General features: G+C 59.0%; 101 protein-coding genes (1 of these 101 running past the window's edge). 50 read left to right on the forward strand and 51 right to left on the reverse strand.

Going from position 1 to position 115,343, the window contains the following annotated elements:
* The 10 genes from ALP40_RS13390 to yaaA form a co-directional block, all read right to left on the reverse strand.
* The coding region (locus ALP40_RS13390) for an MBOAT family protein (protein WP_147478320.1) at positions 1 to 1,414 on the reverse strand (1,414 nt) is incomplete at its 3' end.
* Between the two features lie 165 nt (positions 1,415 to 1,579).
* Positions 1,580 to 2,713 (reverse strand): mannuronate-specific alginate lyase, encoded by a 1,134-nt coding sequence (locus tag ALP40_RS13395; protein WP_122208742.1) that lies wholly within the window; start codon positions 2,711 to 2,713, stop codon positions 1,580 to 1,582.
* Positions 2,714 to 2,721: 8 nt separating this feature from the next.
* Positions 2,722 to 4,161 carry an alginate O-acetyltransferase AlgX-related protein gene (locus ALP40_RS13400; RefSeq protein WP_122208743.1) on the reverse strand — a complete coding sequence of 480 codons (1,440 nt, stop codon included), beginning with the start codon at positions 4,159 to 4,161 and terminating at the stop codon, positions 2,722 to 2,724.
* A gap of 14 nt (positions 4,162 to 4,175) precedes the next feature.
* The gene (algG, locus tag ALP40_RS13405) at positions 4,176 to 5,786 is read right to left on the reverse strand and encodes a mannuronan 5-epimerase AlgG (RefSeq protein WP_122208744.1); all 1,611 of its coding nucleotides are present in this window, start codon (positions 5,784 to 5,786) and stop codon (positions 4,176 to 4,178) included.
* Positions 5,787 to 5,812: 26 nt separating this feature from the next.
* Positions 5,813 to 7,294, reverse strand: a complete 1,482-nt coding sequence (locus ALP40_RS13410) for an alginate export family protein (protein WP_122208745.1) — start codon at positions 7,292 to 7,294, stop codon at positions 5,813 to 5,815.
* Positions 7,291 to 8,703 carry an alginate biosynthesis TPR repeat lipoprotein AlgK gene (algK, locus tag ALP40_RS13415; RefSeq protein ID WP_122208746.1) on the reverse strand — a complete coding sequence of 471 codons (1,413 nt, stop codon included), beginning with the start codon at positions 8,701 to 8,703 and terminating at the stop codon, positions 7,291 to 7,293. The genes ALP40_RS13410 and algK overlap by 4 nt, the downstream gene beginning before the upstream one ends.
* Before the next feature lie 2 nt (positions 8,704 to 8,705).
* Positions 8,706 to 9,878 carry an alginate biosynthesis protein Alg44 gene (locus tag ALP40_RS13420; protein ID WP_122208747.1) on the reverse strand — a complete coding sequence of 391 codons (1,173 nt, stop codon included), beginning with the start codon at positions 9,876 to 9,878 and terminating at the stop codon, positions 8,706 to 8,708.
* Between the two features lie 40 nt (positions 9,879 to 9,918).
* Positions 9,919 to 11,400 carry a mannuronan synthase gene (alg8, locus tag ALP40_RS13425; RefSeq protein WP_122208748.1) on the reverse strand — a complete coding sequence of 494 codons (1,482 nt, stop codon included), beginning with the start codon at positions 11,398 to 11,400 and terminating at the stop codon, positions 9,919 to 9,921.
* Positions 11,401 to 11,498: 98 nt separating this feature from the next.
* Positions 11,499 to 12,815, reverse strand: a complete 1,317-nt coding sequence (locus ALP40_RS13430) for a nucleotide sugar dehydrogenase (RefSeq protein WP_122208749.1) — start codon at positions 12,813 to 12,815, stop codon at positions 11,499 to 11,501.
* 816 nt (positions 12,816 to 13,631) lie between these two features.
* Positions 13,632 to 14,411, reverse strand: coding sequence for a peroxide stress protein YaaA (yaaA, locus tag ALP40_RS13435; protein WP_122208750.1), 780 nt, complete (start codon positions 14,409 to 14,411; stop codon positions 13,632 to 13,634).
* 212 nt (positions 14,412 to 14,623) lie between these two features.
* Between yaaA and ALP40_RS13440 the strand changes: the two genes are divergently transcribed.
* From ALP40_RS13440 to moaE, 5 genes are all read left to right on the forward strand, one after another.
* Positions 14,624 to 15,802, forward strand: coding sequence for a polysaccharide deacetylase family protein (locus ALP40_RS13440; RefSeq protein WP_122208751.1), 1,179 nt, complete (start codon positions 14,624 to 14,626; stop codon positions 15,800 to 15,802).
* Positions 15,803 to 16,097: 295 nt separating this feature from the next.
* The gene (locus tag ALP40_RS13445; RefSeq protein WP_122208752.1) at positions 16,098 to 17,492 is read left to right on the forward strand and encodes a PhoH family protein; all 1,395 of its coding nucleotides are present in this window, start codon (positions 16,098 to 16,100) and stop codon (positions 17,490 to 17,492) included.
* Between the two features lie 321 nt (positions 17,493 to 17,813).
* A complete protein-coding gene (gene moaC, locus ALP40_RS13450) occupies positions 17,814 to 18,299 on the forward strand; it encodes a cyclic pyranopterin monophosphate synthase MoaC (RefSeq protein ID WP_122208753.1) in 486 nt (161 codons plus the stop codon).
* Positions 18,296 to 18,541 (forward strand): MoaD/ThiS family protein, encoded by a 246-nt coding sequence (locus ALP40_RS13455; protein WP_122208754.1) that lies wholly within the window; start codon positions 18,296 to 18,298, stop codon positions 18,539 to 18,541. The genes moaC and ALP40_RS13455 overlap by 4 nt, the downstream gene beginning before the upstream one ends.
* A 2-nt stretch (positions 18,542 to 18,543) precedes the next feature.
* On the forward strand, positions 18,544 to 18,993 hold the full coding sequence (gene moaE, locus ALP40_RS13460; RefSeq protein ID WP_122208755.1) for a molybdopterin synthase catalytic subunit MoaE: 450 nt from the start codon (positions 18,544 to 18,546) through the stop codon (positions 18,991 to 18,993).
* A 200-nt stretch (positions 18,994 to 19,193) separates the two neighbouring features.
* Here moaE and rhlB read toward each other — a convergent pair whose 3' ends face one another.
* Positions 19,194 to 20,660, reverse strand: a complete 1,467-nt coding sequence (gene rhlB / locus ALP40_RS13465) for an ATP-dependent RNA helicase RhlB (protein ID WP_122208756.1) — start codon at positions 20,658 to 20,660, stop codon at positions 19,194 to 19,196.
* 117 nt (positions 20,661 to 20,777) lie between these two features.
* Positions 20,778 to 21,437, reverse strand: a complete 660-nt coding sequence (locus ALP40_RS13470) for an alpha/beta hydrolase (protein WP_122208757.1) — start codon at positions 21,435 to 21,437, stop codon at positions 20,778 to 20,780.
* 481 nt (positions 21,438 to 21,918) lie between these two features.
* Here ALP40_RS13470 and ALP40_RS13475 point away from each other — a divergent pair, with 481 nt between their 5' ends.
* The 8 genes from ALP40_RS13475 (at position 21,919) to ALP40_RS13510 (ending at position 29,400) form a co-directional block, all read left to right on the forward strand.
* On the forward strand, positions 21,919 to 22,947 hold the full coding sequence (locus ALP40_RS13475) for an amino acid ABC transporter substrate-binding protein (RefSeq protein WP_122208758.1): 1,029 nt from the start codon (positions 21,919 to 21,921) through the stop codon (positions 22,945 to 22,947).
* A gap of 70 nt (positions 22,948 to 23,017) precedes the next feature.
* Positions 23,018 to 24,199: an amino acid ABC transporter permease gene (locus ALP40_RS13480; RefSeq protein ID WP_122208759.1), complete on the forward strand. Its 1,182-nt coding sequence runs from the start codon at positions 23,018 to 23,020 to the stop codon at positions 24,197 to 24,199.
* A gap of 10 nt (positions 24,200 to 24,209) precedes the next feature.
* Positions 24,210 to 25,307, forward strand: coding sequence for an amino acid ABC transporter permease (locus ALP40_RS13485; RefSeq protein WP_122208760.1), 1,098 nt, complete (start codon positions 24,210 to 24,212; stop codon positions 25,305 to 25,307).
* A gap of 10 nt (positions 25,308 to 25,317) precedes the next feature.
* Positions 25,318 to 26,082, forward strand: a complete 765-nt coding sequence (locus tag ALP40_RS13490) for an amino acid ABC transporter ATP-binding protein (protein ID WP_122208761.1) — start codon at positions 25,318 to 25,320, stop codon at positions 26,080 to 26,082.
* A gap of 167 nt (positions 26,083 to 26,249) precedes the next feature.
* The gene (locus ALP40_RS13495; protein ID WP_122208762.1) at positions 26,250 to 27,482 is read left to right on the forward strand and encodes a CynX/NimT family MFS transporter; all 1,233 of its coding nucleotides are present in this window, start codon (positions 26,250 to 26,252) and stop codon (positions 27,480 to 27,482) included.
* A gap of 84 nt (positions 27,483 to 27,566) precedes the next feature.
* Complete coding sequence (locus ALP40_RS13500) at positions 27,567 to 28,058, forward strand: nuclear transport factor 2 family protein (protein ID WP_122208763.1); 492 nt, start codon at positions 27,567 to 27,569, stop codon at positions 28,056 to 28,058.
* Positions 28,051 to 28,404 carry a GIY-YIG nuclease family protein gene (locus tag ALP40_RS13505; RefSeq protein ID WP_236439070.1) on the forward strand — a complete coding sequence of 118 codons (354 nt, stop codon included), beginning with the start codon at positions 28,051 to 28,053 and terminating at the stop codon, positions 28,402 to 28,404. The genes ALP40_RS13500 and ALP40_RS13505 overlap by 8 nt, the downstream gene beginning before the upstream one ends.
* Before the next feature lie 63 nt (positions 28,405 to 28,467).
* Complete coding sequence (locus tag ALP40_RS13510) at positions 28,468 to 29,400, forward strand: glutathione S-transferase family protein (RefSeq protein WP_122208764.1); 933 nt, start codon at positions 28,468 to 28,470, stop codon at positions 29,398 to 29,400.
* A 302-nt stretch (positions 29,401 to 29,702) separates the two neighbouring features.
* Here ALP40_RS13510 and ALP40_RS13515 read toward each other — a convergent pair whose 3' ends face one another.
* Together ALP40_RS13515 and yejK are read right to left on the reverse strand one after the other, a co-directional pair.
* Positions 29,703 to 30,053: a glutaredoxin family protein gene (locus ALP40_RS13515; RefSeq protein WP_122208765.1), complete on the reverse strand. Its 351-nt coding sequence runs from the start codon at positions 30,051 to 30,053 to the stop codon at positions 29,703 to 29,705.
* 5 nt (positions 30,054 to 30,058) lie between these two features.
* Positions 30,059 to 31,060 carry a nucleoid-associated protein YejK gene (gene yejK / locus ALP40_RS13520; protein ID WP_122208766.1) on the reverse strand — a complete coding sequence of 334 codons (1,002 nt, stop codon included), beginning with the start codon at positions 31,058 to 31,060 and terminating at the stop codon, positions 30,059 to 30,061.
* Positions 31,061 to 31,454: 394 nt separating this feature from the next.
* On the opposite strand from yejK, the gene ALP40_RS13525 reads away from it, so the two are divergent.
* Complete coding sequence (locus tag ALP40_RS13525) at positions 31,455 to 31,736, forward strand: HU family DNA-binding protein (RefSeq protein ID WP_083186322.1); 282 nt, start codon at positions 31,455 to 31,457, stop codon at positions 31,734 to 31,736.
* Positions 31,737 to 31,906: 170 nt separating this feature from the next.
* Here the strand turns inward: ALP40_RS13525 and rlmF are convergent, their stop codons facing one another.
* From rlmF to ALP40_RS13550, 5 genes are all read right to left on the reverse strand, one after another.
* Positions 31,907 to 32,914 carry a 23S rRNA (adenine(1618)-N(6))-methyltransferase RlmF gene (rlmF, locus tag ALP40_RS13530; RefSeq protein ID WP_122208767.1) on the reverse strand — a complete coding sequence of 336 codons (1,008 nt, stop codon included), beginning with the start codon at positions 32,912 to 32,914 and terminating at the stop codon, positions 31,907 to 31,909.
* Positions 32,915 to 33,114: 200 nt separating this feature from the next.
* Positions 33,115 to 35,961, reverse strand: coding sequence for a valine--tRNA ligase (locus ALP40_RS13535; RefSeq protein ID WP_122208768.1), 2,847 nt, complete (start codon positions 35,959 to 35,961; stop codon positions 33,115 to 33,117).
* A gap of 200 nt (positions 35,962 to 36,161) precedes the next feature.
* A complete protein-coding gene (locus ALP40_RS13540; protein WP_122208769.1) occupies positions 36,162 to 36,608 on the reverse strand; it encodes a DNA polymerase III subunit chi in 447 nt (148 codons plus the stop codon).
* A 7-nt stretch (positions 36,609 to 36,615) separates the two neighbouring features.
* Positions 36,616 to 37,044, reverse strand: coding sequence for a DNA polymerase III subunit chi (locus ALP40_RS13545; protein WP_122208770.1), 429 nt, complete (start codon positions 37,042 to 37,044; stop codon positions 36,616 to 36,618).
* Positions 37,045 to 37,101: 57 nt separating this feature from the next.
* The gene (locus tag ALP40_RS13550; protein ID WP_122208771.1) at positions 37,102 to 38,592 is read right to left on the reverse strand and encodes a leucyl aminopeptidase; all 1,491 of its coding nucleotides are present in this window, start codon (positions 38,590 to 38,592) and stop codon (positions 37,102 to 37,104) included.
* 317 nt (positions 38,593 to 38,909) lie between these two features.
* Here ALP40_RS13550 and lptF point away from each other — a divergent pair, with 317 nt between their 5' ends.
* Positions 38,910 to 40,031, forward strand: a complete 1,122-nt coding sequence (gene lptF, locus ALP40_RS13555) for an LPS export ABC transporter permease LptF (protein WP_122208772.1) — start codon at positions 38,910 to 38,912, stop codon at positions 40,029 to 40,031.
* Entirely contained in the window at positions 40,024 to 41,085 is a 1,062-nt protein-coding gene (lptG, locus tag ALP40_RS13560) for an LPS export ABC transporter permease LptG (RefSeq protein ID WP_122208773.1), read from the forward strand. The genes lptF and lptG overlap by 8 nt, the downstream gene beginning before the upstream one ends.
* A 57-nt stretch (positions 41,086 to 41,142) precedes the next feature.
* Here the strand turns inward: lptG and ALP40_RS13565 are convergent, their stop codons facing one another.
* The 12 genes from ALP40_RS13565 to gap form a co-directional block, all read right to left on the reverse strand.
* A complete protein-coding gene (locus tag ALP40_RS13565; protein WP_122208945.1) occupies positions 41,143 to 41,628 on the reverse strand; it encodes an RDD family protein in 486 nt (161 codons plus the stop codon).
* 83 nt (positions 41,629 to 41,711) lie between these two features.
* Positions 41,712 to 41,924 carry a cold-shock protein gene (locus ALP40_RS13570; RefSeq protein WP_003227496.1) on the reverse strand — a complete coding sequence of 71 codons (213 nt, stop codon included), beginning with the start codon at positions 41,922 to 41,924 and terminating at the stop codon, positions 41,712 to 41,714.
* A 396-nt stretch (positions 41,925 to 42,320) separates the two neighbouring features.
* Positions 42,321 to 43,445: a glycine cleavage system aminomethyltransferase GcvT gene (gene gcvT / locus ALP40_RS13575; protein WP_122208774.1), complete on the reverse strand. Its 1,125-nt coding sequence runs from the start codon at positions 43,443 to 43,445 to the stop codon at positions 42,321 to 42,323.
* A 74-nt stretch (positions 43,446 to 43,519) separates the two neighbouring features.
* Positions 43,520 to 46,384: an aminomethyl-transferring glycine dehydrogenase gene (gene gcvP / locus ALP40_RS13580; RefSeq protein WP_122208775.1), complete on the reverse strand. Its 2,865-nt coding sequence runs from the start codon at positions 46,382 to 46,384 to the stop codon at positions 43,520 to 43,522.
* 10 nt (positions 46,385 to 46,394) lie between these two features.
* A complete protein-coding gene (gene gcvH, locus ALP40_RS13585) occupies positions 46,395 to 46,778 on the reverse strand; it encodes a glycine cleavage system protein GcvH (protein WP_122208776.1) in 384 nt (127 codons plus the stop codon).
* Between the two features lie 288 nt (positions 46,779 to 47,066).
* On the reverse strand, positions 47,067 to 49,181 hold the full coding sequence (locus ALP40_RS13590) for an EAL domain-containing protein (protein WP_122208777.1): 2,115 nt from the start codon (positions 49,179 to 49,181) through the stop codon (positions 47,067 to 47,069).
* Positions 49,178 to 49,579 carry a response regulator gene (locus tag ALP40_RS13595; RefSeq protein ID WP_122208778.1) on the reverse strand — a complete coding sequence of 134 codons (402 nt, stop codon included), beginning with the start codon at positions 49,577 to 49,579 and terminating at the stop codon, positions 49,178 to 49,180. The genes ALP40_RS13590 and ALP40_RS13595 overlap by 4 nt, the downstream gene beginning before the upstream one ends.
* Positions 49,564 to 51,279 (reverse strand): PAS domain-containing sensor histidine kinase, encoded by a 1,716-nt coding sequence (locus ALP40_RS13600; protein WP_122208779.1) that lies wholly within the window; start codon positions 51,277 to 51,279, stop codon positions 49,564 to 49,566. The genes ALP40_RS13595 and ALP40_RS13600 overlap by 16 nt, the downstream gene beginning before the upstream one ends.
* Positions 51,280 to 51,458: 179 nt before the next feature.
* Positions 51,459 to 52,967 (reverse strand): sigma-54-dependent transcriptional regulator, encoded by a 1,509-nt coding sequence (locus ALP40_RS13605; protein ID WP_122208780.1) that lies wholly within the window; start codon positions 52,965 to 52,967, stop codon positions 51,459 to 51,461.
* Positions 52,968 to 53,135: 168 nt separating this feature from the next.
* Positions 53,136 to 53,492 (reverse strand): DUF5064 family protein, encoded by a 357-nt coding sequence (locus ALP40_RS13610; RefSeq protein ID WP_122208781.1) that lies wholly within the window; start codon positions 53,490 to 53,492, stop codon positions 53,136 to 53,138.
* A gap of 58 nt (positions 53,493 to 53,550) precedes the next feature.
* Positions 53,551 to 54,021 (reverse strand): YbaN family protein, encoded by a 471-nt coding sequence (locus ALP40_RS13615; RefSeq protein ID WP_122208782.1) that lies wholly within the window; start codon positions 54,019 to 54,021, stop codon positions 53,551 to 53,553.
* A 121-nt stretch (positions 54,022 to 54,142) separates the two neighbouring features.
* Positions 54,143 to 55,144, reverse strand: a complete 1,002-nt coding sequence (gap, locus tag ALP40_RS13620) for a type I glyceraldehyde-3-phosphate dehydrogenase (protein ID WP_122208783.1) — start codon at positions 55,142 to 55,144, stop codon at positions 54,143 to 54,145.
* Positions 55,145 to 55,363: 219 nt separating this feature from the next.
* Between gap and edd the strand changes: the two genes are divergently transcribed.
* The 10 genes from edd to ALP40_RS13670 all read left to right on the forward strand — a co-directional run bounded on the left by edd (position 55,364) and on the right by ALP40_RS13670 (position 67,343).
* Positions 55,364 to 57,190 (forward strand): phosphogluconate dehydratase, encoded by a 1,827-nt coding sequence (gene edd, locus ALP40_RS13625; RefSeq protein ID WP_122208784.1) that lies wholly within the window; start codon positions 55,364 to 55,366, stop codon positions 57,188 to 57,190.
* On the forward strand, positions 57,187 to 58,152 hold the full coding sequence (locus ALP40_RS13630) for a glucokinase (RefSeq protein ID WP_122208785.1): 966 nt from the start codon (positions 57,187 to 57,189) through the stop codon (positions 58,150 to 58,152). Before edd ends, ALP40_RS13630 begins: the two co-directional genes overlap by 4 nt.
* 65 nt (positions 58,153 to 58,217) lie before the next feature.
* A complete protein-coding gene (locus tag ALP40_RS13635) occupies positions 58,218 to 58,955 on the forward strand; it encodes a response regulator (protein ID WP_122208786.1) in 738 nt (245 codons plus the stop codon).
* 61 nt (positions 58,956 to 59,016) lie between these two features.
* On the forward strand, positions 59,017 to 60,423 hold the full coding sequence (locus ALP40_RS13640; RefSeq protein WP_147478324.1) for an ATP-binding protein: 1,407 nt from the start codon (positions 59,017 to 59,019) through the stop codon (positions 60,421 to 60,423).
* A gap of 129 nt (positions 60,424 to 60,552) precedes the next feature.
* Positions 60,553 to 61,839, forward strand: coding sequence for an ABC transporter substrate-binding protein (locus ALP40_RS13645; protein WP_122208788.1), 1,287 nt, complete (start codon positions 60,553 to 60,555; stop codon positions 61,837 to 61,839).
* A 104-nt stretch (positions 61,840 to 61,943) separates the two neighbouring features.
* A complete protein-coding gene (locus ALP40_RS13650; RefSeq protein WP_004878565.1) occupies positions 61,944 to 62,852 on the forward strand; it encodes a carbohydrate ABC transporter permease in 909 nt (302 codons plus the stop codon).
* Positions 62,845 to 63,690 (forward strand): carbohydrate ABC transporter permease, encoded by an 846-nt coding sequence (locus ALP40_RS13655; RefSeq protein ID WP_025995015.1) that lies wholly within the window; start codon positions 62,845 to 62,847, stop codon positions 63,688 to 63,690. The genes ALP40_RS13650 and ALP40_RS13655 overlap by 8 nt, the downstream gene beginning before the upstream one ends.
* Before the next feature lie 2 nt (positions 63,691 to 63,692).
* A complete protein-coding gene (locus ALP40_RS13660; RefSeq protein WP_122208789.1) occupies positions 63,693 to 64,853 on the forward strand; it encodes an ABC transporter ATP-binding protein in 1,161 nt (386 codons plus the stop codon).
* A 128-nt stretch (positions 64,854 to 64,981) separates the two neighbouring features.
* Positions 64,982 to 66,343, forward strand: a complete 1,362-nt coding sequence (locus ALP40_RS13665) for a carbohydrate porin (protein ID WP_122208790.1) — start codon at positions 64,982 to 64,984, stop codon at positions 66,341 to 66,343.
* Between the two features lie 124 nt (positions 66,344 to 66,467).
* Complete coding sequence (locus ALP40_RS13670; RefSeq protein ID WP_122208791.1) at positions 66,468 to 67,343, forward strand: D-hexose-6-phosphate mutarotase; 876 nt, start codon at positions 66,468 to 66,470, stop codon at positions 67,341 to 67,343.
* 153 nt (positions 67,344 to 67,496) lie between these two features.
* On the opposite strand, the gene ALP40_RS13675 is transcribed toward ALP40_RS13670, so the two are convergent.
* A complete protein-coding gene (locus ALP40_RS13675; protein ID WP_122208792.1) occupies positions 67,497 to 68,363 on the reverse strand; it encodes a MurR/RpiR family transcriptional regulator in 867 nt (288 codons plus the stop codon).
* A 218-nt stretch (positions 68,364 to 68,581) separates the two neighbouring features.
* On the opposite strand from ALP40_RS13675, the gene zwf reads away from it, so the two are divergent.
* Genes zwf through ALP40_RS13690 form a run of 3 tightly spaced genes read left to right on the forward strand, consistent with a single transcriptional unit; the run spans position 68,582 to position 71,443 of the window.
* Positions 68,582 to 70,051 carry a glucose-6-phosphate dehydrogenase gene (gene zwf, locus ALP40_RS13680; RefSeq protein WP_122208793.1) on the forward strand — a complete coding sequence of 490 codons (1,470 nt, stop codon included), beginning with the start codon at positions 68,582 to 68,584 and terminating at the stop codon, positions 70,049 to 70,051.
* The gene (gene pgl, locus ALP40_RS13685; RefSeq protein ID WP_122208794.1) at positions 70,038 to 70,751 is read left to right on the forward strand and encodes a 6-phosphogluconolactonase; all 714 of its coding nucleotides are present in this window, start codon (positions 70,038 to 70,040) and stop codon (positions 70,749 to 70,751) included. The genes zwf and pgl overlap by 14 nt, the downstream gene beginning before the upstream one ends.
* A 17-nt stretch (positions 70,752 to 70,768) precedes the next feature.
* On the forward strand, positions 70,769 to 71,443 hold the full coding sequence (locus ALP40_RS13690) for a bifunctional 4-hydroxy-2-oxoglutarate aldolase/2-dehydro-3-deoxy-phosphogluconate aldolase (protein ID WP_122208795.1): 675 nt from the start codon (positions 70,769 to 70,771) through the stop codon (positions 71,441 to 71,443).
* Between the two features lie 362 nt (positions 71,444 to 71,805).
* On the opposite strand, the gene ALP40_RS13695 is transcribed toward ALP40_RS13690, so the two are convergent.
* Positions 71,806 to 72,048, reverse strand: a complete 243-nt coding sequence (locus ALP40_RS13695; RefSeq protein WP_122208946.1) for a DUF3820 family protein — start codon at positions 72,046 to 72,048, stop codon at positions 71,806 to 71,808.
* Between the two features lie 219 nt (positions 72,049 to 72,267).
* Here ALP40_RS13695 and ALP40_RS13700 point away from each other — a divergent pair, with 219 nt between their 5' ends.
* Complete coding sequence (locus tag ALP40_RS13700; protein WP_025995021.1) at positions 72,268 to 72,738, forward strand: PA2169 family four-helix-bundle protein; 471 nt, start codon at positions 72,268 to 72,270, stop codon at positions 72,736 to 72,738.
* 92 nt (positions 72,739 to 72,830) lie between these two features.
* On the opposite strand, the gene ALP40_RS13705 is transcribed toward ALP40_RS13700, so the two are convergent.
* The 5 genes from ALP40_RS13705 to ALP40_RS13725 all read right to left on the reverse strand — a co-directional run bounded on the left by ALP40_RS13705 (position 72,831) and on the right by ALP40_RS13725 (position 80,856).
* Positions 72,831 to 74,351, reverse strand: coding sequence for a sensor domain-containing diguanylate cyclase (locus ALP40_RS13705; protein WP_122208796.1), 1,521 nt, complete (start codon positions 74,349 to 74,351; stop codon positions 72,831 to 72,833).
* A 198-nt stretch (positions 74,352 to 74,549) separates the two neighbouring features.
* Positions 74,550 to 75,914 (reverse strand): heavy metal sensor histidine kinase, encoded by a 1,365-nt coding sequence (locus ALP40_RS13710; RefSeq protein ID WP_122208797.1) that lies wholly within the window; start codon positions 75,912 to 75,914, stop codon positions 74,550 to 74,552.
* Positions 75,904 to 76,581, reverse strand: a complete 678-nt coding sequence (locus tag ALP40_RS13715) for a heavy metal response regulator transcription factor (RefSeq protein WP_122208798.1) — start codon at positions 76,579 to 76,581, stop codon at positions 75,904 to 75,906. The genes ALP40_RS13710 and ALP40_RS13715 overlap by 11 nt, the downstream gene beginning before the upstream one ends.
* A gap of 10 nt (positions 76,582 to 76,591) precedes the next feature.
* Positions 76,592 to 79,693 carry a multidrug efflux RND transporter permease subunit gene (locus tag ALP40_RS13720; RefSeq protein WP_122208799.1) on the reverse strand — a complete coding sequence of 1,034 codons (3,102 nt, stop codon included), beginning with the start codon at positions 79,691 to 79,693 and terminating at the stop codon, positions 76,592 to 76,594.
* Positions 79,690 to 80,856, reverse strand: a complete 1,167-nt coding sequence (locus tag ALP40_RS13725; RefSeq protein WP_122208800.1) for an efflux RND transporter periplasmic adaptor subunit — start codon at positions 80,854 to 80,856, stop codon at positions 79,690 to 79,692. Before ALP40_RS13725 ends, ALP40_RS13720 begins: the two co-directional genes overlap by 4 nt.
* A gap of 277 nt (positions 80,857 to 81,133) precedes the next feature.
* On the opposite strand from ALP40_RS13725, the gene ALP40_RS25400 reads away from it, so the two are divergent.
* From ALP40_RS25400 to ALP40_RS13755, 7 genes are all read left to right on the forward strand, one after another.
* Entirely contained in the window at positions 81,134 to 81,511 is a 378-nt protein-coding gene (locus ALP40_RS25400; RefSeq protein ID WP_147478322.1) for a hypothetical protein, read from the forward strand.
* Between the two features lie 342 nt (positions 81,512 to 81,853).
* Complete coding sequence (locus ALP40_RS13730; protein WP_122208801.1) at positions 81,854 to 82,438, forward strand: fimbrial protein; 585 nt, start codon at positions 81,854 to 81,856, stop codon at positions 82,436 to 82,438.
* Positions 82,439 to 82,500: 62 nt separating this feature from the next.
* Complete coding sequence (locus ALP40_RS13735) at positions 82,501 to 83,256, forward strand: molecular chaperone (protein ID WP_122208802.1); 756 nt, start codon at positions 82,501 to 82,503, stop codon at positions 83,254 to 83,256.
* Between the two features lie 233 nt (positions 83,257 to 83,489).
* Positions 83,490 to 85,976, forward strand: coding sequence for a fimbria/pilus outer membrane usher protein (locus tag ALP40_RS13740; RefSeq protein WP_409077526.1), 2,487 nt, complete (start codon positions 83,490 to 83,492; stop codon positions 85,974 to 85,976).
* Complete coding sequence (locus ALP40_RS13745; protein WP_122208804.1) at positions 85,973 to 86,758, forward strand: molecular chaperone; 786 nt, start codon at positions 85,973 to 85,975, stop codon at positions 86,756 to 86,758. Before ALP40_RS13740 ends, ALP40_RS13745 begins: the two co-directional genes overlap by 4 nt.
* Before the next feature lies 1 nt (position 86,759).
* On the forward strand, positions 86,760 to 87,761 hold the full coding sequence (locus tag ALP40_RS13750; RefSeq protein ID WP_122208805.1) for a fimbrial protein: 1,002 nt from the start codon (positions 86,760 to 86,762) through the stop codon (positions 87,759 to 87,761).
* 93 nt (positions 87,762 to 87,854) lie between these two features.
* Positions 87,855 to 88,085, forward strand: a complete 231-nt coding sequence (locus ALP40_RS13755; RefSeq protein WP_122208806.1) for a hypothetical protein — start codon at positions 87,855 to 87,857, stop codon at positions 88,083 to 88,085.
* A 24-nt stretch (positions 88,086 to 88,109) separates the two neighbouring features.
* On the opposite strand, the gene ALP40_RS13760 is transcribed toward ALP40_RS13755, so the two are convergent.
* The 4 genes from ALP40_RS13760 to ALP40_RS13775 form a co-directional block, all read right to left on the reverse strand.
* Entirely contained in the window at positions 88,110 to 88,862 is a 753-nt protein-coding gene (locus ALP40_RS13760) for a YkgJ family cysteine cluster protein (RefSeq protein WP_122208807.1), read from the reverse strand.
* A 98-nt stretch (positions 88,863 to 88,960) separates the two neighbouring features.
* Complete coding sequence (locus ALP40_RS13765) at positions 88,961 to 89,290, reverse strand: hypothetical protein (RefSeq protein WP_122208808.1); 330 nt, start codon at positions 89,288 to 89,290, stop codon at positions 88,961 to 88,963.
* A 56-nt stretch (positions 89,291 to 89,346) separates the two neighbouring features.
* Positions 89,347 to 89,808: a GNAT family N-acetyltransferase gene (locus ALP40_RS13770; RefSeq protein WP_122208809.1), complete on the reverse strand. Its 462-nt coding sequence runs from the start codon at positions 89,806 to 89,808 to the stop codon at positions 89,347 to 89,349.
* A 62-nt stretch (positions 89,809 to 89,870) separates the two neighbouring features.
* Positions 89,871 to 90,767 carry a chemotaxis protein gene (locus ALP40_RS13775; protein ID WP_122208810.1) on the reverse strand — a complete coding sequence of 299 codons (897 nt, stop codon included), beginning with the start codon at positions 90,765 to 90,767 and terminating at the stop codon, positions 89,871 to 89,873.
* A 453-nt stretch (positions 90,768 to 91,220) separates the two neighbouring features.
* On the opposite strand from ALP40_RS13775, the gene ALP40_RS13780 reads away from it, so the two are divergent.
* The 9 genes from ALP40_RS13780 (at position 91,221) to ALP40_RS13825 (ending at position 100,037) form a co-directional block, all read left to right on the forward strand.
* Positions 91,221 to 91,730 carry a disulfide bond formation protein B gene (locus ALP40_RS13780; RefSeq protein ID WP_122208811.1) on the forward strand — a complete coding sequence of 170 codons (510 nt, stop codon included), beginning with the start codon at positions 91,221 to 91,223 and terminating at the stop codon, positions 91,728 to 91,730.
* Between the two features lie 463 nt (positions 91,731 to 92,193).
* Positions 92,194 to 93,135, forward strand: a complete 942-nt coding sequence (gene cyoA, locus ALP40_RS13790) for a ubiquinol oxidase subunit II (protein WP_122208812.1) — start codon at positions 92,194 to 92,196, stop codon at positions 93,133 to 93,135.
* A gap of 3 nt (positions 93,136 to 93,138) precedes the next feature.
* Entirely contained in the window at positions 93,139 to 95,151 is a 2,013-nt protein-coding gene (gene cyoB, locus ALP40_RS13795; RefSeq protein WP_122208813.1) for a cytochrome o ubiquinol oxidase subunit I, read from the forward strand.
* Positions 95,152 to 95,153: 2 nt separating this feature from the next.
* A complete protein-coding gene (locus ALP40_RS13800; protein ID WP_122208814.1) occupies positions 95,154 to 95,783 on the forward strand; it encodes a cytochrome o ubiquinol oxidase subunit III in 630 nt (209 codons plus the stop codon).
* Positions 95,783 to 96,115: a cytochrome o ubiquinol oxidase subunit IV gene (gene cyoD, locus ALP40_RS13805; protein ID WP_004878631.1), complete on the forward strand. Its 333-nt coding sequence runs from the start codon at positions 95,783 to 95,785 to the stop codon at positions 96,113 to 96,115. Before ALP40_RS13800 ends, cyoD begins: the two co-directional genes overlap by 1 nt.
* A 10-nt stretch (positions 96,116 to 96,125) precedes the next feature.
* Positions 96,126 to 97,013, forward strand: coding sequence for a heme o synthase (gene cyoE, locus ALP40_RS13810; RefSeq protein WP_122208815.1), 888 nt, complete (start codon positions 96,126 to 96,128; stop codon positions 97,011 to 97,013).
* A gap of 275 nt (positions 97,014 to 97,288) precedes the next feature.
* Positions 97,289 to 98,188, forward strand: coding sequence for a glycosyltransferase (locus ALP40_RS13815; RefSeq protein ID WP_122208816.1), 900 nt, complete (start codon positions 97,289 to 97,291; stop codon positions 98,186 to 98,188).
* 44 nt (positions 98,189 to 98,232) lie between these two features.
* A complete protein-coding gene (locus tag ALP40_RS13820) occupies positions 98,233 to 98,862 on the forward strand; it encodes a CatB-related O-acetyltransferase (protein WP_122208817.1) in 630 nt (209 codons plus the stop codon).
* 155 nt (positions 98,863 to 99,017) lie between these two features.
* Positions 99,018 to 100,037, forward strand: a complete 1,020-nt coding sequence (locus tag ALP40_RS13825) for a branched-chain amino acid aminotransferase (RefSeq protein ID WP_122208818.1) — start codon at positions 99,018 to 99,020, stop codon at positions 100,035 to 100,037.
* 164 nt (positions 100,038 to 100,201) lie between these two features.
* Here the strand turns inward: ALP40_RS13825 and ALP40_RS13830 are convergent, their stop codons facing one another.
* The 3 genes from ALP40_RS13830 to ALP40_RS13840 form a co-directional block, all read right to left on the reverse strand.
* Positions 100,202 to 101,179 (reverse strand): ATPase, encoded by a 978-nt coding sequence (locus ALP40_RS13830; RefSeq protein ID WP_122208819.1) that lies wholly within the window; start codon positions 101,177 to 101,179, stop codon positions 100,202 to 100,204.
* Positions 101,180 to 101,272: 93 nt separating this feature from the next.
* The gene (locus tag ALP40_RS13835; protein WP_122208820.1) at positions 101,273 to 102,061 is read right to left on the reverse strand and encodes a transporter substrate-binding domain-containing protein; all 789 of its coding nucleotides are present in this window, start codon (positions 102,059 to 102,061) and stop codon (positions 101,273 to 101,275) included.
* A gap of 123 nt (positions 102,062 to 102,184) precedes the next feature.
* Entirely contained in the window at positions 102,185 to 102,844 is a 660-nt protein-coding gene (locus ALP40_RS13840; RefSeq protein WP_122208821.1) for a hypothetical protein, read from the reverse strand.
* 254 nt (positions 102,845 to 103,098) lie between these two features.
* Between ALP40_RS13840 and sodC the strand changes: the two genes are divergently transcribed.
* Positions 103,099 to 103,617, forward strand: a complete 519-nt coding sequence (gene sodC, locus ALP40_RS13845; protein ID WP_122208822.1) for a superoxide dismutase family protein — start codon at positions 103,099 to 103,101, stop codon at positions 103,615 to 103,617.
* A 289-nt stretch (positions 103,618 to 103,906) separates the two neighbouring features.
* Here sodC and ALP40_RS13850 read toward each other — a convergent pair whose 3' ends face one another.
* Entirely contained in the window at positions 103,907 to 104,626 is a 720-nt protein-coding gene (locus ALP40_RS13850; RefSeq protein ID WP_122208823.1) for a carbonic anhydrase, read from the reverse strand.
* A gap of 645 nt (positions 104,627 to 105,271) precedes the next feature.
* On the opposite strand from ALP40_RS13850, the gene ALP40_RS13860 reads away from it, so the two are divergent.
* Entirely contained in the window at positions 105,272 to 106,108 is an 837-nt protein-coding gene (locus tag ALP40_RS13860) for an AraC family transcriptional regulator (RefSeq protein WP_122208825.1), read from the forward strand.
* 50 nt (positions 106,109 to 106,158) lie between these two features.
* Positions 106,159 to 106,728, forward strand: a complete 570-nt coding sequence (locus ALP40_RS13865) for a LysE family translocator (protein WP_122208826.1) — start codon at positions 106,159 to 106,161, stop codon at positions 106,726 to 106,728.
* Between the two features lie 38 nt (positions 106,729 to 106,766).
* Here ALP40_RS13865 and ALP40_RS13870 read toward each other — a convergent pair whose 3' ends face one another.
* Positions 106,767 to 110,126: an ATP-binding protein gene (locus tag ALP40_RS13870; RefSeq protein WP_259640706.1), complete on the reverse strand. Its 3,360-nt coding sequence runs from the start codon at positions 110,124 to 110,126 to the stop codon at positions 106,767 to 106,769.
* Between the two features lie 338 nt (positions 110,127 to 110,464).
* Here ALP40_RS13870 and hmpA point away from each other — a divergent pair, with 338 nt between their 5' ends.
* On the forward strand, positions 110,465 to 111,649 hold the full coding sequence (hmpA, locus tag ALP40_RS13875) for an NO-inducible flavohemoprotein (protein ID WP_122208828.1): 1,185 nt from the start codon (positions 110,465 to 110,467) through the stop codon (positions 111,647 to 111,649).
* Here hmpA and ALP40_RS13880 read toward each other — a convergent pair.
* From ALP40_RS13880 to ALP40_RS13895, 4 genes are all read right to left on the reverse strand, one after another.
* Positions 111,613 to 112,608, reverse strand: coding sequence for an alpha/beta hydrolase (locus ALP40_RS13880; protein ID WP_122208829.1), 996 nt, complete (start codon positions 112,606 to 112,608; stop codon positions 111,613 to 111,615). The genes hmpA and ALP40_RS13880 overlap by 37 nt on opposite strands.
* 201 nt (positions 112,609 to 112,809) lie before the next feature.
* The gene (locus tag ALP40_RS13885; protein ID WP_122208830.1) at positions 112,810 to 113,829 is read right to left on the reverse strand and encodes a transketolase family protein; all 1,020 of its coding nucleotides are present in this window, start codon (positions 113,827 to 113,829) and stop codon (positions 112,810 to 112,812) included.
* Positions 113,826 to 114,674 (reverse strand): transketolase, encoded by an 849-nt coding sequence (locus ALP40_RS13890; RefSeq protein ID WP_122208831.1) that lies wholly within the window; start codon positions 114,672 to 114,674, stop codon positions 113,826 to 113,828. The genes ALP40_RS13885 and ALP40_RS13890 overlap by 4 nt, the downstream gene beginning before the upstream one ends.
* 18 nt (positions 114,675 to 114,692) lie before the next feature.
* Positions 114,693 to 115,343: the end of an MFS transporter gene (locus ALP40_RS13895; RefSeq protein WP_122208832.1), read on the reverse strand. The gene runs 651 nt beyond the window's last position; 651 of the gene's 1,302 nt are visible here — the last part of the coding sequence; its start codon lies off the right edge, out of view — the gene reads right to left on this strand; it ends in the stop codon at positions 114,693 to 114,695.

Below are 115,343 nucleotides of genomic sequence, written 5' to 3' on the forward strand. Positions count from 1 at the left end.
TGCCCACGGTGTAGCCGGGCAGATGCAGACTGCCGGGCGCGTCGCCAGGAACGGCCTTGATGGTGCCCGGCTGCGCGGTCGCAGGACCGTCGGCCTTGGCGCTCTTGCCATCGTCGGCTTGACGGTTCTGGTAGAAGTCACGCAGACCGAAGAACGCCAGCGTTGCGTAGGCCAGAACCAGGGTCGCCACTTGCAGACCGGTGAGGCTTGCGCGGTTGAGCTCGGACAGCTGCCATTCGCCAAAGCTGAACATCGCGCCGTACATACGGGCTGCGACGTGCAGGTTTTCTGCGCGGAAGATCACCCAGCCGACGACCACCAGCAGGAAGGTCAGTGCCCAGCGAATCACGTTGAAGTTGTAAGGCTTGGTATTGATGCCCAGCGCTTTCTCGATCGCCAGCCACATGCCGTGCCAGGCACCCCAGATGATGTAGGTGACGTTGGCGCCGTGCCACAGACCGCCCAACAGCATGGTCAGGAACAGGTTGCGGTAGGTTGCGAACTTGCCGCCACGGTTGCCGCCCAAAGTGATGTACAGGTAGTCACGCAGCCAGGTGGAGAGGCTGATGTGCCAGCGACGCCAGAACTCGGTGATCGATTGGCTGATGTAGGGCTGTTTGAAGTTTTCCATGAAGCGGAAACCCATCATCAGACCCAGGCCGATGGCCATGTCGCTGTAACCGGAGAAGTCGAAATACAGCTGAGCGGTGTACGCCAGCGCACCAAGCCAGGCGTCGCCTGTGGTCGGGTTCTGCAAGGCGAAGCAGTGGTCCGCCACGACCGCGAGGGTGTCGGCGATGAACACTTTCTTGATGAAGCCCTGCATGAAGCGTGTGGCGCCTTCGGAGAATTTGTCCAGCGTGTGTGTACGGTTGTTGAACTGGTCGGCCAGATCACGGAAACGCAACACGGGACCTGCGATCAGGTGCGGGAAGATCGCCACGAACGCAGCAAAGTCGATCAGGTTGCGGGTGGCCGGTGTGTCGCCGCGATACACGTCGATGATGTAGCTGATCGACTCGAACACGTAGAACGAAATACCAATCGGCAGCAACACGTGCGTCAGGATGAACGGTTCCAGACCCATCGAGGTCATGGCCGCGTTTATGCTGTCCACGCCGAAGTTCGCGTACTTGAAGTAGCCCAGAATGCCGAGGTCCACGACCACGCCGAGCAACAGCCAGCGCTGTGCCGGTTTGGTCCGCACGCCTGCTGCGCCCACTTTGAGGCCGATCCAGTAGTTCCAGACGGTGACGCCTATGAACAGGGCCAGGAAGTCCACACGCCACCAGGCGTAGAAGATATAGCTGGCGATCAGCAGCAGCAGATTGCGATAGCGTTGCCCGCTCAAGTAGTACAAGCCGAGGAAGATCGGCAAGAACAGGAACAGGAACACGTTGGATGAGAAAACCATCCTTATCTCTCCGTTTGTCCAACATTCAAGGGCCCAAAGCCCCCCCAAACCCCCCATCGAAAACAGGGGGGTAAATCACTCTGGGAGCGGACGTGTCCAGGAAAACAGGACAGCCTGAACATCTTCGCGGACATGTCCGCTCCCACTATTCAAAACCGCATCGAATCAGGAACCGTCCTTGTCGCCTTTTTCATGAGACGGGTCGTAGACCTTGGTCAGGTCGCCACCCAGACGGAACGTCTTGAACGGCTGCTTTTCGTGTTTCTCTTCAAGCGTTTCCGGGTTGCAGGTGTAGAGCGAGCAGTACGGTTCCAGCCAGGCGAATTTCGGGTCCTTTTTCAGGTCCGTCATGTCCTGCTTCTCACCGTTGTGCTCGGCGAACATCGAAGGATCCTTCACGCCAGCCAGCACACGGTCAGCCAGACGCTTGAGCGCACCGTTGTTTTCCGGACGCAGATCCACACCATTGGCCTGGGCGAAGCTGGCGATCATGGCCAGTGGCGGCAAGGCATAGTTGTGATACGAAAGGGCGCGTTGACGGCGCTTCATTTCGTTAGGCAGGAAGCCGTCCTTGTCCACCTGATTGGCGGCAACCTTGAACTCCTTGATCGCCCAGTCGAACAGGTCCTGACGATTGGTGGCGACGGCCGTTGACATCACTGACCAGGCGGCCCAGTACGAGTGGTTGTTAATTTTTTCCAGCGGCAGATTGCTCCAGTCGCTGACCACCTGATCGGCCAGTTTGCTGAACCAGGCTTCGATGATCTGCGCGTCCTGCTGACGGTTGGCCAGCGGCTTGGAGTCGGAGAACTTCAAGCGCAGGTACGCCGACGACATGCTGCCCAGCGCCCATTTGCGCATGGACTTGCCGGTATGGTTGAACTCGCGGGACTCCAGCGCATCGGCCTTGGCCCAGGTGGTCATCATGTTCAGCGCGCAATCGAGCTGCTCGGGACGACCGTCGCGCATGTACTGCATCACGACTTTGCTCACGCCGCGCTCAAGGGTGGTGATGTCCTTGGTCGCATCGCGAAAGGCTTCTTCGGACTTCAGGTTCAGGGTGGCGCGAGCCTTGTCCGAACCTTCGTACTTGCTGCGAAACACCAGTTTGTCGGTGTAAGGCGTCGGGATGGCATCACAGGTAAAGTTGTGATCACCGGTCTTCATCTTTTCGATCGGTGCGTCATAGCCTTTTGGTGGAACCAGCGTCGCGGATGCGGACGCACCCATTGCCCACGCCATCGATGACAGGATTGCCATCGACAGCAGGGTAGGGCGTATCAGTTTCGGAGTCTGCATATGTCACCTCATAGTCCGGCTTGAGCGGTGTGTTTCGCAGCGCTCGGGAACACGTTGCGTTTGCATACTTTCGCTTCGACTTTCTGTGGCTCTGCTCCTGCTTCCGGTCCCTGGATCTCGAGCGCCAGCAACTGCTGATCAGCCCAGTCCTCGTCTTCGCGCAATTCAAAGGCGAAGCGTCCATCGGTGTCCGAGGTTTCCGGCTTTTCGATTTTCAGGTCTTCGTGACGACCGTTCATGTACCAGAGCCTGGCTTGAAGGACTTTCACGGAGGTGTCGTCGAAGCGGATATCGATCTGGTTGTTACCGTTACGAATATCCTTGATGCCGTTCTTGCCGTTGACCAACACTTCGTTGTTGCCCGGCTTGAGGGTGGTGCTGGCACTCATGATGGCAGGCTTGCCTTCACAGCCGTTGTCCAGCAGCGCCATCATCTGGCGATAGATGGTTTCCTGATCCAGGCGGTACAGCGGCGAGAATTCCCAGATGAGAATTTTCGGCGGACGTTTCTGGAAGTCTTCGCTGCCCAGGTACTGCAACATCGAGCCTTCCAGACCGCCGCCGGGGAACGCGACGTTTAGCACATCGGCGCTGAGGTATTCCTGAAGGAAACCGCCAAAGTTGTAGTTCTTGCCACTGTGGCTGGTGCCGACCAGGGTGATTTCCGGGTTCCCGGAATCGCCGAACAGATCGCCGTCACCGGCTTCGCCCTTGGGCTCGGTGCTGAACTGGTCCATGTATTGAACCGCGTAGCTGGTGCCACACAACTGGCCTGCCATGTTGTGCAGGGTGCCGTTCTTGCCCATGCGCCCGGAGATATGGCTTTCGAACTCACGCTTGGGAATGTCCGAGTAGCCCGGGACTTTCTTCACGGTTTCGGCCACGATCTTCGCCGTGCGCTGCGCGCCGTAAGGCGTCCAGTGCTGGTCGCCGCGGAAGTAGAAATCGTGCGCCTGCTGTTCGTTGGTCAACGGCGACAGGTCTGGCACCCAGTAGCCCATCTTGCTGAAGCGCCCCAGCATGGCTTGATAGTTCTTCAAGGCCTTGTTGTAGTCGTACTTGTCGCGTTCGGCGGGGAGCAACTTGTTACGGTCTACCAGGCCACGGGTTGGCTGGTAAACCACTACCAGCTCAACGCCTTTGCTCTTGAACGCATCGTGCAGTTCTTTCATGCGGCGGTAGCCGGCAGGCGTGGTGTCGAATTCCGTACGCAGGTCTTCCTGAGTACGGAACAGCCAGTCGCCTTCGGCTTGCACCAGCGTGGTGAAGTTCTGCTGATAGCGCGTGGTGTAGTTCTTCGCGTCGTGCGCAGCCGGGCACAGGCTGCAGCAGGGCTCGGCGGTAAAGGTAGGCGCTTGCGAGTCGTCCGCGCGAGCGACACCGGCGGCGGCCATCAGCGCGGCGGTGAGGCTGGACAGGCTCAACAGCTTGATCAAATGTGCGTGCATAACAATACCCTTCCTCATTCCCGCAGCTCGGTCTGGCTTTCGACGGGGTCGATCAATACGGCTTTCTTCTGGCGAACCAGCAGGTCGAGGATCTCGCTCTGGCGCTCGCCGAGAATGCCGTTGAGGCTGATGCCGACTTCCTTGGTCGGGGCCAGCATCGAAACGCGATACAACTCGACACTCAGGGGTGAGTCGATGGACAGCGGGCCGGAGCCGTTGCTGGCCAGCTCGCCGCCGACCATGATCAACGACACCTGGGCGTCGAACGGATCGAGGTCGATGTCGCGGTCGGTTTCGCTCAGGTCCTTGATGTGGCCGTAGACGCCCATCAGGCCGTTGGCCGTGGCGATGTTTTCGTACAGCTTGATGTTCACGCTGTTACGCACGCGGATACCGTGGCGGCGGTTGGCAATCACACGGTTGCCCCACAGCAGGTTGTTGCCGCTTTCGTACAGGGTGATGCCGTCGGTATGGTTCTGGAAAATCTCGTTGTAGGCGACGATGTTGCCCACGCTGTTACGGTCCAGGACCACGCCGGACAACTTGTTGTCGTGGCTTTTGTTGCGGAAGATGAAGCTGTTGTCGACTTCCCGGGAAATAATGATCCCGTGTTTCTTCTTGGTCCCGTAGACATCGTTCTCGGCAATGATCAGGCCGTGGGAGCGGTCGTGCGGGTCAATGCCGTAGACGATGTTGTCGCGATAAGTGTTGCCCTTGATCACGAAGTCACGCGTCTCGTAGCAGTAGAAGCCGTACCACATGTCCGAGAATTCCGAATCGACGATCCAGCCGGTCGGCTCGGCGCGCTTGAGAATTTTCGCGGTGTTCGGCGTGTACTGGGAAATACTCACGCCGTAGGACTTGCTCTGGTCATAGCCCATGCTCGCCATCTTGGTGTTGGCGATCCAGGTTTCCGAGCCGCCCCAAGTCAGCACGAACGGGCGAAACTCGTCAGGCTTGCGATACGTCGCCAGGCTGTTGCGGGTTTCGCTCCAGGCATTGACCTGAGTGTGGGTGATCAGCATCTTGCCTTCGCTGACGATGAACGAGCCTTTTTCCTGAGACAGACGCAGTTCTTTGGTCTTGCTGTCGATCTCGAAGATGCCGGTTTCCTTGACTAGAATCGGCAGGCGGGCCACGTAGACGCCCGGCGACACTTCATTTAGAAACTGCTTGGGCACTTTCCTGACCAGGTCCTGAAGGTTCACGTAGCCGTCGGAGATCATGATGGCCTGCGGGATACCCTTTTGACGGGCGACCCATTCAGCCATCTTGTTATCACCGCCGATGAATTCCTTCAGGCCGGTTTCTTCCATCATCCGGGCGACGGTGATCTTGCCCGGCTTGTTGCGCACGATCTTTTTCAGCGCCGCTTCTGCGGTGTAGCCGCTGACGTCCGGCAGTACCGGCTTGGCCATTTCCAGCGGCGCGGTGGGCGGGCTGGTGATGGTGTAGGTCTTGGCCTTTTGCAGCTCCTTGACCACCGCCTTCGGCGCCTCGGGGGTGACAGGCGCGTTGGCCAGTGCCGCGCTGCTGGCGATCAGCAGGGCGCTGCTCAGCACGGCGCTTTCGAGCAGGGCGTGCGGCCAGGTGCGATTGCGCCCGTTGCTTGCTTGACTGTTCATCTGTGGCACTCCTTTGGCGGTTCGCATCAGAAGCGCCAGATGACGTCGACAATGGCGCGATGCATGTATTCATCCACGCCGTTGTGGTACGCGTCGCCGGGCTTGAAGACACCGGCACGCAAGCGCACCAGGGCCGACGGTTCGTCGAAGGACTGGCTCAGCGATGCTGGCAACAGACCCTGTTTAAAGTACTTGGTCACGACCAGGTCCATTTCCTGACCCAGGTCTTTGCGACCGTCTTCCAGCGGCAGCGAGCTGAAGGTATTGCTGTCGCCGTTCTCGCGAACCGCGTTGATACCCGAGCCACCGATGCCGGTGTTGCCGTCTACACGGCGGAACTTGTGGTAGATCAGCGAGGCGTCGTATTCCTCATTCATCTGCCAGGAGGCGAACAGCGAGCCGGTTTCCACGTTGGCCATTTCGCCCTGGAAGGCTTCGCCGAAGCGATGGATGCGCGAGCGCGTGCCGGTCCAGTTCGAACGGTTGCTTTCCAGGCCGTTCTGAACGTAGTCCTTGCTGGCGCGCGAGTAGGCCGCACCGACTTGCCATTGAGGATCCAGACGCAGGCGCAGGCCCAGGTCGGTGGCCCAGCCGTTCATGTCGCGGCTGTTTTTCTCGCCGGCAAAGTACTGATCGTTCACGCCGTTGACACCGATCTCGTCACGAGTGCCGTTGAGCCAGGTCAGGCTGCCCCAGTAATTGAGCTGATGGGTGTTGCGGTAGTTGTAAGCGTCGCTGTCGGCTTGCAGACCCAGCCAGGTGAGGTCGCCGTTGGACGTCTTGTCCAAGTCGTCGAGTTCCTGGCCCTGGTCCTTGAGCTTGCCGTCGTCGTGGCTGTAATGCGCACGCACGCCTGCCCAGTGACCCGGTGTCCACTGATAGCTGGCCGAGCCAAACAGATGCTGGCGATCTTCGTCGTCGGGGGCCAGTTCTGTCAGGTCGGTGCGGTATTCGCTGAAACGTTGCGCGGCGCCCAGTTCGGCCCGCAGCAGCGTGGTGTCGAACGTCCAGTTGATGGCTTCGATGTTGGTGTCGTGCCATTGGCCATCGTCATTGCGCAGACGCTGGCGACCGACTTTCAGGATCTCGCCAGGGTAGGGCGTGAATCCGCTGTAGCCGATCCAGAATTCGCGCAGTGCAGCGTAGGTTTTGTCGACTTCGCGCTCGCTGGCCGTGCCGCGAGACACTTGAGTCTGGCCGTCGGCTGCGCCGGTGGACTGTTCCAGCGGGTCTGTCTGAATGGTGTCGGTGGCGGTGACCACTTGGCCCATCGCGTAAGCACTCCAGTTGCCGCGCTCGCCGTAGACCCACGGACGCAGGTCCAGACCCAGACCGCTGACGTCGCCGCCCGAGCGGGTGCCCAGATCGCGGTCGTCTTCAAGCTGACCGGTTGCTTTCACTTCCAGACCGAAGTTCTGTTGTTCGGTCAGCGCTGCCAGCGTCGGGCAGGCCCACAGCAGGCTGAAGCCAAGGCCCACGCCAGCGGCCATCAGGGGATTCAACTTCATAGTGCTTCCTCACCGTCTTTTTCTTCTTGCAGGGCCTGCATCGCCATCACGCTCTGGTTGGCGGCTGCGCCCCGGACTTTTTGCTCACGTGCCAACAGATCCTTGGCGCCGGCGAGCTTTTCAGGCGGCAGTGTGGTGCTCAGTTGCTGGGCCAGTTCAGTGGCCTGCGGGGTTTCGCTGGCCAGCGCCAGTTGGGCGAATACCCAGGCGTTGACCGGGTCAGGCTTGGTGCCTTTGCCTTGTGAGAACAGTTGCGCAAGGGCGTAGTCGGCGCTGTTCTGGCCGCCACGTGCGGCGGTCAGCAGCTCGTCAACCGCTTTTTGCGGATAGACCTGGCCGAGGTAGCCACGGCGATAGATCTGACCCAGGTAGTAGTGAGCCGAGATTTCCGTCGCAGTGGCTTTCTTCAAATGCTCTTCAGCTTTGAAGGCATCGGGCGTGACCCATTTGCCTTCGTAATACAAACGACCCAGCAGCAGCTCAGCGCGTGGCTGGTCAGCGGCGCGACCGTTTTCCAGGTATTCCATCATCTTGTTGACGTCGCCCAGTTCGGGGAAGTCGTAAAGCAGTTTGGCCAAGGTGACCCACGACGCCGGATAGCCCGGGGCGATGCCTTCCAGCAATTGCTGGGCAGTCTTTTCGTCCGGAGTACCGATGGTCGAGTCGCCCAGTACGCGCGCCACGCTGTCCACTCGCTGAGCGCTGATGCGGCCAGCGGCGTGTTCGCTTTTCAGGCGTTCGATCAGCGCGGCCTGCGGTTCGGCCTGGCCGCGTGTCTGGTACACGGTGGCCAGTTCGACATAGCAGATGTCTGTGGTGTTCAGCGCCTGCTTGCAGATGCTTTCCACTTCATCCAGATGCTCGGCGTAGGTGCCTTGGGTGCGATACAGCAGCACTTGGGCCAGACCGGCTTCCGGGTAACCGGCGGCGCGCCACTCGCTGATCTTCTGCTGCGCATTCACTTGCGGGAAGGTATGCGGGTATTGCAGATACAGCATGGCCAGCGGGACCAGCGTGCCTGACTCGCCGTTGGCGAAGGCTTTCTTCAGCAGCGCTTCGGCTTCGTGGCGTTCGGCATCGGTGGCGTCCGGCTTGGCGGCCAGCAGACGGCCCAGACGCGATTGCGCCCGTGGCGAAGTCTCGGCGGCCGCACGGTAAGTGGCTTCGGCCTGTTTGAGCAGGGCCGGGTCGCGGGTGTTGACCTGAATATCTGCCAGGCCAACCTGTGCATCGCTGTAGCCCAGGTCCGCCAGCTGCCGATAGTTCTGCTCCGCCAATGCAGTGTCGCCGTTTTTCAAGGCTTCATTGGCAAGACGTTGGTCAGGCAGGCCGGCACAGCCGCTCAGGCCGAGCGCGACGGCGAGGCTCAATAGCGTGGGGGTCGACAGGCGTCGTAGTGGGCTGCTCATGATTACAGACCCGCAGCCACGGCTTTGTCGATCAGCCAGTTCACGGAAGGACCGCGATCACTGACCACTTCGACAGGACGGCCGGCCAGCGAGCTGCTCAGGCTTTCGTCAGGCTTGATCTGCACACGGATGTCAGTAGACAGGTCGGTGTCGCTCAGGTTGGTGCTGCTGACGATTTCGCCGGTGCGCAGTTTGTTTTCACCGGCAACCTGGAAGCTGACACGGGTGCCTGGCTTGACGTCGTTGAACTGGCGATAGGTAAAGCGTGCTTCAACCGTGGCCGGTGCGTTGCGTGGCACCAGTTGGAAGATCACCTGGCCTTTGCTGGCGTACTGACCATCACCCACCAGTTGGCGAGCCACAACGCAGTCGCATGGGCTGGTCAGGGTGCCGCTCATTTGCTTGCCGTACAGTTCTTCGATCTTGGCTGGCTGCAGGTCTTCACCGGTCAGGCTGCCTTTGAGCATTTCCAGCATGCTGGTGTTGAACGTGGCCAGCGGGGCGCCTTTGGTGGTTTCGCCGTTAGGCTGGACCAGGCTCTGTACGGTGCCCTCGCGAGGCATGGTGATGTCCATGCTCGGGATCGACACCAGGCCGGCCGAGGCGTGGCTGACGAAATACAGGCCGTAGATGGTCTTGAAGATAAAGCCGAACGCCGCCAGACCCACGATGAAGATGCCAAGGCTGAACGTCACCGCGCGCAGGCGACCCATTGCGCTCATGCCGCCGTCGTTGCCCTTGACCTTGCGCGCCTTGGTGAAGTTGTCGCGCTGCAGGGTGGCCAGCACTTCGCCCAGGCTGACGATGTCGCCGGACAGGTGCGAGGTGATCAGGTGGCGCAACGTGGCGATGTCCTGAGCTTCCAGATTCTGAAACTGGCAGCCCACGCGGCCACTGGCGTTATCCACCGAGCGGACCTGCATTTCCACGTCCATCGCCAGACCGAGGTTGTCGATCAGAAACTGCAGACGACCCTTGATGACTTCACCTGCGGTGTAGCGTTGACCTTGGGGGGCGATGAAGCTCAGGCCACCGGCCGACAGGTCTTCGATACGCACCAGTGGCGCGTTCGGCTGGTCGTTCAGCAGGCGCAGCTTGGCAGGGATCTTGACCCGGGCGTGTTGGCGCTGGGCTTCGGATTCATGTACGACGTTCGCATTCACGGCTGTATTCATGGCTATTTTTCCTACTTAAGCGATTAATCCGTTGGCCCGGTCAAACCATCGTCAACAGCACGGCGACGAAGATGGTGCCAGCCGAGAAAGTCATGGTTCGGGACGACCACGTGTTGAACCAACCTTGGAAGCTGGCCATGTCGCGGCTGAGTTTGGTGTCCTGGCGCGTCCAGGACTGGCGGTCCAGGCGGAAGAAGACGTAGATCTTCATCAGGGCGCCGACGATCTGGTTGTAATAGAGAATCAGGGGGTAGGCAGGGCCGATCCTGTGTCCCGAGAAGGACAGCAGCAGCGTGAGGATCAGGCGAGTCATGCCGATCCACAGCAGGTACATCAGCAGGAAGGCTCCGCCATACTTGAAGCTGGCGATGATGGCGACCGTCAGACCCAGAATGGACGTCCACATCGACACACGCTGGTCGAACAGCACCACACTGGTGAACAGGCCAAGGCGACGAACACCCAGGCCCAGCGCACGGGAGTTTTGACGCAGATTGTTGCCGTACCAGCGGTACATCAGTTTGCGGCTTGCCTTGAGGAAGCTCTTCTCCGGCGGGTGCTCGACCGTGTTGATCGCGGCATCCGGCACGTAGAAGGTGTCGTACCCCAGGCGCATCAGACTGAACCAGCTGGATTTGTCGTCGCCGGTCAGAAACCGGAACGTGCCCAGACGCCAGTGGTTGAGCGAGTCGCTTTCCACGTCGGCGATGAACTCGGGGTCGGTGACCACGGTGGCGCGGAATACCGACATGCGGCCGGTCATGGTCAGAACGCGCTTGGACAGGGCCATCGAGCACATGTTGATGTGACGCTGAGCGAAACGCAGCTTGTGCCACTCGCTCATGATGTAACCGCCGCGCACTTCACAAAACTCGTTAGTGGTCAGGCCGCCGACATTGTCGAACAACTGGAACCACGGCACGGTCTTGGCCACAACGCCTTCGTTCAGCACGGTGTCGCCGTCGATGACGGCTACGACGGCGCGTTCATCCGGAAGGTGACGGGAAATCGCACGGAAACCGTAGGCCAGGCCATCACGCTTGCCGGTGCCAGGGATGCGCACGAAGTCCAGCTTCACGCGGTCCGGCGGGTTGAGTCTGGCCCACATCGCCTTGACCAGCAGCTCATCGGACATTTCCACCAGCGAGCAGACGATGGTGGTCGGCAAACCGCAGTTGATCGCTTCACGAATGACCGAGCTGTACACCTGAGCGGTGGTCAGCGCGTCGATACGAAAGCTGGTGACCATCAGAAACACATGGGACGGATCTGCGGCGTTACCCAACTTGCGAACCTTGCGGCGCAAGTGCGGATAAACGATGTACAGAAAGATCATCCCGCGCACGAAGTGCGTAATACCCATCGAATAACGCCAGATACCCACAGCGCCAATCAGAAAGATAAAGTTCTTCGACTGTGAGTCGAAGATACTGGTGGGCAATGCCGTGGCAATACCCATTAATAAACTGAGATAAAACAGCCAACCGGCGGCCTGTAAAAGGCCGTGTTTTAGCCTCTGCATAATCTGTATCCCTAAGTCAGTTGCAAGCCTCAAGCCCCAGGCCCAAGCAATGCTTGAACGAGTGGCCTGGAGCTTGGCGCTTGTGGCTTGCGGCTGATTTACCAGCAGATACCTTCGGCACGGCCATTTTCACTGGTGGCCTTGGACATGAAGCCCACCAGGTCGATGACGCGCTTGCCTTCAGGGGTCTTGTCGGCGAGTGCACGGAAGCGCTCGTCGCGGTTGCCCAGGATGATGACGTCAGAGTCGTTGATGACTTGGTCGAAGTCGGAATTCAGCAGCGAGGAAACGTGCGGGATTTTCGATTCGATGTAGTCTTTGTTGGCGCCGTGAACACGTGCGTATTCAACGTTGCTGTCGAAGATGCTCAGGTCGAAACCTTTGCCGATCAGCATTTCGGCCAGTTCTACCAGCGGGCTTTCACGCAGGTCGTCGGTGCCGGCCTTGAAGCTCAGACCCAGCAGTGCAACTTTGCGGGTGTCGTAGCTGGCGACCATATCGAACGCGTTCTGTACCTGGGATACGTTGCTGCGCATCAGGGAGTTGAGCAGTGGAGCCTCGACGTCCAGGGTGCTGGCGCGGTAGGTCAGGGCGCGCACGTCCTTCGGCAGGCAAGAGCCGCCGAACGCGAAGCCTGGGCGCATGTAGTACTGGGACAGGTTCAGTGCCTTGTCCTGGCAGACCACGTCCATCACTTCACGGCCATCGACGCCGACTGCTTTGGCAATGTTGCCGATTTCGTTGGCGAAGGTCACCTTGGTGGCGTGCCACACGTTGCAGGTGTACTTGATCATTTCGGCAACGGCGATGTCCTTGCGGATGATCGGTGCGTCCAGTTCTTCGTACAGCGATTGCAGAACGTCGCCGGAGGCCTTGTCGAACTCGCCGATGACCGTCATCGGTGGCAGGTCGTAGTCCTTGATCGCGGTGCTTTCACGCAGGAACTCGGGGTTCACTGCAACGCCGAAGTCCACGCCGGCTTTCTTGCCGGAGCAGTCTTCCAGGATCGGGATTACTACGTTGGCCACGGTGCCCGGCAGTACGGTGCTGCGTACCACGATGGTGTGACGAGAAGTCTTGTCGCGCAGGACATAACCGATTTCGCGGCAGACGGATTCGATGAAATCGAGTTCCAGATCACCGTTCTTCTTGCTCGGTGTACCCACGCAGATCATGGACAGATCGGTTGCGCGAATCGCTTCGGAGAAGTCCGTAGTGCCGCGCAGTTTGCCGGTGCGGATACCTTGTGCCAGCAGGTCTTCCAGACCCGGCTCAACGATTGGCGATTTGCCGTTATTGATCAGGTCGATCTTGGCGCTGGAAATATCCACGCCGACAACATCGTGACCACGTGCAGAAAGGCAACCGGCACAGACTGCACCGACATAACCCAAACCAAAGATGCTGATACGCATCGTACTCTCCTCGATTTTCACGCCATAAGTTGGCTGGATATTAATTTTGGCCAGCAGATGTCACACGCGAGTCATGACAGCGTGTAAGGCCATCTAACTAACGCAGGCATAATTTAAGAGTGAGTGCCCAAACAAACGAGGCGAACCCAAATGACACTAAGTACAAGCGGCAAGTGACCTGGCCTTCCGGACAGGGTCCTGCTCTCTTGGATGCAGTAAACCACTCCATGTATAGCGATCGACGGCGGATCAGGAACTGAAAGCCGCTGGCCAGAGCCTTGGCAGTCCTTGTCGAGTCCTGCGCGCCACACCGTTCCGGTGCTTCGCCTGTCTACCTACTTCAACTAGTGATATGAGTCTTAATTTCGGTACCTGCAGCCTCATCCAGTGGAAAAGGACTGCCTGCTGGTAACTCCCTTTTACCCTCGCTGCGCTGTAGGTGATCTCCTACAGAGTGGCCGAGAATTGTTACGGGATGTAGGAACGTAAGGTTTCCCATTTAGTTCCTGGCCGCCCGTCCTGTTTTGGGGAATTTGATGTATCAAGTACGTGACATACACAATTGCATACTGATGGCACTGAAAGACGAAGTCCCATGTTTACGGGGGTGTAACTAGGGTGGGCGTTAAAGTGCCAGCACTCTAAAAAGTTAAAGTGCTACCACGTAAAAAAATCGTTTATTTTTTGAGAAAAATATCTTGTCGGACAAACGACGCACTAGATGACATTTGTCTGACGTCATAAAGCTGTCGTCGGGGCGGGGAGATAGAGGAACTAAGTTGCGTAGCCGCATCGCGCTACGCAACTTTGACGCCGTTAGTGGTCGACGCTGTCGCGCAGAAAGACCAACTTGGAAGGGGACGATAGTTCTGTGTCATAACGATAACCCTGCACATCAAACGCTCTAAGCGCTTCGGGGCTGTCGATACGCTCTTCGATGACAAACCGGCTCATCATGCCGCGGGCTTTTTTGGCGTAGAAGCTGATGATCTTGTACTGACCGTTTTTCCAGTCCTTGAATTCGATATCGATAACCCGGGCGTTCAAGGCTGAACGCTTCACTGCCGAGAAGTATTCCGTCGAGGCCAGATTGAGCAGCAGGTCGTCACCCTGATCGGTCAGCGCTTGATTGAGCCATTCGCTGATGCGCGTGCCCCAGAAGGCATACAGGTCTTTGCCGCGGGCATTGGCCAGCCGCGTGCCCATTTCCAGCCGGTAAGGCTGCATCAGGTCCAGCGGGCGCAGCAACCCATAAAGGCCTGAGAGCATGCGTAAATGGTCCTGCGCATAGCTGAGCTGATCTTCAGTCAGGGTGTCAGCCTGAAGCCCCGTATAAACGTCACCTTTGAACGCAAACAGCGCCTGCTTGGCGTTTTCTGGCGTGAATGCGGGTGTCCAGCTACCGAAACGCGCGGCATTGAGTCCCGCCAACTTGTCGGACAGGTGCATCAGTTCGGCGATCTGCGCAGGCGTCAGTTCGCGAAGCTGGCTGATCAGTTCCTGGGAATGGTCCAGGTATTGCGGCTGGGTATAGCGCTCGGTGGCGGGCGGTGTTTCGTAATCGAGGGTTTTTGCTGGGGAAATCACCATCAGCATGAAGTCGTCTCCTTTTATCGTCGGGGGATTTTAGGGGCTGAGGGCGCTCGACTCCAGCTATGGTGGCGATAGAGACAGGTCTTGTTTGGGTACGATGGCCGTGGCGGTCTGTGCAGGGGGTTTGTATGCGTGCCGACATAAGAAGCGGTGCGTATATCAGCTATAGTGGCGCGCTGGTCAGCACGCGACAGTCAACCGAGAGGACATTGGGTTTGCGTATTGTTTTAGCCGTTTGCGCAGTGCTGTTAGGGGGGCAGGCCCAGGCAGCCGCGCCAATCATCGCCACGATGGACCGCAGCGTCTGGCCTGAGCGCCTTGAAACGCCAGCGTTGTTCGATGTGGCGTCGCGTGCCGAGATCCTGTCCTTCGCTCATCAGTTGTACCTGAGCGAGAAACTGGACGAAGAGGGGCTCAAGCAGCGCCTCGGTCTGCGCTACGTCAACGTGTCTTCATTGAACGTGGTTCGACACCGGCTGTGGTCACGCTTGCTGGAAAACTACCTGAGCGCCCAGAAAAGCTGCGACCAGGACGCCAACTTCTGTGTGCTGGTTGAGGACATGGACCAGTTGCGTCAGCGCGCCGAGGAATACCAGGTTTCCGATGACTCGTTCTATACCGCTTGGGCAAGACCGAGCGCCACGTTCCATCAGCGTTACCTCAATGAGTTGCTGTTTCTCGCCGCGCTGTTTCCGCAGACCAGCAGCGAGATCGAGCGCTACAACTCCGATGAGATGAGTGGCGACGAGATGCCGGACCGTACGTTCAAGCTCAATTTCGACAGCGGTCCCAGCGCGGCTGATGGCGCGACGGACTGGCTCGCCGACTTCATGCGTCAGCAGAAAATGACAGCCACCTTCCACGTTCTGGGCAAGAGCCTGCAAGAGCGCCTGGACAGCACATCGGCGCTCAGTCTGCAGACGTTGTACCGTCAACAATGCGTGGGCATCCAGGGCTGGGAGTACCGCTCGCACAGCCAGTGGCTCGACTGGCAGGATTCGATTCAACGCAGTGCGGCACTGGTTCAACAGATTCTTCCCGACAATTTCGTGCCGTTGTTTCGCCCCCCTTATGGTCATCGGCGTGCCGACAGTGGCGATTACTTCCGCTCACAGCATCTGCGGGTGTCGTTGTGGAATATCGATGCGCAGGACGCAACCGGCCGGCTCACTGCCGATCAGTCGGGCGACCGGGTACTGACGCTCATGCTGCTCTGGCGACGGGGTACGGTGGTTTTCCATGACACGGCCAATAAAGCGCAGTCTGCCGTACCCTTGCTGCTGGCCAATACCGCGCAAAGCGAACTGACCTGGGATGACTGTCGAAATCTGTATGAAACGCCCGTGGATAAAGGGCTGGAGGGCAGTGAGGAAGAGGCGCCCGAGGGGGAATAAACGGTCAATCGGCTGTGGCTGACTTCCGACTGTAAACGTGCCGTGAACGTCCGCCAAGCGCTATTCGTCATCCTGTGAAATAAACTTCAAAAAACTGTCAAAGAGCTTTTTTCTGTCATCCCTTTTGCTGTATTACGAATACAGACCGCCGAAACCTGCAACACAGGTGGCGTCCTCAAAGACCCACCTTGAGCAACATTTCTACCCTGCCTGAAGGGAAGAAAACCGGCGGCCTTTTCGTGGCGCAGCACTGTCGTGGTTCTGCGTCGCCTGGCTTCTACAAAGGTGAGCGAGTATGGATGATCACGGACGCAGCCCCTCTACTAACCAGCCAATCCTTTACGTGCTCGATACCAATGTTTTGATCCACGATCCAAACGCATTATTGAATTTCGAAGAACACCACGTCGCCATTCCCATGACTGTTCTGGAGGAACTGGACAAACTCAAAGCAGGCAAGCATTCAGTGGCTGCCGAGTGCCGGCAGGCAATTCGCCTGATCGACAAGACACTGGGCGAGGCGTCACCCGAAGAAGTGGAAAAGGGTGTGCCGATCGACCGTGGCACCGGCGTTTTCAAAGGTTTCCTGTCGATTCTGATGAGCAAGCGCGAGGAACCCAACAGCCTGCTTCCCGAGCATTTGAACGACAACATCATCATCAATCAATTGATCGACCTGCACGCGCGCAACAAGGACTTGAGCGTGGTGCTGGTGACCAAAGACATCAACATGCGTCTCAAGGCACGCGCCTGTGGCATCGATGCCGAGGATTACAGCACTGACCAGCTGGTGGACGATGTCTCGCTGTTGTCCCGTGGCTACCACGACATGACCGGTTCGTTCTGGGATCGGGTCAACAAGGTCGATACCCGTCAGGAACGCGGGCGTACCTGGCATCGGGTGCAGCTCACTGAGGCCTTGCCTGCGGTTCACATCAACGAGTTCATCGTCGACGAGCAAGGGTTTGTCGGCTGGATCAAGGGCGTCAAGAATGACGAGTTGCTCATTCTGGACATGCACCAGGAGCCGCTGCTGCATCAGGAAGCCTGGGGCCTGAAGCCGCGAGACATTTATCAAGGGCTGGCGCTGTTTGCCTTGCTCGATCCGGATATCCATCTGGTCAACCTGTCGGGCGCGGCAGGTTCGGGTAAAACCATTCTGGCTTTGGCGGCTGCCATCGAACAGACAATGGTCACCAAGCGCTATCGCCGCATCATCGCGACCCGCAGCGTGCAAGGGCTCGATCAGGAAATCGGCTTCCTGCCGGGCACCGAAGCAGAAAAGATGGAGCCGTGGCTTGGGGCAATTACCGATAACCTCGAAGCGCTGCATATGGACGACGAAAGCACGCATGGCAGCGTCGACTACATTCTCAGCAAGGTGCCGCTGCAGTTCAAATCCCTCAACTACATCAGGGGCCGCAGCTTTCAGCAGAGTCTGATCCTGATCGACGAATGCCAGAACCTGACCCCGCACCAGATGAAAACCATCATCACCCGTGCCGGTGCCGGTTCAAAAGTGGTCTGCCTGGGTAACCTGGCGCAGATCGACACCCCTTACCTGTCGGCCACCAGTTCCGGGCTGACCTACCTGACGGAGCGCTTCAAGGACTTCCCCAACGGCGTTCACATCACCCTGCAAGGTGTGCCTCGCTCGATACTGGCCGAGTACGCGGAGAGCCATTTGTAAGTTGTTGACTGTGCCCACGCTCTGGCGCTCATCGTTATACACAAGTCCTCATGGAGGAATGCGATGCCAGAACGTGGGAGCGGACAGGGCGGCGCGCCGCTTGTCCGCGAATACAATATTTCGGCCGCTGCATAGTTGTCGGATGTATCAGTTTCGATGATCGTTCCCACTCCTGCGTGGTAACGCCGCTCGGGACGCTCCTTGTTCGCTCTGGAATGTGATGCACAGCATTGGCACGATCAAGTGCCAACCCGGCAGCGCCCCCAGCCCTATCCCTCACATTTAGGTTTACAATCTCCGCTCCTGTTCAGGAGTAGAACTGTGCTGACTCATCTCGATTCCCAAGGCCGCGCCAATATGGTCGATGTCACCGATAAAGCGGTGACGTCCCGTGAAGCCGTGGCCTGTGCGCGTGTGCGCATGCTGCCTGCCACGCTACAAATGATTGTCAGCGGTGGTCACCCCAAGGGCGACGTATTCGCTGTGGCCCGTATTGCGGGTATTCAGGCAGCAAAGAAAACCAGCGACTTGATCCCGCTTTGCCATCCGTTGATGCTGACCAGCGTCAAGGTCGAACTCACCGCCGAAGGCGACGACGCCGTGCGCATCATGGCGCGCTGCAAGTTGGCCGGGCAGACGGGCGTGGAAATGGAAGCGCTGACAGCCGCCAGTGTTGCGGCCTTGACGATTTATGACATGTGCAAGGCGGTGGATCGCGGCATGGTCATTGAGTCGGTGCGCCTGCTGGAAAAACTCGGTGGCAAGAGCGGTCACTTCATCGCTGACGATGTGGAGGCCGGTCAATGAAGCTGCAGGTTCAGTATTTCGCGCGCTATCGCGAAACGCTCGGGCTCGACAGCGAGCGGGTCGAGGGCGATTTCGCAACCCTGGACACCTTGCGCCAGCACCTGCTGCAACGCGGCGAGGCCTGGCAGGTGTTGGGCGAGCAGAACCTGATGTGCGCCCGCAATCAGGAGCTGTGCCAACTGGATGAGCCGTTGCAGGATGGCGATGAAGTCGCGTTCTTTCCGACCGTGACCGGGGGCTGATCATGACGATTCGCGTGCAGTTGGCAGCGTTCGATCCAGGCACTGAGGTCAACGCGTTGCATGCGGCCAACGTCGGCATCGGTGCGGTGGTCAGTTTTGTGGGTTACGTGCGCGACTTCAATGATGGTCGCGACGTGTCCGGCATGTTCCTGGAGCACTACCCGGGCATGACCGAAAAGGCGCTGGCCAGGATCGTCACCGAAGCCGAGCAGCGCTGGCCATTGTTGCGCCTGGATGTGCTGCATCGGGTCGGTGCGCTGGAGCCGGGTGAGCCGATCGTTTTCGTCGGCGTCGCCAGTGCGCATCGTCAGGCCGCATTCGAGGCCTGTGATTTCGTCATGGATTACCTGAAAACCCGCGCACCGTTCTGGAAGCGTGAGAACACGCCGGAAGGTCAGCGTTGGGTGGAAGGGCGCGACAGCGATCATGCGGCGGCTGACCGCTGGAAGTGAGTCTGCGTGAAAAGGACGATCAGTGTTGAGGCAGACTTGTGGATAACGATGAGCGCGGCGCGTAGGGAACGATCGATGAAGCGGCAGGTTTGACTGATCGTTCCTCATGCTCTGCGTGTGAATGCCTCTCAGAACGCTCTGCGTCCCGGGCAGCGTGCCAACGCGAAGCATTGGCGCGGCCATCTTTCAGGTGAAAACACTCAGGTCGTACGACGCACCACTGCACGCAGCAGTTCGGTCGGCGGCGTTTCGCAACTGATCTTGCGGCCCAGCTTTTCTTCGATGGCAGGCAACTGATACGAGTCGTCTTCACCGGCGAAGCTGATCGACACGCCATCTGCACCTGCGCGGCCGGTACGGCCGATGCGGTGTACGTAATCATCCGGCACTTCCGGCAGCGTGAAGTTGATCACGTGGCTGATACCATCGATGTGGATGCCGCGACCGGCAACATCAGTGGCCACCAGTACGCGAATCTTGCCTTCGCGGAAGCCTTCGAGGGTCTTGATCCGCTTGTGCTGCGGCACATCACCTGACAGTTGCGCGGCATTGACGCCGTCCCGCACCAGCCGTTCTTCGATGCGGCGCACCTCGTCCTTGCGGTTGGCGAAGACCATCACGCGTTCCCAACTATTATCGTTGACCAGGTTGTACAGCAACTTGTACTTGTCGGCGCCAGCCACTGCATAGATATGCTGCTCAACATTGTCACTGGCCACGTTCAACGACTCGATCTCGACAATGGACGGATCTGTCGTCCATTGTTTGGCGAGGTTCATGACGTCTTCGGTGAAGGTCGCCGAGAACAGCAACGTCTGGCGCTCGCCCTTGTGCGGTGTCTGGCGAATGATTTGACGCACCTGCGGAATGAAGCCCATATCCAGCATGCGGTCCGCTTCGTCCAGCACCATGACTTCGACCATGTCCAGATGCACTTCGCCGCGCTGGTTGAAGTCCAGCAGGCGGCCCGGTGTGGCGACCAGAATGTCGCAGTGACGCGCTTCCAGTTGCTTGAGCTGTTTGTCGAAGTCCATGCCGCCGACGAATGTCATGACGTTCAGGTTCGTGTACTTGGTCAGGTCGGTGGCGTCCTTGGCGATCTGCACGACCAGTTCCCGGGTCGGCGCAATGATCAGTGCGCGCGGCTCACCCATGTATCGCTCGGCAGGCGGCGGGGTCTGAGTCAGTTGCTCGATGATCGAAATCAGGAATGCCGCAGTCTTGCCAGTGCCGGTCTGGGCGCGGCCGATAGCGTCTTTGCCTTTGAGGGTGTAACCCAATACGCCCGCCTGGATCGGCGTGCAGTACGGGAAGCCCAGATCCTGAATGGCGTGCATCAGCTCAGGGGCAAGGTTGAAATCGTGAAAACGGGTTTTGCCTTCCTGCGGTTCAACGACGAAATCTTCGAGTTTCCAGGCAGGGGCGGGCGGCTTCTCTACACGTTCGCGACGCGGGCGCTCGGCCTTTGGCTTGTCGGCGCGTGGCGCTCTGACACGAGCAGGCTCAATGGCCGTTTCGGCTACCTGAGCGGAGTGATCCGGGTTCTGACCCTGATTCAGGTCGTGAACAGGCATGGCAGGGGCGGGGATAGGTGCTGCCGGAACGGGCGCGAGTGGTTCGGCCTCGCTTTTACCGAACATCTTTTTGAGTGCTTTGAGCACGGTCATCTCGTCAATTGGTTAAGGAATGTACGCCGAGCAGTGTAAAGCAAGAACCGTGCTCGGCGTAGTGTCATCCGTGTTGCGCTACAGAACGGCTCGGGCCAGAGCGCTGCGGATCGGATTTCAGCGCAGCTTTTCGCCCAGCCAAACGCCGATGTCGTGAATTTCCTGCGGTAACACTTGATGCCCCATTGAGTACTCTTGCCATTGAGCGGTGACACCTTGCGCCTTCAAATGCTCATAGGCGGTCCGGCCCATCACGTTATGAACCACTTCGTCATGCTGGCCATGCAGGCAGAGTGCAGGGATGCGCTGCTGGCTGGCAGAAAGCGTCATCTGTTTGTTGAATGTCGGTGCATAAGTAGACAGCGCCAGCACCCCGCCGAGCGGTCCCTGCCAGCGCAGATAGGCTGCGTGTAACACCACCGCACCGCCTTGGGAAAAGCCTGCCAGAAAGATTCGCGCCGGGTCGATGCCACCGTCACGTTGCTGCTCGATGAGGTTCAACACCTGCTGCGCCGAGGCTTCCATCTCATCGTGATCGATGGCGCGGGCCTCGCTGCTCATGGCTTTGATGTCATACCAGCTCGGCATTTGATAGCCGCCATTGACGGTGACCGCTCGTGTCGGGGCCTGAGGGAGAACGAAGCGGGTGGTCAGTAAAGACTCTTGCAAGGTTTCGGCAACCGCCATGAAGTCGTAGCGGTCGGCACCCAGGCCATGCAACCAGATGACGCACGCATCAGGAGTGCCGGACGGTTCAAGGATTAGGGGTTCGCTCATGACTGCTCCATTTTTGTGCGCGGGCGCTTTTTGAGCGCATTAATAGAGTGCGCAGCTTGTTTAAATATGAAAGAAGATGTCGCAAGGGTACAAGTTTTTGTCTTGACCTGTCGTTAATTCAACATCGCCACCATGCTGGTACGGGCTTTGCTACAAGACGTCTGGAGACTGTGTGCTCTCATCGTTCGGTAACACTATAAAGCTATTACTTGTGACGGTCGAAAAGCAGCATCGGAGTCCATGCGTCAGGATTCGCGGCACGATTGACCCTGCACCGTTCGGGTTCGGGAAAACACGGGGCGACAGTCCAGGGACCGTTTTGAATGATGAGGATGCCTGACGAGATGATCTTGCAGGCGCTTCATGATTCAGGTCCGGCCACGCATGACCCAAAAAAAAGCCAGCACGGGTCATTTATGCCTCACAAGGGTGCGATGCCACTGAAACTCCTACACAACAAAGAGCAAACTGGAGATTTTGAATGAAGATGTTGAAATCCACCCTGGCGGTTGTAACAGCATTGGCAGCATTGGGTGTGGTGGGGGCTGCTAACGCAGGTGCCACGCTCGATGCTGTGAAGAAAAAAGGGTTTGTTCAGTGCGGCGTCAGCGATGGCCTGCCAGGGTTTTCCGTGCCAGACGCGTCGGGCAAAATCACCGGCATCGACGCCGATGTGTGCCGCGCAGTTGCCGCTGCCGTGTTTGGCGACGCCACCAAAGTCAAGTTCAGCCAGTTGAACGCCAAAGAGCGTTTCACGGCATTGCAATCGGGCGAAATCGATGTTCTTTCGCGTAACACCACCTGGACCAGCTCCCGCGATTCGGGCATGGGTCTGGTGTTCACCGGCGTGACTTACTACGACGGCATCGGCTTTCTCGTGAACAACAAGCTGGGCGTCAAAAGCGCCAAGGAACTGGACGGCGCCACCGTATGCATCCAGGCAGGCACCACCACCGAGCTGAATGTCTCCGACTACTTCCGCTCCAACGGCCTGAAGTACACCCCGATCACTTTCGACACCTCCGATGAAAGCGCCAAGTCGCTGGAAGGCGGCCGTTGCGACGTGCTGACTTCCGACCAGTCGCAGCTCTACGCACAGCGCAGCAAGCTGGCCAAGCCGGACGATTACGTCGTTCTGCCGGAAGTGATTTCCAAGGAGCCCTTGGGCCCTGTCGTACGTAAAGGCGACGAAGAGTGGTTCTCCATCGTCAAGTGGACCCTGTTCGCGATGCTGAACGCAGAAGAGGCCAAAATCACTTCTCAGAACGTTGAGGCTGAAGCCAAGTCGACCAAGAACCCGGACGTTGCCCGTATGCTCGGCGCTGACGGTGCCTACGGTGCAGACCTGAAGCTGCCAAAGGACTGGGTCGTGCAGATCGTCAAGCAAGTGGGTAACTACGGCGAGATGTTCGAACGCAACCTGGGCGAGGCCACCCCGCTGAAAATCAAGCGCGGTCAGAACGCTTTGTGGAACGCTGGCGGCATCCAGTACGCTCCACCTATCCGCTGATTGACCCGACGCCCGGCAGGCTTCCCGGCCTGTCGGGCGTTGTTCTGTTCGATTTTTCCTGGGGCATTTCATGGAAAAGCAAATCGTCGCACCCAAGCAAAAGCTCACTCTGAGCGATCCGAAAGTGCGCGCGTGGTTGTTTCAGATCATCACGGTCATCGCGGTGGTCTCGTTAGGCTGGTTCATGTTTGACAACACCCAGACCAACCTGCAGCACCGGGGAATCACCTCCGGCTTCGACTTTCTTGAACGCAGTGCCGGTTTCGGTATCGCTCAGCATTTGATCGACTACACCGAAGCGGACAGCTATGCCCGCGTGTTTGTCGTCGGCCTGCTCAATACCCTGCTGGTTTCAGTCATCGGGATCATCCTGGCGACCCTACTGGGCTTCATCATTGGTATTGCCCGTCTGTCTCCCAACTGGATGATCAGCAAGCTGGCGACGGTGTATGTGGAAGTCTTCCGCAACATTCCGCCACTGCTGCAGATCCTGTTCTGGTACACCGCGGTCTTCCTGACGCTGCCCGGTCCGCGCCAGGCGCATGGCTACTTCGACATGTTTTTCGTCAGCAGCCGTGGCCTGAACATGCCCCGGGCGTTGCCTGCCGAAGGCATGGTGGCGTTTCTGGTCAGCGTGTTGATCGCCGTCGTTGCCGTGGTCATGATGGTCCGTTGGGCCAACAAGCGTTTCGAGGCCACCGGCCAGCCGTTTCACAAGTTCTGGACAGCGCTGGCGTTGCTGCTGGTCATTCCGGGCCTGAGCATGCTGATCGTCGGCAGCCCCGTGCACTGGGAAATGCCACAGCTCAAAGGCTTCAACTTCAGTGGCGGCTGGGTACTGATCCCGGAGCTGATCTCGTTGACCCTGGCGTTGACTATTTATACCGCAGCGTTCATCGCTGAAATCGTACGTTCGGGCATCAAGTCGGTCAGCCACGGCCAGACCGAGGCTGCTCGTTCGCTGGGGCTGCGTCCGGGTCCTACGTTGCGCAAGGTCATCATCCCGCAGGCATTGCGAGTGATCATCCCGCCGTTGACCAGCCAGTTCCTTAACCTGGCGAAGAACTCATCGCTGGCGGCTGCCATCGGTTATCCGGAAATGGTTTCTCTGTTTGCCGGTACGGTGCTCAACCAGACCGGGCAGGCGATCGAAGTCATTGCCATCACCATGAGCGTGTACCTGGCGATCAGTATCAGCATTTCCCTGCTGATGAACTGGTACAACAAGCGCATTGCGCTGATCGAGCGGTGAGGAAACGCGCATGACGACCCATACTTTCAAACCTGATATGCCACCACCGGGTAAAGTGTTCGGCCCCGTGGCGTGGATGAGGGAGAACCTGTTCTCCAGCTGGATCAACACGATCCTGACACTGCTGTCGCTGTACCTGATCTACCTGATCGTCCCGCCGATGATCAGTTGGGCCCTGCTGGATGCGAACTGGATCGGCACCACCAAGGAAGATTGCACCAAGGCTGGCGCCTGCTGGGTATTCGTTCAGCAGCGCTTCGGCCAATTCATGTATGGATACTTTCCCACCGAGCTGCGCTGGAGGGTCGATCTGACCGCTATCCTCGCCATCGTGGGGGCTGCACCGCTGTTCATTTCGAAATTCCCGCGCAAGGCCCTCTACGGTATCGCTTACCTGGTGATCTACCCGGTCGTTGCGTTCTACCTGCTGCACGGCGGTGCGTTCGGTCTGTCGACCATACCGACCAGCCAGTGGGGCGGCTTGATGCTGACCCTGGTGATTGCCACGGTCGGCATTGCCGGTGCGTTGCCGCTGGGCATTCTGCTGGCGTTGGGGCGTCGTTCCAACATGCCGGCGGTACGCGTGGTGTGCGTGACCTTCATCGAGTTCTGGCGCGGCGTACCGTTGATTACGGTGCTGTTCATGTCCTCGGTCATGCTGCCGCTGTTCATGCCTGAAGGGATGAACTTCGACAAGCTGCTGCGTGCGCTGATCGGCGTCATCCTGTTCCAGTCGGCCTACGTGGCTGAAGTGGTGCGCGGTGGCATGCAGGCGATTCCAAAGGGTCAGTACGAAGCGGCCGCTGCAATGGGCCTGGGCTACTGGCGCAGCATGGGTCTGGTGATCCTGCCGCAGGCGTTGAAGATGGTCATCCCCGGCATCGTCAACACCTTCATCGCCCTGTTCAAGGACACCAGCCTTGTGATCATCATCGGCCTGTTCGACCTGCTCAACAGCGTCAAGCAAGCCACCGCCGACCCTGCATGGCTGGGTATGGCGACCGAGGGGTACGTGTTCGCGGCCCTGGTGTTCTGGATCTTCTGTTTCGGTATGTCCCGCTATTCCATGCATTTGGAACGTAAGCTGGACACAGGCCACAAGCGTTAGGAGTTTTGACATGAGTGAAGTTATCACCAAGCCTCTGGGCGCTGAAGGCATGATCCGCATGGAGGGCGTCCACAAGTGGTACGGCCAGTTCCATGTACTCAAGGACATCAACCTGAACGTGCGTCAGGGCGAGCGAATCGTACTGTGCGGCCCATCGGGCTCCGGCAAGTCGACCACGATTCGTTGCCTGAACCGTCTGGAAGAGCACCAGCAGGGCCGGATCGTCGTCGATGGCACCGAGCTGACTTCGGACTTGAAGCAGATCGAAACCATCCGCCGGGAAGTCGGCATGGTGTTCCAGCATTTCAACCTGTTCCCGCACTTGACCATCCTGCAGAACTGCACGCTGGCGCCGATGTGGGTTCGCAAGATGCCGAAGAAGAAAGCCGAAGAAATCGCCATGCATTACCTGGAGCGCGTACGCATTCCAGAGCAGGCGCATAAATTTCCGGGCCAACTCTCCGGTGGTCAGCAGCAGCGTGTGGCGATTGCCCGTGCGCTGTGCATGAAGCCCAAGATCATGCTGTTCGACGAGCCCACCTCGGCACTCGACCCGGAAATGGTCAAGGAAGTGCTCGACACAATGGTCGGCCTGGCGGAAGAAGGCATGACCATGCTCTGCGTGACTCACGAGATGGGCTTTGCCCGTACCGTGGCGAACCGGGTGATCTTCATGGACAAAGGCGAAATCGTCGAACAGGCTGCGCCAAACGACTTCTTCGACAACCCGCAAAGCGACCGTACCAAACTGTTCCTCAGCCAGATCATTCACTGAGTCGTCAGTTGCAACACAGGAAAACCGGGCCTTGCGCCCGGTTTTTTCTTGTCTGGGCAGGTGTCGCGTTTGTATGCAGTCTCGCCTGAACCTTGTATTCGTGATCGTTCTCCAACAGGATACTTGCCCCCTGAAACGGGTCGACATACCTGATTGCCGAGAAACTGATGACTGCCAAGGCTCAACCCAGCCCCGATCCTGCCACCGCACCGACTCACCCGATCCTCAAGCGCCCCTGGCTGTTGCTGTTTGGCCTGGTGCTGGTCGCCCTCAATTTGCGTCCGGCGCTCTCCAGCATCGCACCGCTGCTCAACAACGTCTCCGACAGCCTTGGCATGTCTGCCGCCGAGGCGGGTTTGCTGACTACCTTGCCCGTGCTGTGCCTGGGCCTGTTCGCGCCGCTGGCACCGATTCTGGCGCGTCGCTTCGGTAGCGAGCGTGTGGTGCTGGTGATCCTGCTGGTGCTGGCGTCTGGGCTGGCGGTGCGCAGCCTGTTCGGCGAGTTCGGCCTGTTCACCGGCAGCCTGATGGCCGGTGCGAGCATCGGGATTATCGGCGTGCTGCTGCCGGGTATCGTCAAGCGCGATTTTCCGAAGCAGGCGGGTGCCATGACGGGCGTCTACACGATGGCGTTGTGTCTAGGCGCGGCTATTGCTGCCGGCTCGACCGTTCCCTTGAGCCACTATTTCGATGACAGCTGGAAGATCGGACTGGGTTTCTGGTTGATTCCGGCAATTATCGCGGCGCTGTTCTGGCTGCCCCAGGCGTGGGAAACGCATGGCACCCACCGTGATGTGTATCGCGTTCAAGGGCTGCTGCGTGACCGGCTCGCCTGGCAGGTCACGCTGTATATGGGCTTGCAATCGTCGCTCTCCTACATTGTATTTGGCTGGTTGCCGTCGATTCTGATCGGTCGTGGCCTGACCCCGACCCAGGCGGGTCTGCTGCTATCGGGGTCGATCATCGTGCAAGTCATCAGCGCCCTGAGCGCGCCGTGGCTGGCTACCCGTGGCAAGGATCAGCGCCTGGCGATCATGCTGGTCATGTCGCTGACCCTGACCGGGTTGTTCGGCTGTCTGTATGCGCCGCTGGACGGGCTTTGGGGTTGGGCGATTCTGCTGGGGCTGGGGCAGGGCGGTACGTTCAGTCTGGCGCTGGCGCTGATCGTGCTGCGTTCCCGGGACTCTCACGTGGCGGCCAACCTGTCGAGCATGGCTCAGGGGTTTGGCTACACCATTGCGTCGATGGGACCCTTTGCCGTCGGGGTCGTGCATGACGTGACGGGCAACTGGAATGCACTCGGCTGGATTTTTGCCGTGTTGGGTGTCGGCGCCATGATCGCGGGCATGGGCGCGGGGCGCTCGCTGTATGTTCAGGTGAGCAGTGAGAAGGTCCAATAACCTTATTTGTTTGCTAAATGTTGGTAGCTCCCGAGGCGTTTGCCGCTTATCGTGCACGCATCTTTTGCCAAGGGATCTGCACGCATGAGTTACGAAGAAGAAAGCCAGGCCAACAGCGCGCTCATTACCCGTTTCTACGAGGCGTTCGCTCAACTGGATGCCGAGGCGATGAGCGCCTGTTACACCGAGGATGTGCTGTTCAGCGATCCGGTGTTTGGTGAGTTGCGAGGCCGTCAGGCAGGCGACATGTGGCGCATGCTGACCTCGCGAGCCCAGAATTTTTCGGTGGTGTTCGATCAGGTACGCGCAGACGACCGCGCCGGAACAGCCCATTGGGTGGCGACCTACCTGTTCAGCCAGACCGGGCGCACCGTGGTCAACGACATTCAGGCGCGGTTCGTGTTTCGCGACGGCTTGATCTGCGAGCACCATGACCACTTCGATCTGTGGCGTTGGTCGCGTCAGGCGCTGGGTGCCAAGGGCCTTTTGCTGGGCTGGACGCCGCTGGTTCAGAATGCGATTCGCGGTCAGGCCCGGAAGGGGCTGAAAACGTTCACCGAGAGCCGCCGTGCCTGATTCACGTCCGGTTGCCTGTGAAACTATCAACGAACCTGTGCTCGGCAAGCCCTGGTTCGTCTATCTGGTGCGCGCTGCCAATGGTTCTCTGTATTGCGGCATCAGCGATGACCCGGTTCGACGTTTTGCCGCTCACCAGAGCGGCAAAGGTGCGCGGTTTTTCTGTTCAAGCCCCGCAGTGGCGCTGGTGTATGTCGAGCAACACCTCAGCAAGGGGGAAGCGCTGCGTCACGAGCGGCTGATCAAGAAGCTGCGCAAGTCCGCCAAGGAGTCGCTGGCGGCCAGCTATGAAGGCGTGGCGGTGCGTGTGTCCATCCATGAGCGTGATGTCGGGTCATCCGGCTGAGTCCGTAGGCGGGGCGGTAAGCGCGGGTTAAGCTGTTGGCTTTCCCAATGCCCGAGGCCGAACATGTCCGAGTTGATTCTTCACCACTACTCCACCTCGCTGTTTGCCGAAAAAGCGCGCTTGATGTTGGGGTTCAAAGGCCTTTCCTGGCGATCGGTGACCATCCCTTCGATCATGCCGAAACCTGACCTGACGGCGCTCACCGGCGGCTACCGCAAGACACCGGTGTTGCAGGTGGGCGCGGATATCTATTGCGACACGGCACTGATGGCGCGGCGTCTGGAGCAGGAAAAGGCGTCCCCGACGTTTTACCCCGAAGGGCATGAGTTCACGGTGGCCAGTCTGGCTGCGTGGGGCGATTCAGTGCTGTTCATGCACGCGGTGAGTCTGGTGTTCCAGCCGGAGTCGCTGGCGGTGCGCTTCGCCAAGGTTGCGCCTGAAGCGGCCAAGGCGTTCGTGGCAGATCGTTCATCGCTGTTCACCGGCGGCAGCGCCACGCGCTTGAGTGCCGAACAGGCCAAGCATCAATGGCCGGTGTTCATGGCGCGCCTTGAGTCGCAGTTGTCGCGTAACGGCGATTTCCTATTCGGTGAGCCGTCCATTGCCGATTTCAGCGTCGCGCACACCTTGTGGTTCCTCAAGCAGACGCCCGTGACCGCTCCGTTCGTCGACGATTATCCGGACGTCAGCGCCTGGCTTGGTCGTGTGCTGGGCTTCGGTCATGGCGCGCACAGCGACCTGAGTTCGGCCGAGGCGGTCGAGATCGCCCGAAACGCTACACCTGCGCCACTGCCCGACGAGTCCTTTCTTGATCCCAATGGGTTCAAGGCCGGTGACCGGGTTGCAGTATCAGCCGTCGATTACGGCGTTGATGCCGTGGAGGGGGAGTTGGTGTTTGCCGGGTCTGAAGAGTTGATCCTGCGCCGCGAAGACGACCGTGCGGGTGTCGTGCATGTGCATTTCCCTAGGCTGGGATTCAAGATCGATAAACGGTGATGTGGAACCCGGCGATTGATCGTTTCTACGCATATGACTATCCAGTGGGAGGCCGCTCCACGTCTTTGACGTGGCGCTGCCGCGCAGCAAACACCGGGCCGTGGGAGCTGACTTGTCCGCGAGCGCTACATTTCAGTCGCTGAACCTTCATCGGCTATGCAACCTTTTCGCGGACAAACGGAACGCCGCCCGGTCTGCTCCCACACAATCGTGCGTCTTCAGTCAGTGACAGGCTGTTTGATAAGAGAAGGCTCGCTCCTACGTTGGCCTTTATTCTCTGCGCGTGGGGCGACGCAATCCCGCTACTTCAGCGCCGCCAATATGTCATCAGGCGCAAAACCGCGGATAAGCGTGCCGTTGACGTCAATCAACGGGATGCCGCGTCCGCCAAGCGCTTCGTAAGCCTTGCGGCCTTCTTCGGATTTTTCGATGTCGTATTCCCGATAGGGAATGCCTTTGCTGTCGAGGAAGCGGCGGGTCTGTTTGCAGTAGCCGCACCAATCGGTCGCGTACATCACCACCTTCGCCTGGCTGTAGCTCTGCGCAACGCTTTCGGGCGGCGGATTGACGAAGTGTTCGATCCTGCCCCAATTCTGATAGATCACCACCACCAGCATGATCAGGGCGACTTTTTTGAGCGTGCGCATCAGCATCTCGGTTACCGCCGCTTCAACTGATCGGTCAGTTGGGTCGGCAGACCCTTGATGATCAATGTGCCTGCGGTTTCGTCATACTCGATCTTGTCACCCAGCAGGTGTGCTTCAAAGCTGATCGACAAGCCTTCAGCGCGCCCGGTGAAGCGGCGGAACTGATTGAGCGTGCGCTTATCGGCTGGAATCTCTGGCGACAGGCCGTAGTCCTTGTTGCGGATGTGATCGTAGAACGCGCGTGGCCGTTCTTCATCGATCAGTTCGGACAGCTCCTCCAGCCCCATCGGCTCGCCCATCTTGCTCTGGCTGCTGGCGTAATCGACCAGTGTCTTGGTCTTCTCGCGCGCTGAATCTTCGGGCAGGTCTTCGCTTTCCACGAAGTCGCTGAACGCCTTGAGCAGCGTGCGGGTTTCGCCTGGCCCATCGACGCCTTCCTGACAGCCGATGAAATCGCGGAAGTATTCCGACACCTTCTTGCCGTTCTTACCCTTGATGAACGAGATGTACTGCTTGGACTGTTTGTTGTTCTGCCATTCGGACATATTGATCCGTGCAGCAAGGTGCAGTTGGCCCAGGTCCAGGTGGCGGGAAGGGGTCACGTCCAATTCTTCGTTCACCGCCACACCTTCGCTGTGGTGCAGCAGGGCGATGACCATGTAATCGGTCATCCCTTGCTGGTAGTGAGCGAACAACACATGTCCGCCGACCGACAGGTTGGACTCCTCCATCAACTTCTGCAGGTGCTCCACCGCAACGCGGGAGAACGCAGTGAAGTCCTTGCCGCCGTCCAGGTACTCTTTCAGCCAGCCGCTGAAAGGATGGGCGCCGGACTCGGCGTGGAACAGCCCCCATGCCTTGCCTTGTTTGGCGTTGTAGCTTTCGTTGAGGTCAGCCAGCATGTTCTCGATGGCCTGGGACTCAGCAAGTTCGGAGTCACGTGCATGGAGAACAGCGGGCGTACCGTCGGGTTTCTTGTCGATCAGGTGGACGATGCAATGGCGGATCGGCATGGGCTTCTCGGCTGGAAAAAGAGGAAGAGCGTGCAGCTCGTTGCAAGGCCGCCAGTGTAACGCAGGCTCGCATTGAATGGCCTGGAGGGGGCTGGTTTTCGCCGCCGACGCCTGAATGCAGGTCAAATAGTGGACAATTACTGTTAAAACCTGACCAAAAGGATAGGTAGAGGCGGATATTTACCCGGCTCTGTGCTAGTTTTGCGCGGTCTTGCGCACCTTAGCGCGTCAAGCATGCAGTTTGTGTACGCGTAGGCCGAACCAATACCCGGTTTCAGAATCTACATTTCGCGATTAATCGTGGCTGCTAGCGTGTGGCCAGGTTCATTGCCTGGCTGCTGGCCGACGTTGCGCTCTGCAATCCAAATGAATTTGATAGGGAAGGAACACCACCATGGCTCTTACTAAAGACCAATTGATCGCCGATATCGCTGAAGCTATCGACGCGCCAAAAACCACCGCGCGTAATGCTCTTGAGCAATTGGGCCAAATTGTTGCCGACCAATTGGAAAACGGTGCCGAAATCACTCTGCCGGGCATCGGCAAACTGAAAGTGACCGAGCGTCCAGCTCGCACTGGCCGTAACCCTTCGACTGGCGCAGCCATCGAAATCGCTGCCAAGAAAGTCATCAAGTTCGTACCGGCCAAAGTGCTGAACGACTCGATCAACAAGTAAGCACACGCTTGCTGTTGAAAAAGCCGCGCACCGGATACCGGGCGCGGCTTTTTTGTGGGCGCTGTGAATGCATGATCGATCGTTCCCACGCTCCAGCGTGGTAATGCCTCTCAGGACACTCTGCGTCCGCTCGTTGCTATCACATTCACTTCAAGTCGCAGGCAATTCCGTCATTGCGAGACAGTCGTCTGCCGCCATGCACTCTGCTGCGCCTTGTCCAGAAACGTCCAGGCCACGAAGCGGCTCTGCTTTTGCCCTTGGCCCATCTCCACGACCTTGACGTCCAGCGCGCCGGCTTTCTTGAGAGCGCTTTGGATCGGTGGCAGGTTGGAGGCTTTGGACACCAGCGTGCTGAACCACAGCACCTGAGTCGGTATGAGTGCGCTTTCCTGGATGAGTTGGGTCACGAAACCGATCTCGCCGCCTTCGCACCACAGCTCCTGGGATTGCCCGCCAAAATTGAGCACCGGCAGTTTGCGTTTCGGATCAGCTTTACCCAAGGCGCGCCATTTACGCTGGCTGCCACGCTGCGCTTCTTCCAGTGAGGCGTGGAAGGGCGGGTTGCAGAGGCTCACATCGAAGCGTTCGTTGCTGTCGAGCAGTTCCACCAGGATGTGCTTGCGATTGGCCTGCAGGCGCACGCTGATGGCCTTGTGCAGGGCATTGGCCTTGACGATGGTGGTCGCTGCGGCAATCGCCGTGCTGTCGATGTCCGAGCCTACGAAATGCCAGCCGTAATCACTGTGCCCCACGAGCGGGTAAATGCAGTTGGCGCCGGTGCCGATGTCCAGCGCCTTCACCGAAGCGCCGCGCGGGATCACGCCGCCGTTGCCCTCGGCCAGCAGGTCGGCCAGGAAGTGCAGATAATCGGCACGGCCCGGAATCGGCGGGCACAGGTAATCGGCTGGAATGTCCCAATGCGCGATGCCATAGAACGCTTTGAGTAACGCACGGTTGAATACCCGCACGGCCTGTGGGTTGGCAAAGTCGATGCTCTCCTTTCCATAAGGATTGAGGATCACGAACGTCGCAAGCTCAGGGCTGGCTTTGATCAGCTTGGGAAAGTCGTAATGGCCCTGGTGCCTGTTGCGCGGGTGCAGCGTGGCCTTCTCGCGAGGCGGCGCAGGCTTGACGTTGCGCTGAGGTTTTTTGCGGGGAGGTTTTGGTTTATCGATCATGGGAATGATTTCAGCCGTTGTGTCGCGTTAGCGGGCCTATTCGCGAGCAAGCTCATGTCCACGGTCCTGTGCCAGCTGCGAGACAGCACATGCCCACAGGTGCTCGACACTGGCTCAGCGGCAGCGTGTTCGCGAATAGGTCAGCGTTTATGTATGCCAAATAAAAAGCCAGCCCGCGAACGGGCTGGCTTGTGGTCGCCTTACAGACTGGCGATACGTGCGTGCTGCTCGGCCAGCTTACCCAGAGCCTGCTCGGCTTCGGTCAGTTTGGCGCGTTCCTTGGCGATGACTTCAGGCGGTGCCTTGTCGACGAAGGCTGCGTTGGACAGCTTGCCGCCCACGCGTTGCACTTCGCCTTGCAAGCGCTGGATTTCCTTGTCCAGACGCGCAAGCTCGGCGCCCTTGTCGATCAGTCCGGCCATCGGCACCAGCACTTCCATATCGCCGACCAGCGCGGTCGCCGACAATGGCGCTTCGGCACCGTCGGTCAGCACGGTCATGGATTCCAGCTTGGCCAGCTTCTTGAGCAGGTAATCGTTTTCGCTCAGGCGACGCTGGTCTTCGGCGGTCACATTCTTGAGGAACAGTTGCAGGGGCTTGCCCGGACCGATGTTCATTTCCCCACGAATGTTACGCACGGCCAGCATCAGGCCCTTGAGCCATTCGATGTCGTCTTCGGCGGCTTGATCGATGCGTGCTTCGTTGGCCACCGGCCAGGCTTGCAGCATGATGGTCTTGCCTTCGACACCGGCCAGCGGCGCAAGGCGCTGCCAGATTTCTTCGGTGATGAACGGCATGAACGGGTGCGCCAGACGCAGCGCAACTTCCAGAACGCGAACCAGTGTGCGACGTGTACCGCGCTGACGCTCGACCGGTGCGGTTTCGTCCCACAGTACAGGCTTGGACAGCTCCAGATACCAGTCGCAATACTGGTTCCAGATGAACTCGTATAGCGCCTGGGCCGCGAGGTCGAAGCGGAACTGGTCCAGTTGACGGGTCACTTCGGCTTCGGTTCGTTGCAACTGCGAGATGATCCAGCGATCTGCCAGCGACAGCTCGACAGCCTCGCCGTTCTGGCCGCAGTCTTCGCCCTTGTCGAGCACATAGCGCGCGGCGTTCCAGATCTTGTTGCAGAAGTTGCGATAGCCTTCGACGCGGCCCATGTCGAACTTGATGTCGCGACCGGTGGACGCCAGCGAGCAGAAGGTAAAGCGCAGGGCGTCGGTGCCGTAGCTGGCGATGCCTTCGGCGAATTCCTGACGGGTCTGCTTCTCGATCTTCTTGGCCAGTTGCGGCTGCATCAAACCACTGGTGCGTTTCTCCACCAGGGTTTCCAGATCGATGCCGTCGACGATGTCCAGCGGGTCCAGCACATTGCCCTTGGACTTGGACATTTTCTGACCCTGGCCATCACGCACCAGACCGTGTACGTACACCGTCTTGAACGGCACTTGTGGTGTGCCGTCTTCGTTTTTCACCAAGTGCATGGTGAGCATGATCATCCGGGCAACCCAGAAGAAAATGATATCGAAACCGGTCACCAGCACATCGGTGGAGTGGAAGGTTTTCAGCGCTTCGGTCTTTTCCGGCCAGCCAAGGGTGGAGAACGTCCACAGCCCCGAACTGAACCAGGTGTCGAGCACGTCGTTGTCCTGTTGCAGTGCAACGTCCGGCCCCAGGTTGTGCTTGGCACGGACTTCGGCTTCATCGCGGCCTACATAGACCTTGCCGGACTCGTCGTACCAGGCCGGAATGCGGTGGCCCCACCAGAGCTGACGGCTGATGCACCAATCCTGGATGTCGCGCATCCACGAGAAATACATGTTTTCGTACTGCTTGGGTACAAAGGCGATGCGGCCGTCTTCGACCGCAGCGATGGCAGGCTCGGCCAGCGGCTTGGTGGACACGTACCACTGGTCTGTCAGCCACGGCTCGATGATGGTGCCGGAACGGTCGCCTTTCGGGACCTTCAGCGCGTGGTCATCAACGCTGACCAACAGGCCGGCGGCGTCAAAGGCGGCGACGATGCGCTTGCGGGCTTCGAAGCGGTCCAGGCCTGCGTACTCGGCAGGCAGGGTACCGTCAACGGTTTCATTCAGCGTGCCGTCGAGGTTGAATACCTGAGCGGCAGGCAGAACAGTGGCGTTCTTGTCAAAGATGTTCAGCAGCGGCAGGTTGTGGCGCTTGCCGACTTCGTAGTCGTTGAAGTCATGGGCCGGGGTGATTTTCACGCAGCCGGTGCCGAATTCAGGATCGCAGTAGTCATCGGCAATGATCGGAATGCGACGGCCGACCAGAGGCAGTTCCACGAACTTGCCGATCAACGCCTTGTACCGCTCGTCCTCAGGGTTTACCGCGACGGCGGCGTCACCGAGCATTGTTTCCGGACGCGTGGTGGCGACGATCAGGTAATCCAGACCTTCAGCGGTTTTCGCACCGTCTGCCAGTGGATAACGCAGATTCCACAGGTGACCCTTCTCGTCGTGGTTCTCCACTTCGAGGTCCGAGATGGCCGTGTGCAGTTTGGTGTCCCAATTGACCAGGCGCTTGCCGCGATAGATCAGGCCGTCTTCATGCAGGCGCACGAAGGCTTCTTTAACAGCCTCGGACAGGCCATCGTCCATCGTGAAGCGCTCGCGGCTCCAGTCGACGGACGAACCCAGACGACGGATCTGACGGCTGATGTTGCCACCGGACTCGGCTTTCCATTCCCAGATATTGTCCAGAAACTTCTCGCGGCCGATGTCATGACGGCTCACGCCTTGCGCTTCAAGACGGCGCTCTACCAGCATTTGCGTGGCAATACCGGCGTGGTCGGTGCCTGGCTGCCACAGGGTATTGCGGCCCTGCATGCGACGGAAACGGATCAGGGCGTCCATGATTGCGTTATTGAAACCGTGGCCCATGTGCAGACTGCCGGTGACGTTCGGCGGCGGGATCATGATGGTGTACGCGTCACCAGCCCCCTGCGGAGCGAAATAGTTCTCTGACTCCCAGGTCTGGTACCAGGAAGTTTCGATGGCGTGCGGCTGGTAAGTCTTGTCCATGCGCGGCGGGAACCTGTGGCATTGATTCGGAAACCGGCAAGTATAGCCCTGTGAGCAAGTGACAAGCCACAGGCGCTGGGCGACTGGTTGACTGCTTTCCTGGTAGATCTGCCCGTTAACGGCGGTTGGGCGAGGGGCGATACTTGCGTTTCAAACGTCAATGGCAAGGAGGGCGTGGCGTTAAGAATCCGCCGCACACCTCACTTATTCTGCTGCGCCAACAACCGCTCCAGTCTAGCTTCCAGGCGTCGTTTGATCTCGTTCTCGATGTGCGGCGCGAAGTCGTCGATCACATCCTGCAGGATCAGTTGGGCTGCGGCACGAAGCTCACTGTCCAGGTGCAACAGGGCATCGGGTTCAGGTGTAGCTCCGACGGGTGCGGGTGCCTGAAGTACGGGCGTCGCCGGCGGCTCTGGCAGAACAGGCGTATCTGTCGTCAGGGTCGGAATCTCGCTGTCATCGAAATCGTCGTCATGGGCAGTCGTGTGCTTGTTGCCGACCACGTCGAACAACAAAGGAATCTGTCCTTCACGATGAACCGTGTCGGTCAGCAGTGGTGGTTGAATCGAGTCGTCGCCGAGCAGTTGGCGGATCGATTCGAGATCGTCCAGCAAATGCGCGGATTCAGCTTTTTTTGAAGTGTCCATCGTGTCCTCAAAGACGCTGCAATCGGTGATCTTGCGGAGGATAGCCTTGTTCGCGGTAAGAACGGAAACTCTCGCGTGCGGCAAGACGTATGGCCGGGTCTTCCACCACCACTTCCGCCACTCGGGCGAAGCGTTTGAAGAAGGCCGGAATACGCAGGTCCAGATTGACCAGCAAGTCTTGGTGCGTGCCCGCATCATCGCCAATGCCCAGCACAACGGGGGCGTCGTGATCGCTCTCGGCATCGCCGTGGGGCAAAAAGACTTCGCCCCGGAAACGCCAGAGTCGGGCATCGAGGTCGTCGCGTTGCGCCGCATCGCTGCAGTGCAGGTAGACCTTGTGCCCCAGACGCCAGGCTTTTTCGGTGAGCTTGCAGGCAAAATCCAGACGAGCTGCCGGATCCTGAGTGGGGAGAATGTAGAAGTCGACTTGAGTCATGTTCGTTCCGGAAAGTGTGGTGTATCGATCTGCGATCGGTACACCACGTCACGTTCCTTACGCCCCGACGCGGTCGAGCAGGTATTGGGTCAGCAGCGGAACCGGACGACCGGTGGCGCCTTTTTCCTTGCCGCCGCTCAGCCATGCAGTACCGGCGATATCCAGGTGCGCCCAGTCATAGGCCTTGGTGAAGCGCGACAGGAAGCAGGCTGCGGTGATGGTGCCGCCTTTCGGGCCGCCGATGTTGGCGATGTCGGCGAACGGGCTGTCCAGCTGCTCCTGATACTCGTCGAACAACGGCAACTGCCAGGCGCGGTCGTCAGCCTGCTTGCCAGCGTCGAGCAACTGATGGATCAGCGCGTCGTTGTTGCCCAGCAGGCCGGAGGTGTGACCACCCAGTGCAACCACGCAGGCACCCGTCAGGGTCGCGATGTCTATCACGGCCTGAGGCTTGAAACGCTCGGCGTAGGTCAGGGCATCACACAGCACCAGACGGCCTTCGGCGTCAGTGTTGAGGATCTCGACGGTCTGGCCGCTCATGGTGGTCACGATGTCGCCCGGACGGGTTGCGTTGCCGCTCGGCATGTTTTCGGCGCAGGCCAGGATGCAGACCAGGTTGATCGGCAGTTTCAGCTCCAGTACGGCGCGCAGGGTGCCGAAAACACTGGCTGCACCGCACATGTCGAATTTCATTTCGTCCATGCCGGCGGCTGGTTTGATGCTGATGCCGCCGGTGTCGAAGGTGATGCCTTTACCGACCAGCACGAATGGTTTGTCGCCTTTCTTGCCGCCCTGGTAGTTCATCACGATCAGGCGCGGCGGCTGGGTGCTGCCTTGTCCCACGGCGAGGAAAGAGCCCATGCCCAGTTCGGCGAGCTTCTTCTCGTCGTGCACTTCCACTTTCAGATTCTTGTGCGCCTTGCCCAGCGCCTTGGCTTCTTCGCCCAGGTAGGTCGGGTGGCAGATGTTCGGCGGCAGGTTGCCCAGATCACGGGTCAGCGCCATGCCGGTAGCGATGGCCTGGGCGTGAGTGGCGGCGCGCTCGACATCGGCGACGCTGACCTTGGCGGTCAACAGGGTGATTTTTTTCAGAGCGCGGACTTCGGCCTTCTGGGTCTTGAAGCGATCGAATACATATTCGCCATCAGCCAGGGCTTCAACCAGCAGGCGAGCCTTGCCATAGGTGTCGCGGTTCTTGACCGACAGATCGTCCAGCGCAAGGGCCGCATCGCTGCCACCCAGGCCCTTGAGCGTCGAAAGGACGCCGCCCACGATTTTTTTCAGCTGACGATCCGACAATTCGGCTTCTTTACCGACGCCAACCAGCAGCACGCGTTCGGCTTTCAGGTTTGGCAGGTTGTGCAGCAGCAGGCTCTGACCGACCTTGCCCGCCAGGTCGCCGCGCTTGAGAACGGCCGCGATGGCGCCGCCACTAAGGGTGTCGATGCTCTGTGCAGCGTTACCCAGCACACGGCTCTCACCGACGGTGACAACCAGGGTCGCGGTTTTCAAGGTTTCTGGGCTTACGCTTTTAACAACCAATTCCATGTGGGGTCCCCGACTGAACGATGAGATTCGCAATACGAATGATGAACGCGGCATGACGATGGTCTTTCAAGGACAATGCCTGCGATAAGCCTCGCAGTTTGACCCTGCGGCATCACTGCTGACAACCCCGCAACGCCGCTTGTCTACGCGTCTGGATGAACTATCCCGAGTGCGCAGTGACAGAAACGCACAATCACAGGATAATGCCGCATATTTTTGGGTGGCCCGTGTTTCTGCGGGCGTGAATATCCGGTTGCCGTGGCTCACAAATTTTCCTTGTTTGGCTGCCTGAGCCTGACAACTCTGGAGTGTCTGGTTTGATTGTCTTTCGTTATCTGTCCCGAGAAGTGCTGGTTACCTTGAGCGCGGTCAGCGCCGTGCTGCTGGTCATCATCATGAGCGGACGCTTCATCAAATACCTGGCTCAGGCCGCCTCTGGCGCGCTGGATCCCGGTGTGCTGTTCATGATCATGGGCTTTCGTCTGCCAGGGTTCCTGCAACTGATTCTGCCGCTTGGGCTGTTTCTGGGCATCCTGCTGGCTTACGGTCGCCTGTATCTGGAAAGCGAGATGACCGTTCTTGCCGCAACCGGCATGAGTCAGCAGCGCCTGCTGGCCATCACGATGGCCCCGGCTGCGCTGGTGGCCCTGCTGGTTGCGTGGTTGAGCTTCAGTCTGGCTCCGCAGGGCGCGACGCAGTTTTCGCTGCTCATCAACAAACAGGACGCCATGACCGAGTTCGACACGCTGGTGCCGGGTCGCTTCCAGGCGTTGCGTGACGGCACGCGTATCACCTACACGCAGGCGATGTCCGAGGACCGCTCTGTGCTGAGCGGGGTGTTCATCTCTGAGAAGCGCTTGTCCACGGACAAGAGCAAGGAGCGCGGCATCACCGTGCTGGTGGCCCAGCAGGGGCACCAGGAAGTGCGGCCTGACGGCAGTCGGTTCCTGATTCTGGAAAACGGCTACCGCTACGACGGTAACCCGGGCCAGGCCGATTATCGCGCGATCAAATACGACACCTACGCAGCGATGTTGCCCAAGCCGGAAATCAGCAACGAGGTCAGTGACCGTGAGGCGATTCCAAGTACCGAGCTGTTCGGCAACACCACGCCGCGTTACGTCGCAGAACTGCAATGGCGTATCTCGCTGCCGATCCTGGTCTTTATCGTGACCTTGATGGCGGTGCCGCTGTCCCGGGCCAACCCGCGTCAAGGGCGCTACCTGAAACTGCTGCCTGCCATCCTGCTGTACATGGCCTACCTGACCATCCTCATCGCGGTTCGCGGTGCACTGGAAAAGGGCAAGCTGCCGCTGGCGCTGGGCATGTGGTGGGTTCACGGGCTGTTTCTGCTGATAGGTCTGGGGCTGTTTTACTGGGAGCCATTACGGCTGAAGATGGCGAGTCGCCGTAGTGTTGCGGAGGTGGCTCGTGGTTAAGCTCGATCGGTATATCGGTAAAAGCGTTTTCACGGCGATCCTTGCGGTATTGGGGATTATCCTGGGTCTGGCTTCGCTGTTCGCGTTCATCGACGAGATGGGCGATATCTCGGACAGTTACACGTTGTGGGATGCCAGCAGCTTCGTGATGCTGACCGCGCCGCGACGTGTCTACGACATGCTGCCGATGGCTGCGCTCATTGGTTGCCTGATCGGCCTGGGCAGCCTGGCGAGCAGCAGCGAGCTGACCATCATGCGCGCGGCGGGTGTTTCCATCGGCCGCATCGTGTGGGCAGTGATGAAACCCATGCTGTTGCTGATGGTGGCTGGCGTGCTGGTGGGTGAGTATGTCGCGCCTTATGCCGAGAATCAGGCACAGGCCAATCGTTCGCTGGCACAGGGCACGGGTGACTCACAAAGCGCCAAGCATGGTCTATGGCATCGTCAGGGTGATGAATTCATCCATATCAACACGGTTCAGCCCAATGGGCTGATGTACGGCGTGACCCGTTACCGGTTTGACGATCAGCGCCACATGCTGACATCGAGTTTCGCCCGTCAGGCGAATTTCAAGACTGATTACTGGGAATTGAAAGACGTAGCCACCACGTATTTCCGTGAGGGCAGGACCGAGGTGATCAATACGCCTTTGGAGCGCTGGGACGTTGCCCTGAGCCCTCAACTGCTGAACACGGTGGTCATGCCGCCCGAATCGCTGTCGATCAGCGGCCTGTGGAGCTATTCCCGCTACCTGGCGGACCAGGGCCTGAGCAACGGCCGTTACTGGCTAGCGTTCTGGACCAAGGTGCTGCAGCCGTTAGTGACCGTAGCGTTGGTGCTGATGGCGATCTCGTTCATCTTCGGCCCGCTGCGCTCGGTGACGCTGGGTCAGCGGGTGTTCACGGGTGTTCTGGTAGGCTTCACGTTCCGCATTGTGCAAGACTTGCTGGGCCCTTCGAGCCTGGTGTTCGGGTTCCCGCCGCTGCTGGCAGTGCTGCTGCCTGCGACGGTATGTGCGATTGCGGGGCTGTGGTTGCTGCGCCGCGCGGGTTGACCGTCAACCGATAGGAAAAAGCCGACATGATGTCGGCTTTTTCATGGGTGACTGTTTTTACGTTCGCTTGGGTAATCGCAACAGCCGGGTGCTGGAGAATCGATCGTGCCAGGTGCGCTGCTGCGGGTCGAGCAGGCTCCAGATGAAGCCGAGCCCTGCACACAGGCAGGATACGAGTGCGCAGAAGAAGCGCAGCAGTGCCTGCATGAGCGTTATCGCCGTCCCGTCTGCGTTCTGTACGCGTATTCCCCACACCTGCATACCGAGTGTCTGGCCTGCGTGGGTCCAGAATTTGGCGAAAAAACCGAACGTCACCAGCAGCAGAATGGAAGAGAGCACAGGGTCGCCATCCAGTGCGCCTGATTCGGACAGTTCACGCAGCCGTGTCTCGCCAATAAAGGCCATTTGCACCAGTTTGTAGATAAAGGCAGTGACCAGCTGGATGGCCAGACAGAGCAAGGCGTCGTAGCTGATGGCGGCCAGGCGGCGTGGCAGGCTTGCAGGTTGAAAGTCGCCTTGAGGGTGAAGCACGTGTCGGGGCATCGGGCGGCTCTGATCACGATGAGTGTTGCGGTTCACCTGCAAAAAAGCCTCTGGCATCGCTGCCAGAGGCTTTCGGGTTTTGCTTAGGCTTCGGCTTGAACTTCGTCAGCCTGCATGCCTTTCTGACCTTGCACTGCGACGAAGGTGACTTTCTGGCCTTCTTTCAGGCTTTTGAAGCCGTTACCCTGAATCGCGCGGAAGTGTACGAACAGATCCGGACCGCTTTCTGGAGTGATAAAACCAAAACCCTTTTCGTCGTTGAACCACTTGACGGTACCGCTCTGACGTGTGGACATTTGCTTATTTCCTTGACGCTTGAATTGATGACAGTCCCTTTCACATGAAAGAGTACTGGGGCTGGTTGCAGGAAGTAAGAAACGTAGAGCGGGATGTAGCAAACCTAGAGCTACTGCCCAGGTCCCGATTCAGCGACCTATGCAAACACAGTTCAGAAACTCTACGCCAAGTCTCGTGACAAAAACAAGCCCCCGCTTAGTACCCTGTTTGCAGGGGGTTGAGGCTCACAGGGCAGTGTTTCCCTGAATCAGTGCAGTGAATGTTCTGCTGCGTTTTTTTTGCACTTCGTCGGTGCGTTTTCGAGCCATTCAAACAGCTGTTCGCACCCCCCTAAAGAGGGTGCGCAAACAGTACTCGATGCACTTCTGTAGTTGCTGTTTTTTTGACGCTGATATTCAACCGCGGAAGTAACGCTGCGCAACGAAAGGCATTTTTGCCACGCGCATCGGGACTTTCTTGCCTCGCACCATTGCCCAGACCGGGGTATCGAGCGCTGTGTACCGAGTGTCCAGGTAACCCATTGCCAATGGGCCGCCCAGGCTGGGTCCGAAACCACCGCTGCACACGCTGCCGATTACATGGTCTTGTGCATCGACAATCTGGGTTCCTTCGCGCACCGGTGTGCGTTCCTGGGGCAAGAGGCCGACGCGTTTGTTGTCCACCCCTGACTGCTGCTGAGCAAAAATCTGCTCGGCGCCCGGGAAACCCCCAGCACGTGCGCCGTCGGCACGTCGGACCTTGGAGATGGCCCACAGCAGGCTGGCCTGAATGGGCGATGTGTCGGTGTTCATGTCATGGCCATACAGGCACAGGCCGGCTTCGAGACGCAGCGAATCTCGGGCGCCCAGGCCGATGGGGGACACTTCCGGTTCTTCAAGAAGACGCCGGGCAAGTGCCTCTGCTTTATCTGAAGGGACGGAGATTTCATAACCGTCTTCGCCGGTGTAACCCGAGCGGCTGACATAGCACGGCACACCCATCAACGTGACGCTTTTGAATTGCATGAACGTCATGTTCGCGACTTCAGGTGCCAGACGCGCCAGTACGGTCACAGCGGCAGGGCCTTGCAAAGCAAGCAGGGCACGCTCTTCGAACAGCGGCTCGATCTTGCAGTGACCCGCCAGTTGCTTGCACAGGTGCGCCAGGTCCTGATCCTTGCAGGCGGCGTTGACCACCAGCATCAGTTGATCATTGCCCAGGTTGGCAACCATCAGGTCGTCGAGAATACCGCCGGTTTCGTTGGTGAACATGGCGTAGCGCTGCATGCCGACCGGCAGGTCGATGATGTCCACCGGGACCAGGGTTTCCAGTGCCTTGGCGGCATCGGTGCCGGTCAGGCGAATCTGGCCCATGTGCGAGACGTCGAACAGACCCGCTTGGGCGCGGGTGTGCAGGTGTTCTTTCATGACGCCTGCGGGGTATTGCACAGGCATGTCATAACCGGCGAACGGTACCATCTTGGCACCCAGTTCACGGTGCAGGGCGTGCAGCGGTGTGGTCAGCAGGGATTCTGTGGACATGTTCAATTCCTTGTAAGTCGGGCCGTGCATGACAGCGCTGCCCGTCAATACGGGCAGCGTGTCGGCATCCGTGATCAGGCTTCCTGATAACTCTCGATGGACGGGCAGGCGCAGACCAGATTACGGTCGCCGAACACGTTGTCGACGCGGCCGACCGGCGGCCAGTACTTGTTCTCGATCAGTGAGGCAACCGGGTATACGGCCTGTTCGCGGCTGTACGGATGAGTCCACTGACCGACGATTTCGGCGGCGGTGTGCGGCGCGTTTTTCAGCGGGTTGTCGTCCTTGTCCAGGGTGCCGTTTTCCACTGCACGAATTTCTTCGCGGATCTTGATCATGGCGTCGCAGAAGCGGTCCAGCTCTTCGCGGGATTCGCTTTCGGTCGGTTCGATCATCAGCGTGCCTGCCACCGGGAACGACATGGTCGGTGCGTGGAAACCGAAATCGATCAGGCGCTTGGCGACGTCATCGACGCTGATGCCGCTGCTGTCTTTGATTGGGCGCAGGTCCAGAATGCATTCGTGCGCCACCAGGCCGTTGCTGCCGGTGTACAGAACCGGGTAGTGATCTTCCAGACGGCGGGAGATGTAGTTGGCATTGAGGATCGCCAGTTGCGAGGCGCGCTTCAGGCCTTCACCGCCCATCATGCGAATGTACATCCAGGTAATCGGCAGGATGCTGGCGCTGCCGAACGGTGCTGCGCAAACCGCACCTTCCTTGCGCTCCATGCGGGCGTGGCCCGGCATGAACGGGGCGAGGTGGGATTTCACACCAATCGGGCCGACGCCCGGGCCGCCACCGCCATGAGGAATGCAGAAGGTCTTGTGCAGGTTCAGGTGGGACACGTCGCCACCGAACTTGCCCGGCGCGCAGAGGCCGACCATCGCGTTCATGTTGGCACCGTCGATATAGACCTGGCCGCCGTTGTCATGAACGATGCTGCAGATTTCGCGGATGCCTTCTTCGAACACCCCGTGGGTCGACGGGTAGGTGATCATCAAAGCGGCCAGTTGGTCGCGATGCTGAAGTGCTTTGGCGCGCAGGTCTTCGATGTCCACGTTGCCGCGTGCGTCGCAGGCCGTCACGACGACGCGCATGCCCGCCATGTTGGCGGTAGCCGGGTTGGTGCCGTGGGCAGAAGAAGGAATAAGGCAGATATCACGATGCTCGTCGCCACGGCTCTGGTGATAGGCGCGGATGGCCAGCAGGCCTGCGTACTCGCCTTGAGAACCTGCGTTGGGCTGCAGCGAAATGGCGTCATAGCCGGTGGCCGCGCAGAGCATGGTTTCCAGTTCATCGGTCAACTGCTGATAGCCCGCACTCTGCTCGGCAGGTGCGAACGGATGCAGGTTGCCGAATTCGGCCCAAGTGACCGGGATCATTTCGCTGGCGGCGTTGAGTTTCATGGTGCACGAGCCCAGCGGGATCATGGTGCGGTCCAGCGCCAGGTCCTTGTCGGCCAGTTTGCGCAGGTAGCGCATCAGCTCGGTTTCGGAGTGGTAGCGGTTGAATACCGGGTGGCTGAGGATCGCCGACTGACGCGTCAGTGCGGCAGGCAGACGCGATTGAACGCTGCCTGAGAGGGCTGCGAAGTCCGGCAGGCTCTGGCCGTCAGCAACGAAGATGGCCCACAGGGTTTCAATGGCGGACGGTGAGGTCGTTTCGTCGAAAGACACGCCGAGGTGTTCGTCGTCGATCTCGCGCAGGTTGATGTACTGCGCGCGGGCGGCGGCATGCAGCGCGGCGGTTTTGCCGGCCGTGTGCAGGGTCAGGCTGTCGAAGAAGGAGTGCTGCTGGACCGTATAACCCAACTGACCCAGGCCTTCGGCGAATATGGCGGTCAGGTGGTGAACGCGGTTGGCGATCTGTGTCAGCCCCTTTGGTCCGTGATACACGGCATACATGCTGGCGATGTTGGCCAGCAGCACCTGCGCGGTGCAGATGTTGCTGGTGGCTTTCTCGCGGCGGATATGTTGCTCGCGGGTCTGCATGGCCAGCCGCAGGGCCTGTTTGCCATGACGGTCCACCGACACACCGACCAGACGGCCCGGCATGTCGCGTTTGAAGGCGTCACGAGTCGAGAAGTACGCCGCATGCGGCCCGCCGAAGCCCAGCGGTACACCGAAGCGCTGCGCGGTGCCGATGGCAACGTCCGCACCGAACTCGCCTGGCGGCGTCAGCAGGGTCAGGGCCAGCAGGTCGGCTGCCACTGCAACCAGCGCATTGGCAGCATGGAAGCGCTCGACCAGATCGCGGTAATCGAACACGTCGCCATTGCTGGCCGGGTACTGCAGCAGCGCACCGAAGTAATCGCTGACATCGCCCAGCTCGGCCTCATCGGCCACCACAACGGTGATGCCCAACGGCTCGGCACGAGTGCGCAGCACGTCCAGGGTTTGCGGATGGCAGTGGCTTGAGGCGAAGAACTGCTGGCTGTTTTTGTTCTTGCTCAAGCGTTTACAGAAGGTCATGGCTTCGGCGGCCGCAGTGGCTTCGTCCAGCAGCGAGGCGTTGGCGATCGGCAGGCCGGTCAGGTCGCTGATCAGCGTCTGGAAGTTGAGCAGCGACTCCAGACGGCCTTGAGATATTTCCGGCTGATACGGGGTGTAGGCGGTGTACCAGGCCGGGTTTTCCAGCAGGTTGCGCAGGATGGGCGCGGGCGTGTGGGTGTTGTAGTAACCCTGGCCGATGTAAGTCTTGAATAGCTGGTTTTTGCTGGCGATGGCCTTGATGGACGCTAGCGCGTCGGCTTCGCTTTGCCCGGCAGGCAGATTCAGCACACTGGTGCCCTTGATGCTTTCCGGGATGACGCTTTCGCTCAGCGCTTCGATGGAATCGAAACCCAGGGTTTGCAACATGGCCTGCTCGTCAGCGGCGCGCGGGCCAATGTGGCGGGCGATAAATTCGTTGGCGGTGCTCAGTTCAATGCGGTCGGTCATGGCTCGCTCCTCAGGCTTCGGCGTTGGCTTTGATCAGGCGGTCGTAGGCGTCCTGATTCAGCAGGCCGTGGATGGCGTTGGCATCTTGCGGAATGAAGCGAAAGAACCAGCCGGCGCCCAGGGCGTCTTCATTGACCAGTTCCGGCGTGGCGTCGAGGGCAGAGTTGACGTCGACCACTTCACCGTCCAGCGGCATATTGATGCTGCTCGCGGCTTTGACGGACTCCACCACCGACACTTCGGCGTGCTGAGTGTAGACCTGCAATTCAGGGAGCTGAACGAACACCACGTCGCCCAGCGATTCCTGCGCATAGGGGGTGATGCCAACCGTGACACTGCCATCGGCCTCGGCGCGCAGCCATTCGTGATCGACAGTGAAGCGCAACTCGCTCATAAAAACTCCTCGGGACTGAATCTCGCGCTGGGCGCGAATTTATCCCTGGAACTAAGCAATTTTGCGGCCATTTTTAATAAATCTAATAAAATCAATTGGTTATGTTTTTTGGCGGCACAACGAGTAGCTTGCCCTGTAGCGAAATCGCTACAGGGCAGGTCGTTGAGAAAACGGTGCCCGATCAAAGCCTTGATTACACAGCGTCACGACCGATTGGAATGAATTCATTCCGTTGTAACGATATCGCTACGATTTGCCTGGAGCGGTTGACGGCTACGGGTCACCCGCTTAGGCCACATGGCTGTGTGCTGCGCGCAAAAACGCTTCCAGTTCGGCGAGCCGCAGTGGCTTGCTGACCAGATAACCTTGCACCTGATCACAGTGGTTATCGGTCAGAAAGGCCCGTTGTTCGGGCGTTTCTACGCCTTCGGCAATCACCTTGAGGTCAAGGCTGTGAGCCAGTTCGATGATCGCTCGTGCGATGGCGGCATCTTGTGGATTACTGGTCACTTCACGAATGAACGCGATGTCGATCTTCAGCTTGTCGATAGGGAATCTGCGCAAATAAGCCAGACTGGAATAGCCGGTGCCGAAGTCATCGATGGAGATACTGACGCCCATACTCTTGAGCGTTTGCAGGGTTTCGATGGTGTGCGAAGTGTTTTCCATCAGTGAGCTTTCCGTGAGTTCGACCTCAAGCCACTTCGGGTCCACCTGATGCTGTTCGAGCGCGTTGCGAATGTCGGCGAGCAGGGTGGTTCCGGCGATCTGCTGACCGGAAACGTTCACGGCGACCTGGAGCGGGCCCAGCCCCGAACGTGCCCACTCGGCGATCCGGGCGCAGACACTGTCGATCACCCAGCTGCCGACTTCGCTGATCAGCCCAAGGCTTTCCAGCACCGGGACAAACACGGCGGGAGATACGGGCGGCAGGTCAGGGCGCGGCCATCGCAGTAAGGCTTCAAGGCCGCAGACGCTACCGTCGTCCAGCCTGACTTTGGGTTGGTAGGCGATTTCGAACGTGCGCTGTCGCACGGCCTCACGCAGGGCGTTTTCAAGATCCAGGCGCTCCGTAACCTCAGCGTTCATCTGGGCGGTGTAGAACCGGTAACCGTCCACGCCTTTCTTCTTGGCGTTGTTCATGGCCGTGTAGGCGTGGCGTACCAGTTCGCGGGCGTCCTCGCCGTCCTCGGGGAACAGTGCGACGCCGATGCTGGCCGTCAGCACCACACGCTGGTCTTCGATCTGAAAGGGCGTGCGCAAGGTGGTGCGGATGCGTTCCAGTATCTGGTGGGTATCGGCCTGACCCTCGCGGATCATCAGAATCAGCGCGAATTCGTCGCCGTCCACCCGACCGAGCGTGTCACTGGCATTCAGGCACCTCGCCAGGCGCTTGCTGACCTCAAGCAACGTCCGGTCGCCGAGAACGTGCCCCCAGGTTTCGTTGATGTTCTTGAAACCATCCAGATTGACGGTCATCACCGCCAGCTTCCAGCGGCTGACCGCAGCCTGGGTCAGGCCCATTTGCAGGCTGGTGTAAAACAGGTCGCGGTTGGGCAGGCCGGTCAGGTTGTCATAGTGAGCCATCTTCAACAGGCGCCGGTCCGATTCCTTGCGACGGGTGATGTCGTGCACGATGCCGACAATGATCCAGTCGTCGCCCGCCTGATAGGCCTGGCGATGAATTTCCACGGATACGTCATGGCCGCTCTTGTCCCGGATCATGGTTTCCAGCGGTTCGCTCGGGCCCCTACCAGCAATGATCTGGTCGTAGACCTCTTCCAACTGTTCCGTGGAACTCTCGCCCAGATCCGCAGGCGTCTTTTTATGCAACTCTTCAGCGGTATACCCCAGCAACTGACAGGCTCGCCGGTTGAATTCGATCAGGCTCATGGTGTTGCGATTGATTAGGAAAATCGCATCGTCCGAGGCATCCATGACCGAGCGGAAGCGTTCCAGGTCGATGGTGCGCAGTTGCAACTGTTCCTCAAGCGCCAGGTTATGGCTTTTCAGGTAGTCGCCAAAGGTCTTGAGCCTCAGCAGATTGCGCACACGCAGCCAGAGCTCGGAGCTGTCCACCGGCTTGTTGAGGTATTCCTCGGCGCCAGCTTCCAGCCCTGACAGGCGAGCACTTTGCTCATCGAGGGCCGAGAGCATGATGATGGGGATATTGGCGGTTTCTCTGGAGGACTTGAGGCGGTTGGCAACCTCGAAGCCGTCCATGCCCGGCATCATGATGTCCAGCAGGATCAAGTCGGGTGGCTGTTGCTGGATCATGGCCAGCGCCTTTTCGCCTGACTCGGCGGTCTGCGTCAGATAGTTCTGGTTGCGCAGCAGCACTTCCAGCAGGTCGCGGACGTGAACATCATCGTCCACGATCAAAATGGTTGCGTTCTGAGTCATGACGAGCGCTCATGTGGTTGGCCATTAGAGAGGGGGTTTTCCAGCAGGGCGTTTATAACCCGGTACAGCTCCTTGTAGCGCAGCGGCTTGGTGATGTAAGCGTTGCAGCCCGCGAGCCGGATTTTCTCTTCGTCTTCTTTCATGGCCATTGCGGTCAGGGCGACCACAGGAATAGCCGCTGTGAGGGGGTCTTTTTTCAGCAGTGACGTCGCGTTCAACCCATCCATTCCCGGCAACTGTATATCCATGAGGATCAGGTCGGGCTGATGTTCACGCGCCTGTTTCAGGCCGGTTTCTGCATCGGCGGCGCACAACACGCTGTGGTGGGCGCTGGTCAGCAGCAACTCCGCCAGTCGCATGTTGGCTTCATTGTCCTCAACGATCAGGATTTGGGCCACGGCGCCTCCACAGGTGCGAAGGGGCGAATGGGCAGCCAGGCCATGAAGCGTGCCCCCAGATCCTTGACACTGGCCACCGCAACGGTGCCGCCGTGCAGTTCTGCCAGCTGTTTGACCATTGCCAGGCCCAGCCCGGTGCCTTCGAATTTGCGCGCAAGGCTGCTGTCAATCTGGCTGAACGCCTTGAACAGCTTGTTCATGTCGCTCTGGGCGATGCCGATGCCCGTGTCGCTGACGCTCAGTTCAAGGAACTGCGGGTAGTCGCTGTCTGGCAAATCGAAGCCATAAACGGGCCAGTCGCCTTCGATGATGCCAGCCTGTGATCGTGGAACGATGCGTACCGCCAGCGTCACCCACCCGCCTGCGGCGCTGAATTTGACGGCGTTGGCCAGCAGGTTGTAGACGATCTGTTTGGTCTTGCGCCGATCCAGTTCAAGCAGTCCGAACTCGGCTTCGGACTCCAGCTTCAACTGAATGCGTTGCAGTGCGGCCTGCTCCCGCACGATCAGCAGGCTGTTGCTCAACAGTTCGTCGAGGTCGACGGGTTCCAGCTCCAGCGCCATCATCCCGGCCTCGACCTTGGACAGGTCGAGAATATCGTTGATCAGCGACAGCAGATGCTGGCCACTGTTGAAGATATCGCCGATGTACCGGCGCTGGTCATCACTCATCTCGCCGACCATGCCATCCCTGAGCGCCTCGGAAAATCCTATGATGGCGTTCAGCGGGGTACGCAGTTCATGTGACATGGTCGCCAGAAACTCGGACTTCATGTGACTGGCATGTTCCAGCTCGATGTTCTTCTCTTCCAGCGTGCGCTCGAAGCGTTTGCGCTCGGTCACATCGCGGGCGGCGGCGAACACACCCTTGAGTTTGCGGTCCCGATCGTGAAAGGTCGCAGCGTTGTAGGACACCACGGTTTCGGTGCCGTCGTAGGCGCGCACGGTGAGTTCGTAGTCGCTGACCGTATGTTCGCTGAGTACGCGCTTGATGGCCGCTTCAGCGCTGGCCGGGTCGGTAAAGAAGTTCTTGCACGGCGCGCCGATCAGTTCGTCCCGGGTTCGTCCGGTGAGCGCCATCATCTGTTTGTTGACGTCCGAGATGATGCCCTGCGGATCGGTCATCATCAGCGCATCGATGTTGGATTCGATCAATGAGCGGGTATAGAAATGCTGATCGCGCAAACGCTGGTCCAGAAGCGCCTGGGTTTCTTCCTCTTGCTTGCGTGCCGTGTTGTCGGTGCCGATCAGCAGGTAGCCGATGATGGCTTCCGTGCTGTCACGCAGTGCCGTCACTGACACCATTGCCGACAACCGACTGCCGTCCTTGCGAATGTAGGTCAGTTCGTAGATGTCTTCGAGGCCGCGAGAGGCTTTGAACACCAACGCTTCGAAACCGGGCGTGATCGGCGTATTGAGCTCGTAGCTCAAGGCGGCGGCGCGGGTGATCAGCTCGTCGGGATCGGAGATGTCGGCGGGGGTGATCTTGTTGACCACATCTTCAGACTGATAGCCGAGCATGCGTTCGGCACCCACATTGAAAATCTGGATGACGCCATGTTCATCGGTTGCAATGCTGGAGAAGTGCGCGCTGCTGACAATGGCGTCTTGCAGTGCACCGGTCTTCAACAGGTTTTTCTGTCGGAGGGATTCAACGATTCTTTCGTCACGAGACTCATGCCCTACTGGCGGGGTCTGCATTATTGCTCCCGTTACTGCATGAATATGCCTGAAAGATAGGTTTTGCTGCGGGGCGCAGAGTTTCAGGTGATGATTGACATGAGATGTGTTGACAGTAACAGATCGACCGTCAGTCGATAGCTATTAAATGGCTAACAGTGCTTTTACATGCAAGCCATGTGCCCGTGGGGAGTGCCTGATCAGGACTTGCCGGAAATGCCGTACTTGCGCAACCGATGTGCAATGGCCGTATGGGATGTATGCAGGCGCGCAGCCAGTTGCCGGGTAGAGGGATAGTCGGCATAGAGCTTTTCAAGCAACTCTTTTTCGAACGCTTCGACCGCGTGCTCGAGGCTGTCGACTCCAAGGGTGTTCTGGCCTGCGACGGCAGTGCCCGCAATGTCCAGATCACCGATGTCCACCAGCGCGCTTTCACTGATGGCTGCCGCACGGAAAATCACGTTCTGCAATTGACGGACATTGCCGGGCCAGCGATTGCCCAACAGGGCGGGATAAGTACCGGGTGCCAGACGACAGACCGGGCGCTGGATCTGTGCGCAGGCCTGCTCCATGAAATAGCGGGCCAGCAGCAGAATGTCCTGGCCGCGCTCGCGCAAGGGGGGGACGTCCAGGTTCAGAACGTTAAGGCGGTAGAACAGGTCTTCGCGAAACGTGCCTTCGCTGACCATTTTTTCCAGATCGCGGTGGGTGGCGCTGAGGATGCGCACATTGACCTTGACCTCGCGGTCGCCGCCCACGCGCCGGAAACTGCCATCATTCAGGAAACGCAGTAATTTGGCCTGTAGATAGGGCGACATTTCACCGATCTCGTCCAGAAATACCGTGCCTTGGTTGGCCAGTTCCATCAAGCCTGGCTTGCCGCCGCGCTGGGCGCCGGTGAAGGCGCCGGGGGCGTAGCCGAACAGTTCGCTTTCGGCGAGGTTTTCCGGCAGCGCTGCGCAGTTGAGGGCCAGAAACGGTTCGCCGTGCCGGGCGCTGCTGGCGTGACAGGCACGGGCGACCAGTTCTTTGCCGGTGCCGGTTTCTCCCTGGATCAACAACGGCGCGTCCAGCGCTGCAATCCGCTGTGCGCGGGCCTTGAGCGTGCGGATGGCGGCTGACTCGCCGAGCAGCGCATCGAAGCCTTCGGCATGATCATGGTGCAGCGCCGACAGGCGTTCGCCGATCCGGCTGGGCAGGTACAAGGTGATCAGCGCGCCAGCCTCGGTGATGGGCGTTGCGTCGAGCAGCAATGCCTCGCCATTGAGGGTGATTTCACGCAGGGGCAAGCGAAAGCCATTTTCCAACAGCGCGTTTTGCAGGCTGGGATCGGCGAGCAGATCGCCAATGGCTTCGCCTGCCGGTTCGCGGCCGATCAGCGTAATCAGTGCCGGATTGGCCAGCAGCACATGCCCGGCACTGTCCAGCGCCAGAACCGGGTCGGTCATGGCGGCCAGTAGTGCATCGAGCTGTAAATGACGGCGCTGGCCCGGCAGGATATCCACCACCGTGATGGCCTCTACCCCTCGCACCCTGAACAGCGCGTCCTTGAGCTCTTCGAGCATTTGATGGCTCAAGGTCGGCGCGTCGATATAGACGTTAGGCGGCACCATTTCCACTGCGTCCAGGTTCAGATTACGCCCGCCCAGAATCGCCAGCACTTCCTGGGTAATACCGACACGGTCGATGAAACTGACATGGATACGCATGGGGTAGAACGGGTTCGCGAACGAAGGGGTGGCAAGTATGCCCTGTGGTGCGGTGTTTGGTGAAATTCAGCGTGATGATCAGAGGATGTAACGCGAAGCGTCACGGGCGGCATGCTCATCGCTCCGCGTGGTAATGCCGCCCAGGACGTTCTGCGTCCGGTAGAGGCCTTACTCCAGATGTTCAGGCTTCACCGGTTCGCCGGATTTGGCGTCGAGCTTGTCGCGAATGTCTTCGAACATGCGGTCGTAGTCCGGGTGTTTGGCAATCGGCAACGAATCGCTGTGGGGCAGGCCATGCTTGAGGGCGATGCGTCCTGCGTCATGGGCGAAGTTGAAGGCCAGGTCGCGGGGCAGGTCGAACTCCTCCGAGAAGCTCTTGCCGTCGATCTCGCCCTGCATCGTGAAGTGAATGCCGGTTCCTTCCTTGGGATCCTGACTCACCTCGTAACGCAGATGAATGTCGTAGGCGACATCCGATTGCTGAAACGCTGCGTGAGTCATGTGCAGATGGCCTGGCTCGAACATGGAGATTGCCCCATTGAAATTGAGTGTTCATGTAGGACATCCCTCGCGTCTGGGCGGTTCAGTTGGCGTCGGGGCGTTCGTCCTTGGCAGGCTCGGGCCTCGACCAGATCCACAGATTGCCCAGGCCCATGCCGGCAATCGCCAGGTATAGCCACCAGACATGTGTCAGCAGACTTAGCATCATCACCGCACAGAACAGCATGCTCACCGTGGCGCTGATCTTGGCTCGCCGGGTGACCAGTCGGCCGTTGCGCCAGTTGTACAGAATCGGACCGAACACGCGGTGGTTTTCCAGCCAGGCATTCAGTCGCGGTGAACTACGCGTTGCCGCCCAGGCCGCGAGGAGGATGAACTCGGTGGTCGGCAGCCCGGGAATGAAAATTGCGGCAATGCCGATGCCCAGGCTGGCATACGCAAGAATGCCAAACAGAAAGCGTGAAAGTCTGGAACCGGGTGGTTTGTACGTCATGGTCTCTACAGGCAGGTTTGAAAAGCCCGGCCAGCTTAACAGCACCGGGCGCTTTTTCATGCGTGTAGGAAATGGACACACAAATGTGCTGCAAATTGCGCCCATCACTCTGCGTGGGGGCGGTCCCCAATATCGCTCTGCGCCAGGGTCAGACGCAGAGCGTGGCGACGATCAGGGTAGGTTACTCGGCGTTATGCAACGCCAGGCAGTTGTCCAGCATGCGGTTGGAGAACGCCCATTCGTTGTCGTACCAGGACAGCACCTTGAGCAGTTTGCCGCTCACTTTGGTGTGGTTGGCGTCGAAGATCGACGACAGTGGGTTGTGGTTGAAGTCGTGGGAAACCAGCGGCAGGGTGTTGTAGCCCAGGACCTTGGAATGCTGGCTGGCTTCTTTCATCAGCGCGTTGACTTCTTCTGCGGTGGTTTCGCGCTTCAGGGTGACGGTCAGGTCCACCAGCGACACGTTGATCACTGGAACCCGTACCGCCATGCCAGTCAGCTTGCCAGCCAGTTCCGGCAATACCAGACCGACCGCTTCGGCGGCACCGGTCTTGCTCGGGATCATCGACTGCGTGGCCGAACGAGCACGGTACGGGTCGGTGTGGTAGACGTCGATCAGGTTCTGGTCGTTGGTGTAGGCGTGAATGGTGGTCATCAGGCCGCTTTCGATACCCAGTTCACGGTGCAGCACCTGGGCAACCGGCGCCAGGCAGTTGGTGGTGCAGGAAGCGCTGGAGATGATCTGGTGCGATTGACGCAGGGTGTCGTGGTTCACGCCATAGACGATGGTCGCATCTGCGCCGCTGGCAGGAGCGGAGATGATGACCTTGCGTGCGCCAGCTGTCAGATGAGCAGCGGCCTTGTCGCGGCTGGTGAACAAGCCGGTGCATTCGAAAACCACATCGATGTTGTGTGACTTCCACGGCAGGTCCGCCGGGTTGCGGATCGCGCTCACTGCAATACGGTCACCGTTGACCGTCAGGCTCTCTTTGTCACATTCCACGGTGCCGCTGAACGGGCCGTGTACAGTGTCGAAACGCAGCAGGTGAGCGTTCATTTCGCTGTCGCCCAGATCGTTGATGGCGACGACCTGCAGGTCCTGTCGGTAGCCTTGGGTATAGAGTGCGCGTAGGACGTTGCGGCCGATGCGGCCAAAACCGTTGATTGCGATACGAAGAGTCATACAGCCGTCCTTCATGAATTTGTTGTTGGAATTACAAGATTATTCTCATAGAAATAGAAAACAAGCCTTTTTAGTGGCAATATTTTGTTTTATCTACAACTACAAGCCTGAAAGGCATGCCCCATTGATCGAAACCAGGCCTTTGCGCTACAGCATTCGGCCCCGATCATCGGAACCGTCTTTACGGGTGACCATAGACGTTAGCCTGGAGTTCATCACATGCATCCCCGCATTCTTGAGGTAACCGAGCGGCTGATCGCTCGCAGTCGTGATACCCGCGAGCGCTATCTTCAATTGATCCGTGGCGCAGCCAGCGAAGGCCCGATGCGCGGCAAGCTTCAATGCGCCAACTTCGCTCATGGCGTCGCGGCCTGCGGCCCGGAAGACAAGCAAAGCCTGCGGATGATGAACGCCGCCAACATCGCCATCGTCTCCTCCTACAACGAAATGCTCTCCGCGCATCAACCCTACGAACACTTCCCCAACCAGATCAAACAGGCTTTACGTGACATTGGTTCGGTCGGTCAGTTTGCCGGTGGCGTGCCGGCCATGTGCGATGGCGTGACCCAGGGCGAGCCGGGCATGGAACTGGCGATTGCCAGCCGTGAGGTGATTGCGATGTCCACGGCGGTGGCGTTGTCGCACAACATGTTCGATGGCGCGCTGATGCTGGGCATTTGTGACAAGATCGTACCCGGCTTGATGATGGGGGCACTGCGCTTTGGCCATCTGCCCACCATTTTCGTACCCGGCGGGCCGATGGTTTCCGGTATCTCCAACAAGCAGAAAGCCGATGTGCGTCAGCGCTATGCCGAAGGCAAGGCGACCCGCGAAGAGCTGCTGGACTCGGAAATGAAGTCCTACCACAGCCCCGGCACCTGTACGTTCTATGGCACCGCCAACACCAATCAGTTGGTGATGGAGGTGATGGGCATGCACTTGCCGGGCGCCTCGTTCGTCAACCCGTACACCCCGCTGCGCGACGCGCTGACCGCCGAGGCCGCGCATCAGGTCACGCGCCTGACCAAACAGAGCGGCAGCTTCATGCCGATCGGTGAGATCGTCGACGAGCGCTCGTTGGTCAACTCCATCGTGGCCTTGCACGCAACCGGCGGCTCGACCAACCACACCCTGCACATGCCCGCCATCGCGATGGCTGCCGGTATCAAGCTGACCTGGCAGGACATGGCCGACCTGTCGGAAGTCGTACCGACCCTCAGTCACGTCTACCCGAACGGCAAGGCTGACATCAACCACTTCCAGGCGGCAGGCGGCATGTCGTTCCTGATCCGCGAACTGCTGGCGGCCGGTCTGTTGCACGAAAACGTCAATACCGTGGCCGGTTATGGTCTGAGCCGTTACACCCAGGAGCCATTCCTGGAGGACGGCAAGCTGGTCTGGCGCGAAGGCCCGCTTCAAAGCCTGGACGAGAACATCCTGCGTCCGGTGTCCCGCCCGTTCTCGGCGGAAGGCGGGCTGCGCGTGATGGAAGGCAACCTGGGCCGAGGCGTGATGAAAGTGTCGGCCGTGGCCCTCGAGCACCAGATCGTCGAGGCCCCTGCCAAGGTGTTTCAGGATCAACAGGAACTGGCCGACGCGTTCAAGGCCGGTGAACTTGAGCGTGATTTTGTTGCTGTCATGCGTTTCCAGGGTCCACGCTCCAACGGCATGCCCGAACTGCACAAGATGACCCCGTTCCTTGGCGTGTTGCAGGACCGAGGCTTCAAGGTCGCGTTGGTAACCGATGGACGGATGTCCGGTGCTTCGGGCAAGATCCCGGCAGCCATTCATGTCTGCCCGGAAGCCTTCGTGGGTGGCCCGCTGGCGCTGGTGCGCGATGGGGACGTGATTCGCGTCGATGGCGTCAAAGGAACGTTGCAAGTTCTGGTCGAAGCGTCAGAATTGGCCGCCAGAGAACCCGCCACCTGCCAGATCGACAACAGCGTCGGCTGCGGTCGGGAGCTGTTTGGATTCATGCGCATGGCCTTCAGCTCCGCAGAGCAGGGCGCTTGCGCCTTTACCTCTAGTCTGGAGACGCTTAAGTGAAGTTGGCCCTGGTCGGTGATATAGGCGGTACCAATGCACGTTTTGCCATTTGGGAAGACAATGCGCTGCATTCTGTCCGGGTATTCCCGACCATCGACTACGTCGGTCCGGAAAAAGCCATCGAGGTCTACCTGCAGGACCTCGAGCTGCAACGCGGCGACATCGGCTATGTCTGCCTGGCGGTTGCAGGCCCCGTGGATGGCGATCTGTTCCAGTTCACCAACAGCCATTGGGAACTGAGCCGTACTGCGTTCTGCGAAGACCTGAAAATCGACCACCTGTTGCTGATCAACGACTTCACTGCGATGGCGCTGGGCATGACCCGGCTCAAGGATGATGAGTACCTGACGGTCTGTCACGGTATCGGCAAGGCGGATCGTCCGCGCGCCGTGGTCGGCCCGGGCACCGGGCTGGGGGTTGGCACGCTGATCAAGGAGAGCGAGTCCCGCTGGATGGCGTTGCCGGGCGAGGGCGGGCATGTCGATTTGCCAATCGGCACGGCGCGTGAAGCCCTGCTGTGGACGCGACTGATGGCCGAGCACGAGCATGTCAGCGCCGAAGTGGTGCTCAGCGGTGCGGGTCTGTTGCTGCTTTATCAGGTCAGTTGCGCGCTGGACGACGTCGAGCCTGAGCTCAAGTCGCCGGCTGCCATCACCACCGCAGCACTGGCGGGTGATCCGGTTGCCGCTGCCGTGCTGGAGCAATTCTGTGTGTTCCTGGGACGCGTGGTGGGCAATCAGGTGTTGACCGTGGGCGGTCTGGGCGGCGTCTACATCACGGGCGGCGTGGTGCCACGGTTCACCGACTTTTTCATGAACAGCGGTTTCAAACGCGCACTCGCCGAAAAGGGCGTGATGAGCGATTATTTCAAGGGGTTGCCGGTCTGGCTGGTGACGGCTGAATACCCCGGCCTCATGGGGTCGGGTGTTGCGCTGCAACAGGCTTTTGGTTCGCACATCTGAACGGCTCAGAAGCATGAGCCGGGCCACTGACAACAAAAATCAACAGCCAGCGAGGGCGCCTTCACGTGAGTTCAGTCAGTAAATCGATCCTGCTGGTGGATGACGACCAGGAGATTCGGGAGTTGCTGGACACTTACCTGAGTCGTGCCGGCTTTCAGGTGCGCACGGTCGGCGATGGCGCAGGCTTTCGTCAGGCCTTCAACGAAGCGTCCAGCGACCTGTTGATTCTCGACGTCATGCTGCCCGACGAAGACGGCTTCAGCCTGTGTCGGTGGGTGCGTCAGCATCCACGCCAGCCGCATGTGCCGATCATCATGCTCACTGCCAGCTCCGACGAGGCCGACCGGGTGATCGGGCTGGAACTGGGGGCCGACGATTATCTGGGCAAGCCTTTCAGTCCGCGTGAACTGCAAGCGCGGATCAAAGCGCTGTTGCGCCGTGCCCAGTTCGGTCAAGAACGCCCTGGCGGCGATGTCATTCTGTTCGATGAGTGGCGACTGGACATGGTCAGTCACCGGCTTTTTCACAGCGATGGCGAGGAAGTGATTCTGTCCGGCGCCGACTTCGCGCTGCTCAAACTGTTTCTGGACAACCCCCAACAGATTCTCGACCGCGACACCATCGGCAACGCCACTCGTGGCCGTGAGCTGATGCCGTTGGAGCGTATCGTCGACATGGCGGTTAGCCGCCTGCGTCAGCGTCTGCGTGATACAGGCAAGTCGCCACGCCTGATCCGTACCGTGCGCGGCAGCGGTTATCTGCTGGCCGCTCAGGTCAACGCGCAGTCAGGCAACGGTTATTAACGCGCCCACGGCAGGCGTGAAAAAACGCAGCCTGCCACTGCCTCGCTCCTTGCTGGGCCGCATGCTGCTACTGACGCTGTTGGCGGTGCTGATGGCCCAAACGCTGTCCAGCGTGATCTGGCTGTCGCAATTGCGGGCCACCCAGATGGAAGGACTGGTGACCAGCGCACGCAGCCTGGCGTATTCGATGGCCGCCAGCGTCAGTTACTTCCGTTCCCTGCCACTGGCCTATCGCCCTCTGGTGCTGGATCAATTGCGCAGCATGGGCGGGACGCGCTTCGTGGTGTCGCTCAACGATCACCCGCTGGACATGCAGATCCTGCAGCCCACGCCGCGCAAGCAGGCCGTTCTCGATGTGGTGGGTCAGGTGTTGCGTCAGCATCTGGGCAACGATCCGGACATCGCCGTGTGGTTCGTCAAGCCTGACGACCTGCGGATCTTCAACAGTGGTCTCAAGCTTGATGAACTGCCGCGTTCCTGGGCGCATTACGCGTTGACCCTGGAGCCGGTCAACCCGCCGGTGCTGGTCACGCAGATCGAAATGGCACCGGGCGAATGGTTCTACATCGCCTCGTTGCTGCCCGAGCCTTATACCACCCTGGAAGATCAGGACCTGCCCGTTCAGCAGGTCTGGTTCATCGGCCTGACCAGCGCGTTTCTGCTGTTGTTCATCGGGCTGCTGGTGCATTGGCAAAGTCGGCCGCTCAAGCGCCTGGCGCGTGCAGCGCGGGACATGTCGCTGGGCGCGGATGTCGAGCCGGTGGTGGAGGGCGGCGGCAGCGAAGTGGTCGAAGTCAGCCGTGCGTTCAACGCCATGCGCACCCGAATCAGCCGTTATCTTACCGAGCGCGGTCAGCTGTTCAGCGCCATTTCCCACGACCTGCGCACGCCCATTACCCGACTGCGGTTGCGGGTCGAACTGCTGGAAGACGAGCAACTGCAATACAAGTTCGGTCGCGACCTGGATGAGCTGGAGCTGCTGGTCAAGGGCGCGCTGCAATGCGTCAAGGACACCGATATCCATGAAAACATCGAGCAGGTGGACCTCAACGTACTGCTCGACTGCCTCGTCGAACCCTACCTGCGTCCGGATGGGGAAGGGCGTGTCACCCAGACCGGCGCAGCGCTGTCGTGCTATCCCGGCAAGCCGCTGGCGTTGCGTCGCTGCATTGGCAACTTGATCGACAACGCCCTCAAGTACGGTGATCGCGCGCACCTCAAGGTCGAGGACAACGCGCTGGCCTTCGTGCTGCATGTCGATGACGAAGGGCCGGGTGTGCCCGAACAACGGCTGGAGCATGTGTTCGAGCCACATTTTCGTCTGGCGGGCAGTCATCAGCAGGGCTATGGCCTGGGCTTGGGCATCGCTCGCAACATTGCGCACAGTCATGGCGGCGAGGTGAGCCTGCAAAACCTTCGCGAGGGCGGGCTGCGCGTCACGCTGTACCTGCCCCGAACCGTCGAATGATCACGAATGTAACCATCCTGTGACATTTGCGCATCCCTTCGTTACCGTCCTCGCGATTCGCTTGGTTAGACTCCAACGAAGCGCAAGCATCAGACTTGCTCATGCATAACAACAAGAAAGGTCAATTCGATGAATTCAATGTCACGCCTCGCCGTTGTCATCTCCCTCGCCTCCCTGTTCCCGCTGAGCGCTCATGCTGCTGATGCCAAAGGCACGGTAGAAGTCGTGCACTGGTGGACTTCGGGTGGCGAAAAAGCTGCGGTCGATGTCCTGAAAGCGCAAGTTGAAAAAGACGGTTTCACCTGGAAAGACGGTGCCGTCGCCGGTGGTGGCGGTTCCACTGCCATGACCGTGCTCAAAAGCCGCGCCGTTGCCGGCAACCCGCCCGGCGTTGCCCAGATCAAAGGTCCGGACATCCAGGAATGGGCGTCTACCGGTCTGCTCGACACTGACGCGCTGAAAGACGTCGCCAAGGCAGAAAAGTGGGATTCGCTGCTGGACAAGAAAGTCTCCGATACCGTGAAGTACGACGGTGATTACGTGGCCGTGCCGGTGAACATCCACCGCGTCAACTGGCTGTGGATCAACCCTGAAGTCTTCAAGAAAGCTGGCATCGAGAAAGCACCCACCACCCTCGAAGAGTTCTACGCCGCTGGCGACAAGCTCAGGAAAGCCGGCTTCATCCCGCTTGCCCACGGCGGTCAGCCTTGGCAGGACAGCACCGTGTTCGAAGCGGTCGTGATGTCGGTTATGGGCGCCGATGGTTACAAGAAAGCCCTGGTGGATCTGGACAAGGATGCGCTGACCGGCGAAGGCATGGTCAAGTCGCTTACCGAACTCAAGAAAGTCGCGACCTACATGGACGCTGACGGCAAGGGTCAGGACTGGAACCTGGAAGCGGCCAAGGTCATTAACGGCAAGGCCGGCATGCAGATCATGGGTGACTGGGCCAAGAGCGAATGGACCGCCGCCAAGAAAGTCGCGGGCAAGGACTACCAGTGCGTAGCCTTCCCGGGCACCGACAAGGCGTTCACCTACAACATCGACTCGCTGGCCGTCTTCAAGCAGAAAGACAAGGGCACCACCGCGGCCCAGCAGGACCTGGCCAAAGTAGCGATGGGTGAGGACTTCCAGAAAGTCTTCAGCATCAACAAAGGCTCGATCCCGGTTCGCGAAGACATGCTCAATGACATGGCCAAATACGGCTTCGATTCCTGCGCTCAAACCGCAGCCAAGGACTTCCTGGCGGATTCGAAAACCGGCGGCCTGCAGCCGAGTATGGCCCACAACATGGCCACGTCGCTGGCAGTACAGGGCGCGTTCTTTGATGTGATCACCAATTACATCAACAACCCGTCTGCCGATCCGGCCGCGACCGCCAAGCAGTTGGCTACCGCCGTCAAGTCAGCCCAGTAATCCGTATCACCTGACGTACCGCTGCAGTCAGCACGGGTGGAATCGAACCTCGATTCCACCCGTGCCTGTGGCCTGAATTCGATACACCGAATGGGATACTCCCGATGAGCTCTGTCGCTGTGTTCAGCAAAGCCTCGCCACTGGATACATTGCAACGCTGGCTACCGAAACTGGTGCTGGCGCCAAGCATGTTCATCGTGTTGGTTGGTTTCTATGGTTACATCCTGTGGACGTTTGTCCTCTCGTTCACCAACTCGACGTTCCTGCCGTCCTACAAGTGGGTCGGCCTGGCGCAATACGCGCGCCTGATGGACAACGACCGCTGGTGGGTCGCGAGCAAGAACCTGGCGGTGTTCGGTGGCATGTTCATCGGCATCAGTCTGGTGATCGGTGTTTTTCTCGCCATCCTGCTGGACCAGCGCATCCGCCGCGAAGGCGCGATCCGCACCATTTATCTGTACCCGATGGCGCTCTCGATGATCGTCACCGGTACGGCCTGGAAGTGGCTGCTCAACCCGGGCCTGGGCCTGGACAAGATGCTGCGCGACTGGGGCTGGGAAGGCTTTCGCCTGGACTGGCTGATCGATCCTGACCGCGTGGTTTACTGCCTGGTGATCGCTGCCGTCTGGCAGTCTTCGGGCTTTGTGATGGCGCTGTTTCTGGCGGGCCTGCGTGGCGTCGATCAGTCGATCATACGTGCCGCACAGATGGATGGCGCGAGTCTGCCGATGATCTATTGGCGCGTAGTGCTGCCAAGCCTGCGTCCGGTGTTCTTCAGTGCCGTGATGATCCTGGCGCACATCGCCATCAAGAGCTTTGACCTGGTGGCAGCGATGACTGCCGGGGGTCCTGGTTACTCCTCGGACCTGCCCGCGATGTTCATGTATTCCTTCACCTTCAGCCGTGGCCAGATGGGCATGGGTTCGGCGAGTGCGATTCTGATGCTCGGCGCGATCCTGGCGATTCTGGTGCCGTACCTGTACTCCGAGCTGAGGACCAAGCGCAATGACTAGTCTTGTAGGCAAACCAGGCATCAGCCTCAGCCGCGTGGTGATTCACGCCGTGCTGCTGCTGGCCTGTCTGATTTATCTGGTTCCACTGGTGGTCATGCTGTTCACCAGCTTCAAGACCCCCGAGGACATCGGCACCGGCAACCTGTTGAGCTGGCCGAGCGTTGTCACCGTGATTGGCTGGGTCAAGGCCTGGGACATCGTCGATGGCTACTTCTGGAACTCGCTGCGCATCACGGTTCCGGCGGTGATCATCTCCACCGCCATTGGCGCACTCAACGGCTACGTGTTGTCGATGTGGAAATTCCGCGGTTCGCAACTGTTCTTCGGTTTGCTGCTGTTCGGCTGCTTCCTGCCGTTCCAGACCGTCCTGCTGCCAGCGTCCTTCACGCTGGGCAAGATGGGGCTGGCCAACACCACCACCGGGTTGGTGTTCGTTCACGTGGTCTACGGCCTGGCGTTCACCACGCTGTTCTTCCGTAACTACTACGTGAGCGTGCCGGATGCACTGGTTCGGGCTGCACGTCTGGATGGCGCCGGGTTCTTCACTATCTTCGGCCGCATCATTCTGCCGATGTCGACGCCCATCGTGATGGTGTGTCTGATCTGGCAGTTCACCCAGATATGGAACGACTTCCTGTTCGGTGTCGTGTTCTCCAGTGGCGAATCGCAGCCCATCACCGTGGCGCTGAACAACCTGGTCAACACCAGCACCGGGGCCAAGGAATACAACGTTGACATGGCGGCGGCGATGATCGCCGGGCTGCCGACACTGCTGGTGTACGTACTGGCTGGCAAGTATTTCCTGCGTGGGCTTACAGCCGGCGCGGTCAAGGGGTAATCATGGCGACTCTCGAGCTACGCAACGTCAACAAGACATACGGCGCCAACCTGCCGGACACGCTGAAAAACATCGAACTGTCGATCAAGGATGGCGAATTCCTGATCCTGGTCGGTCCGTCCGGTTGTGGCAAATCCACGCTGATGAACTGCATCGCCGGTCTGGAAAACATCAGCGGCGGGGCGATTCTGATCGATGGCGAAGACGTCAGCGGCACCAGCCCCAAGGACCGTGACATCGCGATGGTGTTTCAGTCCTACGCGCTGTACCCGACCATGAGCGTGAAGGAGAACATCGCGTTCGGTCTCAAGATCCGCAAGATGGCGCCTGCCGCCATCGAAGAGGAAGTGGCTCGGGTTTCCAAGCTGCTGCAGATCGAACATTTGCTCAATCGCAAGCCGGGCCAGTTGTCCGGTGGTCAGCAACAGCGCGTGGCGATGGGCCGTGCTCTGGCGCGCCGACCGAAGATCTACCTGTTCGACGAGCCGCTGTCCAACCTCGACGCCAAGCTGCGTGTCGAGATGCGCACCGAAATGAAACTGATGCACCAGCGCCTGAAAACCACCACCGTCTACGTGACTCACGATCAGATCGAGGCCATGACACTGGGCGACAAGGTTGCGGTCATGAAGGACGGTATCGTCCAGCAGTTCGGCACGCCCAAGCAGATCTACAACGACCCTGCGAACCTGTTCGTGGCCAGCTTCATCGGCTCGCCGCCGATGAACTTCATTCCGCTGCGTCTGCAACGCCAGGACGGTCGTCTGATTGCGCTGCTCGATAGCGGTCAGGCTCGCTGTGAACTGCCGGTTGGCGTCAGCGACGCTGGGCTTGAGGATCGGGAAATCATTCTGGGCATCCGTCCGGAGCAGATTACCCTGGCGACCGGCGAACCTACCGCATTGCCGACCATTCGCGCCGAAGTTCAGGTCACTGAGCCCACCGGGCCGGATACGCTTGTGTTCGTCACGCTCAATCAGAGTAAAGTCTGCTGCCGCCTTGCGCCGGACGTTGCGCCGCAGGTGGGTGAAAGCCTGACCCTGCAGTTCGATCCGTCCAAGGTGCTGTTGTTCGACGCCAAGAGCGGCGAGCGTCTGGGCGTGTTGGGAAATCAGCCGTCGGCTGAGCGTGTGAACAATGTTTCCCAGTTGAGCCGCAAGTGATAGCTTGATCCACCCGAGCATGGCTGGCGGGTCGCCTTTAGCCTGGGCAAGCGATCCACCAGCGAACACGAAGCAGTGAATGTAAGACGTAAACCAAAGCTAATAACAATAAAACGAGGATTGATGGGATGAAGAAGATCAAAAAGGCTAAATCGCATTCCCGGCTGCAGTTGGTAGGCAAGCTGTCCGTTATTGGTGCAATGAGCCTGGCAGGTAGCGCTCATGCGGCAGATGCGTTTTCTCAAGATTCACAGTGGATGACCGGTGACTGGGGCGGAAAACGCACCGAGCTGCTCGATAAGGGTTACGATTTCTCGCTTGAGTACGTGTCCGAGATGGCCAGCAACATCAAGGGCGGCTACAACGACGACAAGACCGGCCGGTACAGCGACCAGTTCGCACTGGGCATGAAAGTCGATCTGGAAAAGGTACTGGGCTGGAACGACGCCGAATTCAAACTGGCGATCACCGAGCGTAGTGGCCGTAACATTTCCAACGACCGCATCGGCGATCCTCGCGCCGGCACGCTCAGCTCCTCGCAGGAAGTCTGGGGCCGTGGTCAGACCTGGCGTCTGACGCAAATGTGGATCAAGCAGAAGTACTTCGACGGCGCGCTGGACGTCAAGGCCGGTCGTTTCGGTCCGGGCGAAGACTTCAACAGTTTCCCGTGCGATTTCCAGAACCTGTCGTTCTGCGGCTCGCAGGTCGGCAACTACGTGAACACCTGGTACAACTGGCCAATCAGTCAGTGGGCCTTGCGCGTGAAGTACAACATTACGCCTGAAGTGTATGCGCAGGTGGGTGTGTACGAGCAGAACCCGTCGAACCTGGAAACCGGCAACGGCTTCAAGCTCAGCGGCAGCGGTACCCAGGGCATGATCCTGCCGGTAGAACTGGTCTGGACACCGTCCTTCAATGCGTTGCCGGGCGAATACCGTGTCGGTTACTACAAGAGCACGCCTAACGCCGACGACGTCTATAAAGACGTCAACGGTCAGCCACAAGCGGCGACCGGCGCTGCGTTCAAGTCTCACGACAGCAAGCACGGCTGGTGGGTCGTGGCTCAGCAACAGCTGACTGCCCACAACGGCGATGCTTCGCGTGGTCTGAGCATCTTCGCCAACGCGACGGTGCATGACAAGGCGACCAACTTCGTCGACAACTACCAGCAGATCGGTTTCACCTACAAGGGTCCGTTCGATTCCCGTCCGAAGGATGACATCGGCATCGGCTTCGCCCGTATCCACGTGAACGATGATGTTCAGGATCGTCGCCGTCTGCAGAACCAGATCAACAACATCGACGACTACGACAACCCGAGCTTCCTGCCGGTACAGCAGACCGAATACAACTCCGAGATCTACTACGGCTTCCACGTCACCAACTGGCTGACCGTGCGTCCCAACCTGCAATACGTCAAGCACCCGGGTGGTGTGGACAAGGTTGACGATGCCATCGTGGCCGGTCTGAAGATTCAGTCGAAGTTCTGATTCAGGGCTTATGTGAATCATGATTGACGCATAGAGCGATCAAGGGTCGTGTGTGCTTTGCGGGCAGCCTGGCTGCCCGTTTTTTATGGGTTCGATTTTCTTTTTTTTCAGGACGCGATGGGCGATGACTTCCGACGACGCGCAGATTCCCGAGCATCCCCTGCAACGCTTCTTCAGGTCCCGACGCGCCCGGCCGACGTTCGAATGGGAGCGCCATCAACTGCGTGATGTGTTGGTGATCGATCACCCGCAGTGTCAGGCGGTTTTCAGTCGGCAGGGCGCGCAGCTCCTGCATTTTCAGCCCCGCGATCAAAAACCCTGGCTCTGGTGCGCAGCGCAATGGCCACAGGTGGGGGCGATTCGGGGTGGGGTGCCGGTCTGTTGGCCCTGGTACGGTCGCCATCCCGGTGAAAGCGGCTGGCCTGCTCATGGCTGGGGACGACTGCTGGACTGGAAGCTGATCGACACCGGCGAAAGCGAGGCGGGGGTGAGCCTGCATTGGCGTTTGCAGCTCTGGGACTGGCAGGTCGACCTGCATGCCGAACTGGGGCAAGGGATGGAACTGAGCCTGAGCACCTGCCATGAAGACAGCGAGCCGTGCCATTTCAGTCACGCGTTGCATGCGTACTGGCGGATCAGCGACGTTGCCGAAGTGGCGCTGCAAGGGCTGGACGGTGCGCAGGGCTACGACGAACTCAGGCGTCAGGCGTGCCGGCAGCACGGCGAGTTGCGGGTGGCTGGCGGCTGCCAGCGAGTCTTCGAGCATGAAGGTGCGTTGCAGCTTCAGGACCCTGCCTGGGCACGGCAGTTGAACATCGACACAGGCGACAGCGCCAATACCGTGGTCTGGCACCCCGGCAGCAGACCGTTGCTGGGGGTGTGCGGCAGCGAGACGGCAGGTTTTGTGCGCGTGGAGGCGGCATCAGGCAGTGGCGACAGCTTCAGCCTTGCGCCAGGGCAGCAGGCGCATTTGAAACTGCAGGCGCAGATGGCGTATTGAGCGTTCACTCACGAATGTGACGCAGAGCGTCACAGGCGGCATGCCCACGCAGAGCGGTGGGCACGATCAGGCTCTCATCGTTATTGATCGTTCCTCACGCTTCGCGTGGGAATACCTCTCGGGACGCTCCGCGTACGCTTTTCTGGCGGGTACTCAGCCCTGATCTTCAACCGGGTAACGGCTGTCGTTCAGGCTTTCCTTGATCTTGCGCAGGTGCGGCTGGAAATCCACACCACGGCGCAGGGTCATGCCGGTGGCCAGCACATCGAGCACGGTGAGCTGGATAATCCGCGACGTCATCGGCATGTAGATGTCGGTGTCTTCCGGCAGAGGAATGTTCAGGCTGACCGTACTGGCTTGTGCCAATGGCGAGCCGGCGGCGGTCAGGCCCAGCACGGACGCGCCGTTGGCCCGTGCGATACGCGCCACTTCCACCAGTTCGCGGGTGCGGCCGGTGTAGGAAATGATCACGAACAGCTCACCGGTGTGCGCCACCGACGCGATCATGCGTTGCATCAGTACGTCGGCGTGGGCGGTGACCGCCAGATTGAAGCGGAAAAACTTGTGTTGTGCATCAAGTGCCACAGGCGCCGAAGCCCCGAGGCCGAAGAAGTGGATCTGACGCGCCTGAATCAACATGTCTACCGACTTGCTGATCAGCGCCGGGTCCAGTTGCTGACAGGCGCTGTCCAGAGACGCGATGGCGCTGCCGAAAATCTTCTGGGTGTAGGCTTCAGGATTGTCATCGGCCTCCACCGCACGGCTTACATAAGCCGCGCCACTGGCCAGACTCTGCGCCAGTTGCAGCTTGAGCTCGGGGTAACCACTGACATTGAACGAGCGGCAGAAACGGTTGACGGTCGGCTCGCTGACCTTGGCTGCCTGTGCCAAAGCGGCAATGCTCAATCGCGTCGCCATCTGCGGGTTGAGCAGAATCACTTCGGCCACCTTGCGTTCGGCCTTGTTCAGCTCATCGAGTCGGCCCTGGATGTGCTCCAGGAGGTTTCTAGTGCGGTCCATTCAAAGTCCTTGTCGGGGCTGATTCACCAACGGTTTTCGCTCGAGCTTTTATTAGCCCTTTAGCCTGTAGCAAAGGTGGCCTATCGTACTGAGGGCCTGTGTTGATCACCACTGGAATATGCTTTTAGGCAGAATGTTGTGGTTATTACTACATATGGCCTTGAGTAACGCCTTTAAAAAAGGTATTTGTAGCCTAACTTGATAAAAGAACCAACATTATGCCCTTGATTACGGTTGAACCGTGCACATTTGCCCTGTTTGGTGCCCTGGGGGACCTGGCGGTACGTAAGCTGTTCCCCGCTCTTTATCAGCTTGACCGCGCTGGATTGCTGCATGAAGACACGAAAATTCTTGCTCTGGCACGCGAGCCGGGTGACGACGCGTCGCATCTGGCCTACATCGAACAATCCATGCGTCGCTTCATTGCCGAAGCGCAGCTTGAAGACGAACACGTCACCCGTTTCCTGGCACGCCTTAGCTACCTGCACGTCGATTTCCTCAAAGCCGAGGACTATGTTGCACTGGCTGAGCGCGTAGGCGACGCCGAAACCCTGATCGCCTATTTCGCAACGCCTGCCTCCGTGTATGGCGCAATCTGCGAGAACCTGGCGTCGGTCAATCTGGCAGACCGGACCCGCGCGGTGCTGGAAAAACCCATTGGCCACGACCTTGCGTCCTCGCGCCGTGTCAACGATGCCGTTGCGCAGTTCTTCCCGGAAAACCGGGTTTATCGCATCGACCACTATCTGGGCAAGGACACGGTACAGAACCTCATTGCGCTGCGTTTCGCCAACAGCCTGTTCGAGACCCAGTGGAACCAGAATCATATTTCCCACGTGGAAATTACCGTGGCCGAGAAGGTCGGCATCGAGGGCCGTTGGGGCTACTTCGATCAGGCCGGCCAACTGCGTGACATGATTCAGAACCACTTGCTGCAACTGCTCTGCCTGATCGCAATGGACCCGCCGAGCGACCTGTCGGCCGACAGTATTCGTGATGAGAAGGTCAAGGTGCTCAAGGCGCTGGCGCCGTTCACGCCGGAGCGTCTGGCGACCCAGGTGGTCCGCGGCCAGTACACCGGTGGTTACAGCGAAGGCAAGGCGGTGCCCGGTTACCTGGAGGAAGAGAACTCCAACACTCAGAGCGACACCGAAACCTTCGTGGCCCTGCGCGCTGACATTCGCAATTGGCGCTGGTCCGGAACGCCGTTCTACCTGCGCACCGGCAAACGGATGCCGCAAAAGCTGTCGCAGATCGTGATCCACTTCAAAGAGCCGCCGCACTACATCTTTGCGCCGGAGCAACGGTTGCAGATCAGCAACCGCTTGATCATCCGCTTGCAACCGGATGAAGGCATCTCCTTGCAAGTGATGACCAAGGATCAGGGCCTGGACAAGGGCATGCAACTGCGCAGCGGCCCTCTGCAACTGAATTTTTCCGACACCTACCGCAGCGCTCGGGTCCCGGATGCCTACGAGCGGTTGTTGTTGGAAGTCATGCGTGGCAATCAGAACCTGTTTGTCCGCAAAGATGAAATCGAGTACGCGTGGCAGTGGTGTGATCAGTTGATCGCGGGCTGGAAGAAGGCAGGCGATGCGCCCAAGCCTTATACGGCCGGATCCTGGGGACCCATGAGTTCCATTGCCCTCATTACTCGCGACGGGAGATCCTGGTATGGCGATATGTGACCTTGAGCTGCCAGCAGGGCTGGTAGCACGTCAATTCGATAACCCGCAGCAACTGGCCGATGCGCTGGCTGCGAGTGTGGCTGAGCGTCTGAAGGCAGCCATTGGGGAAAACGGCCTGGCGACGCTGGTGGTTTCAGGCGGCCGCAGCCCCGTAGCATTTTTCCAGAGCCTGGCGCAACAGCCGCTGGACTGGAGCAACGTGGTCGTCAGCCTGGCTGATGAGCGCTTCGTGCCGACCGAACATGCCGACAGCAACGCCGGCCTGTTGCAGCGTCACCTGCTGCAAGGCCCGGCGGCCAAGGCCAAATTCCTCGGTTTGTACAACGTGGCGGCGAGCGTTGAAGACGCCGCGCTGGCAGCCGATCAGGCGCTGGCCGAGCTGCCGCCTATCGATGTGCTGATTCTGGGCATGGGCGATGACGGTCACACCGCGTCCCTGTTCCCTGACAGCCCGAACCTTGCCCAAGCCTTGAGCCTGGAAGGCGAGCGGCGTTGCCTGCCGATGCTGGCACCGAGTGTGCCGCATCAACGCCTGACCCTGACCCGACGCCTGCTGGCGTCGGCCAAAACGCCGATTCTCTCGGTGTCCGGGCAGGCCAAACTCGACACCCTGCGCGCGGCGCTGGCAGGCGATGATCTCGCCGAAATGCCGGTCCGTGCCTTTCTAGAACCGTCCCTCGAGATTTACTGGTGCCCATAAGCAAAGGAAACGTCGCCATGACACAGAACGAAAATAATCAGCCGCTCAACAGCATGGCGAACAAGATTGCCCAGATCGACGAACTCTGCGCGAAAGCGAAGATTCTTCCGGTCATCACCATCGCCCGCGATCAGGACGTTCTGCCATTGGCCGACGCCCTGGCCGCAGGCGGCATGACCGCTCTGGAAATTACCCTGCGTTCGGCGTTCGGGCTCAGCGCGATCCGTATCTTGCGTGAGCAGCGCCCAGAACTGTGCGTGGGTGCAGGCACGATCCTGGATCGCACGATGCTGGCCGACGCGCAAGCAGCAGGGTCGCAGTTCATTGTCACTCCTGGCAGCACGCAAGACTTGTTGCAAGCGGCGGTCGACAGCCCGTTGCCCCTGTTGCCAGGCGTGAGCAGCGCGTCGGAAATCATGATCGGCTACGCGATGGGCTATCGCCGCTTCAAGCTGTTTCCTGCCGAAATCAGTGGTGGTGTTGCAGCGATCAAGGCCTTGGGTGGTCCGTTCAACGAAGTCCGTTTTTGCCCTACCGGCGGCGTCAACGAACAGAACCTCAAACACTACATGGCCCTGCCCAACGTCATGTGCGTTGGCGGTACCTGGATGATCGACAACGCCTGGGTCAAGAATGGCGACTGGGGTCGCATTCAGGAAGCGACTGCGCAGGCGTTGGCGTTGTTTGACTGAGCAAGTTTCAGGAGCGTTTGATCGTTGCCACGCTCCTGCGCTCATCGTTATACGCAAATCCTCATGGAGGAATGCAATGCCAGAACGTGGGAGCGGACTTGTCCGCGAATACTGTGTTTCGGACGCAGCACCTTCGTCGGATGTATCCGCTTTTGCGTACAAGCGCTCCTGCTTGGTAACGCCGCTCAGGACGCTCCGCGTCCGCTCTCGGGTGTGACGCAGCTTCACGGGCTGCATGTCTTCGCCCAGCGATGGGCACGCTCAATGCGAGGCCAGGCTTTTGGCCCCGTTCAAAGAAGTTGTTGTTGGTTGTATGGCTTTGCGGTGCGCCCTGGTCCGGCGCACCGTTTTTTTTCGTCCGCTCAAGCACCGCGGTCTTTAAAGGATTGACGCGGGCGGGTGCGGAGGGGGTCCAGAATCTCGCTCAGACCGTTGTGATCAATCTCCTGCATCAGGGCCAGCAAGCCGCCCAGTTCGCCCTTCGGAAACCCTTCACGCGCAAACCAGTTCAGGTAATGGCCTGGCAGGTCGGCGATCAGCCGTCCCTTGTATTTGCCAAAAGGCATTTCCTGGGTGACCAGCAGCTTGAGTTTTTCAGGATTCATGGACGGGACCTTCTGTCGTTTCGCTTGAACCAATACGATACGTGCATTCTGCATGCAGTCCAAAGGGCCGGTCATGCAGAAGTCACGATAAAGTGGTTGTGAAAATTTCGTAAGCTATTGAATTTAAATGGGAAAATTTTTTTAAAAAACTGGCATGACGACTGCAATCTTCTAGGCAGAAGCAACTTTCGTATCAACCTGCCATTAGGAAATTATCAAATGACTGATATCAACAAAGAAACGATCTCTATCCTGAATGACCTGATCGAAACCAGCATCGATGGCGAAGAGGGCTTCAAGACCAGCGCAGAAAATGCGAAAAGCCCACAGGTAAAATCGTTCCTTGCACGTCGCTCGACCGAAGTTGGCGCGGCAGTGCGTGAACTTCAGCAGCACGTGCAACAACTGGGCGGGAAGCCGGAAGATTCGTCCAGCGTATCGGCTGACCTGCACCAGGCATGGGTCAAACTGAAAACCGCTTTCACCAGCAGCGACGACAAGGCTGTTCTGGAAGAAGTAGAGCGCGGCGAAGACGTTGCCAAGAAAGCCTATAGCAAGGCGCTGGAGAAGTCCCGCGAGAAGGGCGTCTCCCCGGCTGTGATCGCTGTGATCGAAAAGCAGTATCAGGGCGTTCTGAAGAACCACGACGAAGTCAAAGCCCTTCGTGACGCAGCCCGCGCAGCCTCGTAATTCGATAGCTTAGCGGTCCTGAAAAAACGCCAGCCCGTCTGGCGTTTTTTTATGCCTGCACGTTTTGTATCGCTGTCTCGACAGGCAAACCCTCAGGCCTGTTGAACCGTACCCATTGCCGTAACACGCAACTCTACGCGGTTACGCCCGTTGTTCTTGGCTTGATAGAGGGCCTTGTCGGCAACGCCGAAAAACGCGGTCAGCTTGTCACCCGACTGAACCCTCTGTGAGGCGACGCCAATACTCACCGTGACGGGCTGTTCATCGCCGGCAAAGGGCGGTATCGATTCGATGGCCTTTCGCAGGTTTTCAGCCAGACTCATCGCGCCTTTACTGTCGGTCTCCGGCAGCACCACGACGAACTCCTCACCGCCGTAGCGTGCAGCCAGATCCCCCGGCCGCCGAATATTGGCTGCAACGGTCTGCGCCACCTTGCGCAGTGCCTGATCGCCGCCCTGATGCCCGTGCCGTTCGTTGAACGCTTTGAAGTGGTCAACATCGATCATCAACAATGACAGCGGTTTACCCGAACGCTGCGCGCGCGCCCATTCGATTTCCATCGTCGTATCGAGCTGGCGTCGGTTGTCCAGGCCGGTGAGGCCGTCGGTTGCGGCCAGGCAGGCCAGTTTGTCTTCGGCACGGTGGCGCCTGCGCAATTCGCGACACAGCAAACCGGTCAGCCAAAGAATGCCGAGGCAGAGCACGCTGGTTGCCGAACCCACCAGCCAGGCGTTGCGTTGCCAGACCGCAAATACTTCTTCTTCGGCCTGGCCGACCACGACGAGCAATGGCAGGTTTCCAACGCGCGAAAAAGTATAAAGGCGGACGGCGTTCAACTGCGTCGACCAAGCCAGAAAGCTGCCTTCGCCTTCCCTCAACATGCGTTGAAAATTGACGGTATGGCTGTAATCCCTGCCCACCAGCTCTTCACCCTCTTTGTCGGGATAGCGCACGATGAGAATGCCGTGAGTGTTGATCAAGTTGATGCTGCTGTCTTTGCCCAGTTTCTGGCTCATGAACAACTGTTTGAAATACACCAGGCGCATCGCCGCACTCGCAATACCGCGAAACTCGCCATTGGGCCCTGACAGGCGTCGGCTGAAGCTGATGCACCAGTCCTTGTAACCCCAACGGGTTTTATAGGGCGCACTGACGTGTAATTCCAGAGAAGGATCGTTCGCGTGTTCTTTGAAATAAGAACGGTCGGAAAAGTTATCGTTGCGCGGCATCACCGATAAGGAGTCCGCTACTATCCCCCCTCCGTTGTCGAGCAGCACCAGATCACCTTTGTAGGGCGCTGCAGTGGAGCGGTCGAACAGTACCAGTTGACGCAACTCAGGCGACAGACCCTTCAGGTCAGGGCGCTGCCAGGCTTTTATCATGCCTTGCAGGGAAGAATCATAGAGCTCTGCATTGCGCATCACGTCGGCGTCGATCAACTGCACCATATTGGATGCCGTACGGGCGGCTGACAGCGCGGTGTCGGTGCGTTCGCGAACGAGCAATGACGCGACGATGGCCAGAATCGAAATGACCGACAGCGAACTGCCGAAAATAAGCATGAGCTCTGGTCGGGACCAAGAGGCGGAGTGGGTGGATGCAGACCACATCATCGGGTACTACCTGCAAACGAACGGTTCTTGATAATTGATTGGGCTAATTAACTTTTTAGGGTGTTGTGATCGGCGCATATATAACACGCCTGTCGCGGGCTTAATAAGAGCGTCCGGGGAATAAAGAATGTTTTTTTATATGAAATGCAAAGCGTCAAATAGTAAGCGTCAATAATAGACCCTTGTTCTCTGAATGGCTCAGCGGGGAAGAGTGATGCCGAAGGTATTGATGCCCTGTTCGCTATTCACAAATACCGAGCCGCCATGCATCAGGGCAATGGCTTTGACGATGGCCAGCCCCAGGCCATGATTGGCGCCGCTGTTGCTACGCGATGCATCGACCCGATAAAAGCGCTCGAACAGTCGGGGCAGATGCTCTTGCGCAATGGGCGCCCCCGGGTTGGCGACGCCGATAGTGACGTGATCCTCCAGCGACCGGATATTCACCTGAATGTATTCGCCTGCCTCGGTGTGCTGCACGGCGTTATGTAACAGGTTGATCAATGCGCGGCGCAGATGAGCCTTTTCAATCGGTACGCTGGCGTCACCTTCGACCTGTACCTGAACCTGTGCGTCTTCCAGTATGAAATCCAGATAATCCAGCGTGGTGGCGACTTCTTCGGCCAGCGACGCGTGAGTCAGCTCTTGAGCCTTGGTTCCCTGATCGGCACTGGCCAGAAACAGCATGTCATTGATGATGGAGCGCAGGCGTTCCAGCTCTTCGAGGTTGGATTGCAGCACCTCGAAATAGTGTTCGGCGGAACGGCCTCGGGTCAGGGCGACCTGGGTCTGGCCGATCAGGTTGGTCAGGGGCGAGCGCAGTTCGTGGGCGACATCGGCGTTGAACGATTCCAGCCGCGAATACGCCTGCTCGACGCGCTCCAGTGTCGAGTTGAACGAGGCCACGAACTGTTCCAGCTCCGGCGGCAGTGGCGACAATTGCAGACGTCCGGAAAGCCGTGGCGGGGCGAGCTTCTGGACTTCGAGCGACAGACTCCTCAACGGCCGCAGACCAATGCGCGCAACCCAGTAGCCCAGCGCCGAAGCCAACAAAATGCCCAGTGCCGCAAAGCCGACCAGCGCCACCAGCAGCGCATGCTGGGTGTGCCAGAACGTTTCGGTGTCGATGGCGGTGAGAAAACGCAGGGCAGGGCGCTGATCCTTCGGCGCGAACTCGCTGACCAGAACTTTGAACGCAAACGGATGATCGACCAGTTTCAGGTCGTGCATGCCCAGAGGGCCTTGAGCGAACGTGCGAATGTCCGCGTCGGGTTGGCCAAATTCGTAGGCGGGATCGTCACTCACGACCCAAAACCGCAGGCGTTTGTCTTCCTCGCTGAGCAAGGTGAGCTTGGTCTTGATCTTGGTCCAGTGTTCCGGTGTGCCGTAACGATTGACCGCCGATTCCAGCACGCTGTAACGCGCGTCCACTTCAGCGCGCGGCAGCAGGTCCAGGCTCCTGTCGACTTGCAGGTACAGCGCCCAGCCGATCAGCAGAAAGACGCCCAGCGCGACGAGCGCAAACAGGCCGCCCAGGCGCAGGGCAATCGAATCAATCCGCACGGCGGCTCTCCAGCACGTAGCCCATGCCGCGGATGGTGTGCAGCAACTTCTGCTCGTGCGGGCCATCGAGTTTGGCGCGCAGGCGTTTGATCGCGACTTCGACCACATTGGTGTCGCTGTCAAAGTTGATGTCCCAGACCATCTCGGCAATGGCGGTCTTGGACAGAATGTCCCCTTGGCGTCGTGCCAGCACGCTCAGCAGGGAAAACTCCTTGGCGGTCAGTTCCAGACGTGTACCGGCGCGGGTAGCCTTGCGGCTGATCAGGTCGATCCATAAGTCGGCGATGCTGATTTGCACAGGCTCATGACCGCCACTGCGTCGGGTCAGCGCCTGCAGGCGCGCCACCAGTTCAAGAAACGAGAACGGCTTGCCCAGATAATCGTCGGCGCCTTCACGCAGCCCACGAACGCGGTCGTCGACCTGCTCGCGGGCAGTGAGCATGATCACCGGCGTCTGCTTGCGTGCCCGCAAGGCACGCAATACGCCGAAGCCGTCGAGACCCGGCAGCATGACGTCAAGCACCATGACCGCATAATCGTTTTCCAGGCCCAGGTGCAGCCCTTCGATGCCGTCGCGGGCCACGTCCACGGCGTAACCCTGTTCGGTGAGGCCGCGCCGCAGGTAATCCGCAGTTTTTTCTTCGTCTTCTATGATCAGCACGCGCATGAAGCGACTCTCACTCTTGAATGGCCAGCGCCGGCGCAGGCGCTGGACGACGCTTGTGGAACAGCCGCTCCAGTTGCAGGTAAATGACCGGTGTCGTAAACAGCGTCAGCATCTGGCTGACCAACAGACCGCCGACCACCGCGATACCCAAGGGTTGGCGCAGCTCTGCACCAACGCCGAAGCCCAGCATCAGTGGCAGCGCGCCCAGCAACGCCGCCAGGGTCGTCATGATGATGGGCCGGAAGCGTGTCACGCAGGCCTCGTATATCGCCTCCTGAGGCGTCAGCCCTTGCTCGCGTTGAGCTTGCAGTGCGAAGTCGACCAGCAGAATCCCGTTCTTCTTGACGATGCCGATCAGCAACACCACCCCGATCAAGGCCATGATCGAGAAGTCCTGGCCCATCATCCACAGCAACAACAATGCGCCAATGCCGGCAGAGGGCAGTGTGGAGATGATGGTCAGCGGATGCACGAAGCTTTCGTACAGCACGCCCAGAATGATGTAGACAGCCACCAATGCGGCCAGAATCAGCCACGGCTGGTTGGCCAGGGAACTCTGGAACGCCTGTGCCGCGCCCTGGAAACTGCCGATGATCGAGGCCGGCATGCCGATCTCGGCTTTGGCCTCGTCCAGCATGCGCACCGCATCGCCGAGGGCAACCCCGGAGGCCAGGTTGAACGACAGGTTGGCTGCGGGAAACATGCCGTCGTGGCTGATCGACAAGGGGCCCATTTGCGGCGCGCCCACCTTGGCCAATGCCGACAACGGCACCATTTCGTTGGTCAGGGGCGAGCGCAGGTAGAAATACGCCAGGCTTTCGGCCTTGCCGCGCTGTTGGGCGTCGAGTTCCAGGATCACTTTGTACTGGTTGACCTCGGTCTGGTACTCGCTGATCTGGCGCTGGCCGAACGCGTCATACAGGGCTTGATCCACGTCTGCCGTGGTCAACCCGAAGCGGGCCGCTGCGCTGCGATCAATGTCGATATGCGTCACGCTGCCGCCCAATTGCAGGTCGTTGGACAGGTCACGGAAGGCCGGGTTTTCACGCAGCTTTTCGGTCAGGCGCTGGGTCCAGGTGTTGAGTAACGGCCCGTCGTTGCTCTTGAGTACGTACTGGTACTGGCTGCGGCTGGGGCCGGAACTGAGGTTGATATCTTGACCGGCGCGCAGGTACAGGACGATGCCCGGCACTTTGGCCAGTTTGGGGCGCAGGCGGTCGATGAATTCGCTGACCGACACATCGCGTTCGGATCGCGGCTTGAGCGAAATCCAGAATCGGCCATTGGCGATGGTCTGGTTGCTGCCCGACACGCCGACCGAATGGGAGAACGCCAGTACGGCGGGGTCGGCACCGACGATCTTCGCCAGCGCCAAGTGTTTTTCCACCATGTCCGGGTAGGAGATGTCGGCAGCCGCCTCCGTGGTGCCCAGCGCGAACGCAGTATCTTGAACCGGGAAGAACCCTTTGGGGATGACGATGTAGCCCGCCACCGCAAGGCCGAGCGTCAGGCCGAAGATGCCAAGCATGATGCGTTGATGCGCCAGCGCCTTACGCAGCCCTCTTTCGTAGGTGGCCAGCAAGCGCTCGCCGAAACCCGGTCGCGAATGCTGGGCGTGAGAAGGCGCACGCATGAACAGCGCTGCAAGGGTCGGGGCGAGGGTCAACGACACCACCACCGAAATCAGAATGGTCGCCGTGGCGGTCAGTGCGAACTCTTTGAAAAGTCGCCCGACCACGCCGCCCATGAACAGCAGGGGGATGAAGGCTGCAATCAGCGAGAAACTGATCGACACCACCGTGAAACCGATTTCCCCTGCGCCTTTGATGGCCGCTTCGCGCATCCCTTCTCCGGCCTCAAGGTGTCGATGGATGTTCTCGACCACCACAATGGCATCGTCCACCACAAAGCCCACCGCGACCACGATCGCCACCAGCGTCAGGTTATTCAGGCTGAAGCCGAGCAGGTACATCACAGCGAAGCTGGCAATCAGCGACACCCCCAGCACGGCGCTGACGATCAGCGTCGCTGACAGTTGGCGCAGGAACAGCGCCATGACCGCGACCACCAATAGCACGGCAATCAGCAGGGTCAGTTCCACTTCATGCAGCGAGGCACGGATGGTGCGGGTCCGGTCGTTGAGCACCGACACATCGACAGCGGCGGGGAGCATTTCCTGTAAGCGCGGCAACTCGCGCTGGATGCGGTCCACGGTTTCGACAATGTTGGCGCCGGGCTGGCGAAAGATGGCGATGTTCACGCCTTGCTGGTCACCGGACCAGGCTTTCACGTAGGCGTTTTCCGAACCGTTGACGACCCGCGCCACATCGCTGAGGTGCACAGGTGCGCCATCCTTGTAGGAAACGATCAGCTTTGCGTAATCCTGCGGCTTGAACAACTGATCGTTGGACGACAGCGTCGAGATGCTGTCTTTGCCATACAACGCGCCCTTGGCCAGATTGAGGCTGGTTTGTTGCACGGCCTGGCGAATGTCGGCCAGCGTCAGGCCCAACGCAGCCAGTTTCTCGGGAGCGGCCTGCACGCGGATTGCCGGACGCTGCTGGCCTGTGATGAACACCTGCCCGACGCCTTCGACCTGACTGAGTTGCCGCGCCAGAATGGTTTCGGTGACATCGCTCAGTTCAGTGCCCGGCATCAGGCTGGAACTGACGCTGAGGATCAATACCGGGCTGTCGGCTGGGTTGACCTTGCGCCAGGTCGGCAAGTTGGGCATGTCGGCGGGCAAACGTCCGGCAGCGGTGTTGATCGCGGCCTGGACTTCCTGCGCAGCCGTGTCGATGCTTTTGTTAAGGGTGAATTGCAGGGTCAGGTTGGTCGATCCCAAGGCGCTGCTGGACGTCATTTGCGTCATGCCCGGTATGGCGCTGAACTGCACTTCAAGGGGCGTGGCGACAGAGGAGGCCATTGTTTCCGGGCTCGCCCCCGGCAGTTGGGCGCTGACCTGGATAGTGGGAAATTCCGCCTCCGGCAACGGTGCGACGGGCAGGCGCGGAAAGGCAATGACGCCCAGCAACACCAGGGCAAACGTCAGCAGCAACGTGGCGACCGGGTGACCGATACACCAGGCCGATACGGAGCCTCTGCCATTCATAGCGGGCGCTCCACCTGAGCTGTGCGGTCGTCTTCGGCGTGTCCGTTCACCACTTCGATCGACGTCCCGGGCCTCAGGCGCGACTGACCGTCACTGACCAGGACATCGCCTGCCTGTGGCCCGCTGATAAGGATCTGATCGCTGTCCTGATAAAGCACTTTGACCGGCACTGTCTCGACCTTCTTGTCGGCAGTGACCCGGTAGACGAAATGCTGGTCCAGGCCGCGCTGTACCACCTGCGGGGCGACCGTGAGCGAGTCCCGCTCGATACCGGTCAGGATTTTCACCGTGACCAGTTGCCCCGGCCACAACCGCTCGCCGGGGTTTTTGAACTGCGCCTTGGCGCGAATCGTCCCGGTGGCAGCCGATACCTGATTGTCGATCAATGACAGTGTGCCTTCGCCTAGCAGCAGACCGTTGGCTGCGCTGTCACCCTGATAGGCTTTGACCACCGCGCCAGTACTGCCGGCGATCAGCTGTTGAAGGGTAGGCAGCATCTGTTGCGGCAGCGAGAACTCCACTGAGATCGGATCGATCTGGGTGACGGAAAACAGCCCGGCGGCGTCCGTCACGCGCATGAAGTTGCCCTCATCGACATTGCGAATGCCGACCCGGCCGCTCACCGGCGAGCGAATCTGAGTATGAGAAAGCTGGACCTGTGCGGCATTGATGCTCGCCTCGTTGCCCTGCGCCGTTGCGCTCAGTTGTCGGACCAGGGCCTGCTGCTGGTCGTAGGTCTGTTTGGAGATGCCGTTGTCTTCGGTGAGCTGGCGATAGCGTTTGAGGTCGAGCCGGGCAACGTCCAGTTGAGCCTTGCTCTGGGCCAGTTGTGCCCGGGCCTGCTCCAGCGAAGCACGGATCGAACGGTCATCCAGCGTCGCCAGTAACTCTCCGGCCTTGACCTGCTGGCCTTCCTTGACCAGCACTTTGGTCAGCACCCCGTCTACCTGAGGTCGGATCACCACGCTCTGCAGCGACAGCACCGAACCGATACCGGTCACGAAACGTGGTACATCTGCGGCCTGCACGGTCACTACCTTGACCGGCACTGGCACAGGCGCGCGTTTCGGCGCACTCGCAGGGCGCATGAGGCTCCAGCTGACAATCCCTACGAGGGCTGCAAGGATCAAGACAGCAGTGACAGCGACGGTCGGTTTACGCATGCGGAGAAGACGCCGGAAGAGTCAGAGTGAAGGCAACAGGTTTCATGACTCCTTATAGCGTGCAAACACGGTCAGCAGAGTGACTTTCAGCTGTCAGGATTGTCAGGAAGCGTCGATCAAGAAATCCCGTACCGGGACGATATAACGGTAGAGGGGGATGACGTATTGGATAATGAGCGAGTCCTAGGACAATTCCTACCACTTCCTGACGTCGCTTCCTAATAACAGATTCCCCCTCGACTTAACGGTTATTAAGCGTTCATCAGTGGGGTGTGGCATGAGCAGTAATACGTCAGTCGGCAATAGCGTTCTGCATGTTTTGGCCACGCCTTCCAGAGTGGCAGCGGCCGTGTTTATTCCACTCTTAATGATCTCGACACTGTCGCTGGCGCGAGACGGTGTGTTGAGTTTTCATGGAAGTGTCGTTAATGCGAGTTGTGAAGTATCGACGTCCACATCGATGTCCTCTGGACAGTCATTAACCGTTGCGCCGGGTGTCGTGATTCAGATCACTGCACTGAAAGATGCCTGTGGCGGTGAAACAACGCCTTTCGTCGCCAACTATCGAGCATTGTCATCGTCACCCGCTTCACTGACAGCCGAACGTACGATCATCACTGCACGTTCCGGTGTCGTCACACTCACGTATCAATAACGTCTCTCATTTATCTTCTTTTCTTTCATTATCCGTCGCATCTGCCGGTGCGTCGGGTTATTGTCCGACAATACAGTATTGTGCCCACCTTCCTTTCCCAACACGTCAGCGCTCCATCAGCAGGCATTTGGTTGACGTATCCACTTGGTTAATGTCTGAATCCCCCTAAAAACGTGGCTTGTAAGGCAATTCCGGTTATTCCTACAGATGCATCCTGCGTCGCGTGTGGTCGTGTCCGTACCGTTAAAGTAATCACACTGACATCGGTTAAAAAGCGCCGGACCTATAGTGCTGCCGTCCGAGTATGGGCACACACGAAATAACACAAGGAAGGTCGTTAGCATGAAAAAGCTTTCTCTGACATTGGCAGTCTTGGGCGCAATCAACCTCGGCATGGCGCAAACCGCCAATGCCGCAAACAACGGCAAACTGGTCTTCAACGGAACACTGACCAATATCTCTTGCGATGTCGGGCCAGGGACCGGTGTCAGCGCCGGCACCAACCCAGGTGAGATTAATGTGGATCTTGGAAACGTTTCCTTTTCAGACATCGGTCTTTCCACCGAGACTCGCTATGAAACGGCGACGCCTATTCAGCTGCTGGTCAACTGCAGTGCAGGCGCTGATCAGTACAACATGGTGAAGATGCGCTTCACTGCTCGTAACGGCAGCGGGCTGGACAATAACGACTCCAAACTACTGCGCACGACAGGCGCCGCCGATGGCGTCGGTATCGGTCTGTTGAATGCTTCCAGTGTTCTGATGGACCTGAGCGGCAGCGAGACAATCGACACCACACTCGTCAAAGACAGTACCGAGGGTGCTACGGCGGAAATCAACTTTGGCGCGGTGTACGTGCTCAATGGTACGCCCACCAATCCAGGCAATGCCGACGGCTTCATGCCGTTCGTGATGGATTACGAGTAACGGCCTGGCAGGGCGGGTTTGACTCGCCCTGCCTCAAGCCTGACCAGAGGCGAGCATTCATTATGCGTTTCGACTTTTTACGTTGCATTGCATTTGTCGCGATGGGGCTTGGCGTGCCGCCCGTTCAGGCGGGCATCGTGCTGAACACCACGCGTGTCATTTATCAGGGAGCCGACAAGGAGGCCAGTCTTGGGGTCCAGAACAGCGGAAGCGGTGAGATTCTGTTGCAGTCATGGCTTGAGGCACCGGACGCCGCAACCCCTGACACTGCGCAGAAAAAGACTGGCCTGCCTTTTATCGTGACTCCCGCCCTGGCCCGAATGTCAGGCGGCGGCAGACAATTGCTACGCATCATTCATTCGGGCACCGGCCTGCCCGCCGACCGGGAGTCAGTGCTCTGGCTCAATGTTCAGGAGATACCGCAGACCGCCGCAGAGAACACCTTGCAGATCGCGATTCGGCAACGGATCAAAGTCTTCTTTCGACCGCAGGGGCTTGAGGGTGATGCGTTGCAAGCACCCGAAAAGCTGCGCTGGACCTGGGGCGGCGGTGATGTGTTGAACGTCGAGAACCCCGGCCCATACCACGTTTCAATGCTCCGGGTTTCGGCCCGCCAGAGCGGCACTGAACGGGTCAGTCTGGACCGCCAGATGCTCGCACCGCACCAGCGTCTGAGCCTTCCCTTGCTGCGCAAAGGCAATGCCGGACCCCTGGAATTGAGCTTTCTGAGTATCAATGACTTTGGCGGTCAGGTGCCTTATCAGGCCCGCTTGAATGAGGGTGTGGCCGTCTACGCAAGCAAGGCTTCCACTCGATAGCGTTGTTTCCCCGAAATCCGTTTATGAAAGGCAGCCATCGAATGCGTCCCCAAGGGCCCGGTCACGACGAAGGTCCAGTCGCCGTGTGCCCGCGCGGAGCATGCGAGGTGTGCGATATAACCGAAGTAGAGTGAAGATCGCTAATGGAATGGCATAAAAAAGATAATAAAGGCGTCATTGCACGACACGTTCGCCCGCATGCGGGGCGTGGGTCAACGCGTCATGCAGTTCGCATGTACTGGCGTTATCCGGTGGGTTTCAGTCTGGTGCTGACTTTTTCCGGCACTGTGTTTTCGGCACCCTCAAGTGATGCCGGTACAGCGGGCTCGGTTAGATTCAATACCGCTTTTATCCAGGGCAGTGATCAGCCGCCCGACCTCAAAGAGTTTTTGCGCGCCAACAGCATCCTGCCGGGGACCTATCGAGTCGATATCTTCGTCAACCGTGTCCTGAGTGGCCGACGCGATATCGAATTTTCGAAGAACCGCCGCTCCGGGCTGATCGAGCCTTGCCTGACGGTGGAGATACTGCAGAATCTGGGCCTGGACCCTGCGCGTTTACCGGCGATGGGAGCGCAGGATGCGTGTTTCGATCTGCCGACGGCCGTTGAGTTTGCCCGTGTCGACTACAACCCCAACGCATTGCGGCTGACCATCAGTGTTCCCCAGGCCGTGATGGCGCGCAGTGCCAGAGGCTATGTGTCGCCGCAATTATGGGATGAAGGGGAAACGGCGGCCTTCGTCAATTACGCGTTCAACGGCTCCAGACGGCGCAACCGTGAGATCGACAACGATCACTATTATCTGGGGCTGCGCAACGGTCTGAATCTGGGCGCCTGGCGGCTGCGCAATGAGTCTTCACTGGTCAGCGGCACCGATCGGTCATGGCGATTTCGCAGCAATCGAACCTTCGCTCAGCGCGACATCACTGCGTTGAAAAGCCAGTTGACGCTGGGTGAGACGTACACCGATTCGCAGGTGTTCGACAGTATCAGGTTCCGAGGGGCCACCCTGGCTTCCGATGACGCCATGCTGCCTGACAGTGAGCGCACCTACACCCCTGTCATTCGTGGCACTGCCGAAACCAACGCCACCGTCGAAGTTCGCCAGAACGGCTTTCTGCTCTACAGCGGCACGGTTTCTCCGGGTCCTTTCGAACTATCCGACATCTACCCCAGCGGCTCGAACGGCGATCTTTCAGTCACTGTCATCGAAGCTGACGGGCGTCAGCGTACGTTCGTTCAAGCCTACGCCTCTTTACCGATCATGGTTCCGGCCGGAGCCCTGCGCTACAGCGTGGCGGCAGGCCGGGTCGACAGTGAAGGGCAGAGCGCGCCGACGTTCACCAGTGCCGCGCTGATCTACGGGCTCACCGAACAGGTCACCGGGTTCGGTGGCCTGCAGCTTGCCGACACCTATCAGGCTGCGAATGTGGGGGCGGGGGTCAATACCGGTCTGGGCGCCGTCTCGCTGGATGTGACCCATTCTGTCAGCCGACAGGATGAGCAAGCGCTTGCAGGGCAAAGTGTGAGGGTTCGTTACGCCAATACGCTGAATGTTACTCATACCACCCTGGCCGTGGCAGGTTATCGGTATTCCACCGAGCGATACCGCACGCTTGCTCAGCATGTAAGCGAGACGGATAACGTCGCGGGGATGCTGGCAGGCACGTTTTCAGGCGGGCAGCCTAAGGACCGGATCGAAGTCAACGTCACACAGGTGCTGCCTGCCCGTAGCGCGTCCCTGAGCCTGACTGCCTCTGAACAGCGTTACTGGAATCTGCCCGGCAAGACCCGTCAACTGTATTTGTCTTACAACGCGGCTTGGCACTCGGTGAACTACAGCCTCTCCATCGAGCGCAACGAAACCTTCGGGCGAACGGGTGAAGCGACACCCGACAATCGTATCGCGCTCAGCGTAACGGTCCCGCTGGGCTCAAGCTCTGGCGCCTCGCGGCTGTCCTTCAATGGCATACGTGACAGCAGCGGCCAATACACCTTGCAGGCAGGCCTCAATGGACAGGTGCTGGATGACCGAGACACGTTCTATTCGGTACAAAGCGGACACGACAGCAGCTCCGTAAGCTTCGGCGCCGCCAAGATCAACACCACAACCCCCTACGGACGTTTTGAAGCGGGCTACAGCCAGGGCCGCGACTATGACGCGGCGACCCTTGCCGCCGCCGGATCATGGGTGGCGCACGCGGGCGGCCTCAATCCGGGACAGTCTTTGGGCGAGACGTTCGCGCTGGTGCATGTGCCCGACGTCAGCGGGGCGCGGCTGAAATCATTCAGCAATGTGGCGACCGCAGGCAATGGCTATGCGGTGTTGCCGTATGCGCAGCCTTATCGCACCAACTGGGTCAGCCTGGACACGCGACAACTGGGCGCTGACATCGACCTCGACGGCGCGATCACCCAGATCGTGCCGAGGCGTGGGGCCATCCCGCTGGTGCGCTTTGCTGCGGCGGTCGGCAGGCGCGTGCAGTTCGAACTGGTGCGTGCCGATGGCAGCGCAATACCCTTGGGGGCCAGTGTTCAAGACCGCCAGGGCAGGGCGCTTGCAGTGGTGGATCCCAACAGTCAGGCGTTGGTACTCAGTGAGCGCGACACCGGAGTTTTGCAGGTGCGTTGGTCCGATCAGCGATGTGAGGCGCCGTTCACTCTGCCACCCAAGGATCCGGCACGAGCTTACGAACAGCTCAGGGTGATCTGCCGATGATCAGGGTGATGGGCTGGCAGAGCGCCGTGATGCTTGGGCTGCTACTTGTGGTCAGTGCTCAGGCTCAGGGTGCGCTTTCGCTGGCGGGGACGCGGCTGATTTTCGATGGACAATACCGAGAAGCCAGCCTTGAGGTACGTAACCGGGGTGGCAGCGACGTGCTGGTTCAGGCCTGGCTCAGCGATCCCGGTGATGATGACGCTACACCTTTGCCACAACGTCGGCCCGTGCCCTTTGTGGTCACTCCGCCGTTGTCCCGCCTGACAGGGGGGGCAAGACAAATCGTTCGGGTGTTGTATCAGGGGGCAGGGATGGCAAGCGATCGTGAATCGCTGCTGCATTTGTACGTGCTTGAAGTCCCCCAACGCCGGACGGGTGTTCGTCAGGTCAACATCGCCCTGCGTAGACGCATCAACCTGTTCTATCGGCCGGTCGGGTTGGCAGGCGATCCGGCTGACACCGCCGGGCAATTGGTCTGGTCGATAGCTGCGGATGTGCGTGGGAACATGATGCTGCATGTCAGCAATCCGACGGTTTATCACGCGGCGCTTGAAACCCTCGTTCTGGACGGTGAGCCGATCAGTGACGACGCGTTGCTGCCCCCGGGAGGTCAGCTCGACTTTCGATTACCCGCCAGCAAGCGGCTACTCACTGAACAGCGCCTGAAGTTCAGGGCGCTGACCGACTATGGCGGCCAGCGCAGCTTCTGCACGCGTTTGAACGGGCAGGCGTCTTCAAGCGCTGACCTGTTGGATAACACTTCCCCTCAGGATGAATGCTGATATGAAAGATGGAGCTCTACGACGCGGGTTGCGATCCGTTGCGCTGTTGATACTGTTGACCCCGACGCCGGTTTTTGCGCTTGTCTGCAAGGCCCAGGGAACCGGCGAAACTGTTATTAGGGGACAGATGAGCAGTTCCGTCGCGATACCTGCATCGGTGGCAGACAGCGAGGTGGTATGGCGTTCCGAGCCGCTGGACATTCGGGTCGATTGTTTCAAGAACGGCCAGCAGGCACTTCAGGAAGAGGTCTTCGTCTATCTGAACCCCGACAATCTCATGATCGGGCAAGGCATTCGTGCCGGCCTTGCGCTTAACGGTGTCGATTACGTGCAAAGCGGCGGGCGTATCGCCACCGGTCAGTATGTGCCGGCCTGCCATGAGGGCGATGCGAATATCGATCAGTGTCCCAAGACCAGTTTCAACCTGCGGTTTTCTGTTTTCATTCAGAAATTCGGCCAGACGCCGCCTTCCGGGGTCGCCAGCACGCTGCTCGACTATCGCTTCTTTCAGCTTGATGGCGCGGGGCAGCAACCGATACCGGGCCGCAGCCTGGGCTATATGATCGACAACCTGACCGGCCTGCGTTTCGTAGCCTGCGACGCCGAACTGCAAGTGGTGCCGGAAACGGTAGAGTTCGGCGAACTTCCCATCCAGAAAGTCGCTGTTGGCAGGGTGTTCGCCACGCAGCCGTTTTCACTGGTCGCCAGTCGCGCCTGCGATTCGCCTTTCAGTATCAATGCCCGTTTTCGACCGGTGGGCGGTAGCGTCTCAGGCGCTGGAGATTTACTGATTCCTGCTACCAACGCTTCGGTGGGCATCCGTATCGCGAGTGCGGTGAACGGCAATGCGTTGCGCTACAACGAACCGTTCCATCTGGCCGAACTGCTGGGCGAAACCCATGCCTCTCAGGCGGACTTCAATGCCGAGCTGGTGTGGAATACCACGCGGCCCAACGTTGGCCCTTTCGATGCCGAGGTGATGGTGGATTTGTTCTATAAGTAATGGCGACGGGAGGCTCGGGCGGGCGGCCGATGATTGCTGTATGCTGCGCGACCGCGGGCGTTTGCCCGGCCATTTCGACTTTCTGGTGCCATCATGACCACCCCTGAACAACCTTCTGTTCAAGAAGCCGCAACCGACTCCGTAGACACCACCGATAAGAAGGCTGCGATTGCACCGTTCAGCTTTCCGTTCAAACCGTCGGAGTTTGCGCAGGCCAAGAAAGACAAGGATCAGGCCTGGTATCAGAAATCGAACACGTCCGGGCACCACAAAACGCCGGGTGTCGCACCGTCAGGCACCCGCCGCTCGATGGGCAAGCGCTGAGCTGGTTGTCTCGCGCTAACCGTTTCAGGCCGCCTGCAGCGGTATGAACAGGTAGGAAACGGGTTCACGAATCGTGACCTCGGCACCTGCGGCCTGAAGCGTGTCGATGACCGTCTGTCCGGCCACGTGAAACTCCCAATCTGCCGCTCCATACCCATCGGTCCCGCTGTCGGCAAGCTGCTCGATGGCTGCGGCGAAGGCGGCCATGTCGGGCAGATAAGCCACAAAACCATTGCCTTTGAGGGCGGTGGTACGAATGCCAAGCGTCTGGCAGATCGATTGTTTGGCTTTGATCTCGTCCCGGTCGGCCTGGCGAGACTGTTCGATCAGCGCCATCAATTGCGTGTCTACCAGTTTGTTGCCGACGATCAGGTCCGGGCCTTGCTCCCATGACTCTGGCGGACAACCCTTGGTTTCGGGGCGCAACGGAATGTGGGGGTTGATCTCCATTGGGTAAATGCGGCACACCAATGGACGGCGCTCATAGATGCGGCAGAGGTTCTCTTCGTCAAGATTCCGGCAGCGGCCTACGTTGTAAGCCGCGAACGTAATGGCGACGTACGCTGTGGTTTGCCCGCAGTTGACCTCGGTCGAACGGCGTGTCGCGTGGGTCAATTGGGCTTCGGGTACGCCATAACCGTTACTGAGAAACGCCTCGGTCAGGACAATCACCGTACCGCCGTCCGCCGCCCACTGCGCGGCCTCGTCAAGGGTGAGCGGAACATGGTGATCGGTGCAGCAACCGCCGCAGCCTGTGCAGGAAAACTGGGTGTTCATCGTGTCGGTAGGCCCGTGCGTGACTGATGCCGGTCGTGACAGAAATTCAGTGGTCGACCGGCTGGTCACGTACAGGAAGCAAGTTGTGCGCCACTGCGCTATTTGGCGCCAGCGGCGTCGATGCTGTCCCACTCGGTCACACTGGCCTGCCTGCTTTTGCGGTTGTAGAGACACAGCTCGGTGCCAGTGCGATTGTTCATGTGTTTTTGCGGGTAACGTCCACGCAGCAACAAGGCGCTGTAGCCAACCCGGTCATCGAATTGAGCGCTGGTTCCTGCGGCAGTCGTCCCCTTGAGCTGACTGGCCTTGAGGCAGCCAGCGAGCATCGCTTTGTCCAGTTCGTTCCAGGCCTGCGGGCTGGATGCGTTGGCCTGACCTGCGAGCAATGCCAGCCCTGCCAGCATCAGCATCTTGAGAAGTGTTTTCATGTCGATCTCCGTAATCGATGTTTCAGGAGCAACGTTACGGCGCGAATTATGACAGGTCAGCTTGCAGTCACAGGCGAGCGACTGACGTAGGACATGTCTGATTTTTCATAAAGACACCGGGCGATCAGGTTGTTTTCCATGACGTTCAAATCGACCGTGCGTTCACCATGCTGACGCAGGTGGGCAAACAGATGGTTGAGCAGGGCTTTACCGATTCCTCGTTGCCGGTAGTCGTCACGAACCGCCAGATCCTTGATGAAGGCGCTGGTCCAGCAGGAGATAAAGCCGACAGCATCCGCATTGACCATTGCCAGAAAGCACAGCGATCGGTCGAATTCGGGATTGCGTTCAAAGGCTGTCAGCCAGGCAGGGTACTCCGGCACGCTACCCTCTGCGTTCCGATAAGCCTCGGTCAGCAGGTCGTGTGCCGCCGGGGCCAGATGCGCGGCAAAGGGCACAACGGTGACACCGATTGGCCTCTGTGCTTGAGGGATGAACCCGCCCAAATCCCTACGCATCAACCAGAAGTGACTGGGCGATGCATCGTCAGGACGCGGACGGGCCGCAGGCGGTCTATGGATCAGATACCCTGCGCCACGACCGTACGGGCGGCCTCTATCAGGCATTTCGTCAGCTCGGGGGACGAGAACTTGGTAAGCACCGCGTTGGCGCCTGCGACCTGGGCTTTTTCACTGTTCATCGCGCTGTCCAGCGATGTGTGGAGCAGGATGTACAGATCGTGGAAATCAGGCGTATCGCGCAAGGTGCGGGTCAGGGCGTAACCGTCCATCTCCGACATTTCGATATCGGAAACCACCACGTTGATCTGCGCGGCTGTGCCTTGCAGTTCCAGCAGCACATCGATGGCTTCCTTCGCACTGCGAGCGGTGTGGCAGTTGATCCCCAGGTTGCGCAGCGTGATGATCGACTGCTGCAACGCGACCTGACTGTCATCGACCACCAGGATACGGGCCTTGGCCAGAACCTCGGCGTCTTCCCTGGCCAGTTCGGTGGACTGGACGACAATCTGTGCCGGAGCAATACCGTGGATCACCTTCTCGATGTCCAGAACCTGCACCAGGACGCCATCGACCTGAGTGACGCCGGTGATGAACGACTTGCTGCTCGACCCATAGGGCGGCGGGCGAATATCGGTGGTCAGGCAGTGGACGATCTTGCTCACGGCCTGCACATGCAGACCTTGCTTGGAGCGGCTGACGTCGGTGACGATCAGGCAGCCGCCATCCGGATCAGCCAAGGGACGCTCGCCGATGGCCCGGCTCAGGTCAATCACTGACAGCGAAGAACCGCGCAGCGTGGCGATGCCTTTGACGTGCGGGTGCGATTCAGGCAGATGAGTCAGTGCAGGGCAGGGAATGATCTCGCTGACCTTGAGCAGGTTGATCGCCATCAGCTTGCCGCTGCGCAACGTGAAGAGGAGCAGCGAGAGTGAATCTGCTCGGACGTTCTTGGACATATGGACCTTCTGGCTATAGGTGTTTCGTCGCCTACTAGGCGACAAACATCTTTCTCTGACAGGTTATCGACCCGCGACGGTATGGCTTTAGAATTTTTACAGGATAGTGCTTTGCAGGACCAGAATCCGGGGTGCGGCAAAATACCGCGCCCTTCTATATATAGAAGAGGTGCGACAAACTGACGCATCCTTCTATATATAAGAAGGAGAAACGATTCGGCGGCAGATTGCGGTCGGGCGATACGGTAGCGGGATCGCGGCAGGAGGCAGGCAACCATCCGGCGCCCGGATTCAGCCGTACGGCCACTGACCGCTTGAGTTGTAGGGCGCAGCGGACGATTATCGCGTGCGATCCGCAACGGGCGATCCTACACTGCGCGTCCCTCTCAGGGCGGTGAGCATGCCGGGCCTGTGGATCCGCTACCCTTTCATCAAGTTCAGTAAGGTATGTGAATGAGCGACAACCTGTTGTACCTGCGACGCGAAAAGCGCTTTCTGGTTTTGCTGGGGATTATCTGCCTGTCCCTGATCGGCGGCGCGCTGTACATGCAGATCGTACTAGGTGAGGCACCGTGCCCGCTGTGCATCCTGCAACGGTATGCGCTGTTGTTCATCGCAATCTTCGCCTTCATCGGCGCAGCCATGCCGGGTCGTCGCAGCGTGACGGCGTTCGAAGTCCTCGTGACCCTGAGTGCGTTGGGCGGTATTGCTGCTGCTGGTCGTCATGCCTGGGTCCTGGCCAACCCGGCCGTGAGCTGCGGCATCGACACGCTGCAGCCGATCGTCGACGGTCTGCCTCTGGCGGATCTGTTTCCCATCGGTTTTCAGGTCAGCGGCTTCTGCACAACGCCTTATCCGCCAATCCTCGGTCTGTCACTGGCACAGTGGGCGCTGGTGGCCTTCGTCCTCACCGCCGTTCTGGTGCCGGCGTGCATCATCCGCAACCGGCGTAAACCTTACTGAATACAAGGACTTTGCGTTGAAAAAGCCTCGTGAAATCGAGGCTTTTTCGTACAAGACGAGAAGCAATTGGTGGTGATTGTTGCGATATCTGAGATTAACTGTTACAAAATTAGGCATAGTCATTAAAAATTTACATATCTACAATCCCCGTCACTTGTCGTCCAGCTTCACTTGACGATCAGCAATTTTGAGGCCTTGAGCGTCACCTGTGTACTCTGGCAGGCAGCGCAATGCTGGCCTCCCTGGGCGCATAATGGCCACGCTGAAGGCGTCTGCCCTGCACATCGGGCAGTTCCAGCAGCTCAAAATAAGAATCCATAGCTCAATCCGGATTTGTCGATACGTCACGTTGGCGTACTGGCAGGCCCTTGTTCAATTCAAAGAAATTGCCGGCACTGGCAGGGTGAAGTGTTGGCGGTCGAAACCCAACTGCACCGCGCAAGCTGCTTTTAGAGGTCGTGAAATGAGTAAAAAAAGGTACCCCAGGTTTTTTGGCTTCTTGGCCCTTTTCTGTATGCTTTTGCTCAGTGGATGCGACGGCGTACCTCTGCTCGATCCAAAAGGGCAGGTGGGTATCGAGCAGCGTAACCTGATCGTCATCGCCACACTGCTGATGCTTATCGTCGTGATCCCGGTCATCCTGATGACCCTGATTTTCGCCTGGAAGTATCGCGCCACGAACAAGGCTGCAAAGTACACGCCGGACTGGTCGCACTCCACCAAGATCGAAATCGCGGTCTGGGGCGTTCCCATGCTGCTGCTGGTGTTCCTGGGCTACTACACCTACGTCTCGACGCACGAGCTGGACCCTTACCGTCCGCTTGAGTCCGACGTGAAGCCGGTCACGATCCAGGCCATTTCCGTCGACTGGAAATGGATATTCGTCTACCCGGAATACAACATTGCGACGGTCAACAAGATCGTGTTCCCGGCCAACACGCCGATCAATTTCCAGGTCACCTCCGATAGCGTGATGAACTCGCTGTTCATCCCGGGTCTGGGTGGTCAGATCTACGCGATGGCGGGCATGCACACCAAGCTGCACCTGATTGCCAACGAAGTTCACGAATTCAACGGTATCTCTGCCAACTACAGTGGCGCAGGGTTCACCGGCATGAAGTTCAAGGCCAACTCCGTGAGCCAGGCCGATTTCGACAACTGGGTCGCAGAAGTCAGGAATTCACCGAAGAAGCTGGGTCCGGCCGAGTATGCTGAACTTCTCAAGCCGAGCGAGCGCAACCCCGTGGAACTGTTCTCGACAGTTACTCCGAACCTGTTCCAGATCGTCATCGACAAGTATGAAGGCATGAACCCGGGCAAGAAGGTTGTTGCTGGTGAGAAAGAAACCGCCAGTATCGACGGTGCGGAAAAGAGCAAAAATTCAGCTGCTGGGGCAGAGGAGTAAACGATGTTTGGCAAATTAAGTCTGGAAGCGGTGCCGTTCCACGAGCCGATAGTCATGGTGACACTTGCCATGATCGCGCTCGGCGGCCTCGCGGTAGTCGGATTGATCACTTATTTCCGCAAGTGGACCTACTTGTGGTCTGAATGGCTGACGTCTGTCGACCACAAGAAAATCGGCGTGATGTACATCATCGTTGCGATGGTCATGCTGCTGCGCGGCTTTGCCGACGCAATCATGATGCGTACTCAGCTGGCTATGGCCCAGAACGGTGCCGAAGGCTTCCTGCCACCGGAACACTATGACCAGATCTTCACCGCTCACGGTGTGATCATGATCATCTTCATGGCGATGCCGTTCTTCACCGGTCTGATGAACATCGTTCTGCCTCTGCAGATCGGCGCTCGCGACGTTGCCTTCCCTTTCCTGAACTCTCTGAGCTTCTGGCTGCTGGTTGCAGGCATGCTGCTGATCAACCTGTCTCTGGGTGTCGGTGAGTTCGCCAAGACCGGCTGGGTCGCGTATCCGCCTCTTTCCGGGTTGCAATACAGCCCTGGCGTGGGGGTTGACTACTACATCTGGGCGCTGCAGTTATCCGGCTTAGGTACGACGCTGACGGGGGTCAACTTCCTCGTGACCGTGCTGAAAATGCGTACGCCTGGCATGAAACTGCTGGACATGCCGATCTTCACTTGGACCTGCACCTGGGCCAACATCCTGATCGTGGCTTCGTTCCCGATCCTGACGGCGACCCTTGCGTTCCTGACGCTTGACCGCTACCTGGACTTCCACATCTTCACGAACGAAATGGGCGGTAACCCCATGATGTACGTGAACCTGTTCTGGGCGTGGGGTCACCCTGAGGTGTACATCCTGATTCTGCCGGCATTCGGCGTGTTCTCGGAAGTCATCTCCACGTTCTCCGGCAAGCGTCTGTTCGGCCACAAGTCGATGATCTTCGCCTCCGGTGCGATCTGCGTACTGGGCTTCATGGTCTGGCTGCACCACTTCTTCACGATGGGTGCGGGGGCCAACGTCAACGCCTTCTTCGGGCTGGCGACGATGCTCATTGCGATCCCGACGGGTGTGAAGCTATTCAACTGGCTGTTCACCATGTATCAGGGCCGTCTGCGCTTCACTGCACCGGTACTCTGGACTCTGGGCTTCATGGTCACCTTCTCGATCGGCGGCATGACCGGCGTTCTGTTGGCCATCCCGGGTGCTGACTTCGTGCTGCACAACAGCCTGTTCGTGATCGCTCACTTCCACAACGTCATCATCGGCGGTGCAGTGTTCGGTTACATCGCCGGCTTCGCGTTCTGGTTCCCTAAAGCGTTCGGTTTCACCCTGAACGAGAAGTGGGGCAAGGCTGCGTTCTGGTTCTGGATTGTCGGCTTCTTTGTCGCATTCATGCCGCTGTACGCGCTGGGCTTCCTGGGTATGACCCGTCGTCTGAATGCGACCGACATGCCAGAGTGGAACATCTACCTGGACGTCGCGCTGTTCGGCGCCGTACTGATCGCATGCGGTATCGCGTCGCAGCTGATCCAGTTGTTCGTCAGTATCCGTGATCGTGCCAAGAACCCTGACGTGACCGGCGACCCGTGGAATGGCCACACGCTGGAATGGTCGACGTCTTCGCCGCCACCGTTCTACAACTTTGCCGAGCTGCCAAAGGCAAACGACATCGATGCGTTCACCGATGCCAAGCGTGCAGGCACTGCCTACAACGTTCCGGCCAAGTACTCGGCGATCCACATGCCTAACAACACGCCGACCGGCTTGTACATGGGCATGCTGCTGACCGTATTCGGTTTCGCATTCATCTGGCACATCTGGTGGCTGGTGGGCGCAAGCCTGGTTGCAACCATCGCTGTCTTCGTCGCTCACGCTGCACGTGACGACCAGGGCTACATGGTGCCGGCCGAAGAAGTAGCGCGTATTGAAGGTGAGCATCACAAGGTCCTGGCGGCCAACGGTGCATACACTCCTGTCAAGTCCTCGCTGGAACAGGTTTAAACATGTCGAATATTGCTATCAACCCTGGAGCCCACGATCACGGTCACGACGATCATGGGCATGACGATCACCACGACAGCGGTGGCATGACGGTTTACGGCTTCTGGCTGTACCTGATGACCGACTGCGTGTTGTTCGCCTCGTTCTTCGCGGTCTATGCCGTGATGGTCAACAGTGTCGCGGGCGGCCCGTCGGGCCAGGACATTTTCCTGCTGCCATTCGTGGCTGTGGAAACCGCGTTCCTGTTGGTCAGTAGTATCACTTACGGCTTCGCCATGCTGGCTCTGTACAAGGGCAAGAAAAGCCAGGTACTGGGCTGGCTGGCGCTGACCTTTCTGTGTGGTGCTGCGTTCATCGGCATGGAAATCTATGAGTTCCATCACCTGATCCACGAAGGTTACGGTCCTAGCCGCAGCGGTTTCCTGTCAGCGTTCTTCGCGCTGGTCGGCCTGCACGGCGTTCACGTAACCAGCGGTCTGATCTGGATGACGATCATGATGATTCAGGTCCAGAGAAAGGGCCTGACCAACACCAACAAGACGCGCCTGAGCTGCCTGAGCCTGTTCTGGCACTTCCTGGACGTGGTCTGGATCGGCGTGTTCACTGTTGTCTACCTGATGGGGGCTTTGTAATGTCGAATTCACATCATCCGGCTGAAGACAATAGCCACGGCTCCGTGAAGTCGTACATCATTGGCTTCGTGCTCTCGATCATCCTGACGGCCATCCCGTTCGCTCTGGTGATGTCTCCTTCGCTGCCGAAGGACATGACCATCGCGATCATCCTGGCGTTTGCGATCATTCAGATCCTGGTGCACCTGCATTACTTCCTGCACCTGGACTTCACCAGTGTGCAACGCAACAACGTGATGGCCTTCGCCTTTACCACGATGGTTATCGTTCTGCTGGTTGGCCTGTCGTTGTGGATCATCTTCAGCATCCACCGCGAAATGATGGCGCATTGAGGAATACCAGATGTCACTGAAGCACTTTATCCAAATCACCAAGCCGGGGATCATTTTCGGTAACGTGCTTTCGGTGGCAGGTGGCTTTTTTCTGGCTTCCAAGGGAAATATCGACTTCAGCGTGTTCCTGGCTGCGGTCATTGGTACTTCTCTGGTCGTTGCATCCGGTTGCGTGTTCAACAACTGCATTGATCGCGACATCGATCAGCGCATGGAACGGACCCGTAACCGGGTCCTGGTGCAGGGCCTGGTTTCGTTGAAACTGGCGCTGCTCTACGCCACCGTACTCGGTATCGCAGGCGTCAGCCTGCTGTATACCAAGGCCAATCCGCTGGCTGCATTGTTCGCGGTGATCGGCTTTGTGATTTACGTCGGCTTCTACAGCCTGTACCTGAAGCGCAAATCCGTTCACGGCACACTGGTTGGCAGTCTTTCCGGAGCAATGCCTCCGGTCATCGGCTACTGCGCAGTGAGCAACAGCTTCGACTTCGCGGCATTGACGCTACTGGTGATGTTCAGCCTGTGGCAAATGCCGCATTCGTATGCAATCGCGATTTTCCGTTTCAATGACTATCGTGCGGCGAAGATTCCGGTTCTGCCGGTCAAGCGCGGCATACTGGTCACCAAGCGTCACATTCTGCTCTACATCCTGGCGTTCCTTGTGGCCACCCTGATGTTGACCGTTGGCGGCTACGCCGGCCTTAACTACCTCGCTGTTGCGGCGGGCATGGGCATGTACTGGCTGTACATGGCCTGGAAAGGCTACAAGGCTGTCGACGACACTGTCTGGGCTCGCAAGCTGTTCGTGTTTTCCATCATCACCATCACCGCACTGAGCGTGATGATGTCGGTGGACTTTCAGGTCACCAAAGAGCTGCTGGTCACTTATGCGTTTTGACCGGTAGTCGGATTGAAGAAAAACCCCATTCCACGGAATGGGGTTTTTTTTCGCCTGCATAGCGCGCATCAGGCCGCGGTGATGGTCGCTGAAGCATAGGCTTGAAGCATCACGACGCCTTTGAAGCGTTTCAAAAGCATCCGGTGAAACCCCAAATGAACAATTGCGCGGGGTCAGGTCATGGAAAACGGCGATCACTTGTCGCATCATGTGCATCTCATGTCTAATTTGTTACGCAGCACCCTGAATTCATAGCCCAAGGCTAAACAACAACTATGGCTGTTACCCCTGCAACCTCCTCGAACGTTAGCGACATAGCGTCTAAACCGCTGGTCTCGATCATCGCGCCCTGTTACAACGCCGAGCAATTCCTTGAAGCCGCTATCGAGAGCATTTTTGCTCAGGATTACGAGAACTTCGAAGTCATCATTGTCGATGACGGCTCGACCGACAACAGCATCGCAATGCTGGAGGCATTGCAGAGCCAGTACACCTTCCAGCTTTATACCCAGGCCAATCAAGGGGTAAGTGCGGCGCTCAATCACGGCCTTAAATACGCCAAGGGTGTCTACGTGTCTACGCCTGACCTGGATGACATCATGTTGCCGTCATCAGTCAGCGTCCGGGCACGTTATCTTGATCAGCATCCGATAGTAGGCTGCGTTGGTGCCCTCATCAGTTACATGGATCGCGACGGCAACGAGACCAAGCGCCAGTCCCGAAATTACATCGAGCGACTGAAGTTCGATGACGTACTGCGCGGCGCTGTAGTCGTTGGGGCACCGGTTGCGCTTTATCGTAGGGAGGCCATTCGCGATGCGAACGGCTATGACCCCGAGATCAGGGTTCAGGATTTCCAGATGACCCTGAGGATTGCCTTCCAGGGGTACGAAATTCACGTTATTCCTGAAGTGGTCACCCGTTATCGCCGACATCCGAACAACCTGTCGCGAAAGTACAAAGTGTTGCTTGAGGCAGACCTCAAGACCATCGAGCCTTATCGGGACCACCGCGACTACCAAAGAGGGCGCACGTGTATCGTCAACAAGGCGCTCAAGTACGCAGCGGTTGCAGACAAGCGTTATGCCTGGAAATTGCTTTGCTCGATACCGCTGCGGTATGTAAACGGGACGACGTTGCGCCGGTGCAAGCGTTTGCTGCTGAGCTATCACTAGCCCGTCCCGGTGTTCTTTACGCAACCAACTGATCCAGAGTGTCCATGAAACTCCTCGAAAGACTTAAAGCCAGAAAGGTACGCAAGCAGCTTCGCAAGCTGGACAAACTGGAAAGAGCCGCCGAAAAGATCCGGCTGCGTTATCCGCGTTATGAAGTAGGTGTGGGCACGTATGGCATTCCGGACGTCATCGAGTTTGGTGACGACACCATTCTGCGAGTGGGTTCCTATACGTCCATTGCCGAAGGCGTGAGGATTCTTTTGGGCGGGGAACACCGAACCGACTGGATCACCACGTATCCGTTTCCGGCGATGGTTGATCAGGTCCGTGACATCAAGGATTACGCGCCGAGCAAAGGCGATGTCACCATCGGCAGCGACTGCTGGATCTGCGCCGACGCCGTTATCCTTTCCGGGGTGACAATCGGTCATGGTGCCATTGTCGGGGCGGGTGCAATGGTCGTACGCGATGTGGCACCCTTTTCAGTCGTGGGGGGCAACCCGTGCAAGTTCATTCGTTGGCGCTTCGAAGAGGACGTTCGTGAACGGCTGCTTCAGGCTGCGTGGTGGGACTGGCCGATGGAAGAAGTGAAAACGGTTGCGCGTACACTGTGCAGCTCCGACATGGAGGCTTTCCTGACTTACATCCGCAAACGCCAGACGCTGGCAGACTGATCATTTGCAGTCGCTGTAGTACGCTGCGCCCGTTGCACGGATGCAAAAACGCCAGATTGGTTTGTATTTATTTCAAGCCTCAGGTTTCAAACGATCTGGCAGAATATGACATTGGCCTGACTCGTCCAGGCAGTCGCTAAATGATAGAGGGCGTTATGAGTCAAGAAAGCATCAATTGGGACACTCTGGGTTTCGACTACATCAAGACCGACAAACGCTACCTCTCTCACTGGCGTGATGGCGCTTGGGACGCAGGTTCGCTGACTGAAGACAACACGCTGCATATCAGTGAAGGTTCCACTGCGCTTCATTATGGCCAGCAGTGTTTCGAGGGTTTGAAGGCTTACCGTTGCAAGGATGGCTCGATCAACCTGTTCCGTCCCGATCAGAACGCCCAGCGCATGCAGCGCAGCTGTTCTCGTCTGTTGATGCCCCATGTACCGACCGACGTGTTCATTGAGGCCTGCAAGCAGGTCGTCAAGGCCAACGAGCGTTTCATTCCGCCTTACGGCTCCGGTGGCGCGCTTTACCTGCGTCCCTTCGTCATCGGCGTGGGTGACAACATTGGCGTTCGTACCGCTCCCGAATTCATTTTTTCGATCTTTTGCATTCCGGTGGGCGCTTATTTCAAAGGTGGCTTGAAGCCTAATAATTTCGTGATCTCAGGCTATGACCGCGCCGCGCCCAACGGCACCGGTGCCGCCAAGGTCGGTGGCAATTATGCGGCCAGCCTGATGCCAGGTTCCGAAGCCAAGAAGCACAGCTTTGCGGACTGTATCTACCTGGATCCGCAGACTCATTCCAAGATCGAAGAAGTGGGCTCGGCCAACTTCTTTGCGATCACCAATGACGATGTGTTCCTGACCCCCAAATCGCCTTCGGTGTTGCCGGGTATTACCCGCCTGTCGCTGATTGAGCTGGCCAAATCCCGCTTGGGCCTGACGGTCGAAGAGGGCGATGTGTTTATCGACAGGATCGGTGAGTTCAAAGAGGCCGGCGCGTGCGGCACCGCTGCGGTAATTACTCCGATTGGCGGAATTTCCTACAAGGACAAGCTGCACGTGTTTTACAGCGAAACCGAGGTTGGTCCGGTCACCCAGCGTCTGTACAAAGAGCTGACGGGTGTGCAGTCCGGTGATATCGAGCCGCCAGCGGGCTGGATTGTCAAGGTCTGATCCAGGTTCTGGTCTTGATCGTGCCCATCGCTCCGCGTGGGCATGCATCCCGTGACGCTCTGCGTCATATTCCAGAGCGGACGCGGAGCGTCCTGGGCGACGTTGCCACGCAGGAGCATGGGAACGATCATCACCGTGATGACGATGAACGCGGTTTGGAGCGGTCAAGCCGCAGGCTCTTTCTCCTTCTCCGGCCCCAGCACAATCGCCAGATGCCGCAGATCATTCACCTCAACGCTATAGCTCTTCCCTGAAGGACTCTGCGTCAGCGTTCCCAGCGTGTAGACGGTAAAGAATTTCACCTCATCAGCGTGGCTCAGCAGCTCGCTGATGTACCGACTGGACCTATAGGCCTGCATCTGAGCAGGCGACACATAAAGCGTTACCAGCTTGCCCTCAAGCCGGTCAAAGAACTTGAACTTGAAACCCTGCCCGTAGCGCTGGTCGATCAGCCCGCCGCCATACAGCACGCGTCCGTTATCACCCAATTGCGCGTACTTGATGTGGCGAAAGTACGAACGCAACGACACCTCGCCCTGACCCGGAATCCGCAGCTTCAGCAGCTTGAACTCATCCTGCGAAAGTTCCGCCTTTGCCTGGCGATAACTGTCCACCAGTCGCTCAAGATTGTTAGTGCGCGTTTCACTGTAGCGTGGTGCTTTCGGTTCGGCAGCCTGCGCAGGCGGAGTTTTGACTGCCGGTGCCTGGGCATTAGCGCCCGTTTTTTCTTCCCCGGATTTCTCTTTGGTCGGCTCTTTTATCGTTGGGTCGAAGACGTCGATGTAGTCGTCCAGCTTGCGCTTGGCTTTGCGCAGCAACGCTTGGGGATCGTTCTTGTCGATAGGTTCATCGGTAGGGGCGGCTGCGTCTTCATCCACCCATTCGCAATCAGGGTGGTGGTCGTAATGCGGATTGGCGCGAAAGTGCGCTGCGACAAATGTCGGGTTGTCCTGCGGCTTCACGTCATAACGAACGCCGGTCACTTTCGCTCCCAGCGTGCGGCAGGCCTCGCTCGAACAGAGGAATTCGAAACGTTTACGCGGCGGCTCTTGGGAAAAGTACTCGCGCCGGGCGGCTGCGATGGACATTTCCTGTTGCAGCTCGACGCAATAGGCGCGCGTGATGGGTTGGGTGGGCTTCATGCTCGTAGTTGCCTTCCTGAACAGATAGTGCAACACGCTATTTCAGTCTAACCCGCCTTGCAACCGTTGCATGGCGGGCGCTGTGAAACAAGGTTACTGCGCGGGCACGGCCAGCCACTCGCCAAGGGCCTGCTGATAGTCGCCTGTGGCCTTGCTCAGGTGCAGCCATTGGTCGACATAGGCCTTCCACGTCACGTCGTCGCGTGGCAGCAGATAGGCTTTTTCACCATATTGCATGTAGCGCTTCGGGTTGACCGCACACAGCCCCGGCATGCGTTTTTGCTGATACAGCGCTTCGGACGCATCAGTGATCATCACGTCTGCTTTCTTGTCGAGCAGCTCCTGAAAGATGGTCTTGTTGTCGTGGAAGGCAATGGGCGCTTTCGGCAAATGGGCACGCGCAAAGGCTTCATTGGTGCCTCCAGCAGGCTCTATCAGCCGAACCGTCGGCTGGTTGATCTGCTCGACAGTCTGATACAGCGCCTGGTCTTCGCACCGTACCAACGGGATCTTGCCGTCGATATCCAGCGTATTGCTGAAAAACGCCTTTTTCTGGCGCTCCAGCGAAACGGAAATGCCGCCCATCGCGATATCACACTTACCCGCGACCATGTCCGGCATCAGGGTTTTCCAGGTAGTCGGCACCCATTGCACGTTCACGCCCAGACTTTTGGCCAGCGAGCGGGCCATCGTAATGTCGATACCTTCGTACTCACCGTCTTCGCGATGAAAGGTGTAAGGCTTGTAGTCACCGGTAGTGCACACCGACAACTGGCCAGCCTGCAACACTTTGTCCAGGTGCGAAGACGATTCCTCTGCCTGCACCCAGCCTGTAAGGCCCAACAGAAGGGCAACCGGTACGCTGTATATCAGTTTCATCATGAAAGAAGAGGCTCGCAGTGTCGTTGGTTTTATTGGAAGCGACAGAGTGCTTCATTTGTCGGCATTGTGTGAAGCAAGAACAATGCCTTACATGTAAAGACCGATCTGCAGGCGCAGGCTCGGTCAGGTGTAGCGCTCCTCCAGCGACGTCAATTGTTCTTCGATCAGCGTCATCTGCGATTCCCAGTCAGCCTGGGTTCTTTTCCAGGTTTCGCCTTCATGGGCGTACAGGAAATCGATGATGGTGTGTGTCACCTTGCCTTTGCCAACGGCACCGAATGCCTCGGCGCTCAAGGCGCGGGCCAGGATGTCGAGTTGAGCGGCGTGGTTCAGCCAGTGCCAATGCTCCTTGACCACCACTTTGTCGAGCAGGATGCATTGTTTCTTGAAGGCCCGAAGGGCCGATCCCAGCGAGCTGGCCGCCAGCAGCGAATCGATTTTGCCTGCATCGTTGCCAGCCTGCCGATTGGCTGTCGGGCCGAAGAACCATTCATTGAAGCCGATTTCTATTTCACGAAACGCGACGTTCGCATCCCAAATGATGCTCAGGGCCTTTTGTTGACGAGTCTCGCGCTTCCAGGAACCGTAGGCCTTGAAGACCACCCCCGCAATACCGATGACCGCCAGCGCTTCGCTTAGCGACGAAGCAGCCTCGACAATGTAATAGGCATTGGCTGTACTTCCCGGTGATGGGCTGACGGCTGCGCTGTAAAAAACTGCGGTTACAACGACCACCAGCGCAAAACAGGCACTATAGAACCCGAACGCGTAGGGGTCTTTCATGTGTTGTTCCGGCCTCATGAGTCAGGATGAAGGTAAATGATGTTTTCAGGTTAGCCGAGGCCGGGCGCATTTGCAGGCTGCCCGGAGGAGCGGAGGCCATATCGATTTATTTGCATCAAAACCCGCCTGGCTGTGGTCACACCTCTGTCGCACCCATGACGTTGTCGGGACTCGTACAGACGTGGAGAAACCGTCTTCACTCGAACCGGCCGACGTTCAACTTCGATTTTCAGATCAAGGACGCATTGAATCCTATGAAACCCTACCTCTGGCTTGGCCTGCTGGGCATGTTTTCCGTCGGTGTTCAGGCGGCATCACTGGACGTTCCGATCAATCTGGTCAGCGCTGATGGCGCGCCGAAACCCATTGGCACCGTGATGGTGAGCGAAACCGAATACGGTTTGCTCTTCACCCCCAAGCTCAGCGGTTTGCCTGCGGGTATTCACGGCTTTCATGTCCATGAAAACGGCAGTTGCGAAGCAGGCACCAAAGATGGCGTGAAAGTCGCCGCCCTGGCAGCAGGCGGTCACTTCGACCCGGCCAAGACCGGTACGCATCTGGGGCCTTACGCGAACGGACACTTGGGCGACTTGCCTGCGTTGTATGTGATGGCGGACGGCACGGCTGACTATCCGGTACTGGCGCCTCGCCTGAAGAAAATCTCTGAAATCAAAGGCCATGCGCTGATGGTTCACGCAGGCGGCGATAATCATTCCGACCATCCCAAGCCTCTGGGCGGTGGTGGTGATCGGGCTGCGTGTGGTGTGATCTGATAGACGGTTGGTAGTGCATGAGGGCGTGGGGAAGAACTCTCCACGCCTTCGACTCATCGCTGTAGCGTAGCAAGCACCGGTCCAAGGCAGTGGCCCGGGCGACATTCCGTCTGTCTGCGCAAAAGTCCCGCATATCTGACGAAATTGCAGTGGCTGATGTACGGCATTCGCGAACAAGTCCGCTCCCACGGTTGGGCGGGGTGAAGGACTTCAAACCACCCTCAGAAGGGTGGCGCAATCCATGCGCTCTAATCTATTCGGGTTCAGTAATGGATACAACGAGCGGGGATCAGACGTCGAAGAAATCGACCTTGCCGTTTTCGAGGCTGTAGTAGGCGCCGACAACCTTGACGGTGCCGTCTTTGATCGGGTTCATCAGGGCAGGTTCGGACGCGGAGCGCAGGCGTACGACGGTGCGCTGAATGTTGCTCTTGACCGAGTCTTCCAGCAGGTTTTTGCTTTTCTTACTTTTGGCTGTCAGGACCGCTGGAATGATTGGTTCGATCATCTGGCCAATGGCACCTTGAAACACGGTGTTGTCCTCGACCACTGACACAGCGGCAGCAACGGCACCGCATTTTTCGTGGCCCATGACCACGACGAGCGGGACGCCCAACTGACTGACACCGTATTCAATCGAACCGAGTGCGGTGGTGTCGACGGTGTTGCCCGCGTTACGCACGATGAATAGCTCGCCCAGGCCACGGCCGAACAACAGCTCTGGCGGTACACGCGAATCCGAGCACGAAATCAGAATGCAGAACGGCGTCTGGCCTTTGGCGATTTCCAGGCGGCGGTCACGGTTGCCTTCGGTCTTGATGGTGGTGTCTTTCATGAAGGCATCATTGCCGTCGCGCAATGCTTTCAATGCCTGATCGGCTGTCATGTTGGTGCGAGGTGAAGTGGGTGAGGCGGCATGGGCAATGGAAGGCAGTTGCATCAGTGCGGCGGCGGCCGGAAGGCAGCAGGCACCCTGAAGAATCTTGCGGCGTGACAAGGACGAATTCATAAAAAGCCTCGGGCTTGTTAACTGTCGGTGGGGTTCAAAACTCTGCGGCCGAGACGGAAAAGGCTCGGCAAAGAATCCGTTCACTTCATACAGTTAATGGAATTTATTTTCCAATTGTTTTTGTGAGGGCTGTCTTAAAATGTTCATGAAATACCGACGGCCAAGGCAGTGCTTTCGCCTGTTTGCTGTGCATTTTTGACCTGCCTGAAGTGCCAGCGCAGCCTGTTTTCAGCACCAATCCCCCGGTGGGGTTGGCTTTGAAGAAGGTACCTGCCAACGACCTGACGCAGGCGCTGTGCGCAGTCCAGCCATTCAGTACGCTTATCAAGCGCTGGCTGACACCTGTAAGTCAGCGTTGGAATGTGCTGCGGCCATTCCAGATGCGTTTCTATTTCTGTCAGCAAAGCGGCCCGTAAATCGATCAAACGCGCGGCAGCCATTGACACATAGTGTTACTTAAAAGGCTGGAAAGCGGCGTCTGCTCGGCCATCCCACGAGCGTTCTTTTCAGGGATGACCTGACCTGTCTAGCGGATGGAAGCGACCCGGCATGGCGCCGCGAACATTCCGCACAAACCTTCTAGACTTCGAAGCGTTATGGCGCGATAACGCATGGTCATCTCTTACTTCTCCACTCAAACCGCTCATGAAGTCAGCTAACTGGATCGATCTCGCTCAGGACCGTGATACCGGAATTGAGACGCTGCGTGCGCATTTTCAGGGCCATGCCTACGACCCCCATTGGCATGACAGTTATCTGGTCGGCGTGACAGAGCAGGGTGTGCAGCAGTTTCATTGTCGGCGGCAGCGGCACGCCAGCACCTCGGGTCAGGTGTTCATGCTGGAGCCGGGCGAGGTGCATGACGGCGACGCGCCGGACGCTGATGGCTTCACTTACCGCATGCTCTACCTGGACCCGCACTGGATTTCGCGCGAGCTGACGTCACTGTTCGAGGACGCGCCTCAAGGTTATCAACCCGGTTTTGCCAGCACATTGGTGCGCGATTCCCGGTTGGCCCATGCGACGCTTTTTGCGTTTTCGGCACTGCATGGCAATGAGCCCCGCATCGTTCGTCAAAGCGCGCTCGACGGATTGCTGGAACGATTGACCGCCCAGGTTCAGTGGCGCGTTCGCCATGAACACGATCCGCGCCTGCCGAGCGTTGCCTTGCGTGCCCGCGATTATCTGCATGCCCACGTTCGTCGCGATGTGGGGCTCGATGAGCTGGCGGTGGCCTGTGGCGTGGATCGCTTTCGACTGACGCGCGCGTTCAAGGCCGCTTTCGGCCTGCCGCCGCATGCTTATCTGGTGCAGTTGCGCCTTTCCCTGGCTCGCAGACTGCTGGCTCGGGGGGCGCAACCGGTGGCGGTGGCTGGTGATCTGGGGTTTGCCGATCAGAGCCACCTGGGCCGTTGGTTCATGCGCGCTTACGGCCTGACGCCCGCCGCTTATCGCACACGTTGCACAGGCCTTCCAGACTGACGCCGGGTGTTGCGCGAGCATGAAGGCCTGTCGCTTGTGGAGTTCAGGTCATGCTGTCTTTTCTGCTGTTCGCTTTCGTTGCGTCGATCACACCCGGGCCAACCAATCTGCTGGTCCTGAGTAACAGTGCGCGTTACGGCCTGAAGGCCAGCCTGCCGATCATCCTCGGTGCCTGCATGGGTGCTGCCGCACTGGTATTGCTGGTGGGGACGAGTATCGGTCGCTCGCTGATGCAGATACCCGCCGTGCAGCCCGTGATGTCGGCTATCGGCGTTGCGTGGTTGACTTGGCTGGCCTGGAAAATCTTCAGCAGCCCGGCGACGTCCGTCGAGCCGAATGAGGCGCGCCCGCGCCTGGGGTTTTTCGGTGCGGCGAGCTTGCAAGTGGTCAACCCGAAAACGTGGATGATGGCGCTGGCAGTCGTCAGTGTGTTCAGCCAAGGGGCTGTGACTCATTTGGCATTGGCGTTCTTTCTGGTGTCGCTGCCGTGTCTGGCGTGTTGGGCGCTGCTGGGCGTCGGTTCAGCCCGCCTGCTCGGATCCGGGCAGGCCATGCAATGGCTCAACAGAGGGATGGCGATCCTGTTGCTGGTGTCCGCTTGGGCGGGTTACTTGCGTTGAATAGAGGCGTCTGGCAAGACAGCCAGACGCCTCGCTGTTCAAACCTGAAGCGAGCGTTCCAACTGTTCGCGCACGCTGTCCAGCAGGTCCGCGTAAGTGAACGGTTTGGCAAGCGATGGCCAGTCGATCTCAAGCGTTGCGTACCCCGTGATGACCAGTACAGGCAAGTCCTCGATCAGCGTTACGGCTTTGGCGGCCAGTTCGGAGCCATTGATGCCGGGCATCTTGAAGTCCGTCAGCAGCAGGTCCGGGCACAGCCCGCTGCGGATCAACTCAAGCGCCTGCTCGCCGGAAGACGCTTCGGTCAGCGTGTAGCCCTGATCCTGCAGCATTTCCATGATCGTCATGCGAACCAGATCCTCGTCATCGACCACAAGGATCGACGCGGTTCTGGATGAAACCTGCTGGCCGGGTACTGGCTGATTGTCTTCGTCCAGTGCGTCGTCGCTGGCCTGCAACAGCATGTGCACCTGGGTGCCGACACCCGGTTCGCTGTCGATGTGCAGGTAGCCGCCCATTTGCGCGACGACGCCATGCACCATCGACAGACCCAGCCCGGTGCCTTTGCTGCCTTTGGTGGAGAAGAAGGGCTCGATGGCGCGTGTGCGCGTCTCTTCGTCCATGCCGCTGCCGGTGTCGATCACACTTATTTTCAGGTAGTTGCCTGCCGGTACGTCACCATCGGCCTGCCATTCACTGAGTTTTACGTGCAGCGTGCCGCCGTCTGGCATGGCGTCGCGAGCGTTGAGGCAGAGGTTGAGCAGGGCCAGTTCCACCTGGTTTCCATCGATCAGGGCCAGGCGGCTGACCGGTTGCAGATCCAGCATCAGCTCAACGTGCGGCTCGACCGATTGTCTGAGCAGGTCCTGCATGTTCAGCACCAGTTGACGCAGGTCCGTCGGGCGCGGGGCCAGCGTCTGTTTGCGGGCGAAGGCCAGCAGGCGGCTGACCAGCACCTTGGCCCGCTCTGCAGACTGCAGGCCCGCACTGGCCATTCGTACGGCACGCGGATCACCCTCTACGCGGCGCTTGAGAATGTCCAGGCTGGCGAATATCGGTGTGAGCAGGTTGTTGAAATCGTGTGCCACGCCACCGGTCAACTGGCCGATGGTTTCCATTTTTTGCATTTGATGAAACTGGACAACCAGCGCTTCGCGGTCGCGGCTGGCTTTTTCCAGCAGCTCGCGCTCACGTGTCTGTGCGTCCTGCCGCTGCCTGGCCAGCCTGACGGCGCCATCGATGCGGGCGCGCAGTTCGCGGGCGTTGAAGGGCTTGACCAGGTAATCGTCGGCGCCAGCCTTGAGACCTTCGACCCGGGCTTCTTCGCCCGCCCGTGCCGACAGCAAAATGAACACCGAATGGCTCAGCTCGGCGTCATTGCGGACCGCGTCGAGCAGGGCGAACCCGTCCAGCCCAGGCATCATGACATCGCTCAGGAACAGGTCCGGTTTGACCTGCCGAGCTGCGTCCAAGGCCTTCAGTCCATTGTCGACCGCTAGAACCTGGTAGCCGCCGTCTTCAAGAATGCGGGTGATGTACCCACGCATGTCGGCGTTGTCGTCTGCCAGCAGAATTCGGGCGGGCGGTCCATTGCCATTATCCGCAGGCGTTTGCGCCGCGTGTTTGTCGATTTCAAGTCCATCGGACAGCCAGCGCAGGGCTTCCTCGACGTAGGCCTGGGTGCGGATGCCGGTCGACAGCAGGGCATGCTCGGCGTCGATCCGGTCCTGCGGCAAATGCCCGTAGCCCAACGGTAGCGTGACGATGAACGTGGTGCCGACACCGAGTTGGCTTTCCAGCGTGATGATGCCGCCGTGCACCCTGACCAGCTCCTCCACGAGGGACAAACCAATGCCGGTGCCCTCGAAGGTACGGCCTTCCTGATTCTCGATGCGGTGAAAGCGCTGGAAGACCAGTGCGTGCTGGTCCTGTGCAATGCCGACACCGGTGTCGCTCACCTTAAGCACGGCCGCATCGGCAGTCTGGTCGAGGGCGATTCGAATGCTTCCGCTCAACGTGTATTTGAAGGCGTTGGACACCAGATTCAGGACGATCTTTTCCCACATCTCACGATCCACATACACCGGTTCGGCCAACGGTGCGCAATCGATTTCAAGATGGAGACCCGCCTTTTCGCAGGCTGAGCGGAAGTTGCTGCCGAGCTCGGTGGTCAGGGTGCTCAGGTCGACGGGCTGGAAACTGGCTTCGGTGCGTCCGGATTCCAGGCGGGCAAAGTCGAGCAGCGAATTGACCAGCTTGAGCAGGCGCAACGCATTTCGGTGCGCAACCGTCAGGCGTTCGCGCTGGGTGCCGGACAACTCGTCGGCCTGCATCAGTACGTCTTCAAGCGGGCCAAGCATCAAGGTCAGCGGGGTTCTGAACTCATGGCTGACATTGGAAAAGAAGTTGATCTTGGCCTTGTCGAGTGCCGCCAGCGCTTCGACCCTCTGACGTTCTTCTTCATAGGTCTTGGCGTTGGCGTAACCCGCCGCCAGGGTGGCCGTCAGCAGGCTGTAGAAGACACGGTAGGTGTCGTTCATGGGCAATCTTGCGCTTGCCCCCGCCACCACGATGGCGACCGGGAGTTCCACGCCCGGGACTCGCACAGGCAGCATGAACCCCTCGTCAGGTACCTCGTCATAAGGTCCGCACGCCGTGCCTTCGAACAAGTGGGTCAGGCCGCTGACATTGAGGGGGTCACTGCAGTGAACCGCCTGTTGGAAGGGAAGAGGTGCCTGAGTCAGGACGGTGACTTGCGCGGGCATGGCCCGTGTGTCGGCGATGCCGGTCTGTGCGACGCACGCGTAGGTGTTGTCGTCCTGATTGAGTTCGTAAAACGCTACGAACGGCAGGTCGAGCTCGAAGTGTTGTAGCGAGGCCAGTGCCGTTGCGGCGATGTCAGACGTGGACTTCACATCGGCGATGTCGGCGTTCAGATCCCGCAGCGCCCGTGTACGGCGTTCGCTGAGAATCGTTGCAGTGGTCTCGGTCACTGGGTGAAACAGCCCGCCGATACCACCACTCTCATCCCGGATAGGGCTGGTGGAGAAGGTGAAGAAGGTTTCTTCCAGATAGCCGTTACGCGCCAGGAACATGCGCTGGTTTTCAAGAAATGAGGTGTTGCCCGCCAGCGCATTGGCGAAAGGCTCGCCAATGGCTGGCCACGCAGACGCCCACGTGACGGTGTAAGGCTCGCCCAGCGCTTGCGGGTGCGAGGCACCGCAAATCACCATGTATCCGTCGTTGTAGATCTGAACGTGTTCCGGGCCCCAAATGATATTGATCGGGAAGTTCGACGCCAGACACAGGCTGACCGTGGTCTTGAGGCTTTGCGGCCAGTGCTCTATAGGGCCCAGAGGCGTTTGGGACCAGTCCTTATTGCGAATCAGGCTGGCCATTTCACCATCCCCTACAAGAAAGGCGGAAGGCCCGGTGGGGTCTGCAAGGGATATCATCGGTGAAAAAGGCTCCGTACTGAATACGCTACACACGCCATTCTGGCTGAAGATCCGGCTGTTGTTACAAAATTTTCGACGCTGACTTCACATCAGCGTTCAGCCATTTTGAGTACGGCCCAAGAGTCGAGTCGTAATGACTCGTTCTTTTTTTGAAAGGGTCATTAAGACTTGTCATTTTGACTGGGCTGCGCGTATTGGCTTTGATTCTTATGGCCTTTTCCGTTGGCACGGGGGTTGCTCTATTGAGGTATCGAATTCAAATCCCTCAGGAGTCAGCCATGATTACCCCGGCTCAGCAAGCGATCGTCAAGGCCACTGTTCCGATTCTGGAAACGGGTGGCGAGGCGCTTACCACGCATTTCTACCAAATCATGTTGCGTGATCATCCCGAGGTGCGCCCGCTGTTCAATCAGGCCAATCAGGTCAACGGTGCCCAGCCGCGTGCGCTCGCCAATGCGGTGTTGATGTACGCCCGTAATATCGAGCGCCTGGAAAACCTCGGGCCGCTCGCCGCACAAATCGTCAACAAGCACGTGGCCTTGCAGATTTTGCCCGAGCATTACCCCATCGTGGGCTCATGCCTGTTGCAGGCCATTCGCGAAGTGCTGGGCGCTGAAACAGCGACCGACGAGGTGATTGCCGCATGGGCGGCGGCCTATCAGCAGTTGGCCGATATCCTGATCGGTGCCGAACATCAGGTGTATGAGCAGATAGCGGCCGCGCCGGGTGGATGGCGGGGTGGGCGTGAGTTCAAGGTGGTTGCCAGAACACCCGAAAGCAGCGAGATCACCTCGTTCTATCTGGAGCCGGTGGACGGTGGGCCGGTCATTGCACACAAGGCTGGTCAGTACATCGGCCTGCGCCTGAACGTGAACGGCCAGGAATTACGCCGCAATTACTCCCTGTCGGCCTCATCGACAGGGGTCGGCTACCGCATCAGCGTCAAACGAGAGCACGGCGGCGTGGCGTCCGTCTATTTGCATGATCAGGTCCACGTTGGTTCGGTGTTGGAACTGTTTCCACCCTCTGGCGAGTTCACGTTGATCGAGGGCAGCAAGCCATTGGTGTTGATCAGTGGCGGCGTCGGCATCACGCCAACCCTGGCGATGGCAGAAACCGCGCTGGAAGCTGGCGACCGGCAGGTGGTGTTCATTCATTACGCGCGCAATGCCAACGTGCAGGCCTTTCAGGATGTGCTCGAAGGCTGGCGCAGCCGATATCCGCGGTTCGAGGTGCATGTGGTCTACAACGAAGCCACCCCAGGTGCTGCACAGCCGAGTGCCGTTGGGCTGCCGTCAATCGAGCACTTGCAGCAATGGCTGCCTGAGGACAGGGACGTCGAGGCTTATTTCCTGGGCCCCAAGCCGTTCATGGCCTTTATGAAGCGCGCGCTGCACGACCTGGGTGTGCCGGATGAACAGAGTCATTACGAGTTCTTCGGTCCGGCCGAGGCGCTGGCCTGAACGGCAGGTGAGTTCCTGGTTTCCTTGCCTGCGCGCAGGCCGGCAAGGGCACGCTTTATATCCTGCACGCACTGATCGGTCTGACGCCCCGGGTGTTGATCGAACATGTGCGGCACGCCGGGGTATACATGCACTTCCACCGGCACGCCGTCTTTGGAAAGCTGCATCGCAAAGGCCAGGTTTTCTTCAAGAAACAGGTCCAGCGCACCCACGCTAATGAAACTGGGTGGCAGCCCGCGAAGATCAGTCGCCAAGGCAGGTGAAAAATGCGCTGTACGGTCATCGTTCAGCGCATACGCGCCCTGCATGCACTGCCAGCAGAACCGGTTCGCCTCGCGGGTCCAACTGAGTGTTCCGGTGGTGGGGTTATCGCTGATTGACGTATCCGAGCCCGAGCGGTGATCGAGCATGGGGTACACCATCAACAGACCGGCGAGCCTGTAATCGCCTTTATCCCGCGCCATGATCGAGACCGCCGCGGCCAGACCACCGCCTGCGCTGTGGCCCATGATCACGACAGTGTGCGTATCCACACCCAGTGCCGGCCCTTCGTTGAAGATCCAGGCCAACGCCGTGTAGCAATCTTCCTGCGGAATGGGGAAGGGGTGTTCGGGAGCGAGTCGATAATCGACCGCCACGATCAGTACATTCAGCTCGTTGGCCAAGTCGGCGAGATAGTCGTCAGCCATCTCCGGGCGGCCCAGAACGAAACCGCCGCCGTGGATGTACAAAAGCGTCGCGAGTTTATGTGCAACGTCGAGGCTGTGTTCAGGACGATACACGCACAACCTGATGCGATCCGTTCGTGTCCAGTGCTGCTCGTGCCTCGCCTCGCCGGGCTTTTTCCAGGCGGCGTCAACGCGACGCCTGATCGCTGGCAGGTTATCGAGCGTCCAGACGCTCGAAGGCTCATCGAGAAAGGCGGCATAGGCAGGGTCGAGCAGGTCGTTGGCATCCATCGTTCCGTCTCATCAAAAAGCGCAGTAAACACCGGATTGTGGGAGGCGGCTTGCCGGCGATCTGCCGGGAACCGGCAGCAAGGCCTGAGCATGCGGTGTGCCAGATGCAACCCAGGGCCGCTGCGCAGCCCATCGCTGCCGTCGTAACCTCCGAAAGCTCTCACGCCCTTCGGGCAGAAGCATCTCCTCAGGATCCGACCCTTACAACCACGCCTTGATCTGCGCGCAGACCGCTGGCGTGGAAATGCCATAGCGATCATGCAGCGTGGGCAGGGCACCCGCATCCAGAAACGCATCCGGCAGCGCGATCTGCCTGAAGGTCGGCGTGACGCCATTGCGCAGCAGTACCGTCGCAACCGCTTCACCCAGACCGCCGATGATCGAATGGTTCTCTGCCGTCACCACCAGCCGACCCGGTTTTCTGGCTTCGGCCAGAAGGGTCTGTTCGTCCAGCGGCTTGATGGTCGGCACGTGCAATACCGCGACATCGACGCCATCGGCCTGCAGTTCCTTGGCGGCTTCAAGCGAACGCATGGTCATCAGGCCGGTGGAGATGATCAGCACGTCGTTGCCGGTGCGCAGGGTTTTGGCCTTGCCGATCTCGAATTGATAGCCGTACTCGTCAAGCACCAGTGGAACGTTGCCGCGCAGCAGGCGCATGTACACCGGCCCTTGGTGTGCAGCGATGGCCGGTACGGCCTGCTCGATTTCCAGGGCGTCACAGGGGTCGACGATCATCAGATTAGGCATGGCGCGGAAGATCGCCAGGTCGTCCGTGGCCTGGTGGCTGGGGCCGTAGCCGGTGGTGAGGCCGGGCAGGCCGCAAACGATCTTGACGTTGAGGTTCTCCTCGGCAATCGCCATGCAGATGAAGTCGTAAGCGCGGCGCGAAGCGAACACGGCATAGGTGGTGGCGAATGGCACGCAGCCCTCACGGGCCATCCCGGCGGCTGCGCTCATCAACAATTGTTCGGCCATGCCCATCTGATAGAACCGCTCGGGGTGCGCCTTGGCAAAAATGTGCAGGTCGGTGTATTTGGACAGGTCCGCTGACAGCCCGACGATGTCCGAACGCTGATCGGCCAATGCCGCCAGCGCATGGCCGAACGGTGCCGAGCGGGTGGCCTGACCTTCGGAGGCAATCGAGGCGATCATCGCTGAGGTGGTGAGCTTCTTCTTCACGGCCGGTGCTGCCGCAGGGTTCTGGTTGGCAGTGCTCATACGGTTTGCCCTTCGTCGAGGTTGTTCAGTGCAAGGTCCCATTCATGTTCGTCGACACGGATGAAGTGGGTCTTTTCGCGGGTTTCCAGAAAGGGCACGCCTTTGCCCATTTTGGTGTCGCAGATGATCACCCGAGGCTGCGCGCCCGGATGCTGGCGGGCGGCGTCGAACGCAGCGACCAGCGCTTGCAGGTCGTTGCCATCGACCCGTTGCGTGAACCAGCCAAAGGCCTGCCAGCGATCCACGATGGGCTCGAAAGCGAGCACTTCACTGGAATGGCCGTCGGCCTGCTGATTGTTCACGTCGATGATTGCGATCAGGTTGTCGAGCTTCCAGTGGGAGGCCGACATCGCCGCTTCCCAGGTTGAACCCTCATTCAGTTCGCCGTCCGACAGCAGGTTGTAAACGAAGGACGCCGACTGTTTGCGCTTCAGGCCCAGGCAGGCGCCGACGGCGATGCCCAAGCCGTGCCCGAGCGAGCCGCCGGTGATTTCCATGCCCGGTGTGTAAGCGGCCATCCCGGACATGGGCAGGCGGCTGTCGTCCGAACCGTAGGTTTCAAGCTCGTCCAGCGGGATGATTTCAGCCTCGATCAAGGCTGCGTACAGGGCAATGGCGTAGTGACCGATCGACAGGTAAAACCGGTCGCGCTCTTCCCATTCAGGGTCTTGCGGCCTGTAGCTCAAGGCATGGAAATAAGACACCGCCAACAGGTCGGCCGCGCCCAGCGCCTGCCCGACATAGCCCTGGCCTTGAACCTGGCCCATGCGCAGTGCATGGCGACGAATATTGTGGGCACGCTGTGCCAGCGACGTGGATGGGGCAGATAACGTTTGGGTTGTCATGGTGATGACTCCGTAAACTCAACGATTGACCGAGGCGGCAGGGATACGCAGGACCAGAAACGCGCCGATGAACAGCACGCCGGTGATCAGGTACATGCCGATGGCGCTGGAGCCGGTGGTGGTCGTGATCCAGCCGATCAGGTAAGGCGAGCAGAAACCCGCGAGGTTGGCGAAGCTGTTGATGCCCGCAATGCCGGCCGCTGCGGACACGCCGCCCAGCAGCGTGGTGGGCAGCATCCAGAACAGGGACGACGCCGAGAGCACGCCAGCTGCGGCCAGGCACAGGCTCAGCACCGAGAGCAGCAGGCTGTTGCCGAATACCGCCGCCAGGCTCAAGCCCAGCGCACCGGCAATCATCGGTAGAACCAAATGCCAGCGGCGCTCGCGGTGCTTGTCGCCGCTGCGGCCCATCAACAGCATGGCGACGATGGCGCACAGATACGGCACGCTGGTCATCAGGCCAATGTGCAGCGGATCGGCGAGCCCTGCGTTGCGGATCAGCGTTGGCAGCCAGAAGGTGATTGCGTACTGGCCCATGACCACACAGAAATAGATGCAGGCCAGCAGCCACAAACGGCGGTCGCGGATGAACGCGCCGACTGAGGCGTGTACGACTTTCTGGCTGTTGTCATCGGCCAATTCCTTATTGATCAGCGCCTTTTCGTCATC

The organism is Pseudomonas viridiflava, from assembly GCF_003702045.1.
GTDB lineage: Bacteria > Pseudomonadota > Gammaproteobacteria > Pseudomonadales > Pseudomonadaceae > Aquipseudomonas > Aquipseudomonas viridiflava_C.

Coding starts and splice junctions, on each gene's coding strand:
- ALP40_RS13725 (WP_122208800.1), bottom strand. CDS start 80,856: ATGCGTAAACCGACCGTCGCTGTCACTGCTGTCTTGATCCTTGCAGCC.
- ALP40_RS13480 (WP_122208759.1), top strand. CDS start 23,018: ATGGAAAAGCAAATCGTCGCACCCAAGCAAAAGCTCACTCTGAGCGAT.
- cyoB (WP_122208813.1), top strand. CDS start 93,139: ATGTTTGGCAAATTAAGTCTGGAAGCGGTGCCGTTCCACGAGCCGATA.
- ALP40_RS13605 (WP_122208780.1), bottom strand. CDS start 52,967: ATGCGTATCCATGTCAGTTTCATCGACCGTGTCGGTATTACCCAGGAA.
- ALP40_RS13690 (WP_122208795.1), top strand. CDS start 70,769: ATGACACAGAACGAAAATAATCAGCCGCTCAACAGCATGGCGAACAAG.
- ALP40_RS13515 (WP_122208765.1), bottom strand. CDS start 30,053: ATGCTGATGCGCACGCTCAAAAAAGTCGCCCTGATCATGCTGGTGGTG.
- ALP40_RS13490 (WP_122208761.1), top strand. CDS start 25,318: ATGAGTGAAGTTATCACCAAGCCTCTGGGCGCTGAAGGCATGATCCGC.
- ALP40_RS13865 (WP_122208826.1), top strand. CDS start 106,159: ATGCTGTCTTTTCTGCTGTTCGCTTTCGTTGCGTCGATCACACCCGGG.
- ALP40_RS13565 (WP_122208945.1), bottom strand. CDS start 41,628: ATGCCCCGACACGTGCTTCACCCTCAAGGCGACTTTCAACCTGCAAGC.
- algG (WP_122208744.1), bottom strand. CDS start 5,786: ATGAACAGTCAAGCAAGCAACGGGCGCAATCGCACCTGGCCGCACGCC.
- ALP40_RS13475 (WP_122208758.1), top strand. CDS start 21,919: ATGAAGATGTTGAAATCCACCCTGGCGGTTGTAACAGCATTGGCAGCA.
- gcvH (WP_122208776.1), bottom strand. CDS start 46,778: ATGAGCGAGTTGCGCTTCACTGTCGATCACGAATGGCTGCGCGCCGAG.
- moaE (WP_122208755.1), top strand. CDS start 18,544: ATGACGATTCGCGTGCAGTTGGCAGCGTTCGATCCAGGCACTGAGGTC.
- ALP40_RS13890 (WP_122208831.1), bottom strand. CDS start 114,674: ATGACAACCCAAACGTTATCTGCCCCATCCACGTCGCTGGCACAGCGT.
- ALP40_RS13730 (WP_122208801.1), top strand. CDS start 81,854: ATGAAAAAGCTTTCTCTGACATTGGCAGTCTTGGGCGCAATCAACCTC.
- sodC (WP_122208822.1), top strand. CDS start 103,099: ATGAAACCCTACCTCTGGCTTGGCCTGCTGGGCATGTTTTCCGTCGGT.
- gcvT (WP_122208774.1), bottom strand. CDS start 43,445: ATGTCCACAGAATCCCTGCTGACCACACCGCTGCACGCCCTGCACCGT.
- ALP40_RS13745 (WP_122208804.1), top strand. CDS start 85,973: ATGATCAGGGTGATGGGCTGGCAGAGCGCCGTGATGCTTGGGCTGCTA.
- ALP40_RS25400 (WP_147478322.1), top strand. CDS start 81,134: ATGAGCAGTAATACGTCAGTCGGCAATAGCGTTCTGCATGTTTTGGCC.
- ALP40_RS13735 (WP_122208802.1), top strand. CDS start 82,501: ATGCGTTTCGACTTTTTACGTTGCATTGCATTTGTCGCGATGGGGCTT.
- cyoA (WP_122208812.1), top strand. CDS start 92,194: ATGAGTAAAAAAAGGTACCCCAGGTTTTTTGGCTTCTTGGCCCTTTTC.
- yaaA (WP_122208750.1), bottom strand. CDS start 14,411: ATGCTGATGGTGATTTCCCCAGCAAAAACCCTCGATTACGAAACACCG.
- ALP40_RS13535 (WP_122208768.1), bottom strand. CDS start 35,961: ATGGACAAGACTTACCAGCCGCACGCCATCGAAACTTCCTGGTACCAG.
- ALP40_RS13750 (WP_122208805.1), top strand. CDS start 86,760: ATGAAAGATGGAGCTCTACGACGCGGGTTGCGATCCGTTGCGCTGTTG.
- ALP40_RS13740 (WP_409077526.1), top strand. CDS start 83,490: ATGTACTGGCGTTATCCGGTGGGTTTCAGTCTGGTGCTGACTTTTTCC.
- zwf (WP_122208793.1), top strand. CDS start 68,582: ATGCCCTTGATTACGGTTGAACCGTGCACATTTGCCCTGTTTGGTGCC.
- ALP40_RS13470 (WP_122208757.1), bottom strand. CDS start 21,437: ATGAGCGAACCCCTAATCCTTGAACCGTCCGGCACTCCTGATGCGTGC.
- ALP40_RS13815 (WP_122208816.1), top strand. CDS start 97,289: ATGGCTGTTACCCCTGCAACCTCCTCGAACGTTAGCGACATAGCGTCT.
- ALP40_RS13800 (WP_122208814.1), top strand. CDS start 95,154: ATGTCGAATATTGCTATCAACCCTGGAGCCCACGATCACGGTCACGAC.
- hmpA (WP_122208828.1), top strand. CDS start 110,465: ATGATTACCCCGGCTCAGCAAGCGATCGTCAAGGCCACTGTTCCGATT.
- ALP40_RS13715 (WP_122208798.1), bottom strand. CDS start 76,581: ATGCGCGTGCTGATCATAGAAGACGAAGAAAAAACTGCGGATTACCTG.
- ALP40_RS13600 (WP_122208779.1), bottom strand. CDS start 51,279: ATGCAGACCCCGCCAGTAGGGCATGAGTCTCGTGACGAAAGAATCGTT.
- gap (WP_122208783.1), bottom strand. CDS start 55,144: ATGACTCTTCGTATCGCAATCAACGGTTTTGGCCGCATCGGCCGCAAC.
- ALP40_RS13665 (WP_122208790.1), top strand. CDS start 64,982: ATGAAGAAGATCAAAAAGGCTAAATCGCATTCCCGGCTGCAGTTGGTA.
- ALP40_RS13645 (WP_122208788.1), top strand. CDS start 60,553: ATGAATTCAATGTCACGCCTCGCCGTTGTCATCTCCCTCGCCTCCCTG.
- ALP40_RS13610 (WP_122208781.1), bottom strand. CDS start 53,492: ATGTTCGAGCCAGGCCATCTGCACATGACTCACGCAGCGTTTCAGCAA.
- ALP40_RS13820 (WP_122208817.1), top strand. CDS start 98,233: ATGAAACTCCTCGAAAGACTTAAAGCCAGAAAGGTACGCAAGCAGCTT.
- ALP40_RS13765 (WP_122208808.1), bottom strand. CDS start 89,290: ATGAAAACACTTCTCAAGATGCTGATGCTGGCAGGGCTGGCATTGCTC.
- ALP40_RS13695 (WP_122208946.1), bottom strand. CDS start 72,048: ATGAATCCTGAAAAACTCAAGCTGCTGGTCACCCAGGAAATGCCTTTT.
- ALP40_RS13780 (WP_122208811.1), top strand. CDS start 91,221: ATGAGCGACAACCTGTTGTACCTGCGACGCGAAAAGCGCTTTCTGGTT.
- gcvP (WP_122208775.1), bottom strand. CDS start 46,384: ATGACCGACCGCATTGAACTGAGCACCGCCAACGAATTTATCGCCCGC.
- ALP40_RS13495 (WP_122208762.1), top strand. CDS start 26,250: ATGACTGCCAAGGCTCAACCCAGCCCCGATCCTGCCACCGCACCGACT.
- ALP40_RS13410 (WP_122208745.1), bottom strand. CDS start 7,294: ATGAAGTTGAATCCCCTGATGGCCGCTGGCGTGGGCCTTGGCTTCAGC.
- ALP40_RS13420 (WP_122208747.1), bottom strand. CDS start 9,878: ATGAATACAGCCGTGAATGCGAACGTCGTACATGAATCCGAAGCCCAG.
- ALP40_RS13640 (WP_147478324.1), top strand. CDS start 59,017: ATGCTGCTACTGACGCTGTTGGCGGTGCTGATGGCCCAAACGCTGTCC.
- ALP40_RS13870 (WP_259640706.1), bottom strand. CDS start 110,126: ATGGCCAGCCTGATTCGCAATAAGGACTGGTCCCAAACGCCTCTGGGC.
- ALP40_RS13880 (WP_122208829.1), bottom strand. CDS start 112,608: ATGGATGCCAACGACCTGCTCGACCCTGCCTATGCCGCCTTTCTCGAT.
- ALP40_RS13540 (WP_122208769.1), bottom strand. CDS start 36,608: ATGGACACTTCAAAAAAAGCTGAATCCGCGCATTTGCTGGACGATCTC.
- ALP40_RS13650 (WP_004878565.1), top strand. CDS start 61,944: ATGAGCTCTGTCGCTGTGTTCAGCAAAGCCTCGCCACTGGATACATTG.
- ALP40_RS13655 (WP_025995015.1), top strand. CDS start 62,845: ATGACTAGTCTTGTAGGCAAACCAGGCATCAGCCTCAGCCGCGTGGTG.
- ALP40_RS13830 (WP_122208819.1), bottom strand. CDS start 101,179: ATGAAGCCCACCCAACCCATCACGCGCGCCTATTGCGTCGAGCTGCAA.
- edd (WP_122208784.1), top strand. CDS start 55,364: ATGCATCCCCGCATTCTTGAGGTAACCGAGCGGCTGATCGCTCGCAGT.
- ALP40_RS13500 (WP_122208763.1), top strand. CDS start 27,567: ATGAGTTACGAAGAAGAAAGCCAGGCCAACAGCGCGCTCATTACCCGT.
- ALP40_RS13660 (WP_122208789.1), top strand. CDS start 63,693: ATGGCGACTCTCGAGCTACGCAACGTCAACAAGACATACGGCGCCAAC.
- ALP40_RS13400 (WP_122208743.1), bottom strand. CDS start 4,161: ATGCACGCACATTTGATCAAGCTGTTGAGCCTGTCCAGCCTCACCGCC.
- ALP40_RS13670 (WP_122208791.1), top strand. CDS start 66,468: ATGACTTCCGACGACGCGCAGATTCCCGAGCATCCCCTGCAACGCTTC.
- ALP40_RS13705 (WP_122208796.1), bottom strand. CDS start 74,351: ATGATGTGGTCTGCATCCACCCACTCCGCCTCTTGGTCCCGACCAGAG.
- ALP40_RS13485 (WP_122208760.1), top strand. CDS start 24,210: ATGACGACCCATACTTTCAAACCTGATATGCCACCACCGGGTAAAGTG.
- ALP40_RS13860 (WP_122208825.1), top strand. CDS start 105,272: ATGAAGTCAGCTAACTGGATCGATCTCGCTCAGGACCGTGATACCGGA.
- ALP40_RS13885 (WP_122208830.1), bottom strand. CDS start 113,829: ATGAGCACTGCCAACCAGAACCCTGCGGCAGCACCGGCCGTGAAGAAG.
- algK (WP_122208746.1), bottom strand. CDS start 8,703: ATGAGCAGCCCACTACGACGCCTGTCGACCCCCACGCTATTGAGCCTC.
- ALP40_RS13445 (WP_122208752.1), top strand. CDS start 16,098: ATGGATGATCACGGACGCAGCCCCTCTACTAACCAGCCAATCCTTTAC.
- cyoD (WP_004878631.1), top strand. CDS start 95,783: ATGTCGAATTCACATCATCCGGCTGAAGACAATAGCCACGGCTCCGTG.
- ALP40_RS13590 (WP_122208777.1), bottom strand. CDS start 49,181: ATGACTCAGAACGCAACCATTTTGATCGTGGACGATGATGTTCACGTC.
- rhlB (WP_122208756.1), bottom strand. CDS start 20,660: ATGACCGTGCTCAAAGCACTCAAAAAGATGTTCGGTAAAAGCGAGGCC.
- ALP40_RS13455 (WP_122208754.1), top strand. CDS start 18,296: ATGAAGCTGCAGGTTCAGTATTTCGCGCGCTATCGCGAAACGCTCGGG.
- ALP40_RS13770 (WP_122208809.1), bottom strand. CDS start 89,808: ATGCGTAGGGATTTGGGCGGGTTCATCCCTCAAGCACAGAGGCCAATC.
- ALP40_RS13700 (WP_025995021.1), top strand. CDS start 72,268: ATGACTGATATCAACAAAGAAACGATCTCTATCCTGAATGACCTGATC.
- ALP40_RS13570 (WP_003227496.1), bottom strand. CDS start 41,924: ATGTCCACACGTCAGAGCGGTACCGTCAAGTGGTTCAACGACGAAAAG.
- cyoE (WP_122208815.1), top strand. CDS start 96,126: ATGTCACTGAAGCACTTTATCCAAATCACCAAGCCGGGGATCATTTTC.
- ALP40_RS13545 (WP_122208770.1), bottom strand. CDS start 37,044: ATGACTCAAGTCGACTTCTACATTCTCCCCACTCAGGATCCGGCAGCT.
- ALP40_RS13510 (WP_122208764.1), top strand. CDS start 28,468: ATGTCCGAGTTGATTCTTCACCACTACTCCACCTCGCTGTTTGCCGAA.
- ALP40_RS13755 (WP_122208806.1), top strand. CDS start 87,855: ATGACCACCCCTGAACAACCTTCTGTTCAAGAAGCCGCAACCGACTCC.
- ALP40_RS13395 (WP_122208742.1), bottom strand. CDS start 2,713: ATGCAGACTCCGAAACTGATACGCCCTACCCTGCTGTCGATGGCAATC.
- ALP40_RS13675 (WP_122208792.1), bottom strand. CDS start 68,363: ATGGACCGCACTAGAAACCTCCTGGAGCACATCCAGGGCCGACTCGAT.
- ALP40_RS13850 (WP_122208823.1), bottom strand. CDS start 104,626: ATGAATTCGTCCTTGTCACGCCGCAAGATTCTTCAGGGTGCCTGCTGC.
- alg8 (WP_122208748.1), bottom strand. CDS start 11,400: ATGCAGAGGCTAAAACACGGCCTTTTACAGGCCGCCGGTTGGCTGTTT.
- ALP40_RS13825 (WP_122208818.1), top strand. CDS start 99,018: ATGAGTCAAGAAAGCATCAATTGGGACACTCTGGGTTTCGACTACATC.
- ALP40_RS13615 (WP_122208782.1), bottom strand. CDS start 54,021: ATGAAAAAGCGCCCGGTGCTGTTAAGCTGGCCGGGCTTTTCAAACCTG.
- ALP40_RS13720 (WP_122208799.1), bottom strand. CDS start 79,693: ATGAATGGCAGAGGCTCCGTATCGGCCTGGTGTATCGGTCACCCGGTC.
- ALP40_RS13840 (WP_122208821.1), bottom strand. CDS start 102,844: ATGAAAGACCCCTACGCGTTCGGGTTCTATAGTGCCTGTTTTGCGCTG.
- rlmF (WP_122208767.1), bottom strand. CDS start 32,914: ATGATCGATAAACCAAAACCTCCCCGCAAAAAACCTCAGCGCAACGTC.
- ALP40_RS13835 (WP_122208820.1), bottom strand. CDS start 102,061: ATGATGAAACTGATATACAGCGTACCGGTTGCCCTTCTGTTGGGCCTT.
- ALP40_RS13430 (WP_122208749.1), bottom strand. CDS start 12,815: ATGCGTATCAGCATCTTTGGTTTGGGTTATGTCGGTGCAGTCTGTGCC.
- pgl (WP_122208794.1), top strand. CDS start 70,038: ATGGCGATATGTGACCTTGAGCTGCCAGCAGGGCTGGTAGCACGTCAA.
- ALP40_RS13550 (WP_122208771.1), bottom strand. CDS start 38,592: ATGGAATTGGTTGTTAAAAGCGTAAGCCCAGAAACCTTGAAAACCGCG.
- ALP40_RS13775 (WP_122208810.1), bottom strand. CDS start 90,767: ATGTCCAAGAACGTCCGAGCAGATTCACTCTCGCTGCTCCTCTTCACG.
- ALP40_RS13525 (WP_083186322.1), top strand. CDS start 31,455: ATGGCTCTTACTAAAGACCAATTGATCGCCGATATCGCTGAAGCTATC.
- ALP40_RS13760 (WP_122208807.1), bottom strand. CDS start 88,862: ATGAACACCCAGTTTTCCTGCACAGGCTGCGGCGGTTGCTGCACCGAT.
- yejK (WP_122208766.1), bottom strand. CDS start 31,060: ATGCCGATCCGCCATTGCATCGTCCACCTGATCGACAAGAAACCCGAC.